General features: G+C 58.7%; 94 protein-coding genes, 3 tRNA genes, 1 pseudogene and 1 riboswitch (2 of these 99 cut by a window edge). Of the genes and pseudogenes, 48 read left to right on the top strand and 50 right to left on the bottom strand.

Annotation, left to right across the window (positions count from 1 at the left end):
• From C1896_10640 to C1896_10625, 4 genes and pseudogenes are all read right to left on the bottom strand, one after another.
• Window positions 1–57 (bottom strand): annotated as a pseudogene (locus C1896_10640) (DNA polymerase V subunit UmuC); it reaches 187 nt to the left of the window's first position.
• Between the two features lie 718 nt (window positions 58–775).
• Window positions 776–860, bottom strand: a tRNA-Leu gene (locus C1896_10635).
• A 46-nt stretch (window positions 861–906) separates the two neighbouring features.
• Window positions 907–982 (bottom strand) — tRNA-His (locus C1896_10630).
• A 29-nt stretch (window positions 983–1,011) separates the two neighbouring features.
• Window positions 1,012–1,088, bottom strand: a tRNA-Arg gene (locus tag C1896_10625).
• A 272-nt stretch (window positions 1,089–1,360) separates the two neighbouring features.
• On the opposite strand from C1896_10625, the gene C1896_10620 reads away from it, so the two are divergent.
• Window positions 1,361–2,215, top strand: coding sequence for a bifunctional methylenetetrahydrofolate dehydrogenase/methenyltetrahydrofolate cyclohydrolase FolD (locus C1896_10620; GenBank protein ID AZZ45320.1), 855 nt, complete (start codon window positions 1,361–1,363; stop codon window positions 2,213–2,215).
• A gap of 75 nt (window positions 2,216–2,290) precedes the next feature.
• Here the strand turns inward: C1896_10620 and C1896_10615 are convergent, their stop codons facing one another.
• The 6 genes from C1896_10615 to C1896_10590 are packed head-to-tail and all read right to left on the bottom strand — an operon-like array spanning window position 2,291 to window position 8,219.
• Window positions 2,291–4,030, bottom strand: coding sequence for an ABC transporter substrate-binding protein (locus tag C1896_10615; GenBank protein ID AZZ45319.1), 1,740 nt, complete (start codon window positions 4,028–4,030; stop codon window positions 2,291–2,293).
• Window positions 4,031–4,072: 42 nt separating this feature from the next.
• On the bottom strand, window positions 4,073–4,345 hold the full coding sequence (locus tag C1896_10610; protein AZZ45318.1) for a hypothetical protein: 273 nt from the start codon (window positions 4,343–4,345) through the stop codon (window positions 4,073–4,075).
• 9 nt (window positions 4,346–4,354) lie between these two features.
• Window positions 4,355–5,155, bottom strand: coding sequence for a carbohydrate ABC transporter permease (locus tag C1896_10605; GenBank protein AZZ45317.1), 801 nt, complete (start codon window positions 5,153–5,155; stop codon window positions 4,355–4,357).
• A 13-nt stretch (window positions 5,156–5,168) separates the two neighbouring features.
• Window positions 5,169–6,032, bottom strand: a complete 864-nt coding sequence (locus C1896_10600) for a sugar ABC transporter permease (GenBank protein ID AZZ45316.1) — start codon at window positions 6,030–6,032, stop codon at window positions 5,169–5,171.
• Entirely contained in the window at window positions 6,029–7,126 is a 1,098-nt protein-coding gene (locus tag C1896_10595) for an ABC transporter ATP-binding protein (GenBank protein AZZ45315.1), read from the bottom strand. Before C1896_10595 ends, C1896_10600 begins: the two co-directional genes overlap by 4 nt.
• Window positions 7,127–7,136: 10 nt before the next feature.
• Complete coding sequence (locus tag C1896_10590; protein AZZ45314.1) at window positions 7,137–8,219, bottom strand: ABC transporter ATP-binding protein; 1,083 nt, start codon at window positions 8,217–8,219, stop codon at window positions 7,137–7,139.
• 219 nt (window positions 8,220–8,438) lie between these two features.
• Between C1896_10590 and C1896_10585 the strand changes: the two genes are divergently transcribed.
• On the top strand, window positions 8,439–10,310 hold the full coding sequence (locus C1896_10585) for a sigma-54-dependent Fis family transcriptional regulator (protein ID AZZ45313.1): 1,872 nt from the start codon (window positions 8,439–8,441) through the stop codon (window positions 10,308–10,310).
• Window positions 10,311–10,493: 183 nt separating this feature from the next.
• Here the strand turns inward: C1896_10585 and C1896_10580 are convergent, their stop codons facing one another.
• Window positions 10,494–11,879: a cysteine--tRNA ligase gene (locus C1896_10580; protein AZZ45312.1), complete on the bottom strand. Its 1,386-nt coding sequence runs from the start codon at window positions 11,877–11,879 to the stop codon at window positions 10,494–10,496.
• Window positions 11,879–13,549 carry a glutamine--tRNA ligase gene (locus tag C1896_10575; protein AZZ45311.1) on the bottom strand — a complete coding sequence of 557 codons (1,671 nt, stop codon included), beginning with the start codon at window positions 13,547–13,549 and terminating at the stop codon, window positions 11,879–11,881. The genes C1896_10580 and C1896_10575 overlap by 1 nt, the downstream gene beginning before the upstream one ends.
• 197 nt (window positions 13,550–13,746) lie before the next feature.
• Between C1896_10575 and C1896_10570 the strand changes: the two genes are divergently transcribed.
• Both C1896_10570 and lpxH read left to right on the top strand, forming a co-directional pair.
• Window positions 13,747–14,241 (top strand): peptidylprolyl isomerase, encoded by a 495-nt coding sequence (locus C1896_10570; protein ID AZZ45310.1) that lies wholly within the window; start codon window positions 13,747–13,749, stop codon window positions 14,239–14,241.
• Between the two features lie 6 nt (window positions 14,242–14,247).
• The gene (gene lpxH / locus C1896_10565) at window positions 14,248–14,970 is read left to right on the top strand and encodes a UDP-2,3-diacylglucosamine diphosphatase (GenBank protein ID AZZ45309.1); all 723 of its coding nucleotides are present in this window, start codon (window positions 14,248–14,250) and stop codon (window positions 14,968–14,970) included.
• Between the two features lie 4 nt (window positions 14,971–14,974).
• Here lpxH and C1896_10560 read toward each other — a convergent pair whose 3' ends face one another.
• Window positions 14,975–15,580, bottom strand: a complete 606-nt coding sequence (locus tag C1896_10560; GenBank protein ID AZZ45308.1) for a tRNA-(ms[2]io[6]A)-hydroxylase — start codon at window positions 15,578–15,580, stop codon at window positions 14,975–14,977.
• Between the two features lie 174 nt (window positions 15,581–15,754).
• Between C1896_10560 and C1896_10555 the strand changes: the two genes are divergently transcribed.
• The gene (locus C1896_10555) at window positions 15,755–16,618 is read left to right on the top strand and encodes a universal stress protein UspA (GenBank protein AZZ45307.1); all 864 of its coding nucleotides are present in this window, start codon (window positions 15,755–15,757) and stop codon (window positions 16,616–16,618) included.
• 53 nt (window positions 16,619–16,671) lie between these two features.
• On the opposite strand, the gene C1896_10550 is transcribed toward C1896_10555, so the two are convergent.
• On the bottom strand, window positions 16,672–17,139 hold the full coding sequence (locus C1896_10550) for a DUF1289 domain-containing protein (GenBank protein ID AZZ45306.1): 468 nt from the start codon (window positions 17,137–17,139) through the stop codon (window positions 16,672–16,674).
• Window positions 17,140–17,542: 403 nt separating this feature from the next.
• On the opposite strand from C1896_10550, the gene acnB reads away from it, so the two are divergent.
• Together acnB and C1896_10540 are read left to right on the top strand one after the other, a co-directional pair.
• Window positions 17,543–20,152, top strand: coding sequence for a bifunctional aconitate hydratase 2/2-methylisocitrate dehydratase (gene acnB, locus C1896_10545; protein AZZ45305.1), 2,610 nt, complete (start codon window positions 17,543–17,545; stop codon window positions 20,150–20,152).
• Between the two features lie 272 nt (window positions 20,153–20,424).
• Complete coding sequence (locus C1896_10540) at window positions 20,425–22,011, top strand: ABC-F family ATPase (GenBank protein AZZ45304.1); 1,587 nt, start codon at window positions 20,425–20,427, stop codon at window positions 22,009–22,011.
• Between the two features lie 85 nt (window positions 22,012–22,096).
• On the opposite strand, the gene C1896_10535 is transcribed toward C1896_10540, so the two are convergent.
• From C1896_10535 to C1896_10525, 3 genes are all read right to left on the bottom strand, one after another.
• On the bottom strand, window positions 22,097–22,804 hold the full coding sequence (locus C1896_10535; GenBank protein AZZ45303.1) for a DUF1294 domain-containing protein: 708 nt from the start codon (window positions 22,802–22,804) through the stop codon (window positions 22,097–22,099).
• Between the two features lie 68 nt (window positions 22,805–22,872).
• Window positions 22,873–23,847 (bottom strand): alpha/beta hydrolase, encoded by a 975-nt coding sequence (locus tag C1896_10530; protein AZZ45302.1) that lies wholly within the window; start codon window positions 23,845–23,847, stop codon window positions 22,873–22,875.
• A gap of 30 nt (window positions 23,848–23,877) precedes the next feature.
• Window positions 23,878–24,708, bottom strand: coding sequence for an undecaprenyl-diphosphatase (locus C1896_10525; protein ID AZZ45301.1), 831 nt, complete (start codon window positions 24,706–24,708; stop codon window positions 23,878–23,880).
• Between the two features lie 277 nt (window positions 24,709–24,985).
• On the opposite strand from C1896_10525, the gene C1896_10520 reads away from it, so the two are divergent.
• The 4 genes from C1896_10520 to C1896_10505 all read left to right on the top strand — a co-directional run bounded on the left by C1896_10520 (window position 24,986) and on the right by C1896_10505 (window position 29,658).
• A complete protein-coding gene (locus C1896_10520; GenBank protein AZZ45300.1) occupies window positions 24,986–26,620 on the top strand; it encodes a methyl-accepting chemotaxis protein in 1,635 nt (544 codons plus the stop codon).
• A 374-nt stretch (window positions 26,621–26,994) separates the two neighbouring features.
• Window positions 26,995–27,264: a hypothetical protein gene (locus tag C1896_10515; protein AZZ45299.1), complete on the top strand. Its 270-nt coding sequence runs from the start codon at window positions 26,995–26,997 to the stop codon at window positions 27,262–27,264.
• A gap of 153 nt (window positions 27,265–27,417) precedes the next feature.
• Window positions 27,418–27,699 carry a hypothetical protein gene (locus tag C1896_10510; GenBank protein ID AZZ45298.1) on the top strand — a complete coding sequence of 94 codons (282 nt, stop codon included), beginning with the start codon at window positions 27,418–27,420 and terminating at the stop codon, window positions 27,697–27,699.
• An 843-nt stretch (window positions 27,700–28,542) separates the two neighbouring features.
• Window positions 28,543–29,658, top strand: a complete 1,116-nt coding sequence (locus C1896_10505; protein ID AZZ45297.1) for a DNA topoisomerase — start codon at window positions 28,543–28,545, stop codon at window positions 29,656–29,658.
• On the opposite strand, the gene C1896_10500 is transcribed toward C1896_10505, so the two are convergent.
• The 3 genes from C1896_10500 to nfuA all read right to left on the bottom strand — a co-directional run bounded on the left by C1896_10500 (window position 29,655) and on the right by nfuA (window position 32,319).
• Window positions 29,655–30,608: a sensor domain-containing diguanylate cyclase gene (locus C1896_10500; GenBank protein ID AZZ45296.1), complete on the bottom strand. Its 954-nt coding sequence runs from the start codon at window positions 30,606–30,608 to the stop codon at window positions 29,655–29,657. The genes C1896_10505 and C1896_10500 overlap by 4 nt on opposite strands.
• A 2-nt stretch (window positions 30,609–30,610) precedes the next feature.
• Window positions 30,611–31,594, bottom strand: a complete 984-nt coding sequence (locus C1896_10495) for a response regulator (protein ID AZZ45295.1) — start codon at window positions 31,592–31,594, stop codon at window positions 30,611–30,613.
• A 140-nt stretch (window positions 31,595–31,734) separates the two neighbouring features.
• Complete coding sequence (gene nfuA, locus C1896_10490) at window positions 31,735–32,319, bottom strand: Fe/S biogenesis protein NfuA (GenBank protein AZZ45294.1); 585 nt, start codon at window positions 32,317–32,319, stop codon at window positions 31,735–31,737.
• 341 nt (window positions 32,320–32,660) lie between these two features.
• Here nfuA and C1896_10485 point away from each other — a divergent pair, with 341 nt between their 5' ends.
• The gene (locus tag C1896_10485; GenBank protein AZZ45293.1) at window positions 32,661–36,353 is read left to right on the top strand and encodes a methionine synthase; all 3,693 of its coding nucleotides are present in this window, start codon (window positions 32,661–32,663) and stop codon (window positions 36,351–36,353) included.
• A gap of 72 nt (window positions 36,354–36,425) precedes the next feature.
• The gene (locus C1896_10480) at window positions 36,426–36,758 is read left to right on the top strand and encodes a hypothetical protein (GenBank protein AZZ45292.1); all 333 of its coding nucleotides are present in this window, start codon (window positions 36,426–36,428) and stop codon (window positions 36,756–36,758) included.
• A 58-nt stretch (window positions 36,759–36,816) separates the two neighbouring features.
• Here the strand turns inward: C1896_10480 and C1896_10475 are convergent, their stop codons facing one another.
• From C1896_10475 to C1896_10465, 3 genes are all read right to left on the bottom strand, one after another.
• Complete coding sequence (locus C1896_10475; protein AZZ45291.1) at window positions 36,817–37,728, bottom strand: EamA family transporter; 912 nt, start codon at window positions 37,726–37,728, stop codon at window positions 36,817–36,819.
• Window positions 37,721–38,236 (bottom strand): MarR family transcriptional regulator, encoded by a 516-nt coding sequence (locus C1896_10470; GenBank protein AZZ45290.1) that lies wholly within the window; start codon window positions 38,234–38,236, stop codon window positions 37,721–37,723. Before C1896_10470 ends, C1896_10475 begins: the two co-directional genes overlap by 8 nt.
• 153 nt (window positions 38,237–38,389) lie before the next feature.
• The gene (locus C1896_10465; protein AZZ45289.1) at window positions 38,390–38,692 is read right to left on the bottom strand and encodes a DUF1883 domain-containing protein; all 303 of its coding nucleotides are present in this window, start codon (window positions 38,690–38,692) and stop codon (window positions 38,390–38,392) included.
• A 207-nt stretch (window positions 38,693–38,899) separates the two neighbouring features.
• Between C1896_10465 and C1896_10460 the strand changes: the two genes are divergently transcribed.
• From C1896_10460 to C1896_10445, 4 genes are all read left to right on the top strand, one after another.
• Complete coding sequence (locus C1896_10460; GenBank protein ID AZZ45288.1) at window positions 38,900–40,048, top strand: MFS transporter; 1,149 nt, start codon at window positions 38,900–38,902, stop codon at window positions 40,046–40,048.
• Window positions 40,049–40,134: 86 nt separating this feature from the next.
• A complete protein-coding gene (locus tag C1896_10455; protein ID AZZ45287.1) occupies window positions 40,135–41,190 on the top strand; it encodes an rRNA methyltransferase in 1,056 nt (351 codons plus the stop codon).
• Window positions 41,191–41,260: 70 nt separating this feature from the next.
• On the top strand, window positions 41,261–42,604 hold the full coding sequence (locus C1896_10450) for a protein kinase (GenBank protein ID AZZ45286.1): 1,344 nt from the start codon (window positions 41,261–41,263) through the stop codon (window positions 42,602–42,604).
• 47 nt (window positions 42,605–42,651) lie between these two features.
• Window positions 42,652–43,101 carry a 3-phosphoshikimate 1-carboxyvinyltransferase gene (locus C1896_10445; protein ID AZZ45285.1) on the top strand — a complete coding sequence of 150 codons (450 nt, stop codon included), beginning with the start codon at window positions 42,652–42,654 and terminating at the stop codon, window positions 43,099–43,101.
• A gap of 39 nt (window positions 43,102–43,140) precedes the next feature.
• Here C1896_10445 and C1896_10440 read toward each other — a convergent pair whose 3' ends face one another.
• Genes C1896_10440 through C1896_10430 form a run of 3 tightly spaced genes read right to left on the bottom strand, consistent with a single transcriptional unit; the run spans window position 43,141 to window position 48,176 of the window.
• Window positions 43,141–43,440 carry a DUF2149 domain-containing protein gene (locus tag C1896_10440; protein AZZ45284.1) on the bottom strand — a complete coding sequence of 100 codons (300 nt, stop codon included), beginning with the start codon at window positions 43,438–43,440 and terminating at the stop codon, window positions 43,141–43,143.
• The gene (locus C1896_10435) at window positions 43,418–43,894 is read right to left on the bottom strand and encodes a flagellar motor protein MotA (protein ID AZZ45283.1); all 477 of its coding nucleotides are present in this window, start codon (window positions 43,892–43,894) and stop codon (window positions 43,418–43,420) included. The genes C1896_10440 and C1896_10435 overlap by 23 nt, the downstream gene beginning before the upstream one ends.
• 1 nt (window position 43,895) lies before the next feature.
• Window positions 43,896–48,176 (bottom strand): cobalamin biosynthesis protein CobN, encoded by a 4,281-nt coding sequence (locus C1896_10430; protein ID AZZ45282.1) that lies wholly within the window; start codon window positions 48,174–48,176, stop codon window positions 43,896–43,898.
• Window positions 48,177–48,264: 88 nt separating this feature from the next.
• Window positions 48,265–48,397, bottom strand: a riboswitch (cobalamin riboswitch).
• Window positions 48,398–48,557: 160 nt separating this feature from the next.
• Between C1896_10430 and C1896_10425 the strand changes: the two genes are divergently transcribed.
• From C1896_10425 to C1896_10415, 3 genes are all read left to right on the top strand, one after another.
• On the top strand, window positions 48,558–48,776 hold the full coding sequence (locus C1896_10425) for a DUF2970 domain-containing protein (protein AZZ45281.1): 219 nt from the start codon (window positions 48,558–48,560) through the stop codon (window positions 48,774–48,776).
• Window positions 48,777–49,142: 366 nt separating this feature from the next.
• Window positions 49,143–50,801 carry a sulfite reductase gene (locus C1896_10420; protein AZZ45280.1) on the top strand — a complete coding sequence of 553 codons (1,659 nt, stop codon included), beginning with the start codon at window positions 49,143–49,145 and terminating at the stop codon, window positions 50,799–50,801.
• Window positions 50,785–51,279, top strand: a complete 495-nt coding sequence (locus tag C1896_10415; protein AZZ45279.1) for a DUF934 domain-containing protein — start codon at window positions 50,785–50,787, stop codon at window positions 51,277–51,279. The genes C1896_10420 and C1896_10415 overlap by 17 nt, the downstream gene beginning before the upstream one ends.
• Before the next feature lie 271 nt (window positions 51,280–51,550).
• Here C1896_10415 and C1896_10410 read toward each other — a convergent pair whose 3' ends face one another.
• Together C1896_10410 and C1896_10405 are read right to left on the bottom strand one after the other, a co-directional pair.
• Window positions 51,551–52,540, bottom strand: coding sequence for an oxidoreductase (locus C1896_10410; GenBank protein AZZ45278.1), 990 nt, complete (start codon window positions 52,538–52,540; stop codon window positions 51,551–51,553).
• A gap of 11 nt (window positions 52,541–52,551) precedes the next feature.
• Window positions 52,552–53,577, bottom strand: coding sequence for a protease SohB (locus tag C1896_10405; GenBank protein AZZ45277.1), 1,026 nt, complete (start codon window positions 53,575–53,577; stop codon window positions 52,552–52,554).
• 180 nt (window positions 53,578–53,757) lie between these two features.
• Here C1896_10405 and C1896_10400 point away from each other — a divergent pair, with 180 nt between their 5' ends.
• From C1896_10400 to C1896_10385, 4 genes are all read left to right on the top strand, one after another.
• Entirely contained in the window at window positions 53,758–54,471 is a 714-nt protein-coding gene (locus C1896_10400; protein AZZ45276.1) for a histidine phosphatase family protein, read from the top strand.
• A gap of 63 nt (window positions 54,472–54,534) precedes the next feature.
• On the top strand, window positions 54,535–54,849 hold the full coding sequence (locus tag C1896_10395; protein AZZ45275.1) for an SCP-2 family sterol carrier protein: 315 nt from the start codon (window positions 54,535–54,537) through the stop codon (window positions 54,847–54,849).
• 240 nt (window positions 54,850–55,089) lie between these two features.
• A complete protein-coding gene (locus tag C1896_10390) occupies window positions 55,090–56,157 on the top strand; it encodes a phosphotransferase family protein (protein ID AZZ45274.1) in 1,068 nt (355 codons plus the stop codon).
• Window positions 56,158–56,184: 27 nt separating this feature from the next.
• Window positions 56,185–56,952: a short-chain dehydrogenase gene (locus tag C1896_10385; protein AZZ45273.1), complete on the top strand. Its 768-nt coding sequence runs from the start codon at window positions 56,185–56,187 to the stop codon at window positions 56,950–56,952.
• 60 nt (window positions 56,953–57,012) lie between these two features.
• On the opposite strand, the gene C1896_10380 is transcribed toward C1896_10385, so the two are convergent.
• Window positions 57,013–57,660, bottom strand: a complete 648-nt coding sequence (locus C1896_10380; GenBank protein ID AZZ45272.1) for a hypothetical protein — start codon at window positions 57,658–57,660, stop codon at window positions 57,013–57,015.
• 221 nt (window positions 57,661–57,881) lie between these two features.
• Between C1896_10380 and C1896_10375 the strand changes: the two genes are divergently transcribed.
• Entirely contained in the window at window positions 57,882–58,664 is a 783-nt protein-coding gene (locus C1896_10375) for a hypothetical protein (GenBank protein ID AZZ45271.1), read from the top strand.
• Here the strand turns inward: C1896_10375 and C1896_10370 are convergent.
• The 7 genes from C1896_10370 to C1896_10340 all read right to left on the bottom strand — a co-directional run bounded on the left by C1896_10370 (window position 58,632) and on the right by C1896_10340 (window position 66,562).
• Window positions 58,632–59,465 (bottom strand): NAD(+) diphosphatase, encoded by an 834-nt coding sequence (locus C1896_10370; GenBank protein AZZ45270.1) that lies wholly within the window; start codon window positions 59,463–59,465, stop codon window positions 58,632–58,634. The genes C1896_10375 and C1896_10370 overlap by 33 nt on opposite strands.
• Window positions 59,465–61,147, bottom strand: a complete 1,683-nt coding sequence (locus C1896_10365; GenBank protein AZZ45269.1) for a ferrous iron transporter B — start codon at window positions 61,145–61,147, stop codon at window positions 59,465–59,467. The genes C1896_10370 and C1896_10365 overlap by 1 nt, the downstream gene beginning before the upstream one ends.
• A 37-nt stretch (window positions 61,148–61,184) precedes the next feature.
• On the bottom strand, window positions 61,185–61,997 hold the full coding sequence (locus C1896_10360; protein ID AZZ45268.1) for an enoyl-CoA hydratase: 813 nt from the start codon (window positions 61,995–61,997) through the stop codon (window positions 61,185–61,187).
• Between the two features lie 199 nt (window positions 61,998–62,196).
• Window positions 62,197–64,449 carry a lysine decarboxylase gene (locus C1896_10355; protein ID AZZ45267.1) on the bottom strand — a complete coding sequence of 751 codons (2,253 nt, stop codon included), beginning with the start codon at window positions 64,447–64,449 and terminating at the stop codon, window positions 62,197–62,199.
• A gap of 113 nt (window positions 64,450–64,562) precedes the next feature.
• The gene (locus C1896_10350) at window positions 64,563–65,324 is read right to left on the bottom strand and encodes a DNA polymerase III subunit epsilon (protein AZZ45266.1); all 762 of its coding nucleotides are present in this window, start codon (window positions 65,322–65,324) and stop codon (window positions 64,563–64,565) included.
• Window positions 65,325–65,336: 12 nt separating this feature from the next.
• Window positions 65,337–65,789, bottom strand: a complete 453-nt coding sequence (locus C1896_10345) for a ribonuclease HI (GenBank protein ID AZZ45265.1) — start codon at window positions 65,787–65,789, stop codon at window positions 65,337–65,339.
• Window positions 65,790–65,806: 17 nt separating this feature from the next.
• Window positions 65,807–66,562, bottom strand: coding sequence for an SAM-dependent methyltransferase (locus C1896_10340; protein ID AZZ45264.1), 756 nt, complete (start codon window positions 66,560–66,562; stop codon window positions 65,807–65,809).
• 112 nt (window positions 66,563–66,674) lie between these two features.
• Between C1896_10340 and gloB the strand changes: the two genes are divergently transcribed.
• Both gloB and C1896_10330 read left to right on the top strand, forming a co-directional pair.
• Window positions 66,675–67,454, top strand: coding sequence for a hydroxyacylglutathione hydrolase (gloB, locus tag C1896_10335; GenBank protein AZZ45263.1), 780 nt, complete (start codon window positions 66,675–66,677; stop codon window positions 67,452–67,454).
• A gap of 253 nt (window positions 67,455–67,707) precedes the next feature.
• A complete protein-coding gene (locus tag C1896_10330; GenBank protein AZZ45262.1) occupies window positions 67,708–69,105 on the top strand; it encodes a lytic transglycosylase in 1,398 nt (465 codons plus the stop codon).
• A 32-nt stretch (window positions 69,106–69,137) separates the two neighbouring features.
• Here the strand turns inward: C1896_10330 and C1896_10325 are convergent, their stop codons facing one another.
• Window positions 69,138–70,559, bottom strand: a complete 1,422-nt coding sequence (locus C1896_10325; GenBank protein ID AZZ47618.1) for a histidine kinase — start codon at window positions 70,557–70,559, stop codon at window positions 69,138–69,140.
• 162 nt (window positions 70,560–70,721) lie between these two features.
• On the opposite strand from C1896_10325, the gene C1896_10320 reads away from it, so the two are divergent.
• From C1896_10320 to C1896_10295, 6 genes are read left to right on the top strand one after another with little or no spacing between them, the layout of a single operon-like run.
• Window positions 70,722–72,554: an ABC transporter substrate-binding protein gene (locus C1896_10320; GenBank protein AZZ47617.1), complete on the top strand. Its 1,833-nt coding sequence runs from the start codon at window positions 70,722–70,724 to the stop codon at window positions 72,552–72,554.
• Complete coding sequence (locus C1896_10315) at window positions 72,551–74,428, top strand: hypothetical protein (protein ID AZZ45261.1); 1,878 nt, start codon at window positions 72,551–72,553, stop codon at window positions 74,426–74,428. Before C1896_10320 ends, C1896_10315 begins: the two co-directional genes overlap by 4 nt.
• A gap of 2 nt (window positions 74,429–74,430) precedes the next feature.
• Window positions 74,431–75,504 (top strand): microcin C ABC transporter permease YejB, encoded by a 1,074-nt coding sequence (locus C1896_10310; protein ID AZZ45260.1) that lies wholly within the window; start codon window positions 74,431–74,433, stop codon window positions 75,502–75,504.
• 1 nt (window position 75,505) lies between these two features.
• Window positions 75,506–76,525, top strand: a complete 1,020-nt coding sequence (locus tag C1896_10305) for an ABC transporter permease (protein ID AZZ45259.1) — start codon at window positions 75,506–75,508, stop codon at window positions 76,523–76,525.
• 1 nt (window position 76,526) lies between these two features.
• Window positions 76,527–78,176 carry a microcin ABC transporter ATP-binding protein gene (locus C1896_10300; GenBank protein AZZ45258.1) on the top strand — a complete coding sequence of 550 codons (1,650 nt, stop codon included), beginning with the start codon at window positions 76,527–76,529 and terminating at the stop codon, window positions 78,174–78,176.
• Window positions 78,157–78,951: an enoyl-[acyl-carrier-protein] reductase FabI gene (locus C1896_10295; GenBank protein AZZ45257.1), complete on the top strand. Its 795-nt coding sequence runs from the start codon at window positions 78,157–78,159 to the stop codon at window positions 78,949–78,951. Before C1896_10300 ends, C1896_10295 begins: the two co-directional genes overlap by 20 nt.
• 62 nt (window positions 78,952–79,013) lie before the next feature.
• On the opposite strand, the gene C1896_10290 is transcribed toward C1896_10295, so the two are convergent.
• From C1896_10290 to C1896_10265, 6 genes are all read right to left on the bottom strand, one after another.
• Window positions 79,014–80,867: a peptidylprolyl isomerase gene (locus tag C1896_10290; protein ID AZZ47616.1), complete on the bottom strand. Its 1,854-nt coding sequence runs from the start codon at window positions 80,865–80,867 to the stop codon at window positions 79,014–79,016.
• Window positions 80,868–81,074: 207 nt separating this feature from the next.
• The gene (locus C1896_10285; GenBank protein AZZ45256.1) at window positions 81,075–81,347 is read right to left on the bottom strand and encodes a DNA-binding protein HU-beta; all 273 of its coding nucleotides are present in this window, start codon (window positions 81,345–81,347) and stop codon (window positions 81,075–81,077) included.
• Between the two features lie 133 nt (window positions 81,348–81,480).
• On the bottom strand, window positions 81,481–83,877 hold the full coding sequence (locus C1896_10280) for an endopeptidase La (GenBank protein ID AZZ45255.1): 2,397 nt from the start codon (window positions 83,875–83,877) through the stop codon (window positions 81,481–81,483).
• 133 nt (window positions 83,878–84,010) lie between these two features.
• Complete coding sequence (locus tag C1896_10275) at window positions 84,011–85,291, bottom strand: ATP-dependent Clp protease ATP-binding subunit ClpX (protein ID AZZ45254.1); 1,281 nt, start codon at window positions 85,289–85,291, stop codon at window positions 84,011–84,013.
• Window positions 85,292–85,409: 118 nt separating this feature from the next.
• On the bottom strand, window positions 85,410–86,048 hold the full coding sequence (clpP, locus tag C1896_10270) for an ATP-dependent Clp endopeptidase, proteolytic subunit ClpP (GenBank protein AZZ45253.1): 639 nt from the start codon (window positions 86,046–86,048) through the stop codon (window positions 85,410–85,412).
• Window positions 86,049–86,135: 87 nt separating this feature from the next.
• A complete protein-coding gene (locus C1896_10265; GenBank protein ID AZZ45252.1) occupies window positions 86,136–87,446 on the bottom strand; it encodes a trigger factor in 1,311 nt (436 codons plus the stop codon).
• A 406-nt stretch (window positions 87,447–87,852) separates the two neighbouring features.
• Here C1896_10265 and C1896_10260 point away from each other — a divergent pair, with 406 nt between their 5' ends.
• From C1896_10260 to C1896_10240, 5 genes are all read left to right on the top strand, one after another.
• A complete protein-coding gene (locus tag C1896_10260) occupies window positions 87,853–88,251 on the top strand; it encodes a DoxX family protein (protein ID AZZ45251.1) in 399 nt (132 codons plus the stop codon).
• A gap of 166 nt (window positions 88,252–88,417) precedes the next feature.
• On the top strand, window positions 88,418–88,822 hold the full coding sequence (locus C1896_10255; protein ID AZZ45250.1) for a hypothetical protein: 405 nt from the start codon (window positions 88,418–88,420) through the stop codon (window positions 88,820–88,822).
• 287 nt (window positions 88,823–89,109) lie between these two features.
• Window positions 89,110–90,105 (top strand): C4-dicarboxylate ABC transporter, encoded by a 996-nt coding sequence (locus C1896_10250; GenBank protein AZZ45249.1) that lies wholly within the window; start codon window positions 89,110–89,112, stop codon window positions 90,103–90,105.
• A 48-nt stretch (window positions 90,106–90,153) separates the two neighbouring features.
• Complete coding sequence (locus tag C1896_10245) at window positions 90,154–90,630, top strand: TRAP transporter small permease (GenBank protein AZZ45248.1); 477 nt, start codon at window positions 90,154–90,156, stop codon at window positions 90,628–90,630.
• Window positions 90,620–91,915, top strand: a complete 1,296-nt coding sequence (locus C1896_10240; GenBank protein AZZ45247.1) for a C4-dicarboxylate ABC transporter — start codon at window positions 90,620–90,622, stop codon at window positions 91,913–91,915. Before C1896_10245 ends, C1896_10240 begins: the two co-directional genes overlap by 11 nt.
• 174 nt (window positions 91,916–92,089) lie before the next feature.
• On the opposite strand, the gene C1896_10235 is transcribed toward C1896_10240, so the two are convergent.
• The 6 genes from C1896_10235 to C1896_10210 form a co-directional block, all read right to left on the bottom strand.
• Entirely contained in the window at window positions 92,090–93,313 is a 1,224-nt protein-coding gene (locus tag C1896_10235) for an NAD(P)-dependent oxidoreductase (GenBank protein AZZ45246.1), read from the bottom strand.
• A gap of 254 nt (window positions 93,314–93,567) precedes the next feature.
• The gene (locus tag C1896_10230; protein AZZ45245.1) at window positions 93,568–94,068 is read right to left on the bottom strand and encodes a thiol peroxidase; all 501 of its coding nucleotides are present in this window, start codon (window positions 94,066–94,068) and stop codon (window positions 93,568–93,570) included.
• A gap of 48 nt (window positions 94,069–94,116) precedes the next feature.
• Entirely contained in the window at window positions 94,117–95,469 is a 1,353-nt protein-coding gene (locus C1896_10225) for a sodium:alanine symporter family protein (protein ID AZZ45244.1), read from the bottom strand.
• A 399-nt stretch (window positions 95,470–95,868) separates the two neighbouring features.
• The gene (locus C1896_10220) at window positions 95,869–99,504 is read right to left on the bottom strand and encodes a hypothetical protein (GenBank protein ID AZZ47615.1); all 3,636 of its coding nucleotides are present in this window, start codon (window positions 99,502–99,504) and stop codon (window positions 95,869–95,871) included.
• Window positions 99,505–99,557: 53 nt separating this feature from the next.
• Complete coding sequence (locus C1896_10215; protein ID AZZ47614.1) at window positions 99,558–101,285, bottom strand: hypothetical protein; 1,728 nt, start codon at window positions 101,283–101,285, stop codon at window positions 99,558–99,560.
• 143 nt (window positions 101,286–101,428) lie between these two features.
• Window positions 101,429–102,067 carry an N-acetyltransferase gene (locus C1896_10210; GenBank protein ID AZZ45243.1) on the bottom strand — a complete coding sequence of 213 codons (639 nt, stop codon included), beginning with the start codon at window positions 102,065–102,067 and terminating at the stop codon, window positions 101,429–101,431.
• 145 nt (window positions 102,068–102,212) lie between these two features.
• Between C1896_10210 and C1896_10205 the strand changes: the two genes are divergently transcribed.
• The 10 genes from C1896_10205 (at window position 102,213) to xylB (ending at window position 114,318) form a co-directional block, all read left to right on the top strand.
• Window positions 102,213–103,025 (top strand): exodeoxyribonuclease III, encoded by an 813-nt coding sequence (locus tag C1896_10205; GenBank protein AZZ45242.1) that lies wholly within the window; start codon window positions 102,213–102,215, stop codon window positions 103,023–103,025.
• Window positions 103,026–103,172: 147 nt separating this feature from the next.
• Window positions 103,173–104,543, top strand: coding sequence for a hypothetical protein (locus C1896_10200; protein AZZ45241.1), 1,371 nt, complete (start codon window positions 103,173–103,175; stop codon window positions 104,541–104,543).
• A gap of 107 nt (window positions 104,544–104,650) precedes the next feature.
• Window positions 104,651–105,586 (top strand): carbohydrate kinase, encoded by a 936-nt coding sequence (locus C1896_10195; GenBank protein AZZ47613.1) that lies wholly within the window; start codon window positions 104,651–104,653, stop codon window positions 105,584–105,586.
• A 68-nt stretch (window positions 105,587–105,654) separates the two neighbouring features.
• On the top strand, window positions 105,655–106,560 hold the full coding sequence (locus tag C1896_10190; GenBank protein ID AZZ45240.1) for an AraC family transcriptional regulator: 906 nt from the start codon (window positions 105,655–105,657) through the stop codon (window positions 106,558–106,560).
• 308 nt (window positions 106,561–106,868) lie between these two features.
• The gene (locus C1896_10185; protein ID AZZ45239.1) at window positions 106,869–108,179 is read left to right on the top strand and encodes a sugar ABC transporter substrate-binding protein; all 1,311 of its coding nucleotides are present in this window, start codon (window positions 106,869–106,871) and stop codon (window positions 108,177–108,179) included.
• A 96-nt stretch (window positions 108,180–108,275) separates the two neighbouring features.
• Window positions 108,276–109,220 carry a sugar ABC transporter permease gene (locus C1896_10180; GenBank protein ID AZZ45238.1) on the top strand — a complete coding sequence of 315 codons (945 nt, stop codon included), beginning with the start codon at window positions 108,276–108,278 and terminating at the stop codon, window positions 109,218–109,220.
• 10 nt (window positions 109,221–109,230) lie between these two features.
• Window positions 109,231–110,064 carry a sugar ABC transporter permease gene (locus C1896_10175; GenBank protein ID AZZ45237.1) on the top strand — a complete coding sequence of 278 codons (834 nt, stop codon included), beginning with the start codon at window positions 109,231–109,233 and terminating at the stop codon, window positions 110,062–110,064.
• Between the two features lie 37 nt (window positions 110,065–110,101).
• Complete coding sequence (locus C1896_10170; GenBank protein ID AZZ45236.1) at window positions 110,102–111,205, top strand: ABC transporter ATP-binding protein; 1,104 nt, start codon at window positions 110,102–110,104, stop codon at window positions 111,203–111,205.
• A gap of 100 nt (window positions 111,206–111,305) precedes the next feature.
• Window positions 111,306–112,784 carry a mannitol dehydrogenase gene (locus C1896_10165; protein AZZ45235.1) on the top strand — a complete coding sequence of 493 codons (1,479 nt, stop codon included), beginning with the start codon at window positions 111,306–111,308 and terminating at the stop codon, window positions 112,782–112,784.
• 10 nt (window positions 112,785–112,794) lie between these two features.
• Window positions 112,795–114,318, top strand: a complete 1,524-nt coding sequence (gene xylB, locus C1896_10160; protein ID AZZ45234.1) for a xylulokinase — start codon at window positions 112,795–112,797, stop codon at window positions 114,316–114,318.
• Between the two features lie 316 nt (window positions 114,319–114,634).
• On the opposite strand, the gene C1896_10155 is transcribed toward xylB, so the two are convergent.
• Window positions 114,635–115,343 carry the 3' portion of an acyl-CoA dehydrogenase gene (locus tag C1896_10155; GenBank protein ID AZZ45233.1) on the bottom strand. 518 nt of this gene lie beyond the right edge of the window, so 709 of the gene's 1,227 nt are visible here — the last part of the coding sequence; the start codon falls outside the window, past its right edge — the gene reads right to left on this strand; the stop codon is at window positions 114,635–114,637.

Here is a 115,343-nt window from a genome sequence, read left to right as displayed (position 1 = left end):
GATGACGCCGCCTGATCCGCCCTGGGTTTTTGCCGCCCAATTGGCAAGCGCTATGGACATGCCTCCATTCCTACTCACACTTCCATCTAAACCCGCGTCTGGTTGTCATGCGAGGACGCCGTTTTCGTGCGATATGGATCGGTCGTTTCCATGGGTAACCCAATCGTGCTCATGGACCGTTTTGCATTGGCTTCGACCACGGAGTTCAGTTTTCCTCGACGCGTCGACAGTAGAGACGCGATAGGCAGAGAACGGCCAAAAGCGGCCTTAACGGGAGCCGTCATGTGCCAGCAATTTTGGGACTGAGGAACTCTTTTACCTCTTCAGACAGGCGTGCCTACGACCGCTTTCAGATGCGGGGCTAAAAGGGCTTGAGCGCGGGCATTTGGATCCTCAGGGGCTATGGCAATGCGCTGGTAGAGTCCGTCGCAGATGATGACCTTCTCAACTGACGGCCGCCTCTTCAGCGCCCTTATACCCACCCTGGGTACGCCACAGGGCACTGCGCGGATGGGCGAGAAAGGCCAGCCCATCTCCCTCGGCGACTGTGTACGCCTTCTCCTTGGGCTTAGCTTGGACGTATCGCCGTATCGGTGAGAGCCACGGGTACATCTCCCGAACTGGAACTCGTGATGGACGCATTTTTGTACCCAGAGGATCGCGTTCGTACGGACTTTTATGAGGTGCCCTGAGAAAACGACAGGCACAAAAAAGCCCCATCTAAGGGGCTTTCAGGGATTTTCCAAACCTCGTAAGAGGTCAGGAAATCATGTGATGGTGCGGACGGAGAGACTCGAACTCTCACACCTTGCGGCGCCAGAACCTAAATCTGGTGTGTCTACCAATTTCACCACGTCCGCAAACTTCTAAACGAAAACGCCAGGCTGCGCCTGGCGTTTCGGAATATGGGGTGGACGATGGGGTTCGAACCCACGACCGCAGGAGCCACAATCCTGTGCTCTACCAACTGAGCTACGCCCACCATATTGCATTTGCTTGTACCAACCGGAATGGCGCACCCGGCAGGACTCGAACCTGCGACCATCCGCTTAGAAGGCGGATGCTCTATCCAACTGAGCTACGGGCGCTTTTATCTGCATTCGATCAGAGCGCAGACTTCAAGCTCCGGCCAGTGAAGGGGGTTGCCCCTCAAAAGCCGTCTTACCCAGCAGCAAGCTGTGCTCGACAAGCGGGGCGAATCTTAATGGCCTGCCTTCACATCGTCAACAGCAAAACCAAAAAAATTTCAGCCTGGTAAAGGAGTTACGGGAATCCTCCCCCGTGTCGCCTTTGCCGAACGGTGCCGTCGTGCGAGAATGCGCGTCCTTTTTCAGTCCTTCTCGATGGTTAACCACGCGTCATGACCGCAAAACTGATCGACGGTAAACAGATCGCTGCCAATGTCCGCCAGCAAATCGCGGGCCGAGTTGCCGAGCGATCCAAGCAAGGTTTACGAGTACCTGGCCTGGCAGTGATTCTCGTGGGCATGGACCCGGCCTCTCAGGTCTATGTGGCGCACAAGCGCAAGGATTGCGAGGAGGTGGGGTTCAAGTCCACCGCTCATGACCTGCCCGCTTCAACCAGCCAGGATGAACTGCTGGGATTGATCGATCAGCTTAATGACGACCCGTCGATTGACGGCATTCTCGTGCAGCTACCATTGCCTAAGCACCTGGATGCATCGCAACTGCTCGAACGTATTCGCCCCGACAAGGATGTGGATGGTTTCCATCCCTACAACATTGGCCGTCTCGCTCAGCGTATGCCGCTGCTCCGCCCCTGTACGCCGAAAGGCATCATGGCATTGCTCGATAGCACTGGCGTCGATCTGCATGGACTAAACGCGGTTGTGGTGGGTGCGTCCAACATCGTCGGCAGGCCCATGGCGCTTGAGTTATTGCTGGCAGGCTGCACGACCACTGTCACCCATCGCTTTACTCATGATCTGGCCGACCACGTCAAACGTGCCGATCTGATCGTGGTCGCGACAGGTATAACCGGTCTGGTCAAAGGTGACTGGATAAAGGAAGGCGCCATCGTGATCGACGTGGGCATCAATCGCCAAGCCGACGGCAAGCTCGTCGGTGATGTCGAGTTCGATGTCGCCGTGCAACGCGCTAGCTGGATTACGCCAGTGCCAGGCGGTGTGGGTCCGATGACCCGGGCTTGTCTACTGGAAAACACGTTGCATGCCGCTGAACATCTGCACGGTTAAGCTACGCAGCGACAAAGGCAAACAACACGCAAAACGGCACCCTCGGGTGCCGTTTTGTTTACCCGGTACAGCCCACTACCTCTTCTGCTCCCAAGACTTGATCAGTTCGTCATAGTTGACGGTCTGCCCCTGAGGCTTTTCATCTTGCAGTTTGGGCTTCGGCGCCCCAGGTTGGCTCAGCCAATACTCGGGATCCCGCGGCTCGTTCAACTTCGGTCCGCACTTAGGCTGCACGTTAGCTCGTTCCAGCCGCGCCATCATGGTGTCTTGCGCTTCGGCAAGCCCGTCCAGAGCCTCCTGAGGGGTCTTGTCACCACTGGCTGCTTCGGCGATGTACTGCCACCAGAGCTGAGCGAGACGCGGATAATCCGGCACATTGGTCCCGGTCGGCGTCCATTGCACTCGCGCGGGGCTGCGGTAAAACTCCACCAGACCACCCAGTTTTGGCGCAGCCTCGGTCATGGCGTCTGAGTTGATATCCGACTCACGGATCGGGGTAAGCCCCACCAGGGTCTTTTTCAGCGACACGGTTTTCGCCACGGTGAACTGCGCGTAGAGCCATGCAGCCAGACGGCGCTGCTCCGGAGTCGAGTTGAGGAAGGTCCAGGATCCTGCATCCTGATAGCCGAGCTTCATGCCCTCCTCCCAATATGGCCCCTTCGGCGACGGCGCCATCCGCCACTTCGGCGTGCCGTCCTCATTCACCACCGGCAGACCCGGCTTGGTCATGTCGGCCGTGAATGCGGTGTACCAGAAAATCTGCTGAGCAATGTTGCCTTGCGCCGGCACCGGGCCCGCCTCGGAAAAGGTCATGCCTTGGGCTTCGCGCGGGGCGTATTCGCGCATCCAGTCGACATATTTTTGTGTCGCATAGACCGCAGCTGGACCGTTTGTGGCACCGCCGCGTGACACGCTCGAGCCAACCGGGTGGCAGTCCTCAACACGAATTCCCCACTCATCTACCGGCAAACCGTTTGGAAGCCCTTTGTCGCCGGCGCCCGCCATGGAGAACCAAGCATCGGTGAAGCGCCAGCCAAGCGACGGGTCCTTCTTGCCGTAGTCCATGTGGCCATAAACGCGCTGCCCATCGATCTCCTTGACGTGCTTGCTGAAGAACTCGGCAATGTCTTCATAAGCAGACCAATTCACTGGCACACCAAGCTCATACCCGTAGCGCTCTTTGAACTGCTTTTTCAGTTCAGGCCGCTCGAACCAGTCGGCGCGAAACCAATAGAGGTTGGCGAACTGCTGCACTGGCAACTGATAGAGCTTGCCGTCCGGGCCCGTGGTGAAAGAAATCCCGATGAAATCATCCAGATCAAGTGTTGGCAGCGTGTAGTCCTTGGCTTCACCTTCGATCATGTCGCTGATCGCAACTGCTTTGCCGTAACGGAAGTGCGTGCCGATCAGATCAGAGTCGTTGATATACCCATCGTAGATGTTCTTGCCCGACTGCATCTGGGTCTGCAGCTTCTCTACAACATCCCCTTCCTGCATCAAGTCGTGACGCAGCTTGATGCCGGTGATCTCGCTAAACGCAAGCGCCAAGGTCTTGGACTCATATTCGTGCGTCGTGATGGTTTCCGAAGCAACGTTGATTTCCATGCCACGGAACGGCTCGGCGGCTTTGATGAACCAGCGCAGCTCTTCCATCTGCTGCTCAGGCGTAAGGGTCGACGGGTTGAATTCTGATTCGATCCATTTCTTCGCCGCGTCTTCATAGGCGTCGGCCCAGGCCGATCCAGAAATGCCGGACAACGTCAGCAAGGCCGCGAGCGCCATGCCATGTCGGGTGTTGTTTTTATTCTCGGACATAAACACCTCCTTTGGGTTTTTCGGAGGGGTGAGCCGAAAGGCTCAACCCCAGCGCATCACTGCAAACAACCAGACGAGAGACAGCGCGGACGCTATCCAGATGCTCCAGTCGGTCAGCCCTATCAGCAACAGATGCCAATAGGCGCTGCCCAGAAGTCCAATGAACAGCCGATCGCCACGAGTGGTAACGATAGGCAGGATGCCCTTGCGCGGCACGCAGGGTCGCCTCAGTTCCCAGGCGCTCATCAGCGCCAGCAGTACACCGATGACGGCGAAGAAAGCCGCGGTCGGCCCGGTCCATGCCATCCAGCTCATGAGCGACTCCTATACGCGCCCAAGGGCGAAGCCCTTGGCGACATGATTACGGACGAACCAGATCACCAGCATGCCGGGCAGAATAGTCAGCACACCGGCGGCGGCCAGAACGCCCCAGTCGATTCCCGATGCCGAGACGGTTCGTGTCATCACCGAAACGATCGGCTTGGCGTCAACCGAAGTCAGCGTGCGCGCCAGCAGCAGTTCGACCCAGGAAAACATGAAGCAGAAGAACGCAGTAACGCCGATGCCCGAACCGATCAGCGGGATGAAAAGCTTTACGAAGAACTTCGGAAAGCTGTAACCGTCGATGTACGCCGTTTCATCGATCTCCTTGGGCACACCGGACATGAATCCCTCAAGGATCCAGACAGCCAAAGGCACATTGAACAGGCAGTGAGCGAGCGCCACAGCGATGTGCGTGTCGAACAACCCAATTGATGAGTAAAGCTGAAAGAACGGCAGCAGAAAGACGGCGGGTGGCGCCATCCGATTGGTCAGCAACCAGAAGAACAGGTGCTTGTCCCCGAGAAAACGAAATCGGGAGAAGGCATAGGCCGCCGGCAACGCCACGGTTAGCGAGATGATCGTGTTCAGGCACACGTAGTACAGTGAATTGATGTAACCGCTGTACCAGCTTCGATCGGTGAAGATGACCTTGTAGTTAGCCAGCGTAAGGTCGCGAGGCCAGAGCGTCAGCCCGCCGAGGATCTCGGTATTGCTCTTGAATGACATGTTTATGAGCCAGTAGATCGGCACCATCAGAAACGCGATGTAGAGGATCAATACCACTCGCTTGCGCAGGTTCATCAGCGGCCCCCTTTCATTTCTGGTCGCCGTGAGTCATGGCGGTATAGAACAGCCAGGACACCAGCAGGATGATCAGGAAGTAGATCAGCGAGAACGCCGCTGCCGGGCCGAGATCGAACTGTCCGACCGCCATCTTGGTGAGCGTCTGGCTGAGGAACGTCGTTGCGTTGCCCGGTCCACCGCCGGTGAGCACGAAGGGCTCGGTATAGATCATGAAGCTGTCCATGAAGCGCAGCATCACGGCGATCAGCAGCACGCTTTTCAGCTTCGGCAACTGGATGTAGCGGAACACCGCCCAGGCGGACGCCCTGTCGATACGAGCCGCCTGGTAGTACGCATCCGGAATGGCCCTTAGACCCGAGTAGCAGAGCAGCGCAACCAAGGACGTCCAATGCCAGACGTCCATCACCAGCACCGTCAGCCAGGCGTCCCGAGTGTTGGAGGCGTAGTTGTAGCTGATGCCCAGCTCGCGGAGCCCGTAACCCAGCAGGCCGATATCGGCACGCCCGAAGATCTGCCAGATGGTCCCGACTACGTTCCATGGGATCAGCAGGGGAATCGCCATCACGATCAGGCACAGCGACGCCCAGCGGCCACGGGTCGGCATCGCCAGCGCAACCGCAATTCCGAGCGGGATCTCGATCAACAGTACGCAGCCCGAAAAGATGAACTGCCGCAGCAGTGAGTCGTGCAGCCGAGGATCGTTGAGTATCTGCCGATACCAATCCGCGCCAACGAAGAATCGCGTTGAAGAATCGAAGATGTCCTGCACCGAGTAATTCACTACGGTCATCATCGGCAGGATGGCACTGAAAGCCACCAGCAGGAAAACCGGCAGGACCAGCCACCACGCGCGGTTGTCATGCGTCTTGGTCATGGCAGCACCTCAACCAGCCGATCATCGGCATAGAGCATCAGCCACTGTGCCGGGAAGCCCACCCAGGCCTGGCCTTTCGGCACCGCTTGATCCTCAGGCAGACGCGCCTTGATCAGATGCCCTTGCAGACGAAGCGTAAGAATCTTGTATGTACCCAGGTCCTCGACTCGCACGGCCTCGGCCTGCATCCCACCGGCACCCGGCTCCTCGCTGACCTGAACGAACTCAGGTCGGATGCCAATCTGCAAGCGACTCGATGCTAATTCCGGCAGTCGTGCAGCCAGCACACCCGGTAGCGGCAGATGCAGATCACCGAAACCGACCCCGCTTTCTCGGGCATCCACCTCGATCAGATTCATCCCCGGGCTGCCCACGAAATAACCAACAAAGGTGTGTTGTGGCCGCTCGAACAACTCACGCGGCGTGCCGAACTGGACGATCTGCCCGCCGTACATCACCGCAATCTTGTCAGCGAAGGTCGAAGCCTCGAGCTGGTCGTGGGTGACGTAGATCATGGTGATGTTGAACTGCTCATGGATCTGCTTGAGTTTGCGTCGAAGCTTCCACTTCAAATGCGGGTCGATGACTGTGAGTGGCTCGTCGAATAGGATCGCCGACACGTCGTCTCGGACCAGCCCGCGCCCCATTGAGACCTTCTGCTTTTCATCGGCAGTCAGGTTGTGGGCCTTTCGTTTGAGCAGCGGATGGAGGTCGAGCACCTCGGCAATTTCGTGAACCTTGCTTGTGATTCGCGCCTCGGCGATGCCTTGGTTGCGCAGCGGGAAGGCCAGATTGTCGAAGACGGTCATGGTGTCGTAGACGACCGGAAACTGAAAAACCTGCGCGATGTTGCGCTGCTCCGGCGTTAGCGTGTTCACCTTGCGTGTGTCGAACAGCACCTCTCCCTCTGACGGGCTGAGCAACCCCGAGATAATGTTGAGCAAGGTGGACTTGCCGCACCCAGACGGCCCCAACAGCGCGTAAGCGCCGCCCTGTTCCCACACGTGGTCCATCTCACGGATCGCATAGTCAGCAGCGCCCTGGGGTTGGCTGTTATAGCTGTGAGCAAGATTCTGCAAACGGATTTCTGCCATAACGATTTCCTCAGGCACGTCGAGCCGGTGCCTGGGCCAGACGGCCCGAAGCATCGAAAACGAATAACTTGTGAGTCGGGATGTAGACGCGGATGGGCGAGTCGACGAGGTAGTCGTGAACCCCTTGCAGGTGCAGCACCAAGCTGAGGTGCTCGTTCCGCACATGGAGAAAGGTTTCAGAACCGCTGATTTCTGCCAGCTCGACAGTGCCAGACACTTCCAAATCATCATCGTTGGAAGGCACCAGCCCGATATGACTGGGGCGGATCCCGAAGCGATACTCGCCTTTGTCCAGCCCGCTCAGATCGGTGTTAAGCGGGAAATGCATGCAGTCTTGAAAACTGACCTCGTTCGCCGCGATTCGCCCTGGCAACAAGTTGATCGGCGGCTCGGAGAACAGTTCGGCACTGAGCACCTGGCTGGGACGGTGATACACCTCCGACGTCGGCCCGCTCTGAATCACCCGACCTTCATGCAATACGGTTGCTGTTCCGCCTAGCGCCAAAGCCTCGTTCGGCTCCGTGGTCGCATATACGGCGATGCTGCGGCGAGTTTTAAACAGCTCACGCATTTCCTGGCGGAGCTCTTCGCGCAATTTGTAATCGAGGTTCACCAGCGGCTCGTCAAACAGGACCAGATCGGCGTCCTTTACCAACGCCCTGGCCATTGCAGTACGTTGCTGCTGCCCCCCGGAGAGTTCCAGCGGGTGTTTCTTCAGGAAGGCTTCGATGTGCAGCATCTCGGCGGTTTCGCGCACCTTGCGCTCGATCTCGGCTTTACTGAATCCGGCCTGTCGCAACGGTGAAGCGATGTTCTCGTACACGGTCAACGTCGGATAGTTGATGAACTGCTGGTACACCATCGACACGTTGCGCTTGCGCACCGGAACCCCGGTTACGTCGGCGCCGTTCATTAAGATTCGCCCCCGAGTCGGCTTGTCGAGCCCCGCCATGAGTCGCATCAACGAGGTCTTGCCCGACAGGGTTCGACCGATCAGCACATTGAACGAGCCAGGTTCGAAAATGACGCTGGCGTCGTCGATATGCAGCTGGCCATCGACAGTTTTAGTGACGTGTTCCAGGGTGAGGGACATGCCGCATCCTTCTAGTTGTTATGGAAGGATTCAGAGCGATATCCATGCCAGCTAAGCTAAACCGCTCTAGCCCGTGGCGCTTTGTGCAGGCCGCTGTTGTTAAGTGTTCAAAATGAACAGTTGTGAACATTGACAGTGAACAAAAATGAACAAGACTGTTCATGGCACCGACGGTGACAAACACAAAACAACAAGAACGTACCGCGACAGAGAGGCGACATGGCCAACCCAGCCCAGCCCATCTCACACCAGGCTTTGGTAGAAGGCTCGTGGAGCCGTTGCGAACGCTACGGACTACACCCGCTCAGCATCCCCAGCTTTGGCGACCCAGCGGAGAGAGACGTCAATGCCCTGCTGGAACGTCAGCGAAACCTGGTCCAGACCACGCAGCGTGAAGTGCTGCCTTATTACGAGAACATCCTTTCGAATTCGAGCTGCCTGATTCTGCTTGCCGACAGCGGCGGACAGTTGCTTGAGTCCTGGGGTGACAGGCGCTTCGTCGACCCCGCGCAGCAACGCGGATTCAAGCCGGGCGCCAGCTGGATGGAGCGAGATACTGGAACCAATGCGATCGGCACCGCACTGGCCAGCGGGCAAGCCGTGCATATCCAACGGGACGAGCACTTCCTCCAGGCCAACCGATATCTGTCCGGCGCGGCGTCGCCCATTTACGACGCCCAACGACAGCTGATCGCGGTGCTCGACGTGTCCAGCGACAGCTACCTCCCGCCATCGCACACGCTGGGCATGGTCAAGATGATGAGCCAGTCGGTTGAAAACAGGCTGATCTTGAATCTGTTCCGCGATGATTATTTCCAGCTGACGTTCAATACCGGCCAGGACAATCTTGATAGTCAGTGGGCCGGTCTATTGGTCTTCGACGAATCGGGGCTGATCGTTTCAGCCAATCGACGTGCAGACAATTTGCTGGGCTTGGCGCTTACTCGTAGCCGCATCGACCGGCTGTTCGACGTCCCGCTGCGGCAGCTGCTCAGCCAGCCCGAGGACCAGCCGATGCTGCTGCGGACAGCGGGCAATCATCGCTTTCATGGCCTTGTTCGACGCCCGCAGAAGCCGCGTATTCAGGCCCGTGATTTTCGGACACCGGATAGCCGACCGGAACACGCCATCGACCTAGCACGCATCGATCAGGGAGACCCGCAGGTTCATAAGGTGATTCGCCAGGCTCAGCTCATGCTCGAAAAAGACATTCCGATTCTGGTGAACGGCGAAACGGGTGTCGGAAAGGAAGTGCTGGTCAAAGCATTGCATGCGGCCAGTTCACGGGCGAACGCCCCGCTGATAGCCGTGAATTGCGCAGCGATTCCCAGCGAGCTGATCGAGTCGGAACTCTTCGGCTACGAAAAAGGTGCATTCACCGGCGCGCACCAGAAAGGCAGCCTGGGCCTGATCCGCAAGGCAGATGGTGGTGTGCTGTTCCTCGATGAAATCGGCGATATGCCGCTGAGCTTGCAGGCGCGTCTATTGCGTGTCCTGCAGGAACGCAGCGTCCAGCCGCTGGGCGGCGGTGAGCCCTACCCAGTCGACTTTCGATTGATCTGCGCAACTAACCGTTCGCTACGCCAGGAGGTCGAAAAGGGTCGCTTTCGTCAGGATTTGTTCTACCGGGTCAGCGGCCTCGGCGTTGAATTGCCCCCCCTCCGCGCGCGTTATGACAAGCACGCCCTTTTCCAGCGGGTATGGGAACAGCACCGCGAACCACAGCAGTGGGCCGGTCTCAGTCCCGACGTGCTGCGCCTGTTCGACAGCCACCCTTGGCCGGGGAACATACGTCAGCTGAGCAGCGTTGTGCAGGTCGCGCTAGCGCTGGCCCAGGACCAACCGATCCGAGTGGAACATTTACCAGATGATTTCCTTGCCGATGCGGACGTAAGGCTGACGGCTCAAGGTAGAACCGGGGCCTCCGCCTCGACAAGCGAAACAGTGCCGTTCCCAATGCTTGCGAATGAGCCTCTGCGTGCTCAGTTCGAAGCCTGTCGCGGCAACGTTTCGCACTTGGCCCGCCATCTCGGCGTGAGCCGCAACACCTTGTACAAGCGTTTGCGCGCCGAAGGGTTGTACCCGACATAAGCGCGTTGGTCAGCCAGGCTTCCCAGGTAGGTTAACGAGTTGATAGGCCGTGGATCCGCGCCTACTGGCCAGCAGGCTGTGCAGATGGTTGTCGCAGCAAAAACGGCCCCTGCAGACAACAGACGAAAAAAAGCCGCACTTCAGGGATAAACGCTGACGTGCGGCCTTAGCAGCGGATACGAGTTACTCGCCAAGACGCCAGGTCGTGCCGCCCTTCCCGTCTTCAAGAACCACACCCATAGCCGTCAGTTGATCGCGAATCCGATCGGATTCAGCCCAGTTCTTATCGGCGCGAGCCTGAAGGCGTGCAGCAATCAGCGCTTCCACCTGGGCGGCATCCACCTTGCCCTCAACCCCGGCCTGCAAGAAGGTGTCGGGATCCATCTGCAATATGCCGAGCACGCTGGCCAGCGCTTTGAGCTGCGCAGCAAGGCCGGCCGCTGCCTGCATATCCGTATCGCGTAGACGGTTGATCTCGCGAACCATTTCGAACAGCACCGCGCACGCTTCGGGCGAATTGAAGTCGTCATCCATTGCCTCGCCGAAGCGAGCCACGAACGTATCGCCACCCTGAGCGGTGGCCTCAGGTAGACCTCTGAGTGCGGTATAGAAGCGCTCAAGGGCGCCCTTGGCGTCTTTCAAACTGTCTTCGGAATAGTTGATCGGGCTGCGGTAGTGGCTGGAGACCAGCAGGTAGCGCACCACTTCCGGCTGGTATTTCTCCAGCACTTCACGAATGGTGAAGAAGTTGCCCAGCGACTTGGACATCTTCTCACCATCAACCCGGACGGCGCCGGCGTGCATCCAGGCATTGGCGTACAGCTTGCCGGTTGCCGCTTCACTCTGTGCGATCTCATTCTCATGATGCGGAAATACCAGGTCAGGGCCGCCGCCATGAATGTCGAAGGTCTCACCCAGGCAGCAGGTTGACATGACCGAGCACTCGATGTGCCAGCCCGGACGCCCTGCGCCCCAAGGCGACCCCCAACTCGGCTCTCCCGGTTTGGCAGCCTTCCATAGCACGAAATCCAAAGGGTCCTCTTTGGCCTCGTCGACCTCGATTCGCACGCCAATCTTGAGGTCCTCTATCTTGCGCCGCGACAGCTTGCCGTAGCCGACGAACTTGCCAACCCGGTAGTACACGTCACCATTGCCCGGTGCGTAGGCAAAGCCCTTGTCGATCAAGGTCTGGATCATGCCGTGCATGCCAGCAATATGGTCGGTTGCGCGAGGCTCGATGTCTGGACGTAGCACGTTGAGCCGTGCCTCGTCCTCATGCATCGCAGCGATCATGCGCCTGGTCAGCGCCTCGAACGTCTCGCCATTTTCCTGGGCTCGCCGGATGATCTTGTCGTCGATGTCAGTGATGTTGCGCACATAGGTCAATTCGTAGCCACGCTGGCGCAACCAGCGCGAAACGACATCGAATGCCACCATGACGCGTGCATGACCGATATGACAAAAGTCATAAACGGTCATGCCGCAGACATACATGCGCACCTGATTTGCGATCAGAGGCTTGAGCGGCTCCTTGGTTTTGGTCAGCGTGTTGTAAATCGCCAGCGCCATTACTGGCCTCCCCAGGAATCACGCAGCGTCACGGTACGGTTGAACACCATTGCGTCGGGCCGGCTGTCTTTGCGATCAACGCAGAAATAGCCTTCGCGCTCGAACTGGAAGCGATCCTCAGCTTCGGCCGAGGCCAACGACGGCTCGGCGCGGCAACCCTTCAACACCACCAGCGACTCCGGGTTGATGTTGTCCAGGAAGCTACCGCCATCTTCATCCTTCTCGGGATTGGCCGAGCGGAACAGACGATCGTACAAGCGCACTTCGCATTCGACGCTCTCAGCAGCCGGCACCCAATGAATGACGCCTTTGACCTTGCGACCCTCCGGGTTCTTGCCCAGCGTGTTCTCGTCGTAGGAGCAGCGCAGCTCAACAATGTTGCCTTGCTCGTCCTTGACCGCTTCATCCGCACGAATCACGTAGCTGCCACGTAGGCGCACTTCCCCACCCGGAATCAGGCGTTTGAACCCGGCCGGAGGTACTTCTTCGAAATCGGTGGCATCGATATAAATCTCCCGCGAGAACGGCAGCTGGCGCACGCCGATGTCCTGCTTCGGATGACGAGGCAGTTCGAGCGTCTCGGTCTTGTCCTCAGGATAGTTGGTGATGACCACTTTCAACGGCTTGAGGACGCACATGGCGCGCGGGGCATTGGCGTCCAGGTCTTCGCGAATGGCGAACTCGAGCATGCCTACATCCACTACACCGCCGGCGCGATTGACCCCGATCATGTCGCAGAACGTACGAATCGACGCCGGCGTGTAGCCACGACGACGGTAGCCACTGAGCGTCGACATGCGAGGATCATCCCAGCCACTGACGTGCTTTTCGTCCACGAGCTGCTTGAGCTTGCGCTTGCTGGTGATGGTGTAGTTGAGGTTAAGGCGCGCGAATTCGTACTGACGCGGACGTGCCGGAACCGGGAGGTTTTCCAGGAACCACTCGTAGAGAGGGCGGTGGTCTTCGAACTCAAGGGTGCAAATCGAGTGCGTGACGCCTTCTATGGCATCCGACTGGCCATGGGTGAAGTCATAGCTTGGATAGATGCACCAGTCGCTCCCGGTCTGGTGGTGATGCGCATGGCGAATCCGATAGAGGATCGGGTCGCGAAGATTCATGTTTGGCGAGGCCATATCGATTTTGGCCCGGAGTGCCTTTGCGCCGTCCGGAAACTCGCCAGCTTTCATCCGCGCGAACAGGTCCAGGTTTTCTTCCATGGAACGGTCGCGGAACGGACTGTTCTTGCCCGGTTCGGTCAGGCTGCCGCGGTACTCTCGGGCCTGCTCGGATGTCAGGTCGCAGACGTAAGCCTTGCCCGCTTTGATCAGCTCGATGGCCCAGTCATGCAGCTGCGAAAAATAGTTGGAGGCGTAACGCTCCTCCCCAGCCCACTCGAAGCCGAGCCACTGAACATCGCTTTTGATTGCATCGATGTATTCCTGATCTTCTTTCGCCGGATTGGTGTCGTCGAAACGAAGATTGCACTCGCCACCAAATTCTTTCGCCAGGCCGAAATTCAGGCAGATCGACTTGGCATGACCGATGTGCAGGTAGCCATTGGGCTCCGGTGGAAAGCGCGTCACGATCTTCGCGTGCTTGCCTGATTGCAGGTCGGCCTGAACGATCGGGCGGAGAAAATTTGTGGCTGCGGTAGTCTCAGGCTTGCTCATGGTGTCCTTAACGATCTGCGAGTGCGTGCCTCAGGGTAGGCCCGCCAAATCAAAGCGCTTATCATAGCGGACCCGTCAACCCCCTGACAGAGCAAAGCGCCCTGCCGCGCTATGCGCCGTAGCCGCGAGTCTTCGGGGCCGTCACGCCGGTCGCGTTGCCGCGACACATATTTCTCCCTCATTTAGGAAGGCATTCAATGATCAAGCTGCATACCAATCACGGCGTCATCACCGTCAAGCTGTTCGAAGACAAGGCACCCGAGACCACCGCCAACTTCAAGGAATACGTAAAGAGCGGTCACTACGACGGCACCATTTTCCACCGTGTGATTAGCAATTTCATGATCCAGGGCGGCGGCTTCGAGACCGGCATGAAGCAGAAAGCTACCCGCGGCCAGATCAAGAACGAAGCTAACAACGGCCTTTCCAACAAGACCGGCACCCTGGCCATGGCACGCACCATGGAGCCTCACTCGGCCTCTGCGCAGTTCTTCATCAACGTTAAAGACAATGATTTCCTCGACCACACGGCGCCGACCGTTCAAGGCTGGGGCTACACAGTATTTGGCGAAGTGGTCGAAGGCATGGACGTAGTTGAAAAGATCAAAGGCGTGCCCACCACGATGAAGTCTGGCCATCAGGACGTTCCGGTAGAAGACGTCGTGATCGAGAAAGCCGAAATCGTCGAGTAAATCGCATTGATCCTGTTGATCTCAGATCTGCATCTCGAAGAAAAACGCCCGGAGCTTACCCGGGCGTTTCTTCGTTTCCTCGAGACTCGCGCAATCGAAGCCGAGGCACTCTATATCCTCGGTGACTTTTTCGAAGTCTGGGTCGGCGATGACGGCATGACGCCTTTTCAGCATGAGATAGCCCGAGCGCTGAAAGCGCTGAGCCTGCATGGGACGCGCATCTATCTGATGCACGGCAATCGTGACTTCATGATCGGAAAAGCCTTTTGCCGCGAGGCCGGATGCACGCTGCTGGCCGACCCGCATATCGCGCAGCTCGCTGGCGAGCGCGTGTTGTTGATGCATGGCGACAGCCTATGCACGCGTGACGAAGGCTACATGCGGCTACGCCGCTGGCTGCGCAACCCGGTAAGTCTCTTCATCCTGCATAACCTTTCGCTTGCCAAGCGTCAGAAGCTGGCGCAAAAACTGCGTTCCAGCAGTAAGGAAGAGACGCGAATGAAGGCCAGGGATATCGTCGACGTAACACCCGACGAAGTGGCGAGCATCATGCAACGCTACAAAGTCCGAACCTTAATTCACGGCCACACCCACCGGCCAGCAACCCATTCGTTGCAGATCGATGGTCAAGCGGCCATCCGGATCGTCCTGGGTGACTGGGATCGCCAGGGTTGGGCGTTACAGGTCGACGAGGCAGGCCTTCACCAAGCGCCATTCGACCTGACCTGAACCGTCAAGCGGCGCTTGGTACGCCGCTGTGGAAGCGGAACTCGGAGTCAGGGCTTTCGATCAGTTCGCGCTCACGTTCACGAACGCGAACGATGGTTGCATCGATGTCCGCCGCCTCTCCATAGAGGTAGGCCAGCTTCAGGTAATCCTGAAAGTGCCTCGCTTCAGACTTTAGCAGCCCGTGGTAGAACCGCCCGAGCTCGTCGTCGAGGTGTGGCACCAGCATCGCAAAACGCTCACAAGAGCGAGCTTCGATGAATGCGCCAATCACCAGCGTATCGGTGAGCCGGTAGGGTTCGTGGTTACGCACCAACTCGCGCAAACCGGCCGCATAACGGGACGAGCCGATATTGCGCAGACTGATTTCACGCTTGCGGATGATCGAGAGCACCTGCTCGAAATGTCGCAACTCCTCCCTGGCCAGGCGCGACATCTTGTTCTGCAGATCCGGCTTATCGACATAGCGAAACATCAACTGAAAGGCAGCGCCCGCAGCCTTCTTCTCGCAGTTGCCATGATCGATCAACATCACATCCTGGTTCTGCAGCGCAACGTCGACCCACGCCGAAGGTGTCGCACAGCCAAGAAATTCGTTCAGTTCGGGGAGCATGAGGTCTTGGTATTCATGAAGGAAATGAAAGCAGCGAACAGCACGAAGTCGCTGGGCCGCCGCGCATTATACGAGCCCAGCAAGTAACGGCCAGCACTGCTTGATATAGGTCAGTGGCTGCCCTGAAGCCCTTGTCTATAGTGAAACCATCTGATCACCCAAACGGAGCCGATCATGCAAGCCATACGCTGTATCCTCGTGGTAATTGACCCAAAACTTTCCGAAAATCTGGCACTGAAAAGGGCGCGCTTGATTTCCAGCGTCAGCCAGTCCCGGCTGCACTTGCTGATCTGCGACGCCAAACAGGATCACAGCAGCTACCTAGAGCGCTTGCGCCAAGAACTCGAAGATCAGGGCCACGTCGTTACGGCTCGGCAGGCCTGGCATGAAAACCTGCACCAGACCATCATCAGCGCTCAGCAAGCCGAAGGCTGCGGCTTGGTGATCAAACAGCACATTGCCGACAACCCGCTGAAACGCGCCCTGCTGACGCCCGATGACTGGAAGCTATTGCGTTATTGCCCCTGCCCGGTGCTGATGGTCAAAACCGAAGCGCCCTGGACGGGCGGCAACATTCTGGCCGCAGTGGACGTCGGCAATGCTGACATCGAACACCGCACGCTTCATTCCAGCATCATCAATTACGGCTACCAGATTGCCTCGCTCGCTGAGGGCACACTGCATGTGATCAGCGCGCACCCTTCAGCCATGCTGTCCTCCGCTGATCCCGCGTTCCAGCTCAAGGAAACGATCGAAGCGCGTTACCGCAACGCCTGCCGGCAGTTTCAGACCGAGTTCGATATCCCTGACGGCCAACTGCATATCGAGGAAGGGCCCGCAGACGCCTTGATCCCTCGCGTCTGCCACCAGCTTCAGGCTGCCGTAACGGTCATCGGCACTGTCGCCCGCACCGGATTGTCCGGGGCTTTGATGGGCAATACCGCGGAGGTCGTGCTCGATACATTGGAAAGCGATGTGCTGGTGCTGAAGCCAGAGGACATCATCGACCACCTTGAGGAGCTCGTAGCGCAGCGCTAGGGTCATCAGCTCAGCCGAGGCTGGATATCGCCTTCCTCGGCTGTATTGAATGCCTAGCGAGCCATGTCCTGAACAAATCGAGGGGCGATATAACGCTGGTAATGCGCTTCGGAAAGGAGAAAGAACTCCCGATCGATTGCATCACGAAGCTCAGGCAAGGACCAATCACGAAACTCCGGCAGCAGCACGACGCCATAGGCTTCGAGTTGCTGAATCACGCGCGCGCCGCGTGCGATCAGTTGATAGGCCCAGCAGTAGGGTGACTGGTCGGCAACGAAGCGGATCTGTCGGCTTTCCAGCTGAGAACGCAACAGCGGCGCATCGAAAACCTCCAGCTTTGCCGCCATCACTTGCGCTAGCAATATCTCCAGGCGCTGCCAGACCGAGCGCTTGACCTCATCGCTATAGCCGTTCCAGCTCACCACTTCATGATGAAACCGTTTGCATCCGCGGCAGACGAGATCGCCGTAAACGGTGGAGCAAAGGCCTACGCAAGGGGTTTTGATTCGCTGATTGGACATGACGGACGATGAATCGAAGAACAGCGCCGCATCTTAGACTTTTGTCCAAGCCGGGTCACTGACCAATCCGGACCATGCCTCAAAAAGAGAGTCTGCAGCCCACAGATTGCGGGCCTAAGCCGAAACTGCGACATGTCCGTTGGCGGCCTCGCCATCGCTGTGCCCTGGCGTTTCACTTAACTTTGCGGGCACGTTCCAGTAGAATCGGCCCGCCGTTTTAGGCGCCATAATCCGCAAGAAGCTGTTTTCAAAGCGTCACGAGCACAGTTGACCGGCTACTTTCCGGGTGCGCAGATCCCTCTAACCTGCGTACCCGGCACCAAACCCGGCGTAAAACTTTGAAAACAGCTTCCGGATGCGCGTCCCGAGACACCCATGGGACCAATGATGAGGGTATAAAACTGTGCTTGAAGCCTATCGCAAACACGTAGAAGAGCGTGCCGCTCAGGGCGTCGTGCCCCAGCCGCTGAACGCCGAGCAGACCGCAGGCCTGGTCGAACTCCTGAAAAATCCGCCAGCTGGCGAAGAACAATTCCTCCTCGACCTGATCACCAACCGCGTTCCCGCGGGCGTGGACGAAGCCGCCTATGTCAAGGCTGGATTCCTCGCCGCTATCGCCAAGGGCGAAGCCACCTCTCCGCTGATCAGCAAGCAGCACGCTGTTGAACTGCTGGGCACCATGCAAGGTGGTTACAACATCGTCACGCTGGTCGACCTGCTCGACGACCCAGAACTTTCCGACACTACCGCAAAAGAGCTGAAGCACACCCTGCTGATGTTCGACGCGTTCCACGACGTTGCAGAGAAAGCCAAGGCTGGCAACGCGAACGCCAAAGCCGTCCTGCAGTCCTGGGCTGAAGGCGAGTGGTTCAAGAACCGCGCCCCGGTTGCCGAAAAAGTCACCTTGACCGTATTCAAGGTCACTGGCGAAACCAACACCGACGATCTGTCGCCGGCGCCTGACGCCTGGTCGCGCCCCGACATCCCGCTGCACGCACTGGCCATGCTGAAGATGGCTCGCGACGGCATCAACCCCGACGTTCCTGGCTCGGTTGGTCCACTCAAGCAGATGGAAGAACTGGCCACCAAAGGCTTCCCGGTCGCCTATGTGGGTGACGTGGTCGGTACCGGCTCTTCGCGTAAGTCCGCTACTAACTCGGTGCTGTGGTTCTTCGGCGACGACATTCCGAACGTGCCGAACAAGCGTGCCGGCGGTTTCTGCTTCGGCACCAAGATTGCGCCAATCTTCTACAACACCATGGAAGACGCCGGCGCACTGCCGATCGAGTTCGACTGCTCCGATTTGGCAATGGGCGACATCATCGATGTCTACCCCTACAAAGGCGAAGTCCGCCGCCACGGCAGCGATGAGCTGGTCACCACCTTCCAGTTGAAGACCGATGTCCTGCTCGACGAAGTTCGCGCTGGCGGTCGTATTCCGCTGATCATTGGTCGCGGCCTGACCGAAAAGGCACGTGCCGAGCTGGACATGGGCCCGTCGGACCTGTTCAAGAAGCCAGAAGCCCCCGCCGAGAGCGACAAGGGCTTTACCCTGGCACAGAAGATGGTCGGTCGCGCCTGCGGTCTGCCGGAAGGCAAAGGCGTCCGCCCGGGCACCTACTGCGAACCAAAGATGACCACCGTTGGCTCCCAGGACACCACTGGCCCGATGACCCGTGACGAGCTGAAAGACCTGGCTTGCCTGGGCTTCTCCGCTGATCTGGTCATGCAGTCGTTCTGCCACACAGCCGCTTATCCGAAGCCGATCGACGTCACCACGCATCACACCCTGCCGGACTTCATCATGACCCGCGGCGGCGTTTCCTTGCGTCCAGGCGACGGCATCATCCACAGCTGGTTGAACCGCATGCTGCTGCCGGACACTGTCGGTACCGGCGGTGACTCGCACACCCGCTTCCCGATGGGCATCTCCTTCCCGGCCGGTTCCGGCCTGGTCGCCTTCGCCGCAGCCACTGGCGTCATGCCGCTGGACATGCCGGAGTCGGTACTGGTTCGTTTCAAGGGCAAGATGCAGCCTGGCATCACGCTGCGTGACCTGGTTCATGCGATTCCCTACTACGCGATCCAGAAAGGTCTGCTGACCGTCGAGAAGAAAGGCAAGAAGAACATCTTCTCCGGCCGTATTCTCGAAATCGAAGGCCTGAACGACCTGACCGTCGAGCAAGCGTTCGAGCTGTCTGACGCTTCTGCCGAGCGTTCCGCTGCGGGTTGCACCATCAAACTGCCGGAAGCTGCGATCGCTGAGTACCTGCAGTCGAACATTACCCTGCTGCGCTGGATGATCAGTGAAGGTTACGGCGATGCTCGTACGTTGGAGCGTCGTGCTCAGGCCATGGAAGCTTGGTTGGCCAAGCCGGAACTGCTGGCTGCCGATGCAGACGCCGAATACGCCGAGATCATCGAGATCGACCTGTCCGAAGTGAACGAGCCTGTGCTCTGTGCACCTAACGACCCGGACGATGCGCGTCTGCTCTCGACCGTTCAGGGTGAGAAGATCGATGAAGTATTCATCGGCTCGTGCATGACCAACATTGGTCACTTCCGCGCCGCTGGCAAGCTGCTGGATAAAGTTGAAGGTGCTCTGCCAACTCGCCTGTGGCTGTCTCCGCCGACCAAGATGGACCAGCACCAGCTGACCGAAGAAGGCTACTACGGCATCTACGGCCGCGCTGGTGCACGCTTGGAAATGCCAGGTTGCTCGCTGTGCATGGGCAACCAAGCACGGGTTGAGACCGGCTCGACAGTCGTCTCCACCTCGACTCGTAACTTCCCTAACCGTCTGGGCGACGCGACCAACGTGTACCTGGCTTCTGCCGAACTGGCAGCAGTCGCCTCGATCCTGGGTCGCCTGCCGACCGTTGAGGAGTACATGGTCTACGCTGCTCAGATCGACACCATGGCGGCTGATGTCTACCGCTACCTGAGCTTCGATCAGATTGCCGAGTTCCGCGAGTCTGCGGCCAAAGCAAAGATCGACGTGGTCGCTGTCTGATGTTCTGACGCGCCACGCAGGTAAAACAAACGCCCCGACTGGTTCGGGGCGTTTGCATTTACGGAGTGTCATGCAACTGCCGACAGACCTATGCGACAATAGCGCCCAATGTCTGGCATCAACCCCCGCATTTCTCCCAACAGCTCGCCATAATGCGCCGCGGCTGCCGCTACTGCCTGTCCGCCGGGTCACTTTAGACTCCGCTCTAGCCGCAGTATCGCGCACCATTCAGCACCATCTGCAAGCTCCAAGTTATTGATAGGTAACCCCCTTTGATTTCCACCGCTAACATCACCATGCAGTTCGGCGCCAAGCCGCTGTTCGAAAACGTGTCAGTCAAGTTCGGCAACGGCAATCGCTACGGCCTGATCGGTGCCAACGGGTCCGGCAAGTCGACCTTCATGAAAATTCTCGGTGGCGATTTGGAGCCATCGGCCGGCCAGGTCATGCTCGAACCGAACGTGCGCCTGGGTAAGCTGCGGCAGGATCAGTTTGCCTACGAAGACTTCAATGTCATCGACACGGTGATCATGGGTCACGAGGAACTGTGGAAGGTCAAGGCCGAACGCGAACGCATCTACTCGCTGCCAGAGATGAGCGAAGACGACGGCATGGCGGTGGCAGAACTGGAAACCGAGTTCGCCGAGATGGACGGCTACACCGCCGAGTCCCGAGCTGGTGAGCTGCTGCTGGGCCTGGGTATTCCGCTGGATCAGCATTTCGGCCCGATGAGCGAGGTTGCACCCGGCTGGAAGCTCCGCGTGCTATTGGCGCAGGCGCTGTTTTCCGATCCGGAAGTGCTGCTGCTCGACGAGCCGACCAACCACCTGGACATTCACACGATCCGCTGGTTGGAAAACATACTCACGGCGCGCAACAGCACCATGATCATCATTTCCCACGACCGGCACTTCCTGAACAGTGTGTGCACGCACATGGCTGACCTGGATTACTGCGAGCTGCGCCTGTTCCCCGGTAACTACGATGAGTACATGACCGCGGCCACTCAATCTCGCGAACAGCTGCTATCGGATAACGCCAAAAAGAAGGCGCAGATTGCCGAGCTGCAGACTTTCGTCAGCCGCTTCTCGGCGAACGCTTCGAAAGCCAAGCAGGCCACCTCACGCGCCAAGCAGATCGACAAAATCCAGCTAGCTGAAGTTAAACCATCCAGCCGCGTCAGCCCCTTCATCCGCTTCGAGCAGACCAAGAAACTGCATCGCCAGGCGGTAACCGTGGAAAACGTTGCCAAAGGCTTCGACGGCAAAACATTGTTCAAGAACTTCAGTTTCACCGTCGAGGCCGGTGAGCGCGTCGCTATCATCGGCCCCAACGGCATTGGCAAGACGACCCTGTTGCGCACGTTGGTCGGCGAGCTGCAACCCGATGCCGGTGCGGTGAAGTGGACCGAGAGCGCCGAGCTTGGCTATTACGCCCAGGACCACGCAGATGATTTCGAGGACGACGTAACCCTGTTCGACTGGATGAGTCAGTGGACGCAAGGCGGCGAACAGGTCGTGCGCGGCACCCTCGGCCGCATGCTGTTTTCCAACGACGAGATCCTGAAGTCGGTTCGGGTGATTTCCGGTGGCGAACAGGGCCGCATGCTGTTTGGCAAGCTGATCCTGAAGAAGCCCAACGTGCTGCTGATGGACGAGCCGACCAACCACCTGGATATGGAATCGATCGAGGCGCTGAACCTAGCGCTGGAGAACTATCCGGGCACGCTGATTTTTGTCAGCCATGATCGGGAATTCGTTGGCTCTCTGGCGACCCGTATCATCGAGCTATCCGACTCGGGCGTGACCGACTTCAGCGGCACCTATGACGACTACCTGCGCAGTCTTGGCGTGTTCTAAACCTCGTTGAGGTAACGAAACGCCCCGCCAACGCGGGGCGTTTTTTGCATCGACGAATCATCATCGCGTACGGCTCGGTCAGTGCTCAAATTTCTAGCAATAACCCATACAGCCGCTGGACATATAGGTAGTCGAGCCATGCGAGCTGATGCACGACGACGATCAGCCAGAACACCAGCTGGAACGACAACTTGCGGGTCTTGTGGCGAAACGCTTGCTGAGCGATCAATGCCCCCGGCCAGCCACCAAGCAACTCAACAAGATGCAGGCGAGCCTCGGGTGTACGCCAGCCGCTACGCAGTGCGCTGCGCTTGTCGTGCAGGTAGAAGCCAAAAGCCAACAGGCTACCCGAGAGATAGGCATAGAGCGGCCAGTAACTACCCTGCCCCGCCAGACGAGCAAGCCCGAGCGCCGGTGACAGACACAGCAGGACGAGCGCTAGAAGCTTCGGTAGCAGCCACCTTATCGACCCATTGTGCCGTGGATGCGCTTTGGGCTTAGCGCGTGCTTGGAAGCTTCTGTTTTGTTCGGACTGGATCGCTACCGCAGGCGGTTTTCGTCGAATCGCCGGCTCGTCTAGAGACAGCCCCGAATCCAGGCGGATATGCGTGGCACCCAAACGCCCGTTCTCGTCCCGTTCGCTGATATAGAGCACCCGGTCGCCCTGCGCCGGGCGGCGAGCGCCGCGCATAGCCGAAATATGGGCGAAGATTTCCTCGCCGCCCTGTTCCGGCCGAATGAAACCGAATCCCTTCTGATCGTTCCAGCTTTTCAGCTGACCGCGTAATTCCATAGCAAGTGATCCGGCGGTAAAACCGGGGATTCTAGCCGCTTACTTTTGGAGCTACGAGCCGCAAGCAGCTATCGGGCATGGGTGTAGCGGCGCTCAAGAAAACTGAGAAGCAGCCTATTGACCTGCTCGGGCTGCTCGCTCTGTATCCAATGGCCACAGTCTTCGATGAGGTGCTGCTCAAGGTCCGGTACCCAGCTGGGCATTTTCTGCAGCGTATGAGCTTCCAGAGTGCCGACCGGGTCCTTGTCGCCTAGTAGGAAAAGCGCCGGCTGCTCCACCTTGCGCTCGGCTAACGGTGCAGTGCGCTCCCAGTTCCGCTCGAAATTGCGGTACCAGTTCAGTGCGCCACGAAAGCCGCGCCCCTCGAACGTAGCGACGTAGACGGCGAACGCGTCCGAGCCGCACCAAGCCGGCGGCGCGCCGGGGTCTCGCATCCCTTGATAAAGCGAACTGCCGACCGGCTTGTCCTGCAGGAACAAATCCTTGGGGACCGCTGCCGAGGTGTTATGCATCATCATCCGCAAAGTACGCGGAATGTCCTGATCAAGCTCGGCCTCGGCAACGCCGGACTGCTGGAAATACAGAATATAGTTGAAGCGATCGGCGAACTGGCTGCGGATGATGTCGATCGCGGGTCTCTTCGGACGGCCGCCATAAGGCACCGCCATAGCTGCGACAACGTTGACTCGCTGCGGCTCGAGCAAGGCCAGATGCCAAGCCACCGGTGCGCCCCAATCATGGCCCACCACCGCTACCGAGCAGTGACCAAGCAGGTCCATTGCCGCCTGGATGTCCGCGCAGACGGTTATCAGGTCATAGCTGGCGATATCATCCGGCGCGCTGCTTTGGCCATAGCCGCGCATCTCCGGAATCACCACACGGTAGCCTGCATCCGCCAACGCCTGGATCTGATGTCGCCACGAGTACCAGCTTTCGGGAAACCCGTGGAGCAACCAGATCACCGGGCCTTGCTCAGGCCCGGCGCAGTAAAGGCTGAGGGTGATGCCATTGATGGGCAACAGTCGGTGTTCGAATGCGTGCACAGGGCACTCCTCTGCTGTGTGCGTTGCGCGTCAGCCCGCCGCGGTACTCCAGTCGATCAAGCTGAACTGCCAAGTAGCCAAGATGATGATGCCGAAGATGATCCGGTACCAGGCAAATGCGGCATAGCTATGGTTGCCTATAAATTTCAACAGGGCGCGCACCGCCAGCATGGCGAAAATGAACGAGGTGATGAACCCAATCGCAAAGATCGGCAAGTCGCCAGGCTGAAACAGGTCGCGGTACTTGTAACCCGAATACACTGCGGCACCGACCATAGTCGGCATGGCCAGAAAGAACGAAAACTCGGTGGCAGCCTTGCGGGACAGCCCAAACAACAGCCCACCGATGATTGTCGCGCCGGACCGTGAAGTGCCGGGGATGAGCGCCAGACATTGTGCGAAGCCTACCTTCAAGGCGTGGGACCAGTGCATATCGTCGACGGTTTCGGCCTGTACTTCATGCTCGCGCTTTTCGGCCCAGAGCATCACGACCCCGCCAATGACCAACGCCGTCGCTACCGTGATCGGATTAAACAAGTATTCGTGAATGAGATCAGCGAAGGTAATTCCCAGCACTACCGCAGGGAAGAACGCGACCAACAGATTCCCGGTGAACTTCTGCGCCTGTTTCTCCCTTGGCAAACCAACGACCACATCGAAAATCTTACGACGGTACTCCCACACCACCGCCAAGATCGCACCCAACTGGATGATGATGTTGAACGCGAGCGCCCTCTCGCCGCCAAACCCAATCAGATCGGCCACGATGATCTGATGCCCGGTGCTGGATATCGGCAGAAATTCTGTAATGCCTTCCACCACCCCGAGAAGCAACGCCTGAAAGGCAATCCAAAGGTCCATCTATTCCCCAATAACGGTGCAACTCACCGCGGCTGAATACAACAAAGGTATATGTCAGATAGCCATCTGAGCGCTGTTCTGACTCGCTTGAGGCGAGTAAATTCATTGAGCCGACACGGCCGCCCTCATCTTTTTTCAGCAACGGCCGAAACCCTATGCATGGGCCATGACAAACAACCACTGCCATAGCTGATTTTCAAGGCAGACCGTGTCGCCGCGCTCCACCCCTCTATTCGAATAATAAAGAACACAAGTACCAACAGGAGCATACAACCCTATGAATCTGCTACGAAATCTTCCAATCAGCAAGCGTCTCTGGCTGATTCCGCTAGTGGCGGTTGCCATGCTCTTCATTCTTGGCCTGCTGATGATCCAGCAAGTTCGTACCGACCTGTACAGGGGCAAGCAGGTCATGACGCAAAACATCGTCGAGACTGCGCGCGGCGTGCTGACCTACTATCAGCAGCTCGAAGCCAGCGGAAGCATGACGACCGCCGAGGCGCAGAAAGCCGCGATGGACCAGGTTCGCATGATTCGCTATGGCCAGAATGACTACTTCTGGATCAACGACATGCAGCCGGTCATGGTCATGCACCCGATAAAGCCGGAGCTAGAGGGACAGGATCTTTCCAAGGTCAAAGATCCGAACGGCAAAGAGCTGTTCAACGAAATGGTCAAGGTAGCCCAACTCAAAGGAGCTGGCCTGGTTGACTACCAATGGGCGAAGCCCGGCGAAAAAGACCCTGTGCCGAAGATCTCCTATGTCGAACTATTCAAGCCATGGGGCTGGATTATCGGTTCGGGAATCTACGTTGATGATGTCGAAGCGGAGTTCCAGAACTATCTGGTCCGTTTCTCGCTCATCGGTCTGGCAATCGCTGCGCTGATGGCGGTACTGGTCGCTATTCTTATCCGCAGCATCACACAGCCGCTGCGTCACTCTATGCAGGCCATGGCCAACATCGCCAGCGGTGAAGCCGACCTGACGCGGAATCTTGACGTATCGGGTAATGACGAGCTGACCACCCTTAGCCGCGACTTCAATACTTTCACCCAAAAACTGCGCACGGTGATCGGGCAGTTGTTCGAAACCTCCGACTCACTGGAATCATCCTCCAATGCCCTGGGGGGGTTGGCCGGGCAAGCGCACAAGCAAAGTCAGCAGCAGTCACAACAGATGGAGCTGGTCGCTACTGCAGTCAACGAGGTGACCTACGCCGTTCAGGAAGTGGCAAAGAATGCCGAGCAGGCATCGAACGAAGTGGGTGACGCGGAGAAGCAGGCCGGGTTGGGGCAACGGAATATCGAAGCCAGCCTGCAGCAAATAGATCAGCTTTCGATCACCATTAACGAAGCTGTCGGGGTCATACAGTCCTTAGCGGACGAAACCACGAAGATCGGGTCAGTGCTTGAGGTCATTGGATCGATCGCCGATCAGACCAACCTCCTCGCGCTGAACGCAGCGATTGAGGCTGCCCGTGCCGGCGAACAAGGCCGCGGTTTTGCTGTAGTGGCCGACGAGGTTCGCCTGCTCGCCCAACGCACCCAGACCTCAACGGCTGAGATTCACACGATGATCGAGGGCTTGCAGAAGAATTCGGGCGCTGCAGTTAAGGTGATCATGGAAAGCAGCCGAGCATCCCAAGCCACCGTTGAACAAGCCAGCCAAGCCGGAGCCAGCCTCGTTCAGATTGCCCAGGCGCTGCGCAACCTGTCGGGGTTGAACGCATCGATAGCCAGCGCAACACTGCAACAGACCCACGTCGTTGAAGACATTAATCAGAACGTTACCCAGGCTGCCGGACTGGCTCAGCAAAGCACACACGCGGCGGAACAATCGAGTGCGGCGGGTGAGCGACTAGGCGAGCTGGCAGAGCAATTGAACCGTCTGCTCAAGCAGTTCAAAGTCTAGCCGAGCTCTACAAGCGAACTTGTATACAACGGCCAGCTCCCGAACCGGATCTGGCCGTTTTCTTTTGCCACGCCAGTTGCGGCTTTTCGCCACAGCTCAAAAGGCAGCAGACTGATGGGCTCTAAGAAGCCGTGCTCTTAGCCAAACCCGCAAAGCCAACGAAAACAGATAGTTAGCCCGAGATTAAGCTGACCATCCAAGTTGCGCCTAATGCTAGACCTTTGGCTAATTGCAAAAAAAAATCACAAAACACGAAACGACCCTGTGACTTATCAGTCCTCTGTGTACATCAATGGATATGTAAGGCCAACGCCGGCAGCCTGGCGGCAGGCTCAATATCCGATTTTTGGTTACCACACAGAGAGACATGCCTGATGAACAGCCCGCTTCGCTTCAACGACGCCCTCCTTATCACTGACCGTGCGTTTAAGCCGTTCCAGTGCGTCGCCTGGACGCTGCTCGAAGGCAATGGCGAACTCAGCATCACGGTCCTGGATGGCAGCGAATCGCGCACCGTGGGCCATTGCAAATTGGCGAGCAACGTCTACTCCGACCCGATCAAGCTCGGTCAGTCGCTGGAGCAGGCACGCGCCGATCTGAGTCGTCAGGGTATGCATCTCGCGCCTTGGCAGATGCCTGAGTAAGTCACTCCTTCTTGATAAGGCCCGGTTGCGCAAGCGCCGGGCCTTTTTCGTTGCATTTCGCTTGGCCACCAATGATGGCGCCGCTAGGAAAAAACGGACCCATTCGATTGTTCAACGGTCCCAGCAATAAGCGAATAAACGAAGGAGTGATCCATGAAAGGTGCAGAAGCCTACGTCAACGATCAATGGCACAGCAGCGGACTGGCCGATTTGCCGGAGGGCGCCCAAAGCCATTGCGTTTCCCTGAAGTTCATCATCCCTCGCGACACACAGTCCACGGGGCTGATCACGCATATCCGTGATGTGGCGCAGAAACGTCTGAGCGAGTTTTACAAAGGCCGTCAGGTGATGCACAGACCGGTACAAGGCTCGGTCGTCGGAGACGGCAGCGGCGATGGGATAAACCTCGTCTTCGACGTCGCACCGGCGAAATAGATAGTCGCCTCGGCGGTGCATGCTGATGACCAAAACGCCTGCAATTGATGAAGCCAGGCGCATCAGCGAGGTGCCCTTCTCACTCTGCCGTGCGACCACTCAGCCGACCATGAGGGCAGCAGCTTCTCGCTACGAGTCACCAACGCAGCGGGTGGCGAAGCTCCGTCGATTTCGCATGTCACACGGCCCTCTATACAACACCTAATTACCTGCTGGCTTGCTGGAGAACGCACGGCGCCAGCAGCGCAAGGATGGCGCCCAGTTAAGCGCGTGGTCCACGCCTGCGCAGCCCAGCGTGACGGGATGACGTCTAGCTCGTAAGCACCAACCGTACAACCGACTGGTCTTTTACTGCCACCAATAGCCTCAGCAATATCGAGCGGGGCGGCCGATCATTACGCGTCAACAAGAAGCTTTGCGCGGTCGCACCAAACCGTTCATACCGACGCTTGCACGCGGTCCGAACCCCTTTCAGTTGCGTCGGTCTCTTATTGAGACAAGCACTGTGCCCCTTCAGCCCAGCTGCCTTTTCTCATCCGCAACCCAGGAGCGCTTACATGATCGGAGACTATTCCTCGATAAATGACCATCTGGAAAGTGCACGACGGCTGGCTGACAGCGCAGAAACCAAGGCAGACCCAGCTATCTACCGAGAGGCAATTGACGAACTGGTTGCCGCGATAAGGCTGTTGATGCGTAACAGCCAGGAAAGCGAAGACTGACACTGTCTTCAGTCCTGCGCATCGCCACCGGCCACCCAGGGATAGCCTGGCTGCACTCATCTAAGATTCGTTAATGCGGCCAGGCTTTACCAGGCCGGGCCGCGGCCCTTCAGGAGCATGCATGCTGATCGATCAGGACAGCGAGACGGCTTTGCACTTAGCGGAAGGTGTGCGTGCGCTTCCGGCGGACGAGCAATTGGATACCGGCACCGCCCTCTGCCCTGAGCTACCAGCCGATCTGCATTATGTAGACGACCACGTTCCAGGTATCAGTCGACGAAAGCTCGGCGGCAAATTCGCTTACTTCCTGCCGACCGGAGAACGTATTCGGGATACGCATGAGATAACGCGCATCAACAAGCTGGCCATTCCCCCGGCCTACTCTGACGTCTGGATCTGCCCGGATCCGCAAGGCCATATGCAAGCAACTGGACGAGATGCTCGCGGACGCAAGCAATATCGTTATCACCCCCGCTGGCGAGAAATCCGGGACGACAACAAGTACGAGCGGGTTCTGTCGTTCGGTACTGCCCTTCCGCGAATGCGCGAGCGCCTGGAGGAGCACTTGGCTTTGCGCGGCATGCCGCGACAAAAAGTGATGGCCTTGCTGGTGCAATTGCTTGAGTCGACGCTGATCCGAGTTGGCAACCCACGTTATGCAAAGGAAAACCGTTCCTACGGGCTCACCACTCTACGAACCCGTCATGTCGATGTACGAGGCTCTGCGATCCGCTTTCAGTTCCGTGGCAAAAGCGGTGTAGAGCATCGCGTAACGCTAAGGAACCAGCGGCTGGCGCGCATCGTGCGCCGCTGCATGGAGCTACCTGGCCAGCACCTGTTTCAATACCTGGACGAAAACGGGATGCGGCACCCAGTGAATTCAAGCGACGTCAACGCGTTCATCCACGAGATGACCGGGGGCGACTTCACAGCCAAGGATTATCGAACTTGGGCAGGCAGTGCGCTGGCGTTGGACTATCTGCGCAAACGTGAGTGGCGACCAGAGACGGTGGCGCGGCGCAATCTGGTCGAAGTGGTCAAGCTAGTGTCTCACCAGCTCGGCAATACTCCCGCCGTGTGTCGCCAGTGCTACATTCATCCCGACGTGCTTGAAGCCTTTGCTACTGGCGAACTGGCGCAGCTGGGCAAGGCCAGAAAGCGCAAATGGATGAGCAGCGAGGAAGTCACCTTGCTGAAATTCCTGAGCAGCCGCACTGCGCCCACCGCAGCATCCTAGCGGTACAGGGTGACCTGATTGCGCCCTGAGGCTTTCGAAGAATACAGAGCAATATCCGCACGTTCGATCAGTTGCGCATAGCCATTGGTGGGCTCGCTGAGATCCGCGATCCCGAGACTGACGGTAAAGCGAATGCTGCGCCCTTCGTGGACGACCTCATGCGCTTCGATGGATTGCCGTAGCCGCTCGGCGAACGTCACCGCCCCCTCGCTATCGGTATCCGGCAGCAGCACCACGAACTCTTCACCGCCGTAGCGTCCGGCAATGTCCGCATCGCGCGTGCTCTGTCGAACCAGTTCGGCAGTCTGCTGGATGACCGCATCACCCGCCTGATGACCGTAGCTGTCGTTGATCTTCTTGAAGTGGTCGATATCGAACATCACCAACGCGGCATTGCGCTCGTAGCGCCGATGCCGGGCGTAGTCTTGACGCAACATCTCCTCCCAATGGCCCCGGTTGAACAGGCCAGTCAGGCGGTCGGTGCTGGAGAGGCGCTGCAGTTCTTGATTCGCCGCTTGCAACTGGCGGCGGTTGGTCGCCACGTCGGTAACGTCGTAGATGATCAGGCAGACCTGCTCGATGCTGCCATTGAGCGCCTTCAACGGCATCAAGGTGGTGTTCTGGTACATGAAGTCTTCCAGCCCGGTGATCGGCTGGTAATTCTTGAATCGCAGCAGGTAAGGCCGCTGTTCCCAGATGGTGAACGATGGCGTCCCGAGTGTCGCAACGTTTTCCACCTTGCGCCGAAACCACTGCTCGTCGACTTCTGGAAAGAGCTCGAAGAAAGTCTTCTTGCGCGCCTCTTCTGGCAGCCGTCCGGAGCGGTTCTCCATGAAGGTATTCCACACATCGATGCGGTACTCGCGATCAAGCACCACGACACCGACATCAATGCTCTGGACGATAGCCAGCAACCAGTGGAGTTCACTCAGATCGTTCGAGTCGGGCATGGTCAGTTCATCTCAAGGGCGAGTTTGCGCGACAGCAGCTCAACCGAGTCTTCGGTGAACAGCAAGAGCAGGTCGAAATGAATGTCGTGACCTTCCAGGCTGTAGCTGATCTCCACCGCCAGGGTGTTTTTCCAACGTTGCCGGTTGACGCGAATGAGCTCGTCGATCGAAGCATGCTGGCCGAGCACCTGTGGGTGACCCTGAGAAAACACCACATCGATTTGGTCTGCGATGCCACTGAGGCACGCACTGATTAGCAGACTGGAAAGATCGAGCAGCATCTCAAGTTCGAGATATTCGTCGGCGCGCATCAGACGCGCCATATCGGCAATCTCCGAATCATGGAAGATCAACAGCGCCTCGCCGGCGATGCCCCCGCCGATATAGCCCTGGCACACCGCTGACAACTTGTCGCCCTGAGCCGCATCGGCCAGCGCCATGTGCAATTCGCCGACTTCGAGGATATTCACATTGGGAATCGGCAGCTGTACGAACACCCCCAACACCTTGGCGAGCAACGCCGCCGCGCGTCCCATCGCAACGTTGACCACCTCGCGGAATGCGTCGCGGAACGAGACCTGCCCCACGCTCCGCTCCCCGAGCGCTGGGAGCTCGCTACCCACGACCCCGAGGCCCGCCAGGGTCTGTTGCAAATGCAGCGGATCGGCAGGCTTGCGGATGAATGCCAGCGCCCCCAGCCCGAGCACCCGGCGCACCGCCTCTTCCTGAACGTCCGCCGATATCACGATGACCTTGCATCCCAGTTGCTCTTGGCGAAGAGCAGCCAGAACCTGGTAGCCGTCCATGTCCGGCATGGTCAGATCAAGCAGCAAGACGTCCACGCCGCCTTCACGAATTCGTTCCAGCGCCTCGCGACCGCTGGCAGCCTGGAGAATGTCCAGCGGCCACGCAGCCGGCAGCGCGCGCAGCAGTTGCTTGCGCGCCAGGCTTGAATCATCGCAAATCAATACGGTAACGGCAGACATGCAGCGCTCGCTCACTTGGCCAGGCCCCTGGAACCTGGACAGCTTATCTCAGCTAACGAGCGCCGTGGTGGGGACACATGAAGATAGTGGCATTTTGCCAGCAAAGTGACCGATACGACCACCGTTTAGGCTGTTACCACTTAATAGTAAGCATTGTCCCGATTGGTGTGGTCGGTCACGTCACGAACGCCCTTCAGCTCCGGAATCCGCTCCAGCAAGGTCTTTTCGATACCTTCCTTGAGCGTTACATCAGCCTGGCCACAGCCTTGGCACCCGCCGCCAAACTGGAGTACCGCCACGCCCTCATCCACGACATCGATCAATGTCACCTGCCCGCCATGGCTCGCAAGACCAGGATTGATTTCGGTCTGCAGGTAGTAATTGATGCGCTCGTTGAGCGGGCTGTCTTCGTTGACCATCGGCACCTTGGCGTTGGGTGCCTTGATCGTCAGCTGGCCGCCCATGCGGTCGGTGGCGTAGTCAACCAGGGCGTCTTCCAGGAAGGGCTCGCTGATACCGTCGATCCAAGCGGTGAAGCTTTTCAGGGAAATCGCGATGTCATCCGGCTTTTCCTCTCCCGGCTTGCAATAGGCAATGCAGGTCTCAGCGTAGGGCGTGCCGGGCTGAGTGATGAAGACCCGGATGCCAATCCCGGTGGTGTTCTGCTTTTCAAGCAGGTCGGCCAGGTAATCATGTGCAGCTTCGGTAATGGTAATGGCGCTCATGGGAACTCCTCTCATACATGCCCAGCAGTGTACGCCAACCACTGCGCTGGATAAAGTCCTAGCGTTTTAGTAGGAATTGCCTGATAGAAGGTAGTTAATCGGTACACCCGATCGGACCCTCGAGGTATCTAAGCAGGTGGATAGCGGTACTCGTATCCGAACAGGGACACGATACCTGATACCACTGCGTAACCTGATCAGTCACGCCGACCACAGGGTCCTGCCAGTTATACACGACGCCGCACCAACATGAGCATTGCTCATGTAAATCGCCGGATGATCAAAAAGCGTGCAGCTTTGCTATTATTCGCGGTCCTCGCCACCAGCTTCAGGTAGTCCCCATGCTCGACCGCAACGCCCGTCTCCAGGCACTCCAGCAGGCCCTCAAGGAGCGCATCCTGATTCTCGACGGCGGCATGGGCACGATGATCCAGAGCTATAAACTGGAAGAGTCGGACTATCGCGGCGAGCGCTTCGCTGACTGGCCACAAGATCTCAAGGGCAACAATGACCTCTTGATCCTCACCCGGCCGGACGCCATTAGCGCCATTGAAAAAGCCTACTTCGATGCCGGTGCGGATATCGTCGAGACCAACACCTTCAACGCCACCCGCGTTTCTCAGGCCGATTACGGCATGGAAGAGTTGGTCTATGAGCTCAACGTCGAAGGCGCCCGCCTCGCCCGCCAGGCAGCCGATGCAAAGACGGCAGAAACGCCGGACCGTCCGCGATTCGTAGCAGGCGTGCTAGGGCCGACCAGCCGGACCTGCTCGCTCTCGCCCGACGTGAATAATCCAGGCTACCGCAACGTCACCTTCGACGAACTGGTGGAGAACTACACCGAAGCCACCCGCGGCCTGATCGAAGGCGGCTCGGACCTGATCCTGATCGAGACCATCTTCGATACGCTCAATGCCAAAGCGGCGATCTTCGCCGTGCAGGAAGTCTTCGAAGAGATCGGTTTCGAGCTGCCGATCATGATTTCCGGCACCATCACCGACGCCTCCGGCCGCACCCTGTCCGGCCAGACCACCGAGGCCTTCTGGAACTCGGTACGCCACGCCAACCCGATCTCGGTAGGCCTTAACTGTGCGCTGGGTGCGAAAGAGCTGCGCCCTTATCTGGAAGAGCTGTCGAACAAGGCCGAAACCCACGTGTCGGCGCACCCCAACGCGGGCTTGCCCAACGCTTTTGGTGAGTACGATGAAAGCCCGGCGGAAATGGCCCAGGTGGTTGAGGAATTCGCCGCCAGTGGATTCCTCAACATCGTTGGTGGTTGTTGCGGCACTACGCCTGCGCACATCGAAGCCATCGCCAACGCCGTAGCCAAATACGCGCCACGTGCAATACCGAATATTCAAAAGGCCTGTCGCCTGTCGGGTCTCGAGCCCTTCACGATCGATCGCAGCTCGCTGTTCGTCAACGTGGGCGAACGGACCAACATCACCGGCTCCGCTCGTTTTGCCCGCCTGATCCGTGAAGACAACTACACCGAGGCCCTGGAAGTCGCCCTGCAGCAGGTAGAAGCCGGCGCGCAGGTGATCGACATCAACATGGATGAGGGCATGCTGGATTCAGAGAAGGCCATGGTGACCTTCCTCAATCTGATCGCTGGCGAGCCAGACATCTCCCGCGTGCCGATCATGATCGACTCCTCCAAGTGGGAGGTGATCGAGGCCGGACTCAAGTGCATCCAGGGCAAGGGCATCGTCAACTCGATCTCCATGAAGGAAGGCGTCGATGCGTTCAAGCACCATGCCCGCCTTTGCAAGCGCTACGGTGCCGCCGTGGTGGTCATGGCGTTCGACGAAGCTGGTCAGGCTGACACGGCGGACCGCAAGCGCGAGATCTGCAAACGTTCATACGACATTCTTGTAAATGAAGTGGGCTTCCCGCCGGAAGACATCATCTTCGACCCGAATATCTTTGCGGTCGCCACCGGCATCGAAGAGCACAACAATTATGCCGTGGACTTCATCGAAGCCTGCGCCTACATCCGCGATAACCTCCCCTATGCGCTGACCTCAGGCGGCGTCTCGAACGTGTCCTTCTCGTTCCGCGGCAACAACCCGGTGCGCGAGGCCATCCACTCGGTCTTCCTGTACTACGCCATCCAGAACGGCCTGACGATGGGTATCGTCAACGCCGGCCAGCTGGAAATCTACGACGAGATCCCCAAGAAGCTGCGTGACGCCGTCGAGGACGTCGTGCTCAACCGCACCCCCAACGGCACCGAAGCGCTGCTCGCGATCGCCGACGAGTTCAAAGGCGACGGCAGCGTCAAGGAGGCGGAAACCGAAGAGTGGCGCGGCTACACCGTTCAGAAGCGGCTGGAGCATGCGCTGGTCAAGGGCATCACGACCCACATCGTTCAGGACACCGAGGAGTTCCGCCAGCAGTGCGCGCGCCCCATCGAGGTCATTGAAGGCCCGCTGATGTCCGGCATGAACGTGGTGGGCGACCTGTTTGGCTCGGGCAAGATGTTCCTGCCGCAGGTGGTCAAGTCAGCCCGTGTTATGAAGCAGGCCGTTGCGCACCTGATCCCCTTCATCGAAGCCGAGAAAGGCGACAAGCCGGAAGCCAAGGGCAAGATCCTGATGGCGACCGTCAAGGGCGACGTGCACGACATCGGCAAGAACATCGTCGGCGTGGTGCTCGGTTGTAACGGCTATGACGTCGTAGACATGGGGGTCATGGTCCCGGCGGAAAAAATCCTGCAGACCGCCATCGCCGAAAAGTGCGACATCATCGGCCTGTCCGGCCTGATCACGCCGTCGCTGGACGAAATGGTCCACGTTGCGCGCGAAATGCAGCGCCAGAATTTCCATCTGCCGCTGATGATTGGCGGCGCGACCACCTCCAAGGCTCACACGGCGGTTAAGATTGATCCGCATTACAAGAACGATGCCGTGGTCTATGTGACCGACGCGTCGCGAGCCGTCGGGGTCGCGACAACATTGCTGTCGAAGGAGCTGAAGCCGGTTTTCGTCCAGAAGATCCGCGAAGAGTACGCGATGATCCGCGAGCGTACCGCCAACCGCAGCGCACGCACCGAGCGTCTGACTTACCCCGAAGCGATTGCGGTCAAGCCGAAGTTCGATTGGGCCGATTACTCGCCAGTCAAACCAACCTTCACCGGCCGCAAGGTATTAGAGGACATCGATCTGCGCACGCTGGTGGACTATATCGACTGGACGCCCTTCTTCATCTCTTGGGATCTCGCTGGCAAGTATCCACGCATTCTTGAAGACGAAATCGTTGGCGAAGCAGCTACGTCGCTATTCAACGATGCCCAGGCGATGCTCACCAAGCTGGTCGATGAGAAGCTGATCAGGGCCCGCGCTGTCTTCGGCTTCTGGCCGGCCAATCAGGTCGACGAAGACGATATCCAAGTCTATGGCGACGACGGCGAAGCCCTCGCCACCCTGCACCACCTGCGGCAACAAACGGTGAAGACCGACGGCAAGCCGAACTTCTCGCTCGCCGACTTCGTCGCACCGAAAAGCAGCGGCGTGACCGATTACGTGGGCGGTTTCATTACCACTGCGGGCATCGGTGCCGAGGAAGTGGCCAAGGCTTATCAGGACGCCGGCGACGATTACAACTCGATCATGGTCAAGGCCCTGGCCGACCGCCTCGCCGAGGCCTGTGCCGAGTGGCTGCATCAGCAGGTCCGTAAGCAATGGTGGGGCTATGACCCTGAAGAACAGCTGAGCAACGAAGAGCTGATCAAGGAACAGTACAAAGGTATCCGTCCAGCGCCAGGCTACCCCGCCTGCCCCGACCATACGGAGAAAGGCACGCTGTTCCAGCTACTCGATGCCGACGGCATCAGCCAGGTCACGCTGACCGAGCACTACGCCATGTTCCCGACAGCTGCAGTCAGTGGTTGGTATTTCGCGCATCCTCAGGCGCAATATTTCGCGGTCGGCAAAATAGACAAGGACCAGGCCGAGCGCTACAGCACTCGCAAAGGCCAAGACATCGCCGTCACCGAACGCTGGCTGATGCCGAACCTCGGCTACGACAACTAGACTACCGCTGGCCGCCGCATCTCTATGAGGCGGCCTTGCGACTGAAATCAACAACCCCATGCGAAGCGCGCAATGTCTACCGAACCCCGTTACCTGCTCAATGAATTGGAAACCGCCGACATGCTCGAAGTCGACGGTCTGCACGCCTGGCAATTCACCCTTAACGATGCGCTACTGGACCGTGCCGACGCGGCCGCAGTCGCAAGTGAGCCCTTCGCCAGTGATGAAATCGTTGTTCAAATAGAGTCGGTCGACGGCCGTGAGCGGCGCCAATGGTCGTTCAGCTATAACAGTGTGATGGAAGCAGTGTATTGCGAAGATGAGCAGTATTGGACGGTCGGGAGCTCACCGGAGAGCCGCCTTCGCTGTCTTGGCGCGGTAAGCGCAAGCGCTGACGACGAGTGAACCGCGAACCGTCTACTGCCTCGGGAATAGCCAAGGAATGAGTCGAAAATGATGCTCGTCAGTCAGATGTCGTACCTCGCCTGAGCAGTAGTCCGATAGCGAGAATGACCAACAAGCTGCCCGGTAGCCACTGCCAACCCATTCGTTGCGGCTGCTCTACAAACAGCAGCACCATCGATACGAAGGGCACCAGATAGCTATAGGCGGTTACCGCACCCGGCGTCAGGACAGCGGTCGCGCGCTGCTGCAGAAAGAAAGTCATGCCACTGGAAAAGACACCAAGGTACGCCACTAGCGCGACGTCTTCGGTCGTCATATACGCGAGCGCGCTGGGTCGCTCCCAGATCAAGCCCAAGGCGCCGATCAGCAATGCGCCCATCAGCAGGCTCCAAAAGGTCCGCAGCACGGCCTGCGGCGCCAGCCAGCCGCGGTGCAATCCCCATTTGCTCAGCACTGGATACAGTGCTGACGCCACACAGCCGAAGAAGAACGCCAGCTCGCCGAAACCCAGCTGCAATCCCGAAAAGTGACCGCCGTTCTCGGCCCAGGCCAGACCCAATGCGCCAACGGCGCCCAACGCAAGGATCGCCAGCAATCGTCCGGCTGGTCGCTCCACGCCGAGCCCGCGCCCGATGCAATAGGCAAGCAGCGGCACGCTGACAAATAACGTCGCCATCGACAAAGCACTGATTCGATGAGCCGCCCAGAACATGGTGCCGAAGAACCCAGCCAGGCTCAGCCCCATCAACGCGTAGAGCAGCAGCCCACGCGGACTCGGCCATCGCTCGGGCTGTCGCCATAACAATGGGAACAGCGCCAAGGCGGCAATCATGAAGCGAATCGCCGTTAGTAACAGAGGCGGCAAACCTTCGGTCATGAGCCCCACTGCCGGAAAGGACAACCCGACAAAAAGCGCCCAGAGCAACATGCCAAGATGCGCGAGCGTGACTCTCCGCCTGGTCTCAGTCATTGTGCCCCTCCTCCAGCGCTAACAGCAGCGTGCGCAACCCGGCCGCCAGTGCCTGTTTTTGCTGGACATCCAGCGGCGCCTGCATCCCGTGCAGGGTGGCGAGATATTCATCAAGGCACCCAAGCAGTACCTTCTGCCCTTCATCGCTCAGACGAATCAACAAGCTGCGGCGGTCTTCCGGATTCGGTACTCGCTGAATCAACCCGGCAGCTTCCAGGCGGTCTAGCCGATTTGTCATTGCCCCTGAGCTGAGTACCGCAGCGTGACGTAACGCGTTGGGCGTAAGCCCCTGCGGCTGGCCGCTGCGGTAGAGGGTGGCGAGCAGGTCGAACTCGCCATCGTGCAATCCATGTCGGCGGAACACCGAGGCCACGCTGCGATTGAGGTATTTGGAAAGGCGGTACAGGCGGGTGAATATCGCCATGGGCGATACATCTGCGCCGGGTTGTACTGCGCGCCATTGCGCGAGCACGCGATCCACATGGTCGCTGCGTTGCCTCTCTGACATAGATAGTTCCAGAACAAGAATCTTCACGTGAAGATAATCTGGCGCATCGAAAGAAGCAAGCTTCCGGAACACCGGCACGGGCCCGATCGATGGATGGCCATCAATCGAGTCGCAACGGAGCGCTCAGCGCAATAAAGGGAGACTAGGAGGCTTTCAGCGGAGCTCGGAGGGCGAGTTGCGAACGATCTTGATCGAGTGGGTCAAGGCCGGCTTGCGCGTGACGCTGACGGCCCTGCGCGTCACCGTATCGATGGTGATGTTCCAGAAGCCGGTGTTGGGCACTTTGATCCGTGCCGGGAAATTGTCGAACGCACCGCCGTGATAGATGTGTCGCCCGCCATTCTTGAAACTACGAAAATTCTTGTCGTTCATCAGGCGGATGTTGCAAGGCTGCGAGCATTCAATAATCACGAAATCGTCTTCATTGAGGTGTTCGCGCTGGTGAATGAACTTCATGTACCGCTCCGGGGCCGCATGTTGGCAAAGGCGAAGATTACCATGAGCGTCCGGCCCGCTCGATGGTTTGAGCGGGCAGTTCCAACTAGCACTAGCTGCACTGCGGCCCAAGGTAAGGCTGCCGTCGCAGTTCTTTGACACAATGCGCGCCGCAGCCCGTCACGCGACGCATGAACGCGGCCCCCCGTTAGAGCAAGGACACCTGAGATGCCTGCGGCTACTACGCCCGTTAATGCAACCTCACCTATCGCGCGCCGCGCGACACGCATCGGCTTTTTCATGGCCGGATTCGGTCTGTCGATCTGGGCACCGCTGGTGCCGTACGTGCGCGAACGCATCGAGATGAGCGACGCAGTGTTCGGTACGTTGCTGCTGTGTATCGGTGTCGGTTCGCTGACCTGGATGCCACTGTCCGGACTGCTCGTAACACGACGCGGCATCCGTCCGGTGGTGCTCTGCAGTGTCGTCCTGCTGCTGTTCGCCCTGTTGGGCATGGCCTTCAGCCAATCGCTCGCAGTGCTGGCCCTCGCGCTTTTCTGTTTCGGCGGCAGCCTTGGCGTGATCGACGTAGTGCTCAACATCCAGGGCGTAGTGATCGAGCGAGACACGGGCAAGCGTCACATGTCGAACTTTCACGGCATGTTCAGCTTAGGTTCGATCAGCGGCGCACTTTCACTTACCGGCGCGTTGACGCTTGGCCTCGCCCCTGCCACCGGCACCCTGCTAATGATCGCAGTCATCGCCCTCGCCAATCTCGCAGTGAGCCCTGGTTATCTCCGGGACAAGGCGCCAGCCGGCGGAGTCGCCTTCATTCGACCGACAGGCGCGGTGCTGTTGGTCGGCGCCATGACCTTCGTCGTCTATCTGGCCGAAGGCGCAGTGTTGGATTGGAGCGCGCTTTATCTGACTGAGCAGAAGGCACTGGAAACCGCCAAAGGAGGACTGGGATACGCCAGCTTCGCCCTGATGGTGACAGTTGGACGTTTCGCCGGCGCGCCGGTGATCAACAGCCTGGGCACCGCCAGAGTGATCGGCCTGGGTGGATTGCTGGCTGCTTTCGGCATTGGCTTGACCATTCTCACCGAGCATTGGGGGCTTGCCCTGCTCGGTTATGCGCTCTGCGGGCTTGGCTGCGCCAACGTCTCGCCGGTATTGATTTCGTCGTTGAGCCGACAGAACGCCATGCCTGTCCATCAAGCCATTACTGCAGCGACCACCATCGGGTTTGCAGGGGTGCTCGCAGGCCCGGCGCTGATCGGTGTGATTGCTCACTACGCATCGCTGACGCTGGCCTTCGCCCTGCTTGCGGCGCTATTGATCATGCTAGCGCTTGGGAGCCATCGGTTCAGAGACTAACCGCTCTGCGATGCATGAGGTCTGGCATCAGCACCGCGTAAAGGGCTACAGACCGGACAATGACGTTTGGCTAGAATGCGCGACCTATGCGTATCCAAGACATACACCAGCAGCTCGCCTCGATCGGCGCCAAGCCCATCCACATTGGCCGGGTGACCCGTGCCTGGCTGAATGGCACACCGCTGGACACCGGCACGCGCCACCAGCGGACGGAAGACTTCCTCCCGTTGTCCGTACGCAACGGCCTGCATGAGGTGAGCCAGTCAATCGAAGGGCTGGCCCGCCTGAGTTCTGAGCATCCGGGCTCGGATGGTTCGGCACGGTTGCTGGTGGCGCTGGCTGACGGTCAGATGGTCGAAAGCGTGCTGCTGCCCAGAGCCGGTCTCTGCGTATCGAGTCAGGTCGGGTGCGCCGTGGGCTGCGTCTTTTGCATGACTGGCAAGAGTGGCTTGTTGCGCCAATTGGGCAGCGCCGAGATCGTCGCTCAGGTCGCCCTCGCGCGACGTTTCCGCCCGGTCAAGAAAGTCGTCTTCATGGGCATGGGCGAGCCTGCTCACAACCTGGACAACGTGCTCGACGCCATCGACTTGCTGGGCACCGATGGAGGCATCGGGCACAAGAACCTGGTGTTTTCCACGGTTGGCGACCGGCGCGTATTTGAGCGCTTGCCACAGCAGAAAGTGAAACCCGCTCTGGCCCTGTCTTTACACAGCACCGACGCCGCATTGCGCCGCGAGTTGCTGCCGCGGGCGCCTCAGTTCGATCCCGCCGAGCTTGTCGAGCTGGGCGAAGCCTATGCCCGCCTCGTCGACTATCCGATTCAATATCAGTGGACGCTGCTCAAAGGCATCAATGACAGCCAGGACGAGATGGACGGGATCATCCGCTTGCTGCGCGGCAAGTTCGCGATCATGAACGTCATCCCCTACAACAGCCTCGATGACGACGAGTTTCAGCGGCCAGAGGCGGATCGCATCCATCAGATCATGCGCTATCTGCATGAAAACGGGGTGCTGACGAAGGTGCGCAACTCGGCGGGACAGGACATCGATGGCGGCTGCGGACAACTGCGCGCCCGTGCGGAGCGCGTGATCCGTGCACGCCAGCGTCCGGCTGAATCGCCCGTGCTAGACGGTAATTGAACGGGTTACAGCGCGCAGTGTCCTAGCGCATTGACCCAATTCCCGGCTCCGACCGAATGCGAGAGCACGCATGCACACCTTGGCACAACTTGAACGCGGCGACCTCGCCGGAACAACCCGCCTGGACCTGTCAGAACAGCTCGAGACTTTCCCTCGAGCCATATTCGACCTGGCTGATAGCCTGGAAATTCTCAACCTTTCAGGGAACCAGCTCAGCAGTTTGCCTGACGATTTGTCGCGCCTGCACAAGCTGCGCATCCTATTCTGCTCGGACAACCCGTTCACCGAGCTGTCCGCCTCGATCGGCCACTGCGCTAGGCTGGAGATGGTTGGGTTCAAAGCCAATCGCATCCGCCACGTGCCCGCCGAAGCGCTGCCGCCCAGGCTGCGCTGGCTGATCCTGACCGACAACCAGCTCGAAGCGGTGCCTGACGAAATTGGACGCTGCGACCGCCTGCAGAAGCTGATGCTCGCCGGCAACCAGCTAGCCGCATTGCCCGAATCGCTTGCTCGCTGCCGCCAGTTAGAGTTGCTGCGCATTGCCGCCAATCACTTGCCAGCATTGCCGCAGTGGCTGTTGTCGATGCCGCGCCTCAGCTGGCTGGCGTTCGCCGGCAACCCGTTCAGCGATGCGCTGGAATCGCAGACCTTGGCGCAGCATCCGCTGCCACCGGTCGACCGCAGGCAGATCATGTTCGGCGACGTGCTTGGCCAGGGCGCATCCGGCGTCGTTCATCGTGCTGACTGGCAAGCGTCCGGCCAGCCGAGCCGTGCCATGGCAGCCAAACTGTTCAAAGGCAGCCTGACCAGCGATGGGCTGCCTCACAGCGAGATGGCGGCCTGTATCGCCGCTGGCGAACATCCCAACCTGATCGGCATTGCTGGACCACTGGCCGAGCACACCGATGCGCTACCGGGCTTGCTGATGGAGCTCATCGATCCTTCTTACCGTGTGCTCGCCGATCCGCCATCACTAGCCAGTTGTACCCGTGACTGTTACGCACCCGGGCAGCGGTTCTCCGCCGAACAGCTGCTGCGGATCGCGACAGGTGCAGCTTCTGCAACCAGCCACCTCCACACGCGCGGCATCCTGCATGGCGACCTCTACGCACATAACCTGCTGGTCGATTCGCGCGGCCAAACACTGCTCAGCGATTTCGGTGCAGCCTCGTTCTTCGATCCGGAGACCACTGCGGGTCAGGCGCTACGGCGTATTGAAGCGCGTGCGTTCGGCTGTTTGCTCGAGGAGTTACTGGACCGCTGCGATGCATACGGTCAGGACGAGCGCCTGACAACCCTTGCCACCCTGCAGCGTCAGTGCATGCAGGAAAACCCCAGCCACCGCCCCGATTTCGACCAACTGGTCGAGCAGTTGCAGCAAATATCAGCGCAACAGAGCGTTTCGGCCAGGTAGTTGCATAAGCGATCGTCTCTCTCGCTTCCCGACGGCAACCTGACGCTATGCTCGCTCCAGAATCCAAACCCGATGAAGCATCTGAACGCTACGCCTGCACCCAGGACACCGTCACGCTCGACCAGGACCCGTTCGTGGTTGGACTCAAGCAACGGCTTCCTGAAGAGCTGCGCGAGACGTTCACACCGCAGCAGCTAGATGCTTTACGCAATGCCTTCGCCACCCGCTCGTGGGCCAGGCACAAGCTCGATCTGCGCGGTACCTTCAGCCTGTGGAGCAACCAGTACTATTTCGTGTTGGTTGGCGGGCGAAACAAACGCAGCCTGAGCCGAGCTCAACGGAGCCTGTCGCTGGCGGCCAAAGCCGGAGCAATCACTGCGTTCCTGTTCTTCTCGGTACTGATCGGCCTGGTCGCGCTCTATCTGGTCAAGTCGGCACTCGGAATCAATCTGCTGCCGAACTATTCGCTGGGGCTGTGGGATTGGTTCAAGGGATGACCGACAGCAGGCCTGCAGATGAAGAGTCTGCAACCTGCATCAATCGCCGATCAGGATCAGCTTGCCGGTGGCCGGATCACGGTAAACCTGGCCAACGCTCTCAAGCCCTTGCCCGCTGTCACCTTCAACACTGTCAGGTAGCTTTGGAAGCTCCCGCCCGCGTTCGACGGCAACCGGCTGTTTCGCAGCATTCAACTGTTGGAGCAGGTCCGTCTGTGCGACAAGCGCAGCGATCAGCCCACAGGCGAATACCAGCACGACATCGACCATATTTGCCAGTGGCCCCAGCGGATCGTCGTCGCCAGAGGCGAACCGACTAGAGCGCCAGCGCCGGCTCATCGTCGCGCTCCTTAATCGACCGGGCTTCGAGTTCGTCCAGTAGTTCGTCGTACCAACGCCGGCGCAAGCGGCCCAGTGCGAAACCGAGTACGCCGATCAGCAAACCAAGCACCGTCGTGTCGAAGGCTACGCGCATAGCCACGCTGAGGATCTGCACGTTGCCATCTCCCAGGGCCGCCAAGCCGGGGCCCAGCGGGATCAGCGTTCCCATCAGTCCGAGCATGGGGCCAATCCGCGCCACTAGATCGGCTCGATCAAGCCTTCGACGCGCGCGCCGCTCGATCTCCGCAGCGGGCAGCTGGCGCCAGCGCCTCAGCCCACCCAGGCGCTCACCCATTGCGACACCGGCATCGCAAATGGCCAACGCCAAAAGCCCGAACAGGCCCCAGGTCACAGGCTGCAACAGCCAGCCCACCAGCAGATGCAGCCAACTGAACAATTGATTGTCGAACACGCTACGCAACTCCCCTCGGCCGAGGCCCACGACCACGCCAGATGCCAAGCCCTAATAGCAGCAGAACGATCAGTGCAGCCAGCCAAAGGTATCGGCTAGCGCTTTGATCACCTTGTGTTTCAGTTTGATCTGGCGCGGCTTGTGGCATGTCCGTCGCCTCCGGCTGAATCTCGCTGATACTGCTCGGTGGGTTCGTTTGCGGCGCCGCGCGCAGTGCCGAATCGAGCCGAGCCTGCAGTGCGTCGCGCAATGGGTCGGATAGCTTCGGCATCAGCCACTCGAACATCGGATGATCCGGCCGGGTATGCCCACTTCCCGGCAAGCCGTGCTCAGCAACCAGGGCTGCGAACTGCTCGGCCAGCGCGTACTGGGTCGCCTCGTCGGCCTTCCAAAAGCCCTTCTGAATCGCCACCAGCATGATTGCGAGCATGTTGCTTTTGACATGGACGTTGGCGCCTTTCTCGAGAAAGGCGTCGACTCCAAGCGCGTGCTTGTCATCCAGATACACCGCCTTCACCTCTTCCCAGGCGCTGTCCTTGATGATGTCCGGATTGGTGACCTGCCAGCCCCAGAGGTACTCCAGGAACTCGCTGCCCATGGTCCGCGCGCCGGCGTAGTCATGCTGCATCAACGCCTTGATCCAGGCCGGATTCAGGAATCGCCCGCGCAATTCAGCCAACAGCGCCTGCTGCAGTGGCTCAAGACGAACCTTCCGCGGATCGTTGTGCCAGCTGACGAAATTCTCCGGCGCTTTTCCGCTCAGGTGCTCCACGGCCATGCTCAACCCGCCGAGGTAGTCAAACGCATCGTTGTTGTCCATCAGCCCATACAGATTGCTCGAACGGCCGAGATAGGTGCGGGTGACGTGTTTCAGGCTGTCTTCGAAGACCGCCTGCACGGGCTCGCCCTGGTGGTTCATGCCATACGCATGCCCCATGCGATTGACGTAGCTACGTGCAAGCTCACCGCGGTCCTGCCAGCTTCCGGAACGCTCGACAAGCGTATTGACCCCAGCACCGTAAGCGCCCGGTGCGACACCGAAGAGCCGCAACGCGGCGAGGCTACCGGCTTGCTCAGGCTCAGCGCCTGAGTCGAGTCGCTGCGCGGCGTCCCGCACCCAATTAGCCGCCACCAGATTCAACGCCAGACTTTCATCGCCGCCACTTGCGAGCGCACCGAGCGGTTGCAGTGCCGCATCCAACGACGTACGCAGGGCAGGGTAGTCACGGCGAATGGTTTCGCTGGCGCCGTCCAGCGCTAGCAGTACTCCGCGTTCGAGCAGTGCAAGCTGATCGGCATAGAGATCGCGAAACAAACCGGAGGTGGTGAACATCAGGTCGCGTCGCTCGCGCCCGGCTGAAGCAGGTATTCGCTTGATGCCTTCGACGATGCCCCGGCTGTTCCACACAGGTTCTACGCCAAGCAGGTCCAGTCCGAAGGCGATCATGGCGCCTTCATCACGGACGGTATCGGATGCCCAGAGAATGACGGCCTCGCGTCCGCCCTGCTCCATTGGCCGCTGTCGCGCACGGTCGGCCAGCTCGCTGCCGATACTCCAGCCGATGCGACTCGGGATCAGGCTACTGTCGAGCGCATGGAAATTGCGCCCGGTCGGTAACGCCTCCGGCGTACGGATCGGATCGTTGCCTTTGCCTGGCTCGACGAATCGGCCGTTGAGCGCGTCGACCAGCGCCTGCATTTCCGCATCCGGTGAATCAATCAGTGCCTGCCGGTAACGCGACTCTTCGGTATTCATGGACGCCAGCAAGGTGTCCACGGCTTCCGGCGCCCAGGGCTGGCCGAACACATGCAGGCCAAGCGGCATGAAGCGCTCCTGAATATTCGTCAGGTAATGCCCGACCTCGTGCACCAGCAAGTCATCATCCACCTGTTCGAAATCGATACCGCGCGCTGCCAGCGGCTCGGCCATGGACTCACGAAGCTCGGGTTCCAGCCCGGAACGAGTCACCAACCGCTTGATCTCTGCAATGGTGGCGCGCCGCGCCGGCCCTTCGCTGCTGCCAGTGCCCGTCTCGAAGCTCTCGATCAATTGGCGCAACTTGAGCAGATCGTCATAAAGCGGCGTAGCCACCAGCGGCGGAGTCAGGTGATCGATCATGACGGCCAGCCCACGACGCTTGGCCTGAATCCCTTCGCCAACCCCATCGACGATGTAGGGATAGATGCTCGGCAGGTCACCGACGATCTGCGTCGGGTAGTCTTCGGCACTGAGCCCTGCTCGACGACGCGGCAGAAACTCATAGGTGGAGTGACGACCCAGGTGGATCAGCGCATCAGCCCTGAACTCGTCACGCAACCAGTGATACAGGGCCAGGTACTGATGGGGTGGCGGGAACACCAGGTTGGCATGGAGCAGTTCCTCGTCGACTTCCCAGCCCCTGGGGGGCTGCGGCCCGATGAAGATGTTGCCAAACTGCACCCCCGGCAGCACCATCTGGCCGTCATGCACCATGACCTGACCCGGCGCCTCTCCCCACCCGCGCAACCCCTCAATGCCCGTCTCTGCCAGCGCCTGAATGAGGCTGTCAGCCTGGCCCCAATCAGCCAGCCCGGGCTGGCTCAGCGCCTGCTCATAAAAGGTTTCGAGCTGGGCTAACAGATCCAACGCGCGCTCGCGTGCCGGATGGTCGACACCGTCGAGCACATGGTGCAGCTCGCTGGAACCGTTTTTCAGAGTCAATCTGGCGATGTCCAGCTGTGAGGCTTGTAACGCGCGGCGCATTTGCGCATTCCAATATCCCAGCGGGCCTAGGACCATCTCCGCCTGCAATGCCGACGGCAGCGAATGAAACCAGCGACGGTAATCATCGGTATCGACCGTAACGGCCTTGCGTGCCATCGCAGCCAGCGCATCGCCCTGTTCCGGCAGGTTGACGCCCTGCTCTTGCAGCAGCTCCAGCAGCTGCTCGGGCGAGCCTGGCAGCATTCCAGTGTCGTAGCCTTCAGTTTTCAAACGCTGAAGGATGGCAAACAGCGATTGCGGTACATCGAGGTTATCCGCGCCGATGTTGTGCCGCCCCGGTGGGTGGTTGTAGTAGACGATCGCCAAGCGCTTGTCCGCATTCGCCTTCGTCTGCAGCTGCTGCCAACGGCCCAGGCGAGCCGCCATGGCCTCGACACGAGAAGGTAACGGTTGACTGAAGCCAAAGCGAATCCCCGAATTTGGGTCGATCTGGGACGACTCCCAAGCCGCGAGCACCATCGGTTGACCGGTACCCTGCAATTCGGGCATCGCCAGCCGGTAATGCACCTTGTCACGACCGAGCCCATCGCTGGAAAGCTGCCACGCGTTCTCGTCGCGGTCGTCCAGACGCAGCGCCTTGAATACAGGCACATTGAGCTGTTTGAGGAGTTCGGTTGCCTCCTCGCGCCCCTCACCGCCGCCGAGGACGAAATCCTGCAGCACAACCACCGCTGCCAGCGGTGGGTGCGCAGCGTCGTTTAGCCAATGTAACGCCTGCAGCGTGCCCTCACCCCAGTTGGCAAAGAGGCTGACGCACGCGATGTCGCGTTGCTGCAGGGTCTGACACAATGCATCGTTGAGGTCGGCATCTCCGCGTCGATCAGCACGGCCATGGTCAATCACCGCAACCATTCGCTCGCCGCGCCAGGCGAGATCCTGAGCTTCCCTTACCGCGCCGTCCTGATAGAGGCGCATCGCCGGCCGAGCCTGTGCAGGCTCGGCAGTGCCACCTGGGTTGTCGCGGTCCGTCAGCCACACCAGCAACCGCGCAATATTATCGCTACCACCGGCCAGCCAATAACTGCGCGCTTCGATCCATTGGGCTTGAATCGGGTTGGCGGCCGCTAGCGACTGCACCCACGCATCCAGATCACCAGCGGGTTTTTCAGCCCCCAGGCTTACCGCCTGATCACGGTTGGCAAACACCATGCGGTCATTGGTGCGACTCATCGCCACCAACGCCTGATCGCTATGCATGATGAAACGCTCGCCCATGCTGTGTCGCTCGATCAACGGTCGCAAACGCTCGACTTCCGCCCCGAATACACCCACCACGAGCAAACGCCTTCCACTGGCAAGCCATTGGGCGATCGCGGCGTCGTCCAGCTCTGCCAGCTGCTCCGGAGTACGGGCACTAACGGTACGCTCAGGGAATCGCTGCTTTAGCAAAGCGGCAGCTGAAGCGAACTCGGCAGCGCTGTATTGGGAAATGATCGCGTTGATCTGACTGGCACTGACCGGTGCCACTTGCGTCAGTAACAGAAGCGCTAGTGCCACGCAGCGAAAGGCGAAAGACATGCCCACTCCATCCGGGTGCAGTGGGCAACAGATAAGGCGCCTAGCCAAACCGGCACAGCGACAAAACTGAGGACGTCGCCCACCGCGACAGTTCCTGGGAAGTACGGGCTGGTATCGGGCTCAGTCGGATCGACTCTACCGTTGCGGGGGCAGCATCAGCTTGCACTGATTTCCCATTTAACCCGGACCATGATCCGGGCACCACGCACTTCAATTGTTCAACCGCTAGGCGGCCGAGGCGCGAACCTTACGCGCCGACTTAGGCAAGATCAAGCAACGACAAGCGTGACGACCCGTTGATGTCGCTAACCATCGGATTGATCTCTCCAGAAGCAGGATTGCTGACTAGACTTCAGGCACTCAGCCTCACGGAGACACTTAATGGACGACGATAGGCAACCCAAATCGCTCACGCTACGGCAGATGCTTCAAAGCATGCTGGCCGGCGCTTTGGGCGTGCAGAGCGGGAAGAATCGAGTGCGGGATTTCAGCCACGGTAAACCCAGCCATTTCATTCTGCTCGGCGTCGGCTTCACCGTAGCGTTCGTCCTGGTGATTCTGGGTATCGTCAAGCTGGTGCTCTATCTAGTCGGCGTTTAACCCGGTTATGTAGAGGCCGCCAGGTTATTGGTGGCTAACCCAGAACACTGCTGTCGCCACTGCGAGCAGGATCAGAAAGAAGATCGCGGCGGCATCTGCGCGGCTGTCATTATCATGGCGTTTCAAATGCTCTGACACAGCGGTATACCTTGTCGTTGAGGATCGCATTGATTGCAGTTAAGACCATGCATACGGAGCGCTCAAGGCCAGCGATTGAAATGCCTGAAAAGCAGCGTTTCGTTCTAAACATATTCCCAAACATCACTTTTGCGCATAAACGCTAGCTGGTATCGTGCCGGCCTCCCATCAACGGGTGCGCGGCCGTGCGCGCAGAAGCTGTAGACAGCCTGAAAAAACAGGACATTTATGTACGTATACGACCAGTATGACCAACACATCATCGAGGATCGCGTGCGTCAGTTCCGTGACCAGATTCGCCGCTATCTCGCCGGTGAACTGACTGACGCAGAATTGTTGCCTCTTCGCCTGCAGAACGGTCTGTACATCCAGCGCTATGCGCCGATGCTGCGCATTGCTGTGCCTTATGGGCTGTTGTCGTCTACTCAGATCCGCAAGCTGGCCGACATCACCCGTCGGTACGATAAGGGCTATGCCCACATCAGTACCCGTACCAACGTGCAGCTAAACTGGCCCGAGCTGGAGGATGTCCCTGACATTCTCGCCGAACTGGCAACCGTGCAGATGCACGCCATCCAGACCAGCGGCAACTGCATCCGCAATACCACCACCGACCAGTTCGCCGGCGTGGCCAAAGACGAGCTAGTCGACCCCCGCCCCTGGTGCGAGATCATTCGTCAGTGGTCGACCTTCCATCCAGAGTTCGCATTCCTGCCACGCAAGTTCAAGATTGCGGTGAACGGCGCTGCGAGTGACCGTGCAGCCATCGAGGTCCATGACATCGGGCTCGAAGCGGTCAACAACGAGGCAGGCGAGCTGGGCTTCCGCGTATCCGTGGGTGGCGGTCTTGGCCGTACGCCGATCGTGGGCAGCTTTATCAATGAGTTCCTGCCATGGCAGCACCTGTTGACCTATCTCGATGCGATTCTGCGGGTGTACAACCGCTATGGCCGCCGGGACAACAAGTTCAAGGCGCGCATCAAGATTCTGGTCAAGGCCCTAACTCCGGAAGTGTTTGCCGAGCGTGTAGAGGCCGAGTGGTCGTATTTGAAAGACGGCGCGAATACTTTGACCGAAGCCGAGGTCGAGCGGGTCAGCAAATTCTTCGTCGACCCGGCGTACAAATCTCTCGAAGACCAGAGCGCTGTGCTCGCCCAGCTTGATGCCGAGCACCCAGGCTTCGCTCGCTGGCGTGAGCGCAACGTTGTCGCTCACAAGAAATCCGGTTACGCAGCGGTCACGTTGTCACTGAAAAGCACCGGCGTAGCGCCAGGTGACGTGACAGACAAGCAGCTCGATACCATTGCCGATCTGGCGGATAGATACAGCTTTGGCGAAGTACGCAACTCCCACGAGCAGAACATGATCCTGGCCGATGTCGAGCAGTCACGTCTGTTCGAGCTGTGGCATGAGTTACGCGAACTAGGAGTCGCCACGCCAAACATCGGCTTGCTGACCGACATCATCTGCTGCCCAGGTGGCGATTTCTGCTCCCTGGCGAATGCCAAATCGATCCCGATCGCCGAAGCCATTCAACGCCGCTTCGATGACATGGATTATTTGTTCGACATCGGCGATATCGACCTGAACATCTCCGGTTGCATGAACGCATGCGGACACCACCATGTGGGTCACATCGGCATTCTTGGCGTAGATAAGAAAGGCGCGGAGTTCTATCAGGTTTCGCTCGGCGGCAGCTCAGGGCGAAATGCGAGCCTCGGCCAGATCCTCGGTCCATCCTTTGCCCAGGATGTCATGCCCGACGTGATCGAAAAGGTCATCGGCGTCTACGTGGAGCAGCGTACAGAAGATGAACAGTTTCTCGATACTTACCGCCGAATCGGTATCGACCCCTTCAAGGAGCGCGTCTATGCAGCGAATCATTAAGGACGGCCAGGTCATCGACGAGACCTGGCACCTGCTGCCCAAGGATGTGACCCTTGATGGCTTGTCCAATTGCGACGATCTGATCGTGCCGTTCCAGCTATGGCTCGATCACGCCCACGCCCTGAAGGTTCGTGACGGCGGTCTCGGCATCTGGCTGGACTCCGACGAGGCCGTGGAAGAGATTGCCGATGATCTGGAACATTTTCAGGTCATCGCACTGAACTTCCCCGCGTTCACCGACGGCCGTCATTACTCGACTGCGCGACTGCTACGAGATCGCTACGGTTACAAAGGCGAAATTCGCGCGATTGGAGATGTGCTGCGTGATCAGCTGTTCTACATGCGCCGTTGTGGCTTTGACGCCTTCGCCGTACGCCCTGATCGCGATCCCTATGACGCGCTGGAAGGGTTGAATGATTTCTCAGTCACTTACCAGGCCGCCGCAGACGAACCTCTTCCGCTGTTTCGCCGCAGATAAGGCAGCCCCAACGATACGCTGTAAAAAAACCCGCCTATTTGGCGGGTTTTTTCGTTACTGGTACATCCAAAAGTTCGGGTGCTCTACCCGCTCAATTGCGATCGTAGCGTTCTTACCGAAGGCTGCCTTGATTTTCTCTGTCAGTGTTTTCATGAGCGGCTCCTGCTGCGTTGAAGTAGCGTTAGCTTCTCTCAATCGATAACAGCGGAGAAATCGGTTTTTACTATACTCAACAAGCAAAACGCTAATGGCGCCGCGTCTGCCCATACGCTCAGTCGAGTCGAACCAACATCCTTCCGGTTTGCTGACCAGCCAAGGTACGCTCGATCGCTTCAGGCAACTGTTCCAGCGAAATCTCCTGCACCAAATCGTCTAGATTAGGCAGCTTCCACTGCACTGAAAGCTTGTCCCACATCGAAGCTTTGACGACCAGAGGGATCTCAACCGAATCGACGCCCAGTAGATTCACCCCACGCAAAATGAACGGCAGTACGTTAGCCTGAAAATTCGTTCCCGCGGTCAAGCCGCAACATGCCACGCTCGCACCGCGCTGCAGCGACTTCACCACGTTGAACAGAATATCGCCACCGACAGTATCGACCGCCCCCGCCCATTGCTCTTTGAGCAGGGGCTTCTCGGCGCCAGCCTGTAACGCGCTACGCTCAACGATTTGGGTCGCGCCAAGCTTGCGAAGGAAGTCGCCTTGCTCGGCCTTGCCCGTCACTGCCGCCACCTTGTATCCCAAGCGGGACAACAGGGCTATCGCTATGCTGCCGACCCCGCCGGTCGCGCCCGTTACCAGGATCGGCGCGTCAGTTGGCTCGAGACCTGCTTGCTCAAGTTTGTCTATGCACAGTGCAGCGGTCAGGCCAGCCGTGCCGAGCGCCATGGCCTCACGCAGCGAAAGCCCTACCGGGCGCTTAATGACCCACGCTGCCGGCACCCGAACATACTGGCCGAAACCACCAGCGGTATTCATTCCAAGGTCATAACCGGTGACGATCACTTCATCACCTACGGAAAAGTCGGCCACACTTGACTCGGCAACTGTCCCTGCTGCATCGATACCGGGTGTGTGTGGAAAGTTGCGAGTGACGCCGCGATTGCCACTCGCCGATAAGGCATCCTTGTAGTTGAGCGACGAGTAGCTGACTCGAATCAGTACTTCGCCTGCTGGCAACTCGTCAGTGTCCCGTTCGATCAGGCAAGTTTCGAAACGACCACCGTTTTCATTGGTTTGCAGTGCTTTGAAGCGAGCCATTAGTAAACCCCTTATTGCCAGAAACGTTGTTCATTAAGACGCGTCCAACCCTTCAACACACCGTGCTCAAGGACCGTGCTTGCAGCCATGCCGAATCGCTCAGGCAGGCTTTTCTTCTCTGCGTAATGCAGCTGGAACAGATCAGCTTCACGGGCCCGGGAGGCCAGGTATTCATCGCTAGTCTGCAATTCATCAACCAGCTGCTTGCCGAGCGCCGCGATCCCGAGCCACACCTCGCCCGTAGCGACCTCATCAATGCTCAGCTGCTGGCGATACCGCGCGACAAAGTTCTTAAACAACTCGTGAGTGGTTTCCAGATCGTCTTGAAATTTCTCCCGGCCCTTCTCAGTGTTTTCACCGAAGATGGTCAGGGTGCGCTTGTACTCACCGGCGGTCAGCACCTCGACATCGACGTCATGCTTTTTGAGCAGGCGATGCAGATTAGGCAGTTGCGCAACCACACCGATGGAACCGAGAATCGCAAATGGCGTGCTGAGGATCTTCTGACCGATGCAGGCCATCATGTAACCGCCACTCGCAGCAACCTTGTCGACACATACCGTTAGCGGCACGCCGGCATCGCGGATGCGCACCAGCTGTGAAGCAGCAAGCCCATAACCGTGGACCATACCACCACCGCTTTCGAGCCGTAGAACGACTTCATCCTTCGGTGTGGCCATGGTCAACAGAGCAGTGATCTCGTGACGGAGGCTCTCGACGGCCGATGCCTTGATGTCACCGTCGAAATCGAGCACAAACACTCGGGAACGGTCTTCTGGATTTTTCTTGGCCAGCTTGGCTGCCTTCGTTTCTTGTTTGCGCAGGAGTTTCAGCTGATCCTTTTCAATCATTGATTGCTCGAGACGCTCGCGCATCGATTTGTAGAAATCGTTGAGCTTGTGTACTTCCAGATGGCCACCCGTTTGCTTGGACCGCCCACGACGTAGCGAAGCAAGCGCCATCAGCACTACCAAGACAGCGGCTACCAGCGTCACCGTCTTCGCCAGAAAGCTTGCATAGTCAGCAAGAAATTCCACAGACCCTCCTTAATTAACCACGGTCGCCAGCAGGAACCCAAGTTGGCGAAAATCGCTCAAGCATACCGATTCCATTACCGGCTGAGCCAGCGGAACCAGATTCAAACGAACGTATGATTTATCGTTGACACTCCACTACGATGCCCCTACGCTCGCGAAAACTGGGTGCCGGAGCAACGCATGGGCAGTATCTACCTGATCAGACATGGCCAGGCGTCGTTTGGCGCAGAAAACTATGACGTGCTGTCTCCAGTCGGCTTCCAGCAATCGGCAGCCCTAGGTGATTATCTGGATCAAATGGGTATTCGCTTTGATCGCTGCGTAAGTGGGGAGTTGAATCGACAACAGGACACCGCGCGCGCAACGCTCCAGCGAATGACTCCTCCTCTCGAAAGCCCACTGCCGGCTATACAGATTGACGCTGCCTTCAATGAGTTTCGCGCCGACGAAGTGATTCGCGCACATATGGACGATCTCTTGGCCGTTGAGCCAGGTGCCATTCAGGTCTTTGGCAATGCAGCCAATCATCGTGCGGAGTTTCAGCGACTGTTCAAATATGTCATTCAGCGATGGGTCTCTGGCGATCACGAAAAGCAGGGGCTTGAAAGCTGGCAGAGTTTTGTAAACCGCGTTCAGGCTGGATTGAGTCGGTTGCTCGAACAGGCAAGCAAAAAAGATCACATCGCCGTGTTCACGTCTGGCGGTACGATCACAGCGTTGCTGCAATTGATCGTCGGCGTACCCCCTATCAAGGCGTTCGAGCTGAACTGGCAGATCGTCAATACGTCAATTAGCCGCCTGAAGTTTCGTGATCAGGACGTCGCCTTGGCATCATTCAATAGCCACGCACACCTAGAAATGCTGAAGAATCCGGAGCTCGTCACCTATCGATAAGCTCCAGCCGACCGCGGCCCCATAGCCGCACGTTTTTCCCCACGACAATAAAGGGTCAATCCGATGAGCAATGTCGACGAAACCATCCAGGGCATGAAGGCCAAATTCAACCCCAGCGCTGCGGCCGGCTTGGATCTGGTTTTTCAGTTCAATATCACCGATGCCGAAAACTACTACCTGGTCGTAAAAGACGGTACCTGTGACTTTCATAAGGGCGAATCGGCTGATGCCAACGTTACGCTGATCATGGATAGCGAAACCATGCAGGGCGTCATCAGCGGTGAAACCGACGGCATGCAGGCCTTCATGGCAGGCAAGCTGCGCGCCGAAGGCGACATGATGCTAGCGCTGAAGCTGAGCGAGCTGTTTCCGGCCTGATCTACCTTGACGTAAAAAGCCGAAGTCCCACGACTTCGGCTTTTTTATGCGCTTTTTTTAGGATTTTACAAGCATCAGGCGCCTTGATTACGCGGCAACACCCCGGCCAATAACGGCCGACTTCCCTTGGTGATGCTCAATGCGGGCATTAGATTAGGATCGTCGGATGGTCAATGGCGCAGTGGCTCGAAGCCTGCGATAGCTGGCCATTAAGGCATCGATAATAGAAAAGGGACAAGCATGGCGCTTACTGATCAGACCAGCCGTATACGTGACGGCGAAGAACTGCCCACCGAGGCCATCGACCAGTACCTGAAAGCCCACATTCCGGGACTAGAAGGTATGCCGAGTATTTCGCAGTTTCCAGGGGGGGCGTCCAACCTCACCTATCTGCTGGAATACCCGAAGCAGGAATTCGTGCTCCGCCGTCCTCCCTTTGGTCATAAGGCCAAGTCCGCACATGACATGGGACGGGAATACCGAATCCTCAACCAGCTCAACGCTGGCTTTCCGTACTGTCCGAAGGCCTACGCCTATTGCACCGACGAGACGCTTATCGGGGCCGAGTTTTACGTGATGGAGCGGGTCAAGGGCATCATTCTCCGTGAGGACATGCCCGCCGAACTTGGATTCACGCCGGAGCAGACCACCGCGCTGTGCAAGAGCTTCATCGACAAATTCGTCGACTTGCACAATGTTGACTACAACGCCTGTGGCCTAGGTGATCTGGGCAAGCCCGAAGGTTACGTCCAGCGGCAGATAAATGGCTGGATCGATCGGTACGAGCGAGCGATTACGGCTGACGCGCCAGGATGGGAGCCGGTTAAGGCTTGGCTGCGGGACAAGATGCCAGCCGATCACCACAAGCCGGGCATCATCCACAATGACTACCGCTTCGATAATGTAATCCTCAATCCGGATAACCCCATGGAGATCATCGGCGTTCTGGATTGGGAGATGACTACGCTGGGTGATCCTCTAATGGATTTGGGCAATACGCTTGCCTATTGGATTGAAGCGACGGACCCGGCGCCGATGCAGTTGATTCGCAAACAGCCCAGCAACGCGCCCGGCATGCTGACTCGTCAGCAATTTGTCGACTACTACGCCGAGCGCGCGGGTATCCGCATCGACAACTTTGACTATTACTACACCTATGGCCTGTTCCGCCTGGCGGCGATTGTTCAACAAATCTACTACCGCTACTTCCACGGTCAGACCCAGGACAAGCGGTTCGCCAAGTTCGTACAAATGAACGCCCTGCTCGAGCAAGTGAGCCTGCAGGTTATTAACAACTCGAAGCTGTAACACAGCTCACCAAGAGGAACCGACTCCATGAGTAAGACCAACCTATTTGACCTGGACGGCAAGATTGCCTTCGTATCCGGCGCCAGCCGTGGCATTGGCGAAGCCATCGCCAAACTGCTGGCTCAGCAAGGCGCCCACGTTATTGTTTCAAGCCGCAAAATTGATGGCTGCCAGGCGGTTGCTGATGCGATCAACGCCGACGGTGGCAAGGCCACAGCCGTCGCGTGCCATATCGGTGAACTCGAACAGATCCAGGCCGTATTCGCTCAAATTCGCGAACAGTTCGGTCGGCTGGACATCTTGGTCAACAACGCGGCTACCAATCCGCAGTTCTGCCATATTCTGGATACAGACGTGTCAGCCTTCCAGAAAACGGTTGATGTGAATATCCGAGGCTATTTCTTCATGTCCGTTGAGGCCGGCAAATTGATGCGTGAGCATGGGGGCGGCAGTATTATCAACGTAGCCTCGATCAATGGCGTCACGCCGGGCAACTTCCAGGGTATTTACTCGGTCACCAAAGCAGCGGTGATCAACATGACCAAGGCTTTCGCCAAGGAGTGCGCCCCCCAAGGCATTCGCTGCAATGCGCTGCTTCCAGGCCTCACGGACACCAAGTTTGCCTCAGCCCTGGTCAAGAACGACTCGATCCGCGAAGAAGCGCTACGTCACATCCCACTACACCGTGTTGCGGATCCCAGCGAAATGGCGGGTGCTGTGCTCTATCTCGCCAGCGATGCATCGAGCTACACCACCGGTCTGTCGCTCAATGTAGACGGTGGCTACCTCGCCTGATCAAGCGACTTATACAAAAAAGGGAACCATTAGGTTCCCTTTTTTTGCGGAGCTTTCTGGCTACCAGCCCTTCATCGCCTGTTCTGCTGCGACGCTTGCCGGTTTCGCCAACAGCCCAGCAGGGGTCATCTCGACTGTATAAACGGCGTTGTCAGCGATCGGTAGATAGCTAACTCGGCGCAGTTGCGCATCGAGCATTAGCGGAGTGCACTCGCACCGATGCAACCACGCCCAGAAATCCACCCCCGCCCGGCTGTTTCCCAGCTGCACATAGGGACGACGCGCCTGATCCTGTTGCTCGACGGCCAGGTAGCGACCTGAAAGGCGCTCCAGCCGATAGCCAGGCTCCAACCCAATGAGCGCCGCCAGCCCCTTCCAATGAAGTGCTCGTAAGTCGAGCTGCCAGAGATCGCCTTCAAGCGTGACAAAGCGAGTGCTCTGCCCCTCTTGCACCTGCACCCGATAACGCTGAAGACCATCGGCCTGAAAGGTCAGCGAAGCCAACGGCGTGCCATCACTCAACGGCTGATAAGTCGTGACGTCCCAGGCGACTAGGCCAACTAGGCCAGCCAGCGAAAGTACCAGCATTCCGAGGGTGCCACGCAACCAGCCCAGCAACCAGTGCCCACCCACAAGTAACCGCACCGCGACCAAGCCACTGAGCAGTGCAAGTAACGCGACAACCACCGCAAGCCCTATATATTGCATTGCCCGCAAATCCACCGAAATCCGACGGAGCATTATCGATACGGTCAATCAGAGCAGCCAGTACCAGAAAGGAACACTGGAGACGAGTCGACATTCTGTTGTTTGCCATTCGCTCAACCAACCCGTACCACGGCATTAGGAGGCGCTTGTCGTTGGCTTTACAAAAGCGCAACCGGCATGATGCGCCATCTCCGTTACCGATTTTGCTATGAGTGTTTCACATGCTGACCTTTGAGCTTGCGACGGACCCATTGGTATTGGCCGCCCTCATGGCCGTCGCCTTTCTTGCCGGCTTTATTGATGCCATAGCCGGCGGAGGTGGGCTATTGACGCTTCCCGCTCTGCTCACCGCCGGCTTGCCGCCACATCTGGTTCTAGGCACCAACAAACTGTGCGCAACCTTTGGCTCAGCTACGGCAAGCTTCACTTTCTATCGCAGGAAACTATTTCATCCACAGCAATGGCGATCCGCGCTCTTAGCGACTGCTATAGGGGCAGCGCTGGGCGCCGGTTTGGCACATATGATCCCGGCACGCTGGCTCAATCAGGCCCTACCTTTGGTGGTATTTGCCTGCGGGCTGTATCTGCTTTTCGGGCGGATGCCAACCACACCTCGACCGGGCGCTGAGCCAATAGCCCAACATAGACAATGGCCACAAGGCCTGACTCTGGGCTTTTATGACGGCCTAGCGGGGCCCGGCACGGGAGCGTTCTGGACCGTCAGCAACATGTTGCTCTACCCGCTCGACTTGCTAAAAGCCAGCGGCGTGGCTCGCAGCATGAACTTCGTCAGCAACGGTGTTGCACTTGCCGTATTCATTGCTGGCGGGCAAGTCGCCTGGGGGCTAGGCATCGGCATGGGGCTCGCCTTGATGGTCGGCGCATACCTTGGGGCGCGCACTGCAATCCAGGGCGGATCGAAATTCATCCGACCGATCTTTATATCGGTGGTGCTGGTACTGAGTCTGCGGCTAGCCTGGCAGCACTGGTTCGGTGCGGCCTAAGCGCCGAGCCAGATACAGATCAATCAAGTAACGGGCGATGGATTTGTGAGCAGGCAGCGCAGGCAGATCGTGGATAGAAAACCAGCTTGCATCCTCAATCTCTTCAGGCTGCATCACGATCTCTCCCGATGCATACTCGGCGTGAAAGCCAAGCATCAAAGAGTGTGGAAACGGCCATCCCTGACTGCAGATGTACTGGGGCTCATGGATAGACACCCCAACCTCCTCGTGGACTTCCCGCCTGACGCACTGTTCGACTGACTCGCCGGGCTCAACGAACCCTGCAAGCGTGCTGTATACCCCGGGGGCAAAGCGCGGTGAACGAGCCAGTAGCAGCTCGTCGCCTCGCGTTACCAAAACAATCATGCTCGGCGAGATGCGAGGGTAGTGGTGAATGCCACAACTCTCGCACTGCATCGCACGCTCCGTAGCATGCTGGCGCATCGGGTTGCCGCAGCTGCCGCAGAAGCGATGATGGCTCGCCCAAGTGCCAATCTGCGCAGCGAAACCGAGCATACGAAACCTTTCGGTATCGTCATCATGCATCATGAATTGACGCAGCCCCTGCCAGCCAGCGCCGGGCACTTCGACCGGGTGCGCCAACTCCATTAGAAACACTTGGTCGCCATCGAAATAACCCAAGCCTTGCTCGCTGAGCAACGGTAGGTCGAGGCGTTTTAGCCAATCTCTGGGGAACAGCACGCCATTTGCATCACAAAGAAACCCCTGCTGGCAATGCACGACGGCCCATCCACCGCCCATAGCCGGATCAAGCAATGCTGGCTGCCACCGTAAACTCATCAGGCAGCCACCGGCAGACCCAGTGCCCGTACACTTTCGGTCGCGAGATCCAACACGCTGATCCGTGATTCGTCGCGCCGCAGTATTGCCCCCCCGTCGAGGTAATATTCGAGGCTGGTCAATGCGTCGGCCAGAGTCTCAAGCATTTGCTCTGGTGGCATTTGCACACCCTCGAGCATCTGCTTCTGAATAAAGTCGGCACAGGCACCAATCAATTCAGCGGCGCGATCCTGTTCTAGAAAACGCAGCCCACCACGAACAGCCATCAAACTGAAAGGGACATTGGCCAAATGCAACTTTTCCCCGTTTGATTCCAGATAGGCTGTGATGGCGCGCTTGGCCAAGGCCAAACCTGCGGTCGCCTCGCCGATCACCACGATGCAAGCTTCAGCGAGCTGATGGTTGGCAAATGCCTCAGCCTCTTGGCCTGGCTGTGCAATCTGTGGACGCGAATCAAAGCGCTCGCCGCGCTCCAGGCTCGCCACCATGCTCTCGACATAGAGCACCGCATCGGCCAATTTCAACAGCGCGTGGGGCTCGGGCAGTTGTTCGACGCTCCAGCCGGACACCACCGAGAGCTGGGCATGCAAGGTACTCGATGCCGAGGACAACCCCACCATCCCCAACGTCTTCGCAAGTTTGCCTAGCAGACTATGCAGGTTTGGATACGACTCAGCCGGTGCGGTCTGGCGCTCGATGAGATCCAGCAAGTCTTTGAGACTCGCCAGCTCTTCACGGATCGCCGACGACAGGGAGCGCATCACAGCCTGGCCGGGGCCCGCCAACCGCTGGGATTCATCCTCAAGAAGATGGTCGGTGAAGGGTAACGAGCCAAGCGAAAACGTTTCCCGTACCTGACTTGCTAACGGCCCATTGCTTTCGGCTAATGCAACGAGATACAGCAGCTCCTTGAGCAGAACCCGCGGAGGTTCATAGGCATCATGACCGCTGAGCTGCCGAAGTTCTCGGTCAAGCCTGGAAAACAATTGCTTGCGTGATTGGCGCGGCAACAGTTGGCCATCCAGCTGGGCCTCCAAAGCTGCGCTCCCCAGCCAACACAGGCGACCGCCCGCCGAGTTTGCGAACAGCAGATCCAACCGGCCCAGCGCACGCGCCATAAGCTTAAGGCTGGCCGAGGCATTGTCTTCACGAATGAAGCCGAGCAAGCCCACCTGGTACATTTGACGCAACCGGCGCGCCTCGGCCGCACGCGCAGCGGGCTCGCGCACCGCAGCCTCGATTGGCGGACGCGCATGATCGAGGCGGACGCTGAAGAAGAAACTTTCGGGTAACGGCGACTGGCCACTAACCAACCGCAAAGCATTGATCGGCGGCAGCAGCAGTTCGGGCATTTCCTGCCGGCTGGCGTCGACGCTTTCGAGATAACGTCCAAGCACATACAGCGCATTACTCAGCGCTGCCAACTGACTGTCTCGATCTTCCCCCGCCCCTACGGGGATGTCTGTCGCCAGCTGGAGTATTTCCTGCGCGAGCAGTTCGGCGCCGGTCAACTCGATGAGCCGCAGCGTGCCGCGAACCTGCTTGAGATTCTCGACAGCCTGCTGCAACAGACCGCTATTGTTTCGGTCGATGATGAAATGCTCGAGGCTCTGCTCGGCTTCTTCCATGGTAGCGAACAACTCATCGCGAACCAGGCTGAGTGAAGTAGCTCCGGTAACCATGCCTAGCGCGCCTCCCGCGCAACGTTTGAATGATGCATCAGTCAGCGAAATCCGGTTTCTGCTTGCTCATATGGGCCGCCATGGCCACCTTCAGGTCAGCCGACTGAAGCATCGCTGCATTCCAGGTGGCGATGTACTCGAGGCCATCATCGACACGGTGGTCGCGCATATAGCGAATCATCTCCTTGGTCCCACGAATGGCGACTGGTGACTTCGCGGCGATATCGGCCGCCAGAGCGAAAACCCCAGCCATAAGGGATGGTTGGTCGGTGTAAGTTTGATTGACCAGGCCGATGGCCTTCGCTTCCTGCCCGTCAACGTTACGCCCGGTGTATGCGAGCTCGCGCATCATGCCGTCGCCGATGATTCGCGGTAGTCGCTGCAGCGTACCGACATCCGCCGCCATCCCCATATCGATTTCCTTGATCGAAAACTGCGCATCGAGCGTGCAGTAACGCATATCGCAGGCAGCGATGAGATCGATCGCACCGCCAATGCAGTACCCTTGGATCGCCGCTATGACCGGCTTGCGGCAATTATCCACCGCGTTGAACGAGCTCTGAAGCTTGAGAATCTGGCGACGCAGGCGTTCGGCGTTGCGGCCCACATCGCTGCCCATCTGGGTCGCGGCTTGCGCCAATAGTTGAAGATCAATACCCGCTGAAAAATGCTTTCCCTCGCCCGAGAGCACCACGACCCGAATGTCGTCCGTATCATCGATCCATTGGAAGATATCGACAATTTCGCTCCAGAATGCAGCATTCATGGCGTTGACCTTGTCAGGTCGGTTAATCGCTACATGGGCGATCTTGTTCTTCAACTCCACACGGAAGGCTTGGTAGTCGGTCACGCTATCATCCTCGACAGCCGAGGCACTCAGTGCCTGAACGGGTTCGACAGCCCCACACAGGGAGGACTGCTCTCAGCCGAGCAACTATAACAACAGCCGAGTGAAAGTCGATGCGGGACGATGTGAAGCAGCCCACGCCCTCGCACATGATCTTCTTTGACAAGCTGCGATACCGGCTGGATGGGCCGAGTCATACGCTCTACCCCTCGAGGATGCAATCGACTGTATAACCTACCCCGTCCGGATGCTCCTCGTGCTGCAGCCCATGTACATCAGCATCAAATCCAGGAAATTGCGCGGCGAACCTCTGAGCGAAAGCTAGATAGTCGAGAATCGAGCGCGTTTCGGAGGTGAAGCGCTCGCCCGGCATGATCAGCGGAATCCCTGGAGGGTACGGCACCAGCATGACCGCGGCGATGCGACCTTCCAACGCCTCGATGGAGACTGCCTCAACCTCGCCGCGTACCAGCTTGTCGTAAGCCTCGGCCGGCTTCATTGCCAACGCAGGCAGGGCGGTATACATCCGCCTCATCGCTCTTGCGGTGGCGTTCTTGCGGTAACAATCATGGAGCGAGTCGCATAGATCCCTCAGCCCCATCCCCAAGTATTGGCTGCCGCCTGCCTGCACCACAGTCGGCAACGCATCGCATAACGGTACGTTGTCGTCGTAGTGTCGTTTGAATTCCAGTAACTCGGTCAGCAAAGTGCTCCATTTACCCTTGGTGATACCCATGGAAAACAGCACCAGAATAGAATAGAGACCGGTTTTCTCGACGACCAGCCCCCGTTCCCAGAGAAACTTGCTGACCACTGCCGCTGGAATGCCCCGCTCGCTCAACTTGCCACCGGCGGTCAGACCGGGCGTTACCAGCGTGACCTTGATCGGATCGAGCAGCACGTAATCATGGGCGACGTCCCCGAAACCGTGCCAATCCGCTTCCGGCTGCAGCAGCCAGTCGCTGGTGACCAGTTCGTCCGCCCCATCTGCCGAAGCAGGCTGCCAGATGCTAAACCACCAATCATCTGGCGCCAGATGCTGTCGCAGATTAGCCAACGCGCGGCGAAAGCTCAGCGCCTCGTCGAAGGTTTCCTGGATCAGTGAGCGACCCGCGGGGCCCTCCATCATCGCCGAGGCGACATCGAGCGAGGCAAGGATGCCGTACTGCGGGGACGTGGAGATATGCATCATGAAGGCTTCGTTGAAGCGATCACGATCCAGCTGTCGCTGCTCACTGTCGAGGACATGAATCATTGATGCCTGGCTGAAAGCCGCGAGCACCTTGTGTGTCGAATGGGTGGTGAATACCAGCGGCCCCTGCTCGCGAGTGTCCATCCCGTAACGCCCGTCGTAGAACTCGTGAAACGCGGCGTAGGCGTACCAGGCCTCGTCAAAATGCAAGACATCTACGCTATTGCCGAGGGTCCTCTTGATCAGGTTAGCGTTGTAGCAAAGGCCGTCGTAGGTGGAGTTGGTCACGACCGCCAGCTTCACTCTTGGCGAGCGCCCACGGGTGAGTGGGTTGGCATCGATTTTGGCCTGAATCGATTCCGGGGAAAACTCCTCGAGTGGAATCGGACCAATGATTCCGAGTTCGTTGCGTGAGGGAGTTAGATAAAGAGGAATTGCGCCGGTCATGATGATCGAATGCAGTATCGACTTGTGGCAGTTACGATCCACCAGCACCAGGTCGTCCCGGGCCACCATTGAGTGCCAAACGATCTTGTTTGCTGTAGAGGTTCCGTTGATTACGAAAAACGTGTGATCTGCACCGAAGTTTCGGGCCGCTCGGGCCTCGGCCGCTGCCAACGGACCAGTGTGATCGAGCAGCGAGCCAAGCTCAGGCACCGACACCGACAGGTCGGAGCGCAGCGTGTTCTCGCCAAAGAATTGATGGAATGCCTGCCCGACCGGGCTCTTGCGAAAAGCGACACCACCGCCATGGCCAGGCGTGTGCCACGAGTAGTTGGAGTCTCCCGTATGCTGCACCAGCGCGCGGAAAAACGGCGGCAACAACCCATCCAAATAGCTCCGCGCAGCGCGAGCGACTTGCCGTGCGAGGAACGGGACGGTGTCCTCGAATAGATAGAGCAACCCGCGCAGCTCGTTCAGGTCCGCCATCGCCTCAGCTGGCGCATTCTCGATGGTGATCTGCTCACCAAGCGCAAAAATTGGTAGCTGAGGCGCACGCCGGCGTGCGACTCGTATCAGCCCCACGACATCCTGTAATAACCGTTGGTTTTCGCCAGCGCCTTCTGCAGCAACCAGGATGCAGGCCAGCCCGTGATGGGTTGACGCGACAATTCGACCCTCTGCAGCACTTCCCGTGGGGAGAATATGAAAGCCGTCCCGCTCAAGCTCGGCTGCTATTTCTCGTACTCGCTCGCCGGCGACCGTATCGGCCTTGATGTCACGGTGAACAATGAGGATGGGGAATTTGAGGTCTTTGTACATGAGGGCGTCCTGGAGGGAGTCCTCTCCAGCGTAGAGGCTCTACCCGCAAGCACCAAGCTAGAATTTATTGCGTGGCGCGCCGAAGCGTCTGTGAGCGCGTCGACGCCGACGCCTCAGACCGGCAATGCTTCCGCCTCGTTGTGGACGGGTTGCTCCAACTGAACCCAGAGTGGCACGGCACCCGCTGCCCTCTCGATCGCCTGCATGCGTGCCGCATGCGCAGCGACTTCTTCGGCATTGGCGCGGATCACCAAGGTACCGGGGCGGTCAGCTGGCAACCGGCGGATAGGCGCAGGCTGCTGACGGCCGCCACTTTCGGAGCCGGCACCGTCACCCGCCAGGGACAGGTTGGTTTGCCCACCCGTCATTGTCAGGTAAACGTCGGCGAGGATCTCCGCATCGAGCAGCGCGCCGTGAAGATCGCGACCCGAGTTGTCGACCCCATAGCGTTTACACAACGCATCAAGGCTGTTGCGCTGGCCAGGATGCCGTTCACGGGCCATCAGCAGGGTATCGAGGATGCTGCAGTGATCGCTTAGCTCGGTACGATCCTGCTGACCAAGCAGGGCAAATTCGTTATTGATGAATCCAACGTCGAACGCTGCATTATGGATGATTAGTTGGGCGCCCTTTATGAATTCGAAGAACTCATCGGCAACCTCCCTGAACCGAGGCTTATCGGTCAGAAACTCATTAGTTATCCCGTGAACAGCGATGGCGCCCTCGTCCACCTCACGATCCGGCTGCAGATAGACGTGATAATGCCGGCCGGTAAGGCGCCGGCCGATGACCTCAACACAGCCTATCTCGATGATCCGGTGACCATCGGTTACTGGCATACCAGTGGTTTCGGTATCGAGTACTACGCTACGCATATTTCACATTACTCAGGCAGGTTGTCGTTTGGCTTGTACTACGCCGCGATTGGCCAGGAGATCGGCGTGCTCGTTCCCCGGGTGCCCCGTATGTCCACGGACCCACTGCCAACTCACCTGATGGCGATTGACCTGCTCATCCAACAGCCGCCAGAGATCAGCATTTTTGACAGGTTGTTTGGCGGCGGTCTTCCAGCCGCGCTTCTTCCAGTTGGGCATCCAGTCATTGATGCCCTGCATAACGTATTGGGAGTCGGTTACCAACTTTACCTGGCAAGGCCGCTTCAGCTCTTCCAGTGCACGGATGGCAGCCATCAACTCCATGCGGTTGTTGGTGGTTTCCGCCTCGCCACCCCAGAGTTCTCGCTCCACGCCCTTGTAGAGCAGCAGCGCACCCCAGCCGCCCGGGCCAGGATTGCCCTTGCAGGCGCCGTCCGTATAGATCTCGACCGTTTCGTCACTCATGAGAAATTCTTTGCCTTTTACTGTTCGGCATCCCGGCGACTGACTTTCGCTACGGGCATCGGTAGCAGCTGCCCCATGCGCTCACGACGGCTTTGCCGCACTGGTCGCAGGCCTACCATGAGCTTTCGTGCCACTAGCAGGTAGAAACCGCCCGTAGGCAATTGCGACCTTTGTGCCGCTGTCTCCAGGCCGGATAACCGCGCCCGCCATTGGCTCGACGAAAGCGGCGGACAATAGCATCCGAACTGCCGTTTCTCCAGCGAGAATCCAAGCAGGTTCAACCAGTCACCTACTCGCGTCGGACGGATGCAACGAGCGTGGCGAAACGCCTTGCGTGACAGCAAGCGTGTCGCACCCCAGGCACTCCAAGGATTGATCCCAACGATCAGCAAATGCCCTCCCGGCCGGACGCTGCGGGCGGCTTCACGCAGCAGGGCATGCGGCGACAAGCTGAAATCCAGACCATGCTGAAGCACAACAACGTCAGCAGCATGTTCGCCGATCGGCCAGGATTGCTCCTCGCAGATGATTTCAACACCTCCAAGTGGCGGCCCTAGGCGAACGCTGCGTTTGATCTTCTGCGGCTCGATCGCCGTATTGGCAAATGGCCCGTAATGCACCAGGTAGCTGCCAAAACACCGCGACAGCTGCTGATTGATCACCAACTGCTCGTGTTCAAGCAGTTGTCGCCCTGACGGACCAGCGAACCAAGCACTGGCATTGTCCATCAGCGACAGCCAGCGTTCGTCCGACTTTGCACAAGACTCACTCATGGCTAGCCTCCATTCGTCGGTTTGGCGGACCCGATCAATACGCCCTATCGGTTCAACTCTCCAGTTCGGCTGTTAGGATGCGCTTTTGCTAATGACTTGGCGACCCGTGCATATGTTGAAGATAGACGCTCTGCCCGCCTTCACCGACAACTACATCTGGTTGCTTCAGGATCCTCAAAGGCGTCTCTGCGCAGCGGTAGACCCGGGTGAGGCTAGCCCTGTTCAGCAGTGGCTGGACGCTCGCCCCGGCTGGCAATTGACTGACATTCTGATCACTCATCACCACCACGACCATGTAGGCGGCGTCGAGCAGCTCAAGGCCCAATATGGCGCGACGGTCTATGGCCCAGCGAACGAAAATATACCGGCCAGAGATCATGCGCTGGTCGACGGGCAGCGCATCCGCATTCTCGGCCAGGAATTAGAAGTTTTTGAGGTTCCGGGGCATACCAGCGGTCACATTGCCTATTTTCATGATGACGCCAAAGCGCCCTGGTTATTGAGCGGCGATACGCTGTTTGCCGCAGGTTGTGGCCGCCTGTTCGAGGGCACCGCCATCCAAATGTTCACATCACTGCAACGGCTTGCCGCACTGCCTGCAACTACCAAGATCTATTGCACCCATGAATACACGCTGAGCAATCTGCGGTTTGCTCAGGCAGTCGAACCGGAAAACCTTGATATCGCTGAACGCCTCGAACAGGTCGTCCGCCTGCGTGAGGCAAAGCGCATCACGCTGCCTTCGGACTTGGGTGCCGAACAAACCACCAACCCCTTCCTGCGCTGCAGGGAGCCCGGAGTGGTAGCCGCAGCAAATCGGCATGCCGATCGGCCACTGGAGACAGCGGAAGCCGTGTTCACAGTACTTCGAGGGTGGAAAGACAGCTTTTAATGAAGATCGACCAGTCGCCAAAAACCGAGGCGTCGGGTTGACCCACCGGAGCGGCGTTCCTACACTCCCTCGAATTTGCGCCTAGGGAGCCCATCAGCCAATGCCGTCTGACTCTACGAACAGCCCACAGCCGGACGCCTTGGCAGCCTCCGGCCGGGCCCTGGCGCTAGCAATCTGTGTCGCTATAACCGGCTGCCAGAGCACCTCCCCCCGAGCCCCGACGGACAGCGATGCCCGCACCAGGGCAGTGCCGATGGTGCAGGACACCCTGTGGCTCACGGAGAAAGCGCCGGCAGAGCCGACCCATGCGGACATATGGGATCGCATCAGGCATGGATTCAAGCTACAGGACCATCTGGAAAGCAATCCGCGCATCGAGCAACAGCGCCTCCTTTTTTCCAGCCGACCGAATTCCATCGAGATGGCAAGCGAGCGAGGCAGCCCTTACATCCATTACATCGTGGAACAGCTCGAAGAACGCGACATGCCCCTCGAGCTGGCACTGCTGCCCATTATCGAGAGCGCGTACAACCCGTTTGCTTATTCTCCGGCTCAGGCAGTCGGCCTTTGGCAGTTCATCCCTTCAACAGGCCGCCACTTTAATCTGCAACAGACCAGCTGGTATGACGGCAGACGCGACATCACTGCGTCCACCACCGCAGCGCTGCGCTATCTGACCTATCTACATGGCCTGTTCAGCGACGACTGGTTGCTTGCGCTGGCTGCCTATAATGCCGGCGAGGGAACCGTCAGCCGCGCCATAGAGCGAAACCAGAAACTCGGCCTGCCGACGGACTACTGGAATCTGCCCCTTCCTCGAGAAACTCGCGATTACGTACCAAAACTGCTGGCGCTTTCGCAGATGGTGCAAAGCCCTGATGCATATGGACTAAATCTGAACCCCATCGCTAACGAGCCTTATTTTGAAGTAGTCGCGTTGAAACAGCGCATGGAGCTCGCCAGGGTCGCCGACATGGTGGATCTGGACGAAGACGAGATCTACCAGCTGAACCCTGCGTTTACTCGGCGCATTACGCTGGACGGCCCGCAGCACCTGCTGGTCCCAAGCGACAAGGCCGAGATGTTTGCGGCCAACCTTGCGCTGATGAAACCGCAGGATATGGTTGACTGGCAGCAATACAAGGTACGTCCTGGTGACACGCTGGGCGCAATCGCCAACCGGCATCGCCTATCAGTCAACATCATTCGTGATATCAATCGCCTGCGCAGCGATCACCTGCAGATCGGGCAAGTGCTGAGCATTCCGCAATCAGCCGGCGCGGCACAGTCTCAGGAATTGCTCCACGCGGTTGCGAGAAGCCAGCCGGCACCGCGTAGCTACCGCGTGCGCCAAGGTGACAACCTCTGGGAAATCGCCAAAGCACAGAAGGTTTCGGTCCGTGATCTGCAGCGCTGGAACAACCTGTCAGGCAGCAATCTCAAAGTTGGACAGGCACTCTTTCTCCAGGCTGCCGGCAATAACCAGCAGACCAAACCCGCGCCGACCTACTACAAGGTCAAGAAAGGTGATTCGCTTTATGTGATCGCTAAACGCTTCAATGTTCAAGTCAACAACTTGAAGACCTGGAACCCCAGAGACAGCGCGATGCTGAAACCGGGCCAGACCCTTACGCTGTACATTCCACGCTGAGCTTCGGCGCGCAAAGGTTTAGGCGGCCCTGCTCAATTGCGCTTGCTCAGTGCATCGAGACAGCGCCCGGCCAGCTGGGTAAATCGCTGAAAGGCGACAAACTGCTCGTGTTTCAGCGCTCTACCGGATACGCGATTGTCGGCATAGAGCACGCCGATCTCACGCGTGCCCGCCATTAATGGCGCAATGAAAAACATGCCTTTTCCCAACTGTTGGCGAAGCGGCAAACTCACCAGCTCGTCGAGGTTATAGCTTGCCGGAATGCCCATCCACAGTGGCTGACGCTGGCGCAGTACATAACTGAAGATGTGCGACTGGCCTGACGGATCAACGGGCAACACGAATTGCTCAAGCCAGGACTGAGTTTGATCACCCACTGCACACTTAGCACGGAACGACCGCTGCTGATCGGCAAGAACGGTGAGCATAACGCGCTCCAGCCCTGCGCCTTGGTGCAGCCCCTTGAGCAACGTATCGAGTATCAAACCGACATCACCCCGATTGGTGGCCATCATGCCGAGGTCCTGCATGGCCTGCTGCATCAATAGCAGGTCAGGCTGCAAGAGGCTCGCGGCGCGCTGTGCCTGCTGCAATTGAACCTGTTCCGGGTCAGTGGACGGTATCAGCTTGCCCAGTCGACTGGCACCAAAAGTAGTCGCAACGTTCACCGCCTCGTCCGCGCTAGCAAGGACTTGCTGCATCGCATCCGCTTCAGAGATGCCGCTGAAATCGGCTAACTCCTTGACCAGCCCTTCCATTTCCGGGCAGCCCCACCCATTCAAGGCCGCTGCGCCAATGCGAACCCCCAGGCTTACGGAGTGCACTGCGGGATCCCGAAGATTGCCCGCCCCATGAGCGAAGCTTGCCAACTCACCGATATTCCAGCTCTTGATCAGACCGAGGTTAAGCTGGCGAAAACTGGTACCAAGCACCTGCTCGACAGCTTGATCGTGATCCGTGCCGGCCGCCAAGGCATCACCCAACTCATCGGCCTGCTGGCCACCGCAGCCCCAGAACGCGAGCTCGCCCACCTCGTGCAGCAACGCGGCGATGAAAACCTCTTCCTCATGCTTGGTCAGAACGTAGCCGGCAATGTTGCGTGCCTGCACCGCCGCATGAAAGGACCGGGCGAGCAATTCCTGCAGCTGTTGTCGCGGCGTACGATCCAGTAAACCGTCGATCAGGCTGACCGAAAGACTGATCAGCCGGACGTTATCGAAGCCGATCATGACGATGGCTCGAGAGATGGTCTTGATCGTTTCCTGGGACGGGTTGTAGTAACTGCTATTGCCAACCCGAAGCACCTTCGACGTCAGGGCTGCATCGCGCAGGAGCACGTCCGCCAGCTGCTGAACAGACGCATGCTCTTGCTCGGTAATCCGCTGAAGATCCTGCACGACCGCCGCCAACGCCGGCAGTTCGGATTGGTTCAGGCGGTCTATCCAGGCCTGCAGACCGTAACTGGTTTCACTCAAAATTTGAGACCTCACCCAAGGATCGGGCGGCTGAAGGGAAAGGCAGTTTGCCCAGATGGCCGGCCTTTTTCCAGCGGATACAAGCTGTTACTGTAGCCGGCCGAAAAGACCGAAAGCGCCATGGATCGGATTCACCGTTTGATGCGACCCATCCTATTACTGTTGAGCTGTCTGGGACTGAGCTTTCCGTCGTTCGCCACCATCAGCGAAAGCCACGGTTATGCGCAGTTCGGCACCCTTAAATATGCGGAAGACTTTACTCATTTCGATTGGGTGAACCCCGATGCGCCTAAGGGTGGCAACGTGCGGCTGATGGCTTCCGGCACGTTTGACACGCTGAATCCTTACACATTCAAGGGAACCAGCCCAACCGCAACACCTGGCTTTTTCCAGTATGGCGTCTCTGAACTGAACGAGCCGCTGATGGTTGGGACAGGCGTCTATGATCCATCAGGCGACGAACCCGCTTCAGCGTACGGCCTGATCGCCGAGACCATCGAGTATAGCGACAACCATAGTTGGGTGGTTTTCAACCTGCGCGACTCGGCGCGCTTTCACGACGGTCGCCCGATCACGGCTTACGACGTTGCATTTTCTTATCGGCTGTTGATCAAAGATGGTCACCCGAGCTACCGCACCGATCTGCAGGGCGTTGATCGCGTCGACATACTTAATCGCCATCGCATTCGTTTCGTGTTCGACAAACCGGGCCAGCCGTTGCTGATTATGCGCCTGGGTGAATTGCCGGTGCTGCCGCAACACTATTGGAAGGACCGGGATTTCCGCGCAACCACGTTCGAGCCACCATTGGGCAGTGGCCCTTACAGAATCAGCGATGTTCAGCCAGGACGGCGCGTCACCTTCGAGAAAGTGAAGAACTGGTGGGGTAGTGATCTCCCCGCCAATCGCGGTAAGTACAACTTCAATCGGGTCGACGTGGAGTTCTATCGCGACACGACTGTCGCCTTCGAAGCCTTTAAGGTCGGTGAGTTCGACTACTACATCGAGCACCAAGCAAAAAACTGGGCCAATGGCTATCAATTCCCTGCGGTTCTGCGCGGTGACGTGATTCGCGCAGAGATTCCGCACGAAATCCCTACCCAGACCCAGGCAATGTTCATGAACGCGCGTCGTTCGACCTTTGCCGACATCAGGGTGCGGCAGGCTTTGGGCCTGCTGTTCGACTTCGAGTGGACTAACCGCGCCCTGTTCTATGGGGCCTACCAGCGCAGCGAAAGCTACTATCCGAACAGCGTGTTCTCCGCGACCGGCACACCAGAAGGTGGGGAATGGCTCCTGCTCTCGCCATTCAGGGAGCAACTTCCGGCGCAGCTCTTCACCGAGCCATTCAAATTACCGAAAACGGACGGGCGCGGAATTCCACGCGACACTTTGCGCAAGGCGCTGGCTTTGCTCGGGGATGCCGGCTGGAAGCTGACGCCCGACGGCCTTCGAGACAAGGCGGGGCGCCCATTCAGCTTCGAGATTCTGCTGGTCAATCCGGGGCTCGAGCGGATACTTCAGCCCTATGTGGAAAACCTGTCGCGGATCGGCATATCAGCCCGCCTGCGAACTGTCGATGGCGCGCAGTACAAGCAGCGGCTTGATCAGTATGACTACGACATGATCTTGACCACACTCGGGCAGAGTCTCAGCCCTGGGCTGGAACAGTGGCTGTATTTCCATTCAAGCCAGGTGAACGTAAAGGGCGGTCGCAACTACGCCGGCGTCGCCAACCCCATCGTCGACTCAATGATCGAGAAGCTGCTTGCGGCGAAGACCCGTGACGAGCAGATAGCCGCCACACGCGCTATCGACCGCGTTCTGCTCTGGAATCACTACACCATCCCCAATTGGTACATCAGTTACCACCGTCTGGCATACCGTAATCGGTTTGCCCACGTCACCACACCGCCCTACACGCTGGGATTGCGCGCGTGGTGGTTGAAGGACCTGGAGGAGAAGGCTCAATGACAAGCAAGATACGTCGGGTGTTTCTACAAGCGGGCACCTTCGCCCTACTCTCCCTCACGGGCCTGGCCGAAGCGGCACCGCAGCATGCGCTGACCTTGTATGGTGAGCTGCCCAAATATCCGTCTGACTTTTCTCATTTTGAGTATGTCAATCCGGACGCCCCCAAAGGCGGAACGCTGCGCCAGGCAGGTTTCGGCAGTTTTGATTCGCTCAACCCGTTCATCAACAAAGGCGTAGCTGCGGATGACATAGGCCTTGTCTATGACACGCTGACGACTAACAGCCTTGACGAGCCCTTCACGGTTTATGGCCTGCTCGCAGAAAAGATCGAGAAAGGACCAAACAATGAGTGGGTGCGTTTCTACCTGCGGCCCGAGGCGAAGTTTCATGACGGCGAGCCGGTTGAAGCTGAGGACGTCGTGTTCACTTTCGAAACGCTGATCAGCAAGGGCGCGCCGCATTACCGTGGCTACTACGCTGACGTCGAAAAAGCCGTGATAGAAGGCCCGCGTCGCGTCCGGTTCGATTTCAAGCATGCAGGGAATCGAGAGCTGCCGCTGATCCTCGGCCAGCTGCCCGTCCTGCCGAAGCATTGGTGGGCAGACAAAGATTTCGCCTCTGGCAGCATGGAAGCCCCGTTGGGCAGCGGGCCCTATCGCATCGAGCGAGCAGAAGCGGGTCGCTCAGTCCGTTATGCCCGCGTCGAAGATTACTGGGGCAAAAACCTCGCGGTGAACCGAGGTTTCTATAACTTTGATCACGTCAACATCGATTACTACCGCGATAACACCGTAGCGCTCCAGGCTTTCAAGGCTGGTCACTTCGATTACTGGCTGGAGACGAGCGCGAAGAACTGGGCCACTGCCTATGATATCGAGGCCGTCAAAGACGGGCGGATCCTCAAGGAGGAGATCGCCAATCACAATCCCCAAGGCATGCAGGGATTCATATTCAACACCCGCAGAGGCCGATTGCAGGATCAAAGGGTTCGAGAAGCCCTGGCGCTGCTCTTCGATTTCGAATGGACAAATCGCCAATTATTCAATGGTGCCTACACACGCACCACCAGCTATTTCGATAACTCCGAGCTGGCGTCCTCGGGCCTGCCCAGTGAGCAGGAGTTGAGCATCCTCGAACCACTACGCGGCAAAATTCCGGATCAGGTATTCGAAAAACCTTTCGAACTGCCACAAACCAACGCCGATGGCATCATCCGAGCACAGCAGCGCCGGGCCTACGAGCTGCTTACGGCAGCCGGCTGGAAGATTGAAAACGACCAGATGGTGGACGCCAAGGGCAAGCCGGTCAAACTCGAGTTTCTGTTATTGCAAGCAGACTTCGAGCGCGTGCTGCTGCCCTACAAGCGTAACCTCGCCAGCCTGGGCATCGACCTTGAGCTCCGCCGCGTCGACGTATCGCAATACATCAACCGGCTGCGTTCTCGTGACTACGACATGATTGTCAGCGGGTTCGGTCAGTCGAGCTCGCCAGGCAATGAGCAACGTGAATACTGGCATTCGGCGAGTGCCGATAATCCAGGAAGCCGCAATTACATCGGGCTGAAAGACCCCGCCATCGATGTGCTAGTCGAAAAGCTGATTGCCGCTGACTCGCGGGACGAGTTGATTACACGCACTCGTGCGCTGGACCGTGTATTGCTCGCAGGTCACTACGTAATTCCGAACTGGCACATCAAGACCTGGCGTGTCGCGTACTGGAACCATCTCGCACACCCAGAGATAACGCCACGTTATGATGTCGCCCTGATGACCTGGTGGAACAAGCCAGACGTAGACAAGCCCGAGCCGGAACCGCTTGAAGACGAGCCAGCGACCGAAACCGATACCAGCGTCACCCGTACGACGGAACAATAGGCATGCTCGCGTACATTTTCCGGCGCCTACTGCTGATCATCCCAACTCTGTTCGGCATCTTGCTGATCAATTTCATCATCATTCAGGCCGCACCTGGCGGCCCCGTCGAACAGGCGATTGCCAAGCTGGAGGGCTTCGAAGGCGCAACCAGCCGGATCGCCGGCGGAGGATCCGAAGTCGCGACTGGGAGCAACAGCTATCGAGGCGGGCAAGGCCTGGACCCTGACCTGATAGCCGAAATCGAACGCCTGTACGGCTTCGACAAGCCGGCACCAGAACGCTTCTGGATCATGCTCAGCAACTACTTGCGGCTGGATTTCGGTGAAAGTTTTTTCCGCGATGCCAGCGTGACCGATCTGATTATCGAAAAAATGCCGGTGTCGATCTCGCTGGGGCTATGGAGCACGCTCATCATGTACTTGGCATCGATCCCACTAGGGATCGCTAAGGCAACTCGACATGGCAGTGCATTCGACGTCTGGACCAGTTCGGCCATCATCATTGGCTATGCAATACCTGCGTTCCTGTTCGCCATCCTGCTGATCGTGCTGTTCGCCGGAGGCAGTTATTGGAACTGGTTCCCACTGAGGGGGCTGACCTCCGGAAACTTTGAAGAGCTTTCGCTCACCGGCAAGATCATCGACTACTTCTGGCATCTTGCGCTTCCCGTTACGGCATTGGTGATCGGAAATTTCGCGACGCTCACCTTGCTGACGAAAAACAGCTTCCTCGATGAAATAAACAAGCAGTACGTCATCACGGCACGCGCCAAAGGCTTGAGCAAAAATCGCGTGTTGTATGGCCACGTGTTCCGTAACGCAATGCTGATCATTATTGCTGGCTTCCCCTCAGCATTTATCGGCATGTTTTTCACCGGCTCACTGCTGATCGAGGTCATTTTCTCGCTAGACGGCCTTGGCCTGCTTAGTTTCGAGGCAGCCATCAATCGTGATTATCCCGTCGTGTTCGGCACGCTTTTCCTCTTCACCTTGCTCGGTCTGGTGGTCAAGCTCATCGGCGACCTGACCTATACGCTCGTCGATCCCCGAATCGACTTCGAAAGCAGGGAGGCTTGAGATGAAGCTTTCGCCGCTGAACCAGCGCCGGTTCGCCCTGTTCAAGGCCCACAAGCGCGGCTGGTGGTCACTGTGGATCTTTCTGACCCTGTTCGTACTCAGCCTAGGCGCCGAGCTGATTGCCAACGACAAGCCGATCGTGGTTCGTTTCGATGGCGACTGGTATGTGCCCGTGTTCAAGCGCTATCCAGAGACCGTCTTCGGGGGCGAGTTTCCACTGCAGGCCAACTACAAAGGACCTTACATTCAGGAACTGATCGAGAAGAAAGGTGGCTGGATGGTCTGGCCGCCGATTCCCTTTCATCATTCCAGTATCAACTACGATCTGCAGGTACCCGCTCCCGCCCCGCCATCCTGGGAGAACTGGCTAGGCACCGATGACCAGGGGCGCGACGTGCTCGCAAGAGTCATCTACGGCTTTCGGATCTCGGTTTTGTTTGCGCTGACCCTGACACTTATCAGCTCGGTGATCGGCGTAATTGCCGGCGCGCTGCAGGGTTTCTACGGCGGCTGGGTCGACCTCGTTGGTCAGCGAGTCCTGGAAATATGGTCCGGCCTGCCGGTGCTCTATCTGCTGATCATCCTTGCAAGCTTTGTGCAGCCGAACTTCTGGTGGCTGCTCGGCATCATGCTGTTGTTCTCCTGGATGAGCCTGGTCGATGTAGTTCGGGCTGAGTTCCTACGCGGCCGTAATCTCGAATACGTACGGGCAGCACGCGCCCTGGGCATGCGCAACGGCGCAATCATGTTCCGCCACATTCTGCCCAACGCGATGGTGTCGACCATGACCTTCATGCCATTCATCCTCACAGGAGCGATCGGCACCCTGACCGCCTTGGATTTCCTTGGCTTCGGCTTGCCGCCTGGCGCGCCTTCGCTGGGTGAGCTAGTCGCACAAGGCAAGGCGAATCTGCAGGCGCCGTGGCTGGGCATTAGCGCATTCATGGTGCTAGCCGTCATGCTGACCCTCCTGGTGTTTATCGGAGAGGCTGCTCGCGATGCTTTCGACCCAAGGAAATAGCATGACCGAGAACCTTATCGAGGTCCGCGATCTGGCCGTCGAGTTCGTCACGAATGGTCAGGCCCAGCGCGTGGTGACGGGTGTGAGCTTCGATATCCGCAAAGGCGAGACGCTGGCGCTGGTTGGCGAAAGCGGATCCGGCAAATCCGTCACGGCGCACTCGATCCTGCGGCTGCTGCCATACCCCCTCGCACAGCATCCGGTAGGTGAAATTCGCTATGGTGGTGAGGACTTGCTCAAAGCGAGCGAAAAACGCATGCGCGGTATACGCGGCGACCGCATCGCGATGGTGTTCCAGGAGCCGATGACCTCGCTGAACCCGCTGCACACCATTGGCAAGCAGATCAATGAGGTGCTGCAGATTCACAAGGGGCTCAACGGCAAGGCAGCTACAGCCCGTACCCTTGAGCTGCTTGAGCTGGTTGGAATACCCGAGCCTACCAAGCGAATCCGAGCCTACCCTCACGAACTTTCGGGCGGCCAGCGCCAGCGCGTCGTAATCGCCATGGCTCTGGCAAACGAACCCGAGTTACTGATCGCCGACGAACCCACCACTGCACTGGACGTCACAGTGCAACTGAAAATACTCGAGCTGCTCAAGGAGCTGCAGGCCCGACTAGGCATGGCTCTGCTGCTGATCAGTCACGACCTGAACCTGGTTCGCCGAATCGCTCACCATGTATGTGTCATGAAGAGCGGTTGTGTCGTCGAACAGGCACCTTGCGAGGAATTGTTCCGATCACCGCAGCATCCCTATACACGGGAACTGCTCGGGGCAGAACCTAGCGGCGGACCGGTGCCGGTTGAGCCCTCGTCGGCATCACTGCTGGAAGTGAATGATCTGCGGGTCTGGTTCCCTATCAAGAAGGGGCTTTTCAGGCACACCGTCGACCATATCAAGGCAGTAGATGGCGTCACGTTCAACCTGCCGAAAGGTCAGACGCTGGGCATCGTCGGCGAAAGCGGCTCGGGGAAATCCACGCTGGGTTTGGCTATTCTGCGTCTGCTTTCGAGCAGCGGCGAAATCCGCTTCCAGGGCCATGCGCTTGAGGCGATGTCACAACGGGCGGTACGTCCATTGCGCCGGCAAATGCAGGTCGTGTTTCAGGATCCTTTCGGCAGTCTGAGCCCTCGCATGTCGGTGGGGCAGATCGTTGGAGAGGGGCTCAGTATCCATGGCTTGGGTTCGGCCGAGGAGCAAGCGCAAGCAATCATCGATGCACTGGTCGAGGTTGGACTCGACCCAGAAAGTCGGCACCGTTACCCCCATGAGTTTTCGGGAGGCCAACGGCAGCGAATCGCCATTGCCAGGGCCTTGGTCCTCAAGCCTGATCTGATCCTGCTTGATGAACCAACCTCGGCATTGGATCGAACCGTACAGCGGCAAGTAGTCGAGCTACTGCGCTCACTTCAGGCCAAGTACAACCTGACCTACCTGTTCATCAGCCACGACTTGGCAGTGGTTCGGGCGCTGAGCCATCAGATGATGGTGGTCAAGCAAGGTAAGGTCGTTGAGCAGGGAATGGCAGAAGCAATCTTCGCCGCTCCCCAACATCCATATACACAACAGTTACTGGAATCAGCGTTCATGGTCCCAGCTACTGATGAACAACCAGAAGAGGGACAAGCACATGGGTTTTCTAACCGGTAAGCGCGTATTGATCGTCGGCGTCGCCAGCAAGCTGTCGATTGCCTCCGGAATCGCCGCGGCCATGCATCGTGAGGGCGCCGAGCTGGCTTTCACCTATCAAAATGAAAAGCTCAAGGGCCGCGTCGAGGAGTTCGCTGCTGGCTGGGGCTCGGGGCCGGAGTTGTGCTTTCCTTGTGATGTCGCCAGCGACGACGAGATCGTCAAGGTATTCGAAGAGCTCGGCAAAAAGTGGGACGGTCTGGACGGTATCGTTCACTCAGTCGGCTTTGCTCCGGGCGATCAGCTCGACGGCGACTTTACCGAGGTCACTACACGTGACGGCTTCCGCATCGCCCATGACATCAGCGCCTACAGCCTCGTCGCGCTGGCCAAGGCTGGACGTCCGATGATGAAGGGGCGCAATGGCAGCATCCTCACGCTCTCCTACCTCGGCGCTGAACGCACCATGCCCAACTACAACGTAATGGGCATGGCCAAGGCCAGTCTCGAGGCAGGTGTTCGCTACCTCGCCGGCAGCCTGGGCCCAGAGGGCACTCGCGTCAACGCTGTGTCCGCTGGCCCAATCCGTACGCTGGCAGCCTCTGGGATCAAAAGCTTCCGCAAGATGCTGGCGGCCAACGAAAAGCAGACGCCGCTACGCCGCAATGTCACCATTGACGAGGTCGGCAATGCGGGTGCCTTCCTCTGTTCAGATCTGGCTTCCGGTATTAGTGGCGAAGTTCTCTATGTCGACGGTGGTTTCAACACCACTGCGATGGGCGCAATGGAAGACTGATCCACCCGGCGCTATAAAAAAACCCGCATATGGATGCGGGTTTTTTTTGCGCTAGGACTTCCTCAGAAGGTCTCGATCTCAGCGTCCGCATGGAGCATCTGACGGTAGGCAGCGAAATCTTGCTGGCCACTCCGCGACGCCAGGAAACGACGATAGTTCTGCTTGTCTTCCTGCGAGAGTTCCGCTTTGGGCTCGCTTACACCGCTCAGACGAACCACGACGAGATCTCCGTCGGGCATGCGAACACTGCTGTAGCTCGGCTTGTCGCCTTCCACCGGTTTCGGCATCCGAAACACTTGTTGGAGTACTGCCGGCTCAACCCCTTCCTGGTTGCGCGAGGCGGCTTCGACAGGCTGCCACTGCTGCTGAACCTGTCCGCCATCACGTAGGGTAGCGATCAGCTGCTCACCGGCTTCAATTGCTTGTTCTGCTGCCTTACTGCGCTTGAGTTGAGTGATGATGTCGTCCTTCACTGTATCGAAAGGCAGCACTTCGGGTTTCAGGTGTTCCTTCACTCGCACAGCAACGACGGTGTCCGGATCCAGTTCGATCACACCGCTATTAGCACCGTCGATCAGAACCTCATCACTAAACGCAGCCTGGATGACCTGCCGATTTGATGCGACGTCAGCTCCACCTTCACGGCCGAACGCCTCGGTCGTTTGTACCGAAAGACCCAATTCCTGTGCCGGCTGGGCAAGATCGGCAGATTCGAATGCGGTGTCCTCGAGCTGCTTGCTGGCCTCGACGAAGCGCTGCTCAACCTGTTGAGCTTTGAGTTCCCGCACCAGTTCAGGTTTTAGGCTTTCCAGTGTTGGGATCTCTGGCGACTGAACATCCAGAAGCTTAATCAAGTGCCAGCCGAAATCGGAGCGAACCGGCGCAGAGACATGGCCCTCCTCCAAAGCGTAGAGCGCCTCCTCGAAAGCAGGGTCGTAAACGCCTGGACCAGCAAAGCCGAGGTCGCCCCCTTCACTCGCGGATCCCGGATCTTCGGAAACCTCCTTAGCCAACGCTGAGAAGTCCTGGCCTGAGGCCAAACGCTTAGCGACCTCGTCGATCTTCTCCCTGGCGCTTGCATCGCCAGCCTCATCGGTCTCGATCAAGATATGCGCCGCACGGCGTTGTTCTGCCAGGTTAGCGATACGCTGCTGATACAGATCCTGCACCTCCTCCTCCGACACCTCGACCTGGTCAAAGAAGGACTCCTTATTCAGCTCGACATACTCGACGATGACCTGCTCGGGCGAGCGAAAGCGGTCGGTATTTTGTTCGTAATACTCGCGCGCCTCGTCACTGCTCACTTCAACGGCGTCGGTATCAGCCGGCACGGTGATGGTTGCGAAATCACGTGTCTGCTGCTCAAGCCGAGCGAAGGCTTCGATCTGGTCATCTGTGACGAAACCGGAACCGGAAATGCCGGCGCGAAGTTGGCCAATCAACATTTCCTGTTTCAACAGCTCGCGGAACTGCAGCCGGGTATAACCCATTTGCTGAATTACCTGATCGAAACGCGCAGCATTAAATGCGCCGTCCACGGCAAACTCAGGAGTTTGCAGGATCAGCTGATCAAGCGCCGTTTCGGAGAAGGCGAAATCCGCATCGCGGGCACCTTGCAGCAAAAGCGCACGGTCAATGAGCGCGCGTAGTGATGACTCGCGTACCAGCTTGTCGTCCAGCATCGACGGGTCGAAGTTACCTCCTAGCTGCTGAGCCAGTTGGCGACGCTGCATGTTCATGGCCTGGTTGAGCTCGTCCAGTGAGATTTCCTCACCGTTGACCTCAGCGGCATTTCGGCTGTTGCTGGCGGCATTGAAAATGGCGTCAAAGCCGGTCAAAGCCAGCAGCATCACGATGATGCCTATGATGGTTTTGGCAATCCAGCCTTGTGAATTGTCCCTGATATTCTGAAGCATGCGTCCCCCAGGAGTCAGCTGCGCAGTCGTCGCTGCAGCGCGGGAATCCGGATAAAAAGAAAGGCGCATCCAGGGATGCGCCTTCTCGGAGCTTTTGGAGCAGCTGGGCCTAATCCCCCAAGCCCGAACGCAACAAGCAGTGCCTGTTCGAATAACCGCCCCAAGCCAGGGCCAGCGCTAACTGGCAACTGGCCGGATCGAAAACGCTTAGTTGACAGCGTCTTTCAGAGCCTTACCTGCCTTGAATCCCGGGATCTTGGCCGCGGCGATGTCGATCGGCTTGCCAGTCTGGGGATTGCGGCCAGTGCGAGCAGCGCGCTCCTTGACAGCGAAAGTACCGAAACCAACCAGCACCACGGAATCACCAGCCTTCAGAGCGCCTGTAACGGATTCAATTACTGCATCCAGCGCGCGGCCAGCAACAGCTTTCGGGATATCAGCAGATGCGGCGATAGCATCGATCAGTTCCGACTTGTTCACTCTAAGTCCCCTTATTTCTGTTGAGTCGTATCTATAATTTTTAGGTGTAAGCAAAGCGGTGCCGAAATAGCAACTACACAAAAGGCCGGCTTATATCAAGGCCACCGAAAATGTGTCAACCAAGCCTCTCGGACTAATGCGTGCTGATTCGCTCCTTGGAATCAGACTCGCGCTTGTCATCCTTTGCAACGATATCTGGAGCCGCATCGGGCAAGGGCTCCGGCGCGTATTGCAGCGCAATTTGGAGGACTTCGTCAATCCACTTGACCGGTTTAATCTGCAGGTCCTGCTTAATATTCTCAGGAATCTCTTTCAGATCACGCTGGTTTTCTTCAGGAATGATCACTGTCTTGATACCGCCGCGGTGTGCCGCGAGCAGTTTCTCTTTCAAACCGCCAATCGCCAGCACCTGCCCGCGCAGGGTAATCTCGCCGGTCATGGCAACTTCGGCCCTAACAGGAATCTGGGTCATTGCCGAAACCAGCGCCGTGCACATGCCGATGCCTGCGCTAGGACCATCCTTCGGCGTAGCGCCTTCCGGGACATGGATATGAATATCCTGTTTTTCGTGGAAATCGACAGGGATACCGAGACTCTTCGCGCGGCTACGCACCACGGTTAACGCTGCGGTGATGGACTCACCCATCACATCGCCCAGCGACCCAGTTTTGGTCAGCCGCCCCTTCCCTGGAACGACGGCTGCTTCGATGGTGAGCAACTCGCCACCAACCTGAGTCCATGCCAAGCCGGTGACCTGACCGACCTGATCTTGCAGCTCGGCAAGCCCGTAGCGGAATTTGCGAACCCCCAGGAAGTGCTCCAGCGATTCGGCTGTAACACTGACTTCAAAGCGCTTCTCTGCGGCATGCTCCTTCACCACCTTGCGGCATACCTTGGCTATCTGACGCTCCAGTCCGCGAACGCCGGCCTCGCGAGTGTAGTAACGAATGATGTCGCGAATAGCTTCATCATCGAACAGCAACTCGGTCTTTTTAAGGCCATTGGCCTGAACCTGCTTCGGGACCAGATAGCGGGTGGCAATATTGATCTTCTCGTCTTCCGTATAGCCGGGCAGACGAATGATCTCCATACGATCAAGCAGTGGCGCCGGGATGTTCATGGAGTTGGCTGTGCAAAGGAACATCACGTCTGACAGGTCGTAGTCGACCTCGAGATAGTGATCGTTGAAGTTGTGGTTCTGCTCAGGGTCTAGCACCTCAAGCAGAGCAGACGCAGGGTCTCCGCGCATGTCGTTACCCATCTTGTCGATCTCGTCGAGTAGGAACAACGGATTGCGCACACCGACCTTGCTCATCTTCTGGATCAACCGACCCGGCATGGAGCCGATATAGGTACGACGGTGTCCACGGATCTCGGCTTCGTCCCGCACCCCACCCAGCGCCATGCGCACGAACTTGCGATTCGTCGAGCGCGCAATGGACTCGGCCAGCGAGGTCTTACCCACGCCTGGTGGACCGACCAGGCACAAAACCGGACCTTTTAGTTTCTTCACACGTTTCTGCACTGCGAGGTACTCAAGAATCCGATCCTTGACCTCTTCGAGGCCGTAGTGATCGGCATCAAGCACTTCCTCAGCCTTGGCGAGATCAAGGCGAACCTTGCTGGCCGCTTTCCACGGTACGTTGACCAGCCAATCGATGTAGGTCCTGACCACGGTAGCCTCAGCCGACATCGGTGACATCTGCTTGAGTTTGTTCAGCTCGGTGGTCGCCTTGGCATAGGCGTCCTTGCTCAGGCCGGCATTCTCGATGCGCTTCTTGAGATCATCGATTTCATTGTGGCCTTCGTCGATATCGCCCAGCTCTTTTTGAATGGCCTTCATCTGCTCATTCAAATAGTACTCGCGCTGGCTGCGCTCCATCTGCTTCTTGACTCGGCCACGAATGCGTTTTTCCACCTGTAGCAGATCGATTTCAGCATCAAGTAAGGCCAACACATGTTCGACTCGCGCCGGCAAATCGGTGATTTCGAGAATTGCCTGCTTCTGTTCGATTTTTAGCGCCATGTGCGCAGCCATGGTATCGACCAGACGCGCCGGCTCGTCGATGCTGGCAAGCGAGGACAGCACCTCGGAGGGCACCTTTTTGCCCAACTGAACATATTGCTCGAACTGGCTCAAAAGGCTGCGGGTGAAGACTTCGGCTTCACGCTCTTCGATCTCCGATTCGTCGATCAGTGAGACCTCGGCCCGGCAATGGTCTTCAACGTCGAAAAACCGGTCTATGACGCCACGCTGTTCGCCTTCGACAAGCACTTTTACTGTGCCATCCGGCAGCTTCAGCAGTTGCAGCACCGTTGCGACCGTACCCACACGATAGAGCCCCTCTTCGCTCGGGTCGTCATCGGCTGGGTTCTTCTGGGCCAAGAGCAAAATCTGCTTGTCGCCAGCCATTGCTGCTTCAAGGGCCTCAATGGATTTTTCCCGCCCAACGAACAGCGGAATCACCATATGCGGGTAGACCACTACGTCGCGCAGCGGCAAAAGGGGCAATTCGATGGTTGTCTTCATAAATTCAGCTCTACGACGGCCATACGGCGGTAAACGGGAAATTCATACCCTTGGCAATCAAGATGAGGGCGCGCAACGCAAAAAACAAGGAGACTGTAGAAAAGCAAAGGGGCCCGGAGGCCCCCTTGTTCTATCACGCGTCCGGCGCGGCCTTGGCAGGCGGCTCGCTGTTCTCGTATATGAGCAGCGGCTGAGAAGTCCCTTCGATGACGCTCTCGTCGATGACTACCTTGCTGACATCCTTCTGAGAAGGAATCTCATACATGGTATCCAGCAATACGCCTTCGAGGATTGAACGTAGCCCTCGAGCACCTGTTTTGCGCTCCAGCGCACGAGCTGCGACTGCTTTCAGTGCGTCGGCACGGAATTCCAGATCGACACCTTCAAGCTCGAAAAGCTTGCCGTATTGCTTGGTGAGCGCGTTCTTCGGCTCGGTGAGGATCTGAATCAGCGCCGCCTCGTCGAGTTCGTCGAGCGTAGCGATTACCGGCAGACGACCGACGAACTCGGGAATCAAACCAAACTTCACTAGATCGTCCGGCTCAACCGAACGCAGCGACTCGCCAATCTTTTTGCCCGGCTCCGTACTGCGGACCTCTGCATTGAAGCCGATGCCGCCTTTGGTTGCACGACCCTGAATAACCTTCTCGAGTCCGGCAAACGCACCGCCGCAGATAAACAGAATGTTTCGCGTGTCCACCTGCAGGAATTCCTGCTGCGGATGCTTACGTCCACCTTGCGGTGGTACGGAGGCAACCGTGCCTTCGATCAGCTTCAGCAACGCCTGCTGCACACCTTCGCCAGAGACGTCACGGGTGATCGAGGGATTGTCAGACTTACGCGAGATCTTATCGATCTCGTCGATATAGACAATGCCCATCTGGGCCTTCTCCACATCGTAATCACACTTTTGCAGCAGTTTCTGAATGATGTTTTCAACGTCTTCGCCCACGTAACCGGCTTCAGTCAGCGTAGTAGCGTCAGCGATAGTGAAGGGAACATTCAACAAACGGGCCAGCGTTTCCGCAAGCAACGTCTTACCAGAACCGGTCGGTCCGATGAGCAGTATGTTGCTCTTGCCCAGCTCGACTTCTTCCTTCTTATCGCGCTGGTTGAGTCGCTTGTAATGGTTGTACACAGCCACAGCCAGGATCTTCTTGGCTCGCTCCTGACCAATTACGTACTGGTCAAGGATGCCGCTGATTTCCTTGGGTGCGGGCAGCTTTTGCGATGTGCTCTCAGCCTGTGCCTCTTGCACCTCCTCACGGATGATGTCATTGCACAGGTCGACGCACTCGTCGCAGATAAAAACCGAGGGCCCGGCAATCAATTTGCGTACTTCATGCTGGCTTTTGCCGCAGAAAGAGCAATAGAGCAGCTTGCCGGAATCCTCGCCGTTGCGGGTGTCAGTCATTCGATCGATCCAATCGGGGAAGGCTTGTAATACAAGATGAAGGCAAATGCAGGCATTTTCAAGGGCGCGCAAAGCGCACATGACGGATGCCCGCTAACTACGCCCTCCTAGACCAGCGTTAGACCGGCAGCTGCCGCTTCTCATGAACTGCATCGACAACGCCATATTCCAGCGCTCGTGTAGCACTCATGAAGTAGTCACGATTGGTATCGCGCTCGATCGTTTCCAAATCCTGGCCGGTATGGTGAGCCAGCAACTGGTTCAGCCTCTCGCGAATGTAGAGGATTTCGCGGGCATGAATATCGATATCCGACGCCTGCCCCTGAAAACCACCCAATGGCTGGTGGATCATCACTCGGGCGTTTGGCAGACAGAAACGCTTGCCTTTGGCCCCGCCAGCGAGAAGGAACGCACCCATGCTGCACGCTTGACCGATACAGGTAGTAGAAACGTCAGCCTTGATAAACTGCATGGTGTCGTAGATAGCCATACCAGCAGTCACCGACCCACCAGGGGAGTTGATGTACAGGTGAATGTCCTTCTCAGGGTTTTCCGCCTCAAGGAATAGCATCTGCGCGACAATCAGGTTGGCCATATAGTCTTCAACTTGGCCAACCATGAAAATCACCCGCTCCTTAAGGAGACGGGAATAAATGTCATACGCCCGCTCGCCACGAGCGGACTGCTCGACGACCATCGGCACGAGGCCGCCAGCGGCCTGAATGTCTGGTGCTTGCATAAACGGATTGCCGGACATGTCCAACGATACTCCCTATGTTACGCCGCAAAGACATAAGCCAGCTCGAGGCTGGCTTATGAATGTGCATTAAACGATTAAAGAAACTCAGGCAGCTTGCGGGGCTTCCGCAGGCTTCACTGCTTCTTCGTAGGAGACCGATTTGTCGGTCACTTTAGCCTGCTGCAGGACAGTATCTACAACTTGCTCTTCGAGCACAACAGACCGGACTTCGTTCAACTGCTCGTCGTTCTTGTAGTACCAGGACACGACCTGTTCCGGCTCTTGATAGGCGGAGGCCATTTCCTCGATCAGCTCGCGAACGCGCGCATCATCAGGCTTGAGCTCGTACTGCTTGACCACTTCGGCAACGATCAGACCCAGCACAACACGACGCTTGGCCTGTTCCTCGAACAACTCGGCAGGCAGCTGATCAGGCTTGATATTACCGCCGAACTGTTGAACAGCCTGAACGCGCAGACGGTTCACTTCGTTATCGATCAGGGCCTTTGGCACTTCGATCGGGTTGGCGCTAACCAGACCGTCCATAACCTGGTTCTTGACCTTGGTCTTGATGGCCTGGCGCAGCTCGCGCTCCATGTTCTTTTTAACTTCGGCACGGAAGCCTTCCAGACCACCTTCCTGCACGCCGAACTGGGCGAAGAACTCATCATTCAGCTCTGGTAGTTGCGGGGCTTCTACGCCGTTCACGGTAACAGTGAACTCAGCCGTTTTGCCTGCCAGGTCGAGGTTCTGGTAGTCCTCAGGGAACGCTGGGTTGATAACCCGCTCTTCACCAGCCTTGGCGCCAACGAGTGCGGATTCGAAGCCGGGAATCATGCGACCGGAACCCAAGACCAGCTGCGTGCCCTGAGCGGACCCGCCAGCGAAGGCCTCGCCATCGATTTTGCCAACGAAATCGATGTTCAGCTGATCGCCGTCTTCGGCAGCACGGTCAACCTTTTCGAAACGTGTGTTCTGCTTGCGCAGAATCTCAAGCATGTTGTCGACATCGGAATCCGCCACTTCGGCCTGCAGACGCTCGACTTCGATGGCGTCCAGACCAGCCACCTTGAACTCTGGGAACACTTCGAATGTGGCTACGTACTCGAGATCCTTACCCTTTTCGAACACCTTAGGCTCGACCGCTGGCGCGCCGGCAGGGTTCAGCTTTTCCGCAACGACAGCTTCATAGAAGGTCGCTTGAATCAGGTCGCCTAATGCTTCCTGGCGGGCAGCCGCTTCGTAACGCTGGCGAATGACGCTCATCGGCACCTTGCCGGGACGGAAGCCTGGAATCTTTGCACGACTGGCGGTCTGTTGCAGACGCTTGTTGACTTCGGTCTCGATGCGCTCGACCGGCACGCCAATGGTCATGCGGCGCTCAAGAGCGGAGGTGCTTTCAACAGAAACTTGCATGGATTTTCCTCGTTGCACAGACATAAGCCGGCGTTCCGGCCCCAGAATGGGCAAGCATTCTAGTGGCTCGTACCAGAGAAGTCACCCTGCCTATCAGGCCGCAACCAAACACAGCAGCGAGTGGTTCAGTTGCAGCGGCCGGAACGCAACCTGAGCGCTGGCAGCTGTACACAAATTGCTGTAGCTGATAGGAGATTGATCTGATCTCAAACGCACACGGAGGCTGCGGTCGATGACGATTCGCCATGCACGCAGCATTCACCGACGTACCTCGTAGCTGGAACGAGCAACGGGGCCTCCCTATGACGCCTAGTTCTTAGGAACTTGCCGGAGCATCCACCCTCTCAGTGGTCTATCTTTTGAGTAGCGTTACGACCGATCCTGAGCGCGAAGGATGAAACGAACCATGACCGATGATCTGGGCAAACTGGTATTAAGGGTTTCGGTGGGTGTACTGATTCTCTTGCATGGCATCTTCAAGTTGCAAAACGGAGTCGACGGCATTGCCGGCATGCTCGGTAATAATGGCCTACCCGCGTTTTTGGCTTATGGCGTTTATATAGGCGAAGTAGTCGGACCAGCCCTGGTCATTCTGGGTGTGTTTACCCGGATTGGCGCATTACTCATAGCGGGCAACATGCTCGTCGCGTTTCTACTCGCCCACATGCAGGAGCTTTTCTCGCTCGGCAAAATGGGTGGCTGGGCACTCGAGCTACAAGGCATGTTTTTGCTTGGCGCGATTGCGATAGCCCTGCTTGGCGCCGGCAGATTCAGCGTTGGGGGCATTGCGGGGCGCTACAACTAATGAACGTGTATCGATAGCCCGCTTCGGCAACAAGAATCGGACGTCGATCGCTATAGGGCATAAGCCTTCTTGCAAACACTGACGCGCTTCGCCCTTATCAAAACTCACATGGTCTCCGATCGCTTCGTCGGCGCAGCAAACACATGATCGTAGCTATTATCAGCCCATGACCGCCTCCGTGCCGATCCGTCAACCCTGCCCGCCTGCCGCCTGCATCTGCGGGCGCGAGCAGTTGCTGGAAGACCCAAGCAAAGCCGACCTGCGCATTCTGCGGCTGACCCGCCAAGAGGAGAATCGCCTGCTAGCGCGCCTGGAGAACATTGAAAATCTGGCTGACCTTGAGCGCATGCAGCAACGAATCTACGAACAACTGGGGATTCGCCTGCATATTGCGCCGGGCATCAACGAAGTGCGCAGCATGCGCGGCATTCGCATCGATATGTCTGAGCTGCCTGGCTTGTGTCGCAAAACCCGGCAATCTATTCCGGCTGCGATCCGTCGCGGCTTGGAAAAGCGCCCGGAAATTGCCTTCAGCCTGCTCAACGCACACGACCTTTTGCGCGATGCCTGACTAGCGCTCGCACTCCGACGAAAGATGAGCTATCCGCAATGGCACTCACCGTTGCCATCTGCGATAGTTGTACGACCAGTCGAATCCGGCCGGTATGCCACCTGCCCACAAGGCCGGCGGCAACTGTGACGCCTTGCGAGTCTCGCTGCTTCCTATCCGCACGCAGCCTACCGCGTCCTTCGCGCAACCCGCGCGTTTCGATGGTTTACCAGCCATCGTCGAGCCGAGCACTATGCTCAGTGCCGACCGTTCGCCAATAAAAATTCCGATCCGAACAAGGACGCCCCATGAAACTGACCCGCTGCTTGACCGCGCTGGCTGCCGCTGCTGCGCTTTCTGTTACTTTTGCCGCTTCGGCTCGTGAGTATTCCGTTTCCACTGTGCTTTCCGACGCCTTCCCCTGGGGACAAGCCGCCCAGAAGTGGGCTGACCTGGTCGAGGAGCGGTCGAATGGCGAGATAACTCTGCGCGTATACCCCAACGCGCAATTGGTTGCAGGCGACCAGACCAAGGAATTTTCCGCCATGCGCTCCGGCTTGATCGACATGGCTGTCGGTTCGACCATCAACTGGTCACCACAAGTACCAGAGCTGAATCTTTTTTCCCTGCCCTTTTTAATGGCCGACAGCACCGATCTCGACGCCATCACTCAGGGTGAGGCTGGCAAGCAGACGTTCGCTGCTATCGAGAAACGAGGCATTGTCCCGCTCGCGTGGGGTGAGAACGGATTTCGCGAGATTTCCAACTCGGTCAAGCCTGTGAAGACGCCCGCCGACCTGAAGGGGTTGAAGATTCGCGTAGTCGGTTCGCCGCTTTTTCAGGACACCTTCACCGCCCTGGGCGCCAACCCGACGCAGATGAGCTGGGCCGATGCCAAACCGGCGCTGACCACCGGCGCAGTTGATGGCCAGGAAAACCCGCTCTCGGTGTTCGATGTGGCGCGGGTCGATCAGGTTGGGCAGAAGTACCTGACGCTCTGGCATTACATGGCCGACCCGTTGATCTTCGCGGTCAACCAGCGTGTCTGGAAGGAACTGCCGGAGGCCGACCGCGAGCTGCTGCGCCAGGCCGCCATCGACGCTGGCAAGTGGGAAATCGAGCTATCGCGCAACGCCGAAGCCAAGCGATTGAAAGACATCCGCGCTCGCGGCGTCGAAGTCACCGAACTGAGCGAGGCCGAGCATCAAGCGTTCGTCGATGCGACTCGCAGCGTGCAAGAGAAGTGGACATCTAAGATCGGCGCCGATCTGGTCGAAGCAGCCCGCACGGCCGTAGCAAAGTAAAAACCGTTCTACCCGGCGGCGCGATGCCGCCGGGATTCGAGGAAACCCATGAACAATCGACAGGACGCGCGCCTTGAGCGCGTGCTGGCTACCCTAGCGCTGGTGATCATCAGCCTGATCAGCCTGGCCAACGTGGTAGTGCGCTATTTCACCGATGCCTCCTTCGCCTTTACCGAAGAAATTTCCGTTTTTCTCCTTGTGATTCTCACCTTCGCCGGCGCCTCGGTGGCCATGCGCAGTAACCGCCACATCCGCATAGGCTTTGCCGAGCGGATGTTTCCGCGCCTGCGTACGCCGCTGATCCTGTTGCAGTGGCTGGCCAGCGTATTGGTGCTCGGTATGGTCCTCTGGTACGGCGGGCAGTTCGCGCTGGAGGAATACCAGTGGGAATCCGAGTCTCCCGGCCTGGGGCTGCCGAACTGGTGGTATGTGGTCTGGCTGCCACTGCTGGCGCTGATGATGCTTATACGCCTGACCCAGATGACGATCGACAGGCTGCGTGGGAGGCTCACCGATGAGCCCTGATCTCTGGATGCTCGCAAGCTTTCTAGTGTTGTTGCTGATTGGCGTACCGGTTGCATTTTCCCTGGCGCTCTCCGGCGCCATTGGCATCCTTGCTGGTCTATCACCGGACATGCTCGCCACGCTCGGCACCAACACCTACAACGGCGTAGCCAAATATCCCCTGATTGCCATTCCGCTGTTCATCCTCACCGGCCTCGTATTCGAGAAATCCGGCGTGGCGCTACGTCTGGTGCGCTTCGCCCAGGCCCTGATCGGCCCGCGCCACGGCGGCCTGGCGATGGTCGCCATCCTGGTCTGCCTGATCATGGGTGGCATGAGCGGCTCCGGCCCCGCCGATGCTGCCGCGGTGGCCATGGTGATGTTGCCGAGCATGACCCGCGCCGGCTACCCCAAGCCATTCTCAGCCACGCTGATCGCCGCATCCGCCTCGACGGCAATTCTGATTCCGCCTTCCATTGCGCTGATCCTCTATTCCATCGTGGTTCCCGGCGTCGACCTGAGAGCCTTGTTTGCAGCCGGACTTTTCCCGGGAATACTTGCAGGCCTTGTGTTGCTGCTACCTGCCTGGCTGTTGGCGCGCCGCTACGGTTGGGAAAATCCAGAAGGTGCTGAACGTCCACCGCTGGCTGACAGTTTCCGCCAGGCATTGCCAGCGCTCTTTGCCCCTGTACTGATTCTGGGTGGCCTTCGCAGCGGCCTTTTCACGCCGACCGAGGCAGCGGTTGCCGGCGTGACCTATGGCGTGGTCATCGGCTTGTTCGTTACGCGCGAATTGGACTGGCGCAACCTCTGGCGGCTCTGTGGCGAGGCAGCGGTGATCTCTGGCGTAGTGATGTTGATTATCGCGTTGGCGGGCATCTTCGCCTGGGCTGGCACGATGCTCGGCACCTTCCGCCACCTCGCCGAATGGCTGATTTCGCTGTCAGATAGCGGAGCGGTACTGCTCATCCTGGTGATGGTCGCAGTGTTGCTGGCCGGCATGCTGCTAGATGCAATTTCCATCTACCTGATTCTGATGCCGATCCTGATTCCCGTGATGCAGCACTTCGGCTGGAACCCGGTGTGGTTCGGTATTTTGCTCGCGATGAACATTGCCATCGGCCAATTCACCCCACCGGTCGCAATTAATCTTATGGTGACCGCGGAAGTCGCCAAGATCCGCCTGGAGCAAACGGTTGGTTGGGCCTTGCTGTTCGTTCTGGTGATGGGCAGTGCACTGATCCTAGTGGCGGTTTTTCCGGAAATCGCCCTTTGGCTGCCTAGGATGCTTGGCTATGCGGTCTAGTTGAGCTGGAGCTCCTACCCGAGCGCACGAGTCAGTCGTCGGAACGGCTGCAACAACAGCCGATCCCGGTCACCGAGATCGGCTGTTCTCGACGCGTGAAATTAGGGTGGTGCTCCGAACGCTTGAACTAACAGAAAAACAGTCGGCTGGCTTTCGCTCAGTACTGGTCAGCTGTCAGCTGCCCATCACCGCCAAAGCGGCGCGCCCATGGTCGGCCGGCGGTTTCTGCAGAACGCTTGCCCCAGATGCAGCGCGCTGTTGCATGACGATGTCTAGAGCACGACTGGGCAGGATATCGACGTCATCGAAGGTGATGAGCTGCCCCGGCTCGACCGCCCTCCTCAATGCAGTCTTGCGCAACAGGCCGATCGGGACATGATCGGGATGCTGATCGAGCTTTAGGGCCTCGCCGCGAAATTGGAATCCGCCGATGCCTCGCTCGATCAGCTCACCTGGGCGCATGGCTCGCTTGGCAATTGCGCCCACACCCAGAGTCGGTGTGACTGAGTTGTTCAGCAGCACATCACCACCACTGAGCACTCGGCGCACGGTTTTACCGACTTCCAGCGAACAGAGATGGAATGGGCGCACCAGCGTGTAATACGGGCCGGGGCCGAGCTTGAAATACTCGATGGCAGCGCGCTGATCGTCATCATGGCGACAGACCAGGAAAACACCGCCCGCGGGATAACCGGAAGGAATCAGATAATCCACAAAGGGTTGCCCCAGCCGCTCGGCCATCATGCCAAGCAGGTTGCCCGATTCCGTCAAATTGGTCGAAGCCAAGCCTTCCAGCCCCTGCTTGGTGATCGTTGCGCCCAGGCCGTTGCCGACTATTGCCTGTTCGATCTGCACTTTGGTGCCGTCGGTGAACGAAGTGGTCTGGTCTACGCTTATGCCTTGGCGCTTTGCCCAGTACCGCATGTCCTCAACCGAGGGATCGTGGTTCAGGTAGCCCTTCATGTTGCCGTAGACCAACGGTTTGAAGCCCATCATCAACGCTTCTTCATGAAGCGCCGCTAATGACCCCGGCTGGTCGCCCTCGGCCTCGGTAATGAAGCCCTTGCCAGCCAAGTACGAACCCGTGGTGACCTGAAGCTCAGCATTGATTGTCACAACCGGCAAGCCAGCCTCGAACGCTCGCTCGATGACCTCGGTGCCATGAAAGACATCACCGCTGCACTCGACGATCAAGTCAGAATCAGCGATCAGATGATCAATCGAATTGGTAAGGCGTTCAGACAGCGGAAAATCAGTGAAGGAATTCAATGGGCGGCGAGTCAGAACTCGCGAGATTTCCAGATCGTGATAGTGCTGCTTGATCAGCCGGATGAAGCAGTGCGCGATCATCCCTGTGCCGGATACACCGATCTTTTTCTTGATGTGCGAGCTAGACATAAGCGAATCCATTCAATAGGCAACGAATGCTCTGACCGCAGCGACAGAAAAAGATTTTACGGTGCTGCAAATCAGCGCCTGTCGCCGTTGCCTGGCACGGCTGCGTTTGGAAAACCACGTACTGAAGCTAAGCGTCAGTAGGGTTATTCAGCCAATTGATTAATGGCAAAGAAGAGGTGCGGCTGGGGTGTATTTTTGTCGTCAGATTTCAGAGACAAAGGAAGCGGCGTTGCACCGCTTCCTATTGGCAGCGCTTATTTAAGCGCCGCAATCGCAGCGTCGTAGTCCGGCTCGGAACCGATCTCGGCAACCAGCTCGCTGTGAAGCACCTGGTCCTGTTCATCCAGCACTACGACAGCGCGAGCCGACACACCGGCAAGCGGGCCGCTCGCGATCAGTACACCGTAGTTCTCCAGGAACTCGCGCCCGCGCATGGTGGATAGGTTGATGACATTATCCAGGCCTTCAGAGCCGCAGAAGCGCTTTTGCGCGAAAGGCAAATCGGCAGAGATACACAGCACCACTGTATTAGCCAGTTCGTTGGCCTGTGCATTGAACTTGCGCACCGAGGTGGCACAGGTCGGCGTATCGATGCTTGGGAAGATGTTCAAGATCTTTCGCTTAGCCGCGAAGCTCGCAAGCGTCACGTCGGACAGATCTCCGCCTACCAGGCTGAACGGCGCCGCCTTCTGGCCAGCCTGCGGAAAGTTGCCGGCAACCTGGATCGGATTGCCTTTCAGGGTTACTTCAGTCATGCGAACTCCTCTCAGTCATGGGCCGCGGGCGTACCCGCGGCGCGGGTTTTAAGCGGCGTGTGTGCGGGCAAAGTATTCCTTGGTCAACTTGACCACCACCGGGCTCAGCAGCAGCAGCGCGACGAGGTTAGGAATTGCCATCAGGCCATTCAGGGTGTCCGCCAACAGCCAGGCGAAATCGAGCTGAGCGATCGCGCCGAACGGAACAGCCAGGACCCAGATGACCCGGAACGGCCAGATCGCCTTGGTACCGACCAAGAACTCCCAGCACTTTTCGCCGAAATAGCTCCAGCCCAGGATCGTGGTGAACGCGAACACCACCAGTGCAATAGTTAACAACGCCGCACCAACACCAGGCATTGCCGACTCGAAGGCTGCTGCAGACAGCGCCGCACCGCTTTCGCCACCGGTCCAGACACCGGAGCAGATGATCGCCAGGCCGGTGATCGAGCAGATGATGATGGTGTCGATAAAGGTACCCATCATGCCGATAAGACCCGAGCGTACCGAGCTTTTGGTGGTGCCGGCGGCCTGCGCGATACCTGCAGTGCCCAGCCCCGCTTCGTTGGAGAAGATGCCACGCGCCACGCCGAAGCGAATCGCAGCCATCACAGCCGCACCGGCAAAGCCGCCGGTCGCAGCGATTGGCGAGAAGGCGTGCGTGAAGATCAAGTCGAACGCAGCCGGCAGCTCAGCAGCGTGCACCACCAGCACCACGATGCCGGCGATGACATAGGCCACGCACATGAACGGCACCAACGCTGCGGCTACCGCACCGATGCGCTTGATGCCGCCAAGAATGACCAGCCCAACGAACAGCATGGTGACCAGACCGGTGACCCACAGCGGTACTGAGAAAGTGGCCTCCAGCGCCAGCGCCATGCTGTTGACCTGCACCATGTTGCCGATACCGAACCCAGCCAAGCCGCCAAAGATGGCAAAGGCGCCGCCCAGCCATAACCAACGCTTGTGCAAGCCGTTCTTGATGGCGTACATCGGTCCGCCGACATGCTCGCCGCGGTCATCCTTTTCCCGGTAATGCACCGCCAGCACGACTTCGCAGTACTTGGTCGCCATTCCCACCAGCGCCGTGCACCACATCCAGAACAGCGCGCCAGGCCCGCCGAGAAAAATTGCGGTGGCGACACCGGCAATGTTGCCGGTGCCCACGGTTGCGGCCAGACACGTCATCAGCGCTTGAAACGGGCTGATTTCCCCTGTGTCGTCGTCGCCTTTTGTACGTCCGCGCCAAATCAGTGCGAAACCAGTACCTATGCGCACCAGCGGCATGAACTTGAGCAGGACCATAAGGAAAAGACCGGTACCGAGAATCAGCACCAGCATGGGCGGTCCCCAGACGAGACCGTTGACGCTATTAACCAGGTTTTGCAGGAATTCCATTCAAAGCACCCTTATTGATTATGTTAGACATCCTTGCCCGAGCGGGCCGAGTCGGTACGAACACTGAACGGCGCGTGGAGAACGCGACTTCAACTGCTGCCCGAACGACCCGGTAATACTCCGACTTCAATGTCCGGAGCGTTACCGACAACCTGCAAGACTCATGCTAGAGCCTCGCATCAGCCGCCATGCAAGGAGCGACCGAGCGATCCTACCACCACCTTTAGCCCTTGGCGCCACACCCTTTGTGTGGGATCTGTAGCGTATGAGCGGGACGAGCGAGCGACCGGTTAGTCAGCCTGCGAACCCGCGCCAGGTTGCCGCATACGGAAGCCTGTGAGCGTAGCCTAGCGCAGCGCCAATGCCAGTCGAACCGCGGCATTATTTTGGGGGAAATGATCAGAAATCCCGCCTGTAAAAGACGTCCAATGAACTGGCGAGCCCGCTGGCCGCTTCGAGGAAAATCCGCTTGGTCAGCTGATAGCGCAACGCAACCGTATTGGCAGGCTCGAACACCCCTACGCCATAACGTAAGGTCAGCCGATCCGTTAGCTTCCCGCTCGCGACTACACTGGTGTCTGCACCGCTACCTTCAGTGTCCAGCTGAAAATCCTCGATACCCAGGCGTTGCGCGACGTTGCCGGTAATCGACGCGCTGCCGGCCAAGCCGAGTCCAAGGGCCGCTTGGGCCAGCAGATTGCTGTCACCCGTCTCGGCGCCAAGGGGCCGGCCAAGCACCAGGTAGGACAATGCCTGCTCCTGACTCATGGCGGGTTCGGCAAATACATCGACGCGTGGCTGCTCTGCACTGCCGGTAATACGCAGGCCCGCAATGACATTCTCGTCTTCGATACGCCGAATGGCTTCGATATCCAGGTAGGGTTGCGACAGCACACCGGTGAACAACAACCGGGCACGGCGGATCGTCAGGCGCTGGCCGTAAGCGCGGTAACGACCCTTGTTGAGGCTGAGCTCACCACGCGCATCGAAGTCGTCGCCTATGTGCAGGTAGCCGGCAAGATCCGCCGTTAGACCGAAGCCGGAAAAGCGCAGCCTGTCCTGCCCAACTTCAACGTCGACATCCATGCGAATGGCCATGGGTGGCTTGTTCTCTTCCGCTTCGGCGCCGACGATGACCGCATCCTCAGACACCTTCACCGTCGAGGGCGGCAGCTCGCGGACGGTAATTTCGCCGCGTGGCACACGAAGCTTCCCGCTTACGGCCAGCTGCTCGTCAGCCAACTGAATGCGTAGATCGGGCGCGATTTCGAGCTCAGCATAGGGCTCGACTATCACAGGCAACTGACTGCCGCTGATTCGCAGATCGAGGTCCAGCGCCTGTGCCCAATCGATCGTTCCTGCAATATGCCCCTGGCCCTGCTCGCCGCTGCGCCAGTCACCGTCGACACGAACCCGCTCGCCGTCGATGATGGCCGTGACCTGCAGCTGCTCGAAGCTGACCGGCAGCTCAGCGCCCGCAATCTCGCCTTCAGTAAGCCTCAGTTCTCCGTTGATCTGTGGCTGTTGCAGCGTGCCCGAGATCTGGCCATTGCCGTTCAGTTGTCCGTCGAGTCGCTCGACCTGCACAACAAAAGGCTTGATAACAGACAGATCGAAATTGCTTAGCTGGAAATTGCCAGAGATTGGCTTGACCTCACCACTGGGGTCTACCCGCAGTCGGGCATCCAGATCGCCAAGATCACCTCCCTCGAATCGCAGCCTGCTATCCACCTGTTTCGGGGCTAGTTGGCTAGTCAACGACAAGGTCTGGTACGGGAAATCGAGCCACTGCTCACCGTCGCGCATGCGCAACATGCCAGGGCCGGCGTCGACACGGATAGACCCGCTTGGACCCGCACTCGGCAGATCCAGCGCTAGATCCGCATTGACTTCGCCCTGCCAGATCAGATTGTCCGGCAGGTATTCGGCAAGCGACTCGAGCGGAAAGTCGCGCAGGCGGTAGCGCAACTGTGGGTCAGGTTGCAGCCGCTGATCGTCGGCACACAGCGTGGCTTGCCCTGAGAGCCAGCAGTGCGCGCCGAACGTAATCCGGCCGTTCTCCAGGCGCTGCAGGGTCGCTGGGTCCCGCAAGGCCCACTGCTGCCCCTGAGCATCCAGTTCGGCTTCTACCAACCGGCCCCGCCAATCGCCACCTTTGAGCCCGCCGGTCAACGCCAACGACAAGTCGAGCAATGGCCCTTGTAGCAGCAGGCTCGCCTGGTGGTCGGTTTGCGTGCCTTCGGCGCTCAGTTGCAACTGACCCACTTCGGTCGCTCCGGCCTGGAAGCCTGTTGCGTCCAGGCTGAGCTGGCCGCGCTCGCCCTCCGAGAGACTGGCGGCAAGTTGCAAGCGCTGGATTCGATTGTTCTGGAACGCAACATCAGCGCCGCTCAGCGCCAGCTTTCCCTGAGGTGCGTCTGGCGTGCCTGCCAGGTCGAGGTTACCCGTCAGTTTGCCGCTCAGGTCAGGCCAAAGCTGGCCCAGACGCAAGAGATCGAGCGCCAGGTTCGCCTCAAGCGTCTCAGCCCAGCGGCCACTGCCCTGGATGCGGTTGTCGCCAAGACGCAGATCGACCGTCGGCAGGTTCCAGGTGGCGTTTTCGCCGCTCGCCTGTAGCTGAAGCTTGAGCGGCTGTTTGCGCAACGTGCCATTCAAGTCGAGAGCGGCCTCAGCCTGCAGATTTTCGTTTCGCAAGGCTCCGCTACTGCTCAACGTGCCGCCGATCTGCCCTGGCAGCTCCGCGACCCAATAAGACGGATCGAATTCGCTCAGCTTAAGCCGAGTCGTCCAGTCGACGCCGTCTGCGAACCCGACGCTGAGGTTTCCTTCGGCTCTGCCCTGTCCGGCTTGCAGTTCCAGCTGCGGGAGGTGCACCACTTCGAGGTTGCCGCTGACAGGGCTCTGCAGCGTGAAATCACCGGAAGGGCCTGTCAGCGCAGCATTGAAATTCCCGAGGTAGTTACCGTCGTCATACTGGATCTGCGCATCGAGGGTTCGCAGCGCAACAGGTGGTTCCTCAATATCGGGATAGAGGCGGCGCCATGGGAAATTACGCCAAGCCAACTGGGCTTGTGCATCCAGACCGTCCTGCCAGCTAACGGCACCGCTCAAGTCGACGCCCTGCTGCTCGCCCGCATCCAGGCTAAAGGCCTCGATCTCTGCGTGCACTTTGTCCACCAGGCCGTTCAGCGCAACAGCCACCGCACCGCCCTCGCCTTGTAGGCTCCCGTTACCGTCCAAGCGGTAGCCCTGTTCCATATCGCCTTTGACGGTCAGCTCCAGCGCCTCCAGACGCAAGGCATCTGGCAGCTCCGGTGCGGCCTTGAAATTCTCCAACGCCAACAGCAGATTTGCTGGCACGTCCGGTTCAAGCGGGCGCACCCAGCCGCTGAGTTTGGCGTCCAGGTAGCCCTGGCTTTGCACGTCGACCATCAAATGTTCGCGCAGCTCGCCATCAACCTCGAACTTCAACGCCCAGGGCTGCGCGTTTGGCGAGCGGATCGCCGCGGTCCCCTCCAGCGCCAGCGGCCAGTCGGCTTTGGTCAGTAGGCGGCCCGCAAGCTCGAGCACAACGTCATCACGGCGAACCGTCAAAGACCTGATGGCGAGCCCCTGCTCGTCCCAGTCTGCCTGCAGTTCGGCCCCCTGCAACTGTTGAACGCCGTTGAGCTTGACCGCACCGATGTCGACTCGCTCGATACGCAGCTCGAGCGGCAGATCAAGCTCAGGCAATTGGAAGGGCTCGCTTGCTGTCTCTTCTTCGTCAGCAGGAGGAAACTGCAAATCGATATCGCCAGTGACCAGCTCTTCAATGCAAAGGGTCTTACGCAGCAAGCAACTGGGCGACCAGCTCATCTGCGGCGACGCCACCTCGACCCGGCGACTATCTTGTTCCCATACCAGACCGTCCGCCTGCCAACGGCCGCCTAGACGCCCGCTGAATGCTTCGACCTGCAGCCCAGGGACTTTGCCCAACACCCAACGACTACCGGCTTCGGTACCGACCAGCAGGCCAACCGCCAGAACGATGGCCATGAGCAGGGCCAACGGAAACAGCAGAACCCAGCTGACTATTTTCGCACTACGCCTCAAAGCTCCGGCCCCATGGAAAAATGCAACCGAACACCACCTTCCCCATCCAGCGGATGAGCCAGATCCACGCGAATCGGCCCAACCGGCGAGACCCAGCGCACGCCGACACCTACGCTGCTTTTGAGGCTCGGCAGCTCTAACGAGTTGAACGAATTACCCTGATCGACAAAGGTCGCCAGGCGCCATTTCTCGGTCAGTGAATACTGGTACTCGGCGCTGACCGCGAGCTGGTAACGCCCGCCGATTCGGTCGCCATCGGAGTTGGTCGGTGACAGGCTCTGGTAGTCGTAGCCCCGCACGCTTTGGTCACCACCGGCGAAATAGCGCAGCGATGGCGGCACGTTGGTGTATTCGTCCGTCCAGTTGCCGCCCACTTCCACCCGCCCGAGAAAGCGATGCCGAGCGCCCAGCGTGGTCAGGCCCTTGACCGTCGCGTTGGCATGGACCAGATCAGCATCCGAGAACACGCCTTCCTTCGCCGCGCCCAGCTCGAACCTCAAGCGATAGCCATGACTGGGATCGAGGCGGTTGTCGCTGCGCAGAAAGCTGTAGGCCACACCAGGCATCAACAAGGTGCTGACCCCAGAATCATCGCCCAGCTCGTACTGCTCATGGCGCCACTTCAACGCCCAAACGCGCTGCCAGCCGCTGGGCAACCTGCGGTGCCACTCGGGGCCAACCGTCAGTAGTCGACTCAGGCTATCTTTGTCGCTCAGCTCTTCGTACTGATAGCCAGCCGCGTAGCGCAGTTTGTCGGTCAAAGGTGGGTCCAGCGGCACGTCATAGAAGACGCCGACGTTCTGCCGCGGGGCGGACAGTTCGGACTCGATGCCGTAGCTGTGGCCCTGCGGGTTGACCCAATGACGGGTGAAATCGAAGCGTATACGCGGACCGACGTCGGTCGAGTAGCCCAATCCAAGTCCGAGCGTGCGCGGCTCTCGCGTGGTCAACTGCACAGCGACGGGAATGCGCTGTTGATTGGCGTTGGCCGGATTGGCATCGACCCGCACACCTTCAAAATAGCCGCTGGACTGCATCGCCTGGTTGAGCTCGGCAATCAGCTCCGAGTCATACGGCGTGCCGGGTTCGAAAGGCACCATGCGCGTCAGCAGATCCGGGTCAAACGGCGAGTCACCCTCGAACCCAACATCGCCGAGCAGATAGCGCGGCCCGCTGTTGAAGACCAACTCGACGTCAGCGGCATTCGTGTCGGGGTTGATCTCCAGACGTTGGCGCTCGAAACGTCCGTCGAAAAACCCATAACGCGAGGCCTGGTTGAGAATCCGTTGTTTGACCGCTTCGTACTGCCCGTGATTGAGCACAGCGCCTGGTTTCAATGTGTTGCGCGGCACCCGAAACGTCTGCAGCTCGGCGGCCGGTCCGTTGACCTGCACCTTGATATCTCGCAGACGAACCGGCTCGCCGGGCCTGATTCGCAGCGCTAACTGCGGATTTTCCCCATCGGTGACCCTGGTTTCGATTTCAGCATGGTAATAGCCCAACGCCTGGAGGGCTTTGTTCGCCTGCTCCTGGGCGATACGGCTGTAGCGCAGCAGTTCTTCTTCGTTGCGATCGCCTAGCTCGCCGATGTAGTTCTCGACGTTTTCCCGCAGCGCATCGTTTGATGGCGTGAGCTTGACGTCGAGTTCAGCTGCGTACACCGCTGATGCACAGCACAACATGAGGCCTGTCGGAACGACACGGCGAAGGAGAGAAATAGGCATGGCCAAGGATGCTAGCACGCTGCGCACTGGGCTTTGGCGAAGTGTCGATGCGTGTAGCTCGGCATTTACAGCGTCAGACGAGAGCATGGGAGCACTTCTTTGGACAACATCAGTACGACTGTCGCCCCGGCGCAAAATTCGCTCTATGCAGTAGATGATTCGACCTGTCGCGGCGCCGGATGGAAGAACACATGCTCAACGACCGGGCCGATCGCCACCTGGCCAATGTCTTGGTAGCCCTGACGTTCATAAAAATGCAGGTAGCGCGGGTTGCCAGTGTCGATCACGAGGCCTTCCGATGCCGAGTCCGCAGCACACCAGTTATGCAGCGCTTCAAGCAGCTGTTCGCCGTAGTGTTGCCCCTGGCACTTGGGATGAACCGCCATCAGCGGCAATACATGATAGGAGCCCGGCGGCAGACAACCCAGCACCGCGGCGTGGTAATCAAGGTAACGCCGCGTACAGCGAAAGCCCGCTGTGAGCAGCATGCGCATTCGCCAGGCCCAGCTTTCGGTAATGTCCAGCCGACGCTGCGGTGGCGCAATCAGCGCGGCAGCGATCAGCCGATCATCGAGCAACAGCCCAAGCGCGGGCTGATCCTGCAGCAGGTGCTGATTGACCAGCTCGCGGACGGTTGCGCGGACACGCTGCTCGTAGCCGGGGCGATCAGCTTCGAATAGATAGGCGAAGGTCGGTTCGTGTCGGTAAGCGTTGTACAGAAGCGAGCGTATTTCCCTGGCGTAACCACTGTCGAGCATTCGTACTTCTGCAGTCATCGGCATAGCGGTTCTCTTGTTATGTCCTCGGAGCTTGTTTCACGTTAGCACCCGTATCGGAGTTCTGCCGGACGAGAACCGGATCGATTATTACGGCTCGCCGTAGCACCGCCATACCAGTAGAATTGCGGTTTTGCCGGAGCCGCTGCCGATGAAGCTTGTTTCTTTTAATATCAATGGCTTAAGAGCTAGACCTCATCAGCTTTCTGCCATTATTGAGAAGCATCAGCCCGACGTGATCGGTCTGCAGGAAACCAAAGTGGCGGACGAGCAGTTTCCTCAAGCCGAAATCGAAGCCCTTGGCTATCACGTTCATTTTCATGGCCAAAAAGGGCACTACGGTGTCGCGCTGTTATCTCGACAGGCTCCACTTGAGATCCACAAAGGCTTTCCCGGCGACGGCGAAGAATCGCAGAAGCGTTTCATCTGGGGCCGCTTTGCCGATGCCAACGGCGAGCCGGTTACCGTCATGAACGGTTATTTCCCACAAGGCGAAAGCCGCATTCATCCCACCAAGTTTCCCGCCAAAACCAAGTTCTACGCAGATCTTCAGGCGCTGCTCGAAGAGCGCTTTACCCCGGAGCAATCCGTAGCCGTGATGGGCGACTTCAACATCTCGCCCGAAGACTGTGACATCGGCATTGGGGAGGTGAACGCCAAGCGCTGGCTGCGCACCGGCAAATGCAGCTTTCTGCCGGAAGAACGCGAGTGGTTAGCTCGCCTGAAGAACTGGGGATTGCAAGACAGCTTCCGTACGCTCAACCCTGAAGTCGTCGATCGTTTCAGCTGGTTCGATTACCGCAGCCGCGGATTCGAAGATGACCCACGCCGAGGGCTGCGCATCGACCTGATCCTGACCACTGCAGGCCTGCATGAGCGCGTCACAGATTGCGGTGTCGACTATGACATCCGCAGCATGGAAAAACCCTCGGACCACTGCCCCGTGTGGATCGCGCTGCGCTGATCATCATGCTGCCGATGCCGCAGTTGGGTGAGCCTGCACATAGTTTTGCGATCTGATCGACAACCTCGACCCGCCGCGGCCGACTGTCACATAACGGTAAGCAAAGCGTCTTAATCTCCCCGCTTCTTTGAAAGGGAGAGTCATCGCATGACAGGTTCAGCGTCCGTAAGCGGCAAGGGAAAACGGGCGCTGCGCCTGTGGGCCTTCGGCCTACTTTGCGCCAGCCCGCTCGCGCTAGGCGAGCCATTGGCTACCCCCGTAAACAACAGTCCGGTCCTGCGTATTCAGGGATCCAACACGGTCGGTGCGAAGCTCGCACCGATGCTGCTGGCCGGCCTCTTCGAAGCGCAGGGCCTGAGTTCGGTGCGAATCAGCCCGGCCGGCAAGGAGAACGAACAGCGCATCAGTGCCATCGACAGCTCCGGCCGAGCGGTTCATGCCCTTGTTGCAGCACACGGCACCGGCACCGGTTTCGCCGGGCTTAAAGACGGCTCCTCCGATCTCGCGGCTGCTTCGCGCCCCATCAAGGACAGCGAGTATGCAAGCCTCTCCGCCCTCGGCGACTTGCGCAGCGCAGCAGCCGAGCAGGTGATTGCGATCGACGGACTGGCAATCATCGTAAACCCCGACAACCCAGTCTCCTCACTCAGCGTTGAGCAGGTCGCCAACCTGTTTGCCGGTGAAATCCGCAACTGGAAAGCGCTCGGCGGCAAAGACATACCTGTGGAGCTGCACGCGCGGGATGACCAGTCCGGCACCTTCGACACCTTCAAGGAGCTGGTGCTCGGAGCACAGGGGAAGACGTTGGCCGCCGATGCCGCCCGCTATGAATCCAATGACCAACTCTCACAGATCGTCAGTGGTCGCCCCGGCGCGATTGGTTTCGTCGGCCTCGCATCGGTGGGTAAAGCCCGCGCACTGGCAATAGCAGACGGTGATTCGCAGCCCATGCTACCCAGCACAGCACTGGTGGCGACCGAGGACTATCCATTGTCGCGGCGGTTGTTTTTCTATGCGAACCCGGCTCAGCAGTCGGAGTGGACCCGAACCTTTCTAAGCTTCGTGCACAGTGCTGCTGGCCAAGCCATCGTCGCCAAGTCGGGCTACATCGGGCAAGCAATCAACGCGATCACCCTCTCTCCATCGCCTGGCATGCCGCAGCCGTACCAAAACCTCGCCAGCCAGGCGCAGCGTCTGACGGTTAACTTCCGCTTCGATGAAGGTAGCGCGCGCTTGGACAACAAGGCGCAACGTGACGTCGAGCGGCTGATCGAGTACCTGCAGAGCACCAACAAAACGATGAGCGCGGCGGTCCTGGTTGGATTCGGAGACGCTTCGGGCGACCCGGCGCGTACCGCTTTGCTCTCCAAACTTCGTGCCATGGCGGTTCGTAGAGAGCTCGCCCGGGGCGGAATACTCGTTAGAGAAATCAACGGTTTAGGCGACGAACTTCCAGTAGCCTCGAACACGCATAGCGGTCGCGTAAAGAACCGCCGTGTCGAGGTATGGGTGTATTGAGCGGCGTCGGACCTGTGCAAAATCGTATCGATCGATAGCCTGCGGCGTACTGTTATGTCGCGACGGCCACGATTAAGCTCAAACGATTTCCAGCAGCGGAAATGATCATGTATCTGGTTTGTGGCGAAGCCCTGTTCGACGTTTTTGTAGCGCCCGGGGGCACCCTGCGCAACCGCTTGAGTCTCGACGCGGTGGCTGGCGGCTCGCCCTTTAACGTAGCGGTCGGCCTCTCCCGCCTCGGGACGCCGTCGGCTTTGCTCACGGGCATGTCCCGAGACCACTTGGGGCAGCAACTGCGGCAAGTGCTTGAGGACGAAGGAGTCAATACGCGCTATCTGATCGACTTCGATGCACCCACCACACTGGCGATGGTCGCCCTGGGTGCCAACGGTTCACCCGTCTACAGCTTTCGCGGCGAAGGCTGTGCCGATCGCCTCCCACGCGACGAGCATCTCGCCTCGCTCAGCGATGAGATCCGCGGCATTCACGTCGGCTCCTACTCCATCGTCACCGCCCCGATCGCTGACACCCTGCTGTCGCTGGTCCGCCGCGAAAGCGAGCGCCGGCTCATTTCCTTCGATCCCAACATCCGCCTAAACGTCGAACCGGACCTGGCCCGCTGGCGCGAGCGTGTCGAGGCGATCGCTGCGCTTGCGCATCTCATCAAGGTCAGCGATGAGGATCTGGCTCTGCTTTATCCTGGCGAAACCCCCGAATCCATCGCCCGGCGCTGGTTGCAAGGAGGCTGCGAACTGGTGGTGTTGACCCGAGGCAGAGAAGGCGCACAGTTGTTCAGCCGCCGCCAGGGCGAGTTTTATGTGGAGGCAAAACCTGTGAACGTGCGCGATACGGTTGGTGCCGGCGATACCTTCCAGGCCGCGCTGCTCAGCTACCTGCACGAACACAAGCTGGATACAGCCGCAGCCCTGGCGCAGATTCAGCGCGACCAGTTGCAGGCCATGCTGGCGTTTGCCGTTCAGGCAGCGGCGATCACCTGTTCCCGTCGCGGCCCGGACCTGCCCTACCGATACGAAATTGTCTGACGGTTGGCCACAACAGCGCGAACGTCTATAACCCCAAGGGGATAACAATAAGGACGACGGAAACGGGCATGAAAGCGTTAAAGATCTCTGACCCATCCTACGAACTGATGGACGATCACCACGGCAACTCGCTGATCTACCGTGAACATGGTTTTCCGTGCCCGCTGGTGCGCTGGCACAATCACAAGGAATACGAACTGCATTTGATCGTCGCCAGTTCGGGCAAGGTCTTCGTTGGGGATTATGTCGGCAATTTCGGTCCCAACAGCCTGTTCTTGACCGGCCCGAATCTGCCACACAACTGGATCAGCCAGGTCGATGAGGGTGAAGCGGTCGCCAAGCGCGACATGCTCGTCAATTTCACCGACGAACTGTTCGAAGCGGGCCACAACGTGTTTTCCGAACTACGCAGTTTGACGCCGATGCTCGAGCGTTCACGCTATGGGATCGAGTACCGCTGTCCGCAGACCATTGCCGAGGCCAGCAGGCTGATGCATCGGGTCGCCGGCAGCAGCGGGGCCACCCGCCTCGGCTATTTCCTGATCATGCTAGAGCTGCTGGCCAGCTGCGACGACTATCAGCTGCTCTCCGGCGCCACCTCGTCGCAGCTGGGAGATGAGCACCACGCCGACCGCACCAACATGGCGGTCAACTACATCTTCGACCATTACATGCGCGAACTGCCGCTCGAAGAAGTCGCGAGTCACCTGGGCATGAAGCCCACCTATTTTTCACGCTTTTTCAAACGCGCCACGGGCCGCTGTTATGTCGAGTTCGTCAACAGCCTGCGCATCAGCAAGTCCTGCGAGCTGCTGCTGGACAACGACAAACCGGTCACCGACGTCTGCTTTGAGTCAGGCTTCAATAACCTGTCCAATTTCAATCGGCGCTTTCAGCAGCTCAAGGGCATGACCCCCTCCTGCTACCGCCGTCTGGTTGAGCAGCGGTTGACCGAGCAGAACCTCGCCAGCTGATACGCTTCGTCGCTGCGTGTCACATGAGGATCTCCCGCCGCCATGAACGGTTAAAGGCCGGTCGCACCGCTTTTCCCCGAGGTTTCAGAGCGCTAGCCCCCACTAAGCGAGCGTTTGCACAGGTACCGAATCAACCTCATCGATCAACCGTAACGGTGCAAAAAAGTACCAGATGATGTGCAGTCAGGGCTTTGTGAGCCTGACACTCCCAGAGTTGTAATGCTCGCGAGCCGCTCGTACCGCAGTACGCGAGCCACAACAAAAACAATAAGTGCTTCCGCCCTCCGGCCGCGGAAGAGGAGCCCTCGATGAAATTTGCGAAGTTGCTAATCGGAACCACCTGTTTTGCCATGATCGGCGCGACTCAGGCTGTCGCCGAGACGCTGACCGTTGCGACCGTCAACAACGCTGACATGATCCGCATGCAGCGCCTCTCCAAGACCTTCGAAGAGCAACATCCCGACATCGACCTCAACTGGGTCGTGCTCGAAGAAAATGTCCTGCGCCAGCGCCTGACCACCGACATCGCCACCCAAGGCGGTCAATTCGATGTACTCACCATTGGCATGTACGAAGCTTCACTCTGGGGCGACAAAGGCTGGTTGGCCCCCATGACCAACCTGCCTGATGACTACAACCTCGATGACGTCTTCCCCTCGGTGCGTGAGGGCCTGTCGGTCGATGGCACTCTGTATGCGCTGCCGTTCTATGCCGAAAGCTCGATGACCTACTACCGCAAGGACCTGTTCGAGCAGGCCGGGCTGGAGATGCCGGAGCATCCGACCTGGACACAGATGGCCGAATTCGCTGAGAAGCTGCACAAGCCCAGCGAAGAGCAATACGGCATCTGCCTGCGCGGCAAGGCCGGTTGGGGTGAGAACATGGCGCTGGTCACCACCGTTGCCAATTCCTTCGGCGCGCGCTGGTTCAATGAGAAATGGCAGCCGGAATTCAACGGACCCGAATGGACCAAAGCAGCCAACTTCTACGTGGACCTGCTGAGCAAGTACGGCCCGCCAGGTGCTTCCAGCAACGGCTTCAACGAAAACCTGGCGCTGTTCAACAGCGGCAAATGCGCCATGTGGGTCGATGCCACCGTAGCCGGTTCATTCGTCACCGATGCCTCACAGAGCAAGGTGGCGGACAAAGTCGGCTTCACCTTCGCGCCTCAACAAACGACCGATAAAGGCTCCGCCTGGCTTTACTCCTGGGCGCTGGCCATTCCTGCTAGCTCGAACAAGCAGGAAGCCGCCAAGACCTTCGCAGCCTGGGCCACCTCGCAGGACTATGCCGAACTGGTTGCCGAGACCGACGGCGTCGCTAACGTACCGCCGGGCACTCGCGAGTCCACCTACAGCAATGAATACATGGCCGCCGCGCCGTTCGCGAAGATCACGCTGGAGTCGCTGAAACAGGCTGATCCCGCCTCGCCGTCCGCCAAACCTGTGCCCTATGTCGGCATCCAGCTGGTGACCATTCCCGAATTCCAGGCCATTGGCACTCAGGTCGGCAAAATGTTCGCAGCCGCCCTCACCGGCCAGATGCCAGTCGAGCAGATGCTCACGGCCGTGCAGCAGTCGACCACGCGGGAAATGAAGCGCGCCGGCTACCCCAAATAGGCACCGCAAGCAGGCAACGTCCCTTCCTCACCGAAGGTGAACACCAGGCAGGGCTCGCCCGAGCCCTCATGGCCTTCTTTCAGCCGGAGCACAGCCATGGCTACCACCTCAACAGCCTTGCCCAAGGCGCCCCTTACCGATATGGCAAGCGAGCCGAGCGAGCGCAAGCCGCGCCGGTTCGGCCCCAGCTGGTTTCTCGTCAGCCCGTCCGTTGCGCTGTTGCTGCTGTGGATGCTGGTTCCGCTGTCGATGACCGTCTACTTTTCGGTGATTCGCTACAACCTGCTTTACCCCGGCGAGAATGATTTCGTCGGGCTGGAGAATTTTCACTACTTTCTGACCGACGCTGGCTTCATGCCCGGCATGACCAACACCTTGTTGTTGGTTGGCAGCGTGCTGCTGATCAGCGTCGTGCTCGGTGTGCTGATCTCGGCACTATTGGAAGCGGCGGATTTCACTGGCCGCGGCATCGTCCGCGTCATGTTGATCTCGCCGTTCTTCATCATGCCGACCGTCAGTGCGCTGGTCTGGAAGAACCTGATCTACCACCCCGTCTCGGGAATCCTAGCGGCCGTCTGGAAGTTCTTTGGTGCACAACCGGTGGACTGGCTGGCTCAGCATCCGCTGCTCTCGATCATCATCATCGTGTCCTGGCAATGGCTGCCCTTCGCGATCCTTATCTTGATGACCGCCATGCAGTCCCTCGACCAGGAACAAAAGGAAGCCGCCCGCCTCGATGGTGCCGGTCCAATCGCCATTTTCTGGCACCTGACCCTGCCACACCTGGCGCGGCCCATCGCGGTAGTGGTGATGATCGAAACCATCTTTCTGCTTTCCGTCTTCGCCGAGATCTTCACCACCACCAGCGGTGGTCCCGGATACGCCTCGACCAACCTTGCCTACCTGATCTACACCCAGGCGCTGCTGCAATTCGACGTCGGCATGGCATCGGCCGGTGGCCTGATCGCGGTGGTGATCGCCAACATCGCGGCGATCATCCTGGTGCGGATGCTCGGCAAGAATCTCACCGAAAAGTACTGAGGACAGACCGATGCTGACGCTCAAACAAAGTCGCCGCCTCAATACGCTATTGGTCGGGCTGTTCGCCTGGGCAATCGCGCTACTGTTGTTCTTCCCGATCTTCTGGATGCTGCTGACCAGCCTGAAGACGGAGATCGACGCCTTCGCCACGCCGCCGCAGTTCATCTTCACGCCGACACTGGAAAACTACCTGCAGATCCAGGACCGCAGCGGCTACTTCAAGTACGCCTGGAACTCGGTGACCATCTCCTTCGGCGCCACTGCACTGGGCATGCTGATCGCAATCCCGGCGGCCTATTCGATGGCCTTCTACGAAACCAAACGGACCAAGGGCACGCTGCTGTGGATGCTTTCCACCAAGATGCTGCCGCCCGTGGGCGTGCTGGTACCGATCTATCTGTTGGCCAAGCAATTCGGCCTGCTCGACAGCCGCACGGTGCTGATCATCATCTACACGCTGATCAACCTGCCGATCCTCGTCTGGATGATCTACACCTACTTCAAGGACATTCCCCGCGACATCCTCGAAGCGGCCCGCATGGACGGCGCCACCCTGATGCAGGAAATGGTTCGCGTACTGCTGCCGATCAGCAAGGGCGGCCTCGCCTCCACCATGCTGCTCTCGCTGATCCTGTGCTGGAACGAGGCCTTCTGGTCGCTGAACCTCACATCGTCCAGCGCGGCTCCGCTGACCGCGCTGATCGCCTCCTATTCCAGTCCCGAAGGGCTGTTCTGGGCCAAGCTCTCGGCCGTCTCCACCCTCGCCTGCGCGCCCATCCTGATATTCGGCTGGATCAGCCAGAAGCAGCTGGTCCGCGGCCTGTCGTTCGGCGCTGTGAAGTAACGCGCTGAGCTGAGAAGAACAACAGAGGATTCCGAACATGGCAGATTTGAAAGTCCACAACCTGAAGAAAAGCTTCGATGGCAACGACATCATCAAGGGCATCGACCTGGACATTCGCGACCGTGAGTTCGTGGTCTTCGTAGGCCCTTCCGGCTGCGGCAAGTCAACCCTGCTGCGACTGATCGCGGGGTTGGAAGAAGTCAGCAGCGGCAAGATCGAACTCGACGGCCGGGACATCACCGATCTCAGCCCGGCCAAGCGCGACCTGGCCATGGTGTTCCAGACCTATGCGCTGTATCCGCACATGACGGTGCGCAAGAACATGTCCTTTGCCCTCGATCTGGCTGGCGCAGATAAGAAAGAAGTCGCCAGCAAGATCGAAGCTGCAGCACGCACGCTTGAATTGGAGCCATTGCTCGAGCGCAAACCACGTCAGCTCTCCGGTGGACAGCGCCAGCGCGTCGCGATCGGCCGCGCCATCGTGCGTAACCCCAAGGTATTTCTCTTCGACGAACCCCTGTCGAACCTCGACGCGGCGCTGCGCGTGCAGATGCGCCTTGAGCTGTCACGCCTGCATCAGGAGTTGCAGGCGACCATGATCTACGTGACCCACGACCAGGTCGAAGCCATGACCCTGGCCGACAAAGTCGTGGTGCTCAACGGTGGTCGCATCGAGCAGGTCGGCTCGCCCATGGAGCTCTACCACCATCCAGCCAATCTGTTCGTGGCCGGGTTTCTCGGCACGCCGAAGATGGGCTTTCTCAAAGGGCGAATTAACCGCGTCGACACCGCAGGCTGCGAAGTCGAGCTGGAAGCCGGCTGCCAGTTGTATCTCCCGCTGGGGGGAAGCGCGCTCACGGTGGGCGACCCTGTGACCCTGGGTATTCGTCCGGAGCACCTCAGCCGCGGCAGCGAAGGCAGCTGCCAACTAACCGTCAAGGCAGACGTCAGCGAGCGGCTGGGCAGCGACACCTATTGCCATGTGAATACCCAGACCGGCGAGCCGTTGACCATGCGCATCCGCGGCGACTTCACGCCGCGTTATGGCGAGGCACTGTCTCTCACACTCGATGCTTCTCACTGCCACCTGTTCGACAGCGGTGGCCTGGCGGTCGGCCAGCCGTTGCAACAGGTCGCCTGACACCCCGATCTGCAGGAAGCAATTCTTTCGCAAATCGCTGCCTATCCAGGCAGCGATCGCGCCCCCGGCTTATCCATTCTCATGCCCAGCGAGGCCTGACATGAAGTTGAAAGAACAGAATCTGCCGCAACTTCCAGCGCACATTGCCCAGCCGACCTATGCGTTGAAAGAGGTTACGGCCGGCATCGCCCACATTGGCGTGGGTGGTTTTCATCGTGCTCACCAGGCGGCCTACACCGATGCGCTGATGAACACCGGTGAAGGGCTCGAGTGGGGCATCTGCGGGATCGGCACGCGTATCGATGAGCTGTCCATGCGCGATGCCCTCGCCTCGCAGGACTATCTCTACACGTTGGTCGAGCTCGACGACCGACCCGATACCGAAGTCCGCGTGATTGGCTGCATTCGCGACATGCTGCTGGTCGGGGTGGATGGCTCAGAAGCCGTCGTTGCCCGACTGGCCGACCCGGCGATTCGCATCGTCTCGCTGACCATCACCGAAGGCGGCTATTGCCTGGACGATAGCACCGGCCAGTTCAACGCCACGCTGCCGCACATCAAGCACGACCTGGAAAACCCGCGCACCCCGATCAGCGTTTTCGGCCTGCTTTGCGCAGCACTTGCCAGGCGCCGCGGCGAAGGTCACGGCCCTTTCACGATCATGTCCTGCGATAACCTGCCGCACAACGGCGACGTCACCCGCAAGGCCACACTGGCCTTCGCCAATCTGGTTGATGCGGACTTGGCTAGCTGGATCGTCCATAACGTCAGCTTCCCCAATGCCATGGTCGACCGCATTACGCCGATGACCAGCGCCGCGCACCGCAAGGATCTGCGACAGAAACACGGTATCGATGACGCCTGGCCCGTGGTCTGCGAGCCCTTCGTCCAATGGGTGCTGGAAGACACGTTCGTCGCCGGGCGGCCAGCCTGGGAAAAGGTCGGTGTGCAGTTCACTGATGACGTCTCGCCCTATGAAGAGATGAAGATCAAACTGCTCAACGGCAGCCACCTTGCCCTGACCTACCTGGGCTTTCTGCGCGGCTACCGCTTCGTTCACGAAACCATGGCCGATCCGCTGTTCGTCGACTACATCCGCCAATATATGGACGAAGATGTGACGCCGCAGTTGGCGCCTGTGCCGGGCATTGATCTGACGCAGTACAAGCAGACGCTGATCGACCGCTTCTCCAATTGCGCCATCGCCGATCAGCTGGAGCGCGTCTGCTCCGACGGCTCGTCGAAGTTTCCCAAGTTCAGCGTACCAACGATCAACCGCCTGATCGCAGACAGTGCCCAGCTTGAACGGGCTGCACTGGTTGTGGCGGCGTGGGCGCTGTATTTGCGCGGCGTCGATGAAAACGGCGACACCTACCGGATTCCAGACCCGCGCGCGGAGTTCTGCCAGTCGCTGGTTGAGGAAGACGAAGGTCTCACCGAACGGTTACTTGGCCGGGAGGAGATCTTTGGTGCTCAGATCCCTCGCTCGCCCGCGTTTCGCGACGCCTTCGAGCGCAACCTACTCCGGTTGAAGACACTCGGTGTCAGCGGCACGCTCGAACTGCTGTTGACCCGCTGACGGAGGCCCCATGTTCTTAGGTATCGATTGCGGCACCCAGGGAACTAAGGCACTGCTGCTCGACGCCGCCAGCGGTCGAGTACTGGGCCAGGGCTCGGCCAGTCATGTGCTCATCAGTGGCCCAAACGGTCGTCGCGAACAGGGTACCGAGCAATGGACCTCTGCCTTCGCGACCGCCACTGCAGCAGCGCTGACCGAGGCGGGGGTGGACGGCAGCGCCGTGCTGGGCATCGGTGTTTCCGGACAGCAGCATGGCCTTGTGACGCTCGATGCAGACGGTCAGGTGTTGCGCCCGGCCAAGCTCTGGTGCGACACGGAGTCTGCCAAGGAGAACCAGCGGCTCCTCGATTGGCTGGGCGGCGAACAGGGCTCGCTGCAACGCCTCGGGGTCGTCATCGCCCCTGGCTACACAGTGTCCAAACTCTTGTGGATGAAGGAGCAGCATGCCGAACTGTTCGAACGCATCGCCCATATCCTGCTGCCCCACGACTACCTCAACTACTGGCTGACCGGACGCTGTACCAGCGAATACGGCGACGCGTCAGGGACGGGTTATTTCAATGTCCGCTGCCGGCAATGGGATTACACCATTCTGCGCCAGATCGATCCAACGGGCCGGCTCGAAGCCGCACTGCCCGAGCTGATCGAGCCCTACCAGCCGGCCGGGCGAATACACCCTGAACTGGCCGCCCAGCTGGGCCTGAATCCTCAGGCGCTCGTGGCCAGCGGCGGCGGCGACAACATGATGGGCGCTATAGGCACCGGCAATATCAGCCCAGGCGCGATCACCATGAGCCTCGGCACCTCCGGCACCTTGTACGCATTCGCAGAAGAACCCCGGATCAGCCCGCAGCCCTCAGTCGCCACCTTCTGCTCGTCCAGCGGCGGCTGGTTGCCACTGATCTGCACCATGAACCTGACCAACGCGAACGGCGCCATTCGCGATCTGCTCCAGCTGGACCTCGATCAATTCAATGTTCTGGTGGCGCAGGCGCCGATTGGAGCCGAAGGCGTCACCCTGCTGCCATTCCTGAATGGCGAGCGCGTGCCTGCCCTGCCCCAGGCCACAGCCAGCCTGCACGGCCTGACTGCAGACAACCTGACTCGGGCCAATCTCTGTCGTGCCGTGGTCGAGGGCGTAACCTTTGGCCTGCGCTATGGGTTGGATCTGTTGCGGGAAAGCGGGATTCGCAGCGAACGCATCCAACTTATTGGCGGCGGCGCGCAGAGTCCGCAGTGGCGGCAGATGGTTGCCGACATGATGGCGACACCGGTGGTCTGTACCACCCATAGCGAGGCCGCCGCGCTCGGCGGTGCAATTCAGGCTGCATGGTGCCATGCGAGACAGAGCGATTCGCATGCCAGCCTCGCAGCCCTTTGCGAGCGCTGCGTCAGTATTGACGAGGCATCCGCGGTCGAGCCTGAACCCAGCGCAGTTCAGAGCTATGAACGGGCCTACCGGCGGTATCGAGGACTGGTTAGCAGCACCTACGGTCAGAACACACCGCCGGGTCTGACGACGGTTGCGCCGTGATGAATTGAGCGTGGTAATTACCTTGAGAAGCGAAGCTCGTAGGTCCGGGGCTGACGTCTGCGATTTTTCGCCCCCTGATCGCGAGCAAGCTCGCTCCTACAAAAGCGACTCAGTTGTTCACCTGTAGGAGCCAGCTTGCTGGCGATCCGAGCCGTCTGCTGCTGGGCCGAATGTGCTCGCGAACCAACGCCACCGCACCGCAGGTGCCGGCAGACGCAAGCTAACTCTCCATATCCCGCTTGTAGCGCAAAAACAAACACAAAAAAGGCAGAGCCATGTTCTACGGCTCTGCCTTCTTGGTAACGCCAGCTAACCGTCAGCGGCTACGCAACATTTCCCGCGGGAAGTACTTACCCAGTTCATGCTTGGCGATCGAAGCGCGGTGTACCTCGTCCGGGCCGTCCGCCAGACGCAGGGTGCGCTGCATGGCCCACCAGTGGGCCAGCGGGAAGTCTTCGGACACACCGGCACCACCATGAATCTGAATAGCGCGGTCGATCACCTTCAGCGCAACGTTTGGCGCCACAACCTTGATCTGCGCAATTTCGCTCGCCGCGATCTTGTTGCCCACCGTGTCCATCATGTACGCGGCATTGAGCGTCAGCAGGCGCGCCATGTTGATCTCGATGCGGCACTCAGCGATGTGGTCGAGGTTGGCACCCAGGCGCGCCAGCGGCTTGCCGAACGCCGTGCGGTTCACCGAGCGCTCGCACATCAGCTTCAATGCGCGCTCGGCTACGCCGACGGAGCGCATGCAGTGGTGAATACGGCCCGGGCCGAGGCGGCCCTGAGCAATCTCGAAGCCACGGCCCTCACCCAGCAGCACGTTCTCGTATGGCACGCGAACGTTTTCCAGCAGCACTTCAGCGTGGCCGTGCGGGGCATCGTCGTAGCCGAACACCGGCAGCGGACGCAGCACTTTCAGACCCGGCGCATCCATCGGTACGAGGATCATCGAGTGCTGCTGGTGGCGCGGCGCGTCCGGGTTGGTAAGGCCCATGAAGATCATGACCTTGCAGCGCGGA

It is taken from the genome of Pseudomonadaceae bacterium SI-3, assembly GCA_004010935.1.
GTDB lineage: Bacteria > Pseudomonadota > Gammaproteobacteria > Pseudomonadales > Pseudomonadaceae > Stutzerimonas.
The sequence above is the reverse complement of the archived record's forward strand: the minus strand, read 5'-3'. Positions and strand labels throughout refer to the sequence as shown.

Excerpts from the sequence above, each read along its gene's own strand:
- C1896_10210 (AZZ45243.1), bottom strand. The coding sequence starts at position 102,067 with ATGCCGATGACTGCAGAAGTACGAATGCTCGACAGTGGTTACGCCAGG.
- C1896_10330 (AZZ45262.1), top strand. The coding sequence starts at position 67,708 with ATGGTGCAGGACACCCTGTGGCTCACGGAGAAAGCGCCGGCAGAGCCG.
- C1896_10275 (AZZ45254.1), bottom strand. The coding sequence starts at position 85,291 with ATGACTGACACCCGCAACGGCGAGGATTCCGGCAAGCTGCTCTATTGC.
- C1896_10220 (AZZ47615.1), bottom strand. The coding sequence starts at position 99,504 with ATGGCCATCGTTCTGGCGGTTGGCCTGCTGGTCGGTACCGAAGCCGGT.
- C1896_10605 (AZZ45317.1), bottom strand. The coding sequence starts at position 5,155 with ATGAACCTGCGCAAGCGAGTGGTATTGATCCTCTACATCGCGTTTCTG.
- C1896_10185 (AZZ45239.1), top strand. The coding sequence starts at position 106,869 with ATGAAATTTGCGAAGTTGCTAATCGGAACCACCTGTTTTGCCATGATC.
- C1896_10215 (AZZ47614.1), bottom strand. The coding sequence starts at position 101,285 with ATGCCTATTTCTCTCCTTCGCCGTGTCGTTCCGACAGGCCTCATGTTG.
- C1896_10355 (AZZ45267.1), bottom strand. The coding sequence starts at position 64,449 with ATGTACAAAGACCTCAAATTCCCCATCCTCATTGTTCACCGTGACATC.
- C1896_10290 (AZZ47616.1), bottom strand. The coding sequence starts at position 80,867 with ATGCTTCAGAATATCAGGGACAATTCACAAGGCTGGATTGCCAAAACC.
- C1896_10600 (AZZ45316.1), bottom strand. The coding sequence starts at position 6,032 with ATGACCAAGACGCATGACAACCGCGCGTGGTGGCTGGTCCTGCCGGTT.
- C1896_10590 (AZZ45314.1), bottom strand. The coding sequence starts at position 8,219 with ATGTCCCTCACCCTGGAACACGTCACTAAAACTGTCGATGGCCAGCTG.
- C1896_10245 (AZZ45248.1), top strand. The coding sequence starts at position 90,154 with ATGAACAATCGACAGGACGCGCGCCTTGAGCGCGTGCTGGCTACCCTA.
- C1896_10390 (AZZ45274.1), top strand. The coding sequence starts at position 55,090 with ATGGCGCTTACTGATCAGACCAGCCGTATACGTGACGGCGAAGAACTG.
- C1896_10230 (AZZ45245.1), bottom strand. The coding sequence starts at position 94,068 with ATGACTGAAGTAACCCTGAAAGGCAATCCGATCCAGGTTGCCGGCAAC.
- C1896_10385 (AZZ45273.1), top strand. The coding sequence starts at position 56,185 with ATGAGTAAGACCAACCTATTTGACCTGGACGGCAAGATTGCCTTCGTA.
- C1896_10450 (AZZ45286.1), top strand. The coding sequence starts at position 41,261 with ATGCACACCTTGGCACAACTTGAACGCGGCGACCTCGCCGGAACAACC.
- C1896_10585 (AZZ45313.1), top strand. The coding sequence starts at position 8,439 with ATGGCCAACCCAGCCCAGCCCATCTCACACCAGGCTTTGGTAGAAGGC.
- C1896_10505 (AZZ45297.1), top strand. The coding sequence starts at position 28,543 with ATGCTGATCGATCAGGACAGCGAGACGGCTTTGCACTTAGCGGAAGGT.
- gloB (AZZ45263.1), top strand. The coding sequence starts at position 66,675 with ATGTTGAAGATAGACGCTCTGCCCGCCTTCACCGACAACTACATCTGG.
- xylB (AZZ45234.1), top strand. The coding sequence starts at position 112,795 with ATGTTCTTAGGTATCGATTGCGGCACCCAGGGAACTAAGGCACTGCTG.
- C1896_10175 (AZZ45237.1), top strand. The coding sequence starts at position 109,231 with ATGCTGACGCTCAAACAAAGTCGCCGCCTCAATACGCTATTGGTCGGG.
- C1896_10475 (AZZ45291.1), bottom strand. The coding sequence starts at position 37,728 with ATGACTGAGACCAGGCGGAGAGTCACGCTCGCGCATCTTGGCATGTTG.
- C1896_10610 (AZZ45318.1), bottom strand. The coding sequence starts at position 4,345 with ATGAGCTGGATGGCATGGACCGGGCCGACCGCGGCTTTCTTCGCCGTC.
- C1896_10560 (AZZ45308.1), bottom strand. The coding sequence starts at position 15,580 with ATGCTCCCCGAACTGAACGAATTTCTTGGCTGTGCGACACCTTCGGCG.
- C1896_10485 (AZZ45293.1), top strand. The coding sequence starts at position 32,661 with ATGCTCGACCGCAACGCCCGTCTCCAGGCACTCCAGCAGGCCCTCAAG.
- C1896_10525 (AZZ45301.1), bottom strand. The coding sequence starts at position 24,708 with ATGGACCTTTGGATTGCCTTTCAGGCGTTGCTTCTCGGGGTGGTGGAA.
- C1896_10380 (AZZ45272.1), bottom strand. The coding sequence starts at position 57,660 with ATGCAATATATAGGGCTTGCGGTGGTTGTCGCGTTACTTGCACTGCTC.
- C1896_10170 (AZZ45236.1), top strand. The coding sequence starts at position 110,102 with ATGGCAGATTTGAAAGTCCACAACCTGAAGAAAAGCTTCGATGGCAAC.
- C1896_10305 (AZZ45259.1), top strand. The coding sequence starts at position 75,506 with ATGAAGCTTTCGCCGCTGAACCAGCGCCGGTTCGCCCTGTTCAAGGCC.
- C1896_10455 (AZZ45287.1), top strand. The coding sequence starts at position 40,135 with ATGCGTATCCAAGACATACACCAGCAGCTCGCCTCGATCGGCGCCAAG.
- C1896_10420 (AZZ45280.1), top strand. The coding sequence starts at position 49,143 with ATGTACGTATACGACCAGTATGACCAACACATCATCGAGGATCGCGTG.
- C1896_10235 (AZZ45246.1), bottom strand. The coding sequence starts at position 93,313 with ATGTCTAGCTCGCACATCAAGAAAAAGATCGGTGTATCCGGCACAGGG.
- C1896_10445 (AZZ45285.1), top strand. The coding sequence starts at position 42,652 with ATGCTCGCTCCAGAATCCAAACCCGATGAAGCATCTGAACGCTACGCC.
- C1896_10205 (AZZ45242.1), top strand. The coding sequence starts at position 102,213 with ATGAAGCTTGTTTCTTTTAATATCAATGGCTTAAGAGCTAGACCTCAT.
- C1896_10250 (AZZ45249.1), top strand. The coding sequence starts at position 89,110 with ATGAAACTGACCCGCTGCTTGACCGCGCTGGCTGCCGCTGCTGCGCTT.
- C1896_10615 (AZZ45319.1), bottom strand. The coding sequence starts at position 4,030 with ATGTCCGAGAATAAAAACAACACCCGACATGGCATGGCGCTCGCGGCC.
- C1896_10415 (AZZ45279.1), top strand. The coding sequence starts at position 50,785 with ATGCAGCGAATCATTAAGGACGGCCAGGTCATCGACGAGACCTGGCAC.
- C1896_10375 (AZZ45271.1), top strand. The coding sequence starts at position 57,882 with ATGCTGACCTTTGAGCTTGCGACGGACCCATTGGTATTGGCCGCCCTC.
- C1896_10410 (AZZ45278.1), bottom strand. The coding sequence starts at position 52,540 with ATGGCTCGCTTCAAAGCACTGCAAACCAATGAAAACGGTGGTCGTTTC.
- C1896_10320 (AZZ47617.1), top strand. The coding sequence starts at position 70,722 with ATGCGACCCATCCTATTACTGTTGAGCTGTCTGGGACTGAGCTTTCCG.
- C1896_10280 (AZZ45255.1), bottom strand. The coding sequence starts at position 83,877 with ATGAAGACAACCATCGAATTGCCCCTTTTGCCGCTGCGCGACGTAGTG.
- C1896_10260 (AZZ45251.1), top strand. The coding sequence starts at position 87,853 with ATGACCGATGATCTGGGCAAACTGGTATTAAGGGTTTCGGTGGGTGTA.
- nfuA (AZZ45294.1), bottom strand. The coding sequence starts at position 32,319 with ATGAGCGCCATTACCATTACCGAAGCTGCACATGATTACCTGGCCGAC.
- C1896_10535 (AZZ45303.1), bottom strand. The coding sequence starts at position 22,804 with ATGGAATTACGCGGTCAGCTGAAAAGCTGGAACGATCAGAAGGGATTC.
- C1896_10300 (AZZ45258.1), top strand. The coding sequence starts at position 76,527 with ATGACCGAGAACCTTATCGAGGTCCGCGATCTGGCCGTCGAGTTCGTC.
- C1896_10460 (AZZ45288.1), top strand. The coding sequence starts at position 38,900 with ATGCCTGCGGCTACTACGCCCGTTAATGCAACCTCACCTATCGCGCGC.
- C1896_10470 (AZZ45290.1), bottom strand. The coding sequence starts at position 38,236 with ATGTCAGAGAGGCAACGCAGCGACCATGTGGATCGCGTGCTCGCGCAA.
- C1896_10595 (AZZ45315.1), bottom strand. The coding sequence starts at position 7,126 with ATGGCAGAAATCCGTTTGCAGAATCTTGCTCACAGCTATAACAGCCAA.
- C1896_10195 (AZZ47613.1), top strand. The coding sequence starts at position 104,651 with ATGTATCTGGTTTGTGGCGAAGCCCTGTTCGACGTTTTTGTAGCGCCC.
- C1896_10340 (AZZ45264.1), bottom strand. The coding sequence starts at position 66,562 with ATGAGTGAGTCTTGTGCAAAGTCGGACGAACGCTGGCTGTCGCTGATG.
- C1896_10190 (AZZ45240.1), top strand. The coding sequence starts at position 105,655 with ATGAAAGCGTTAAAGATCTCTGACCCATCCTACGAACTGATGGACGAT.
- C1896_10480 (AZZ45292.1), top strand. The coding sequence starts at position 36,426 with ATGTCTACCGAACCCCGTTACCTGCTCAATGAATTGGAAACCGCCGAC.
- C1896_10240 (AZZ45247.1), top strand. The coding sequence starts at position 90,620 with ATGAGCCCTGATCTCTGGATGCTCGCAAGCTTTCTAGTGTTGTTGCTG.
- C1896_10555 (AZZ45307.1), top strand. The coding sequence starts at position 15,755 with ATGCAAGCCATACGCTGTATCCTCGTGGTAATTGACCCAAAACTTTCC.
- C1896_10265 (AZZ45252.1), bottom strand. The coding sequence starts at position 87,446 with ATGCAAGTTTCTGTTGAAAGCACCTCCGCTCTTGAGCGCCGCATGACC.
- clpP (AZZ45253.1), bottom strand. The coding sequence starts at position 86,048 with ATGTCCGGCAATCCGTTTATGCAAGCACCAGACATTCAGGCCGCTGGC.
- C1896_10370 (AZZ45270.1), bottom strand. The coding sequence starts at position 59,465 with ATGAGTTTACGGTGGCAGCCAGCATTGCTTGATCCGGCTATGGGCGGT.
- C1896_10620 (AZZ45320.1), top strand. The coding sequence starts at position 1,361 with ATGACCGCAAAACTGATCGACGGTAAACAGATCGCTGCCAATGTCCGC.
- C1896_10520 (AZZ45300.1), top strand. The coding sequence starts at position 24,986 with ATGAATCTGCTACGAAATCTTCCAATCAGCAAGCGTCTCTGGCTGATT.
- C1896_10350 (AZZ45266.1), bottom strand. The coding sequence starts at position 65,324 with ATGCGTAGCGTAGTACTCGATACCGAAACCACTGGTATGCCAGTAACC.
- C1896_10165 (AZZ45235.1), top strand. The coding sequence starts at position 111,306 with ATGAAGTTGAAAGAACAGAATCTGCCGCAACTTCCAGCGCACATTGCC.
- C1896_10575 (AZZ45311.1), bottom strand. The coding sequence starts at position 13,549 with ATGAGCAAGCCTGAGACTACCGCAGCCACAAATTTTCTCCGCCCGATC.
- C1896_10465 (AZZ45289.1), bottom strand. The coding sequence starts at position 38,692 with ATGAAGTTCATTCACCAGCGCGAACACCTCAATGAAGACGATTTCGTG.
- C1896_10500 (AZZ45296.1), bottom strand. The coding sequence starts at position 30,608 with ATGCCCGACTCGAACGATCTGAGTGAACTCCACTGGTTGCTGGCTATC.
- C1896_10400 (AZZ45276.1), top strand. The coding sequence starts at position 53,758 with ATGGGCAGTATCTACCTGATCAGACATGGCCAGGCGTCGTTTGGCGCA.
- C1896_10310 (AZZ45260.1), top strand. The coding sequence starts at position 74,431 with ATGCTCGCGTACATTTTCCGGCGCCTACTGCTGATCATCCCAACTCTG.
- C1896_10295 (AZZ45257.1), top strand. The coding sequence starts at position 78,157 with ATGGGTTTTCTAACCGGTAAGCGCGTATTGATCGTCGGCGTCGCCAGC.
- C1896_10580 (AZZ45312.1), bottom strand. The coding sequence starts at position 11,879 with ATGGCGCTGGCGATTTACAACACGCTGACCAAAACCAAGGAGCCGCTC.
- C1896_10425 (AZZ45281.1), top strand. The coding sequence starts at position 48,558 with ATGGACGACGATAGGCAACCCAAATCGCTCACGCTACGGCAGATGCTT.
- C1896_10315 (AZZ45261.1), top strand. The coding sequence starts at position 72,551 with ATGACAAGCAAGATACGTCGGGTGTTTCTACAAGCGGGCACCTTCGCC.
- C1896_10365 (AZZ45269.1), bottom strand. The coding sequence starts at position 61,147 with ATGGTTACCGGAGCTACTTCACTCAGCCTGGTTCGCGATGAGTTGTTC.
- C1896_10515 (AZZ45299.1), top strand. The coding sequence starts at position 26,995 with ATGAACAGCCCGCTTCGCTTCAACGACGCCCTCCTTATCACTGACCGT.
- C1896_10255 (AZZ45250.1), top strand. The coding sequence starts at position 88,418 with ATGACCGCCTCCGTGCCGATCCGTCAACCCTGCCCGCCTGCCGCCTGC.
- C1896_10345 (AZZ45265.1), bottom strand. The coding sequence starts at position 65,789 with ATGAGTGACGAAACGGTCGAGATCTATACGGACGGCGCCTGCAAGGGC.
- C1896_10570 (AZZ45310.1), top strand. The coding sequence starts at position 13,747 with ATGATCAAGCTGCATACCAATCACGGCGTCATCACCGTCAAGCTGTTC.
- C1896_10225 (AZZ45244.1), bottom strand. The coding sequence starts at position 95,469 with ATGGAATTCCTGCAAAACCTGGTTAATAGCGTCAACGGTCTCGTCTGG.
- C1896_10510 (AZZ45298.1), top strand. The coding sequence starts at position 27,418 with ATGAAAGGTGCAGAAGCCTACGTCAACGATCAATGGCACAGCAGCGGA.
- C1896_10495 (AZZ45295.1), bottom strand. The coding sequence starts at position 31,594 with ATGTCTGCCGTTACCGTATTGATTTGCGATGATTCAAGCCTGGCGCGC.
- C1896_10200 (AZZ45241.1), top strand. The coding sequence starts at position 103,173 with ATGACAGGTTCAGCGTCCGTAAGCGGCAAGGGAAAACGGGCGCTGCGC.
- C1896_10430 (AZZ45282.1), bottom strand. The coding sequence starts at position 48,176 with ATGTCTTTCGCCTTTCGCTGCGTGGCACTAGCGCTTCTGTTACTGACG.
- C1896_10395 (AZZ45275.1), top strand. The coding sequence starts at position 54,535 with ATGAGCAATGTCGACGAAACCATCCAGGGCATGAAGGCCAAATTCAAC.
- C1896_10440 (AZZ45284.1), bottom strand. The coding sequence starts at position 43,440 with ATGAGCCGGCGCTGGCGCTCTAGTCGGTTCGCCTCTGGCGACGACGAT.
- C1896_10180 (AZZ45238.1), top strand. The coding sequence starts at position 108,276 with ATGGCTACCACCTCAACAGCCTTGCCCAAGGCGCCCCTTACCGATATG.
- C1896_10550 (AZZ45306.1), bottom strand. The coding sequence starts at position 17,139 with ATGTCCAATCAGCGAATCAAAACCCCTTGCGTAGGCCTTTGCTCCACC.